The organism is Klebsiella sp. Q11 (assembly GCF_964241505.1).
Classification (GTDB): domain Bacteria; phylum Pseudomonadota; class Gammaproteobacteria; order Enterobacterales; family Enterobacteriaceae; genus Klebsiella; species Klebsiella michiganensis.
The window spans coordinates 60300-175642 of sequence record NZ_CAXSXW010000008.1; the positions used below are offsets into that span (position 1 = coordinate 60300).

Annotated in this window: 101 protein-coding genes and 1 tRNA gene (2 of these 102 cut by a window edge); 65 read left to right on the plus strand and 37 right to left on the minus strand. The window is 56.9% G+C overall.

What is annotated here, in order from left to right; translation table 11 throughout:
* From ACESQ2_RS14700 to yfcG, 3 genes are all read right to left on the minus strand, one after another.
* Positions 1–81, minus strand: the 5' end (the start) of a protein-coding gene (locus tag ACESQ2_RS14700) for a TIGR01777 family oxidoreductase (protein WP_025106667.1). 813 nt of this gene lie to the left of the window's left edge; only the first 81 of its 894 coding nucleotides appear in the window; its start codon is at positions 79–81; its stop codon lies beyond the left edge, outside the window.
* A 20-nt stretch (positions 82–101) separates the two neighbouring features.
* Positions 102–464 (minus strand): dihydroneopterin triphosphate 2'-epimerase, encoded by a 363-nt coding sequence (folX, locus tag ACESQ2_RS14705; RefSeq protein ID WP_345911429.1) that lies wholly within the window; start codon positions 462–464, stop codon positions 102–104.
* 65 nt (positions 465–529) lie between these two features.
* Positions 530–1159, minus strand: a complete 630-nt coding sequence (yfcG, locus tag ACESQ2_RS14710) for a GSH-dependent disulfide bond oxidoreductase (RefSeq protein WP_014230264.1) — start codon at positions 1157–1159, stop codon at positions 530–532.
* A gap of 209 nt (positions 1160–1368) precedes the next feature.
* On the opposite strand from yfcG, the gene yfcF reads away from it, so the two are divergent.
* Genes yfcF through yfcD form a run of 3 tightly spaced genes read left to right on the plus strand, consistent with a single transcriptional unit; the run spans position 1369 to position 3234 of the window.
* On the plus strand, positions 1369–2013 hold the full coding sequence (yfcF, locus tag ACESQ2_RS14715; RefSeq protein ID WP_373170761.1) for a glutathione transferase: 645 nt from the start codon (positions 1369–1371) through the stop codon (positions 2011–2013).
* A 56-nt stretch (positions 2014–2069) separates the two neighbouring features.
* On the plus strand, positions 2070–2621 hold the full coding sequence (gene yfcE / locus ACESQ2_RS14720) for a phosphodiesterase (RefSeq protein ID WP_014230262.1): 552 nt from the start codon (positions 2070–2072) through the stop codon (positions 2619–2621).
* A 58-nt stretch (positions 2622–2679) separates the two neighbouring features.
* A complete protein-coding gene (yfcD, locus tag ACESQ2_RS14725) occupies positions 2680–3234 on the plus strand; it encodes an NUDIX hydrolase YfcD (protein WP_004852867.1) in 555 nt (184 codons plus the stop codon).
* A gap of 4 nt (positions 3235–3238) precedes the next feature.
* On the opposite strand, the gene ACESQ2_RS14730 is transcribed toward yfcD, so the two are convergent.
* Entirely contained in the window at positions 3239–4258 is a 1020-nt protein-coding gene (locus ACESQ2_RS14730; protein WP_014230261.1) for a LacI family DNA-binding transcriptional regulator, read from the minus strand.
* Between the two features lie 235 nt (positions 4259–4493).
* Between ACESQ2_RS14730 and ACESQ2_RS14735 the strand changes: the two genes are divergently transcribed.
* The 5 genes from ACESQ2_RS14735 to ACESQ2_RS14755 all read left to right on the plus strand — a co-directional run bounded on the left by ACESQ2_RS14735 (position 4494) and on the right by ACESQ2_RS14755 (position 8474).
* On the plus strand, positions 4494–4937 hold the full coding sequence (locus ACESQ2_RS14735) for a PTS sugar transporter subunit IIA (RefSeq protein ID WP_046877182.1): 444 nt from the start codon (positions 4494–4496) through the stop codon (positions 4935–4937).
* Positions 4938–5016: 79 nt separating this feature from the next.
* On the plus strand, positions 5017–5289 hold the full coding sequence (locus ACESQ2_RS14740; protein ID WP_004870916.1) for a PTS sugar transporter subunit IIB: 273 nt from the start codon (positions 5017–5019) through the stop codon (positions 5287–5289).
* 20 nt (positions 5290–5309) lie between these two features.
* Positions 5310–6701: a PTS ascorbate transporter subunit IIC gene (locus ACESQ2_RS14745; RefSeq protein WP_004852862.1), complete on the plus strand. Its 1392-nt coding sequence runs from the start codon at positions 5310–5312 to the stop codon at positions 6699–6701.
* Complete coding sequence (locus tag ACESQ2_RS14750; protein ID WP_373170766.1) at positions 6698–7528, plus strand: transketolase; 831 nt, start codon at positions 6698–6700, stop codon at positions 7526–7528. The genes ACESQ2_RS14745 and ACESQ2_RS14750 overlap by 4 nt, the downstream gene beginning before the upstream one ends.
* The gene (locus tag ACESQ2_RS14755) at positions 7521–8474 is read left to right on the plus strand and encodes a transketolase family protein (RefSeq protein ID WP_049069308.1); all 954 of its coding nucleotides are present in this window, start codon (positions 7521–7523) and stop codon (positions 8472–8474) included. Before ACESQ2_RS14750 ends, ACESQ2_RS14755 begins: the two co-directional genes overlap by 8 nt.
* Before the next feature lie 46 nt (positions 8475–8520).
* Here the strand turns inward: ACESQ2_RS14755 and pta are convergent, their stop codons facing one another.
* Together pta and ackA are read right to left on the minus strand one after the other, a co-directional pair.
* Positions 8521–10665 (minus strand): phosphate acetyltransferase, encoded by a 2145-nt coding sequence (gene pta, locus ACESQ2_RS14760; RefSeq protein ID WP_014230257.1) that lies wholly within the window; start codon positions 10663–10665, stop codon positions 8521–8523.
* A gap of 200 nt (positions 10666–10865) precedes the next feature.
* Entirely contained in the window at positions 10866–12068 is a 1203-nt protein-coding gene (ackA, locus tag ACESQ2_RS14765; protein ID WP_004123156.1) for an acetate kinase, read from the minus strand.
* Between the two features lie 336 nt (positions 12069–12404).
* Between ackA and yfbV the strand changes: the two genes are divergently transcribed.
* The 4 genes from yfbV (at position 12405) to ACESQ2_RS14785 (ending at position 16021) form a co-directional block, all read left to right on the plus strand.
* Complete coding sequence (gene yfbV, locus ACESQ2_RS14770) at positions 12405–12860, plus strand: terminus macrodomain insulation protein YfbV (RefSeq protein ID WP_004104090.1); 456 nt, start codon at positions 12405–12407, stop codon at positions 12858–12860.
* An 86-nt stretch (positions 12861–12946) separates the two neighbouring features.
* Positions 12947–13441 (plus strand): YfbU family protein, encoded by a 495-nt coding sequence (locus ACESQ2_RS14775; protein WP_004852855.1) that lies wholly within the window; start codon positions 12947–12949, stop codon positions 13439–13441.
* An 11-nt stretch (positions 13442–13452) separates the two neighbouring features.
* Positions 13453–14112 (plus strand): sugar phosphatase, encoded by a 660-nt coding sequence (locus tag ACESQ2_RS14780; protein ID WP_373170771.1) that lies wholly within the window; start codon positions 13453–13455, stop codon positions 14110–14112.
* A gap of 76 nt (positions 14113–14188) precedes the next feature.
* On the plus strand, positions 14189–16021 hold the full coding sequence (locus ACESQ2_RS14785) for an SLC13 family permease (protein ID WP_004104087.1): 1833 nt from the start codon (positions 14189–14191) through the stop codon (positions 16019–16021).
* Positions 16022–16069: 48 nt separating this feature from the next.
* On the opposite strand, the gene yfbR is transcribed toward ACESQ2_RS14785, so the two are convergent.
* Together yfbR and alaA are read right to left on the minus strand one after the other, a co-directional pair.
* Positions 16070–16669 carry a 5'-deoxynucleotidase gene (yfbR, locus tag ACESQ2_RS14790; protein ID WP_373170773.1) on the minus strand — a complete coding sequence of 200 codons (600 nt, stop codon included), beginning with the start codon at positions 16667–16669 and terminating at the stop codon, positions 16070–16072.
* An 87-nt stretch (positions 16670–16756) separates the two neighbouring features.
* Positions 16757–17974 (minus strand): alanine transaminase AlaA, encoded by a 1218-nt coding sequence (gene alaA / locus ACESQ2_RS14795; protein ID WP_004852849.1) that lies wholly within the window; start codon positions 17972–17974, stop codon positions 16757–16759.
* Between the two features lie 887 nt (positions 17975–18861).
* On the opposite strand from alaA, the gene ACESQ2_RS14800 reads away from it, so the two are divergent.
* The 21 genes from ACESQ2_RS14800 (at position 18862) to ACESQ2_RS14900 (ending at position 42623) form a co-directional block, all read left to right on the plus strand.
* Positions 18862–19788, plus strand: a complete 927-nt coding sequence (locus ACESQ2_RS14800) for a LysR family transcriptional regulator (protein ID WP_224260411.1) — start codon at positions 18862–18864, stop codon at positions 19786–19788.
* Positions 19789–20439: 651 nt separating this feature from the next.
* Positions 20440–20886 carry an NADH-quinone oxidoreductase subunit NuoA gene (gene nuoA / locus ACESQ2_RS14805; RefSeq protein ID WP_004123140.1) on the plus strand — a complete coding sequence of 149 codons (447 nt, stop codon included), beginning with the start codon at positions 20440–20442 and terminating at the stop codon, positions 20884–20886.
* A 15-nt stretch (positions 20887–20901) separates the two neighbouring features.
* A complete protein-coding gene (gene nuoB / locus ACESQ2_RS14810; protein ID WP_002913178.1) occupies positions 20902–21576 on the plus strand; it encodes an NADH-quinone oxidoreductase subunit NuoB in 675 nt (224 codons plus the stop codon).
* 86 nt (positions 21577–21662) lie between these two features.
* Complete coding sequence (gene nuoC / locus ACESQ2_RS14815) at positions 21663–23471, plus strand: NADH-quinone oxidoreductase subunit C/D (protein ID WP_004104077.1); 1809 nt, start codon at positions 21663–21665, stop codon at positions 23469–23471.
* Positions 23472–23473: 2 nt separating this feature from the next.
* Complete coding sequence (nuoE, locus tag ACESQ2_RS14820) at positions 23474–23974, plus strand: NADH-quinone oxidoreductase subunit NuoE (RefSeq protein WP_004104075.1); 501 nt, start codon at positions 23474–23476, stop codon at positions 23972–23974.
* Complete coding sequence (nuoF, locus tag ACESQ2_RS14825) at positions 23971–25308, plus strand: NADH-quinone oxidoreductase subunit NuoF (RefSeq protein WP_004852841.1); 1338 nt, start codon at positions 23971–23973, stop codon at positions 25306–25308. Before nuoE ends, nuoF begins: the two co-directional genes overlap by 4 nt.
* Positions 25309–25340: 32 nt before the next feature.
* On the plus strand, positions 25341–28067 hold the full coding sequence (nuoG, locus tag ACESQ2_RS14830) for an NADH-quinone oxidoreductase subunit NuoG (RefSeq protein ID WP_025106677.1): 2727 nt from the start codon (positions 25341–25343) through the stop codon (positions 28065–28067).
* Positions 28064–29041: an NADH-quinone oxidoreductase subunit NuoH gene (gene nuoH, locus ACESQ2_RS14835; RefSeq protein WP_004104068.1), complete on the plus strand. Its 978-nt coding sequence runs from the start codon at positions 28064–28066 to the stop codon at positions 29039–29041. The genes nuoG and nuoH overlap by 4 nt, the downstream gene beginning before the upstream one ends.
* A gap of 14 nt (positions 29042–29055) precedes the next feature.
* The gene (gene nuoI, locus ACESQ2_RS14840; RefSeq protein WP_004104066.1) at positions 29056–29598 is read left to right on the plus strand and encodes an NADH-quinone oxidoreductase subunit NuoI; all 543 of its coding nucleotides are present in this window, start codon (positions 29056–29058) and stop codon (positions 29596–29598) included.
* Between the two features lie 10 nt (positions 29599–29608).
* Positions 29609–30163, plus strand: coding sequence for an NADH-quinone oxidoreductase subunit J (nuoJ, locus tag ACESQ2_RS14845; RefSeq protein WP_014230252.1), 555 nt, complete (start codon positions 29609–29611; stop codon positions 30161–30163).
* A complete protein-coding gene (nuoK, locus tag ACESQ2_RS14850) occupies positions 30160–30462 on the plus strand; it encodes an NADH-quinone oxidoreductase subunit NuoK (protein ID WP_004104062.1) in 303 nt (100 codons plus the stop codon). The genes nuoJ and nuoK overlap by 4 nt, the downstream gene beginning before the upstream one ends.
* Positions 30459–32300, plus strand: coding sequence for an NADH-quinone oxidoreductase subunit L (nuoL, locus tag ACESQ2_RS14855; RefSeq protein WP_025106678.1), 1842 nt, complete (start codon positions 30459–30461; stop codon positions 32298–32300). The genes nuoK and nuoL overlap by 4 nt, the downstream gene beginning before the upstream one ends.
* A gap of 163 nt (positions 32301–32463) precedes the next feature.
* On the plus strand, positions 32464–33993 hold the full coding sequence (gene nuoM, locus ACESQ2_RS14860; protein ID WP_049069302.1) for an NADH-quinone oxidoreductase subunit M: 1530 nt from the start codon (positions 32464–32466) through the stop codon (positions 33991–33993).
* A 6-nt stretch (positions 33994–33999) separates the two neighbouring features.
* Entirely contained in the window at positions 34000–35457 is a 1458-nt protein-coding gene (gene nuoN / locus ACESQ2_RS14865) for an NADH-quinone oxidoreductase subunit NuoN (protein WP_004852828.1), read from the plus strand.
* Positions 35458–35658: 201 nt separating this feature from the next.
* On the plus strand, positions 35659–36210 hold the full coding sequence (locus ACESQ2_RS14870; RefSeq protein ID WP_025106679.1) for a tyrosine-type DNA invertase: 552 nt from the start codon (positions 35659–35661) through the stop codon (positions 36208–36210).
* A 425-nt stretch (positions 36211–36635) separates the two neighbouring features.
* On the plus strand, positions 36636–37172 hold the full coding sequence (locus ACESQ2_RS14875; protein ID WP_046877179.1) for a fimbrial protein: 537 nt from the start codon (positions 36636–36638) through the stop codon (positions 37170–37172).
* Positions 37173–37234: 62 nt separating this feature from the next.
* The gene (locus ACESQ2_RS14880; protein WP_046877178.1) at positions 37235–37897 is read left to right on the plus strand and encodes a molecular chaperone; all 663 of its coding nucleotides are present in this window, start codon (positions 37235–37237) and stop codon (positions 37895–37897) included.
* A gap of 30 nt (positions 37898–37927) precedes the next feature.
* Positions 37928–40477, plus strand: a complete 2550-nt coding sequence (locus tag ACESQ2_RS14885) for a fimbria/pilus outer membrane usher protein (protein WP_046877177.1) — start codon at positions 37928–37930, stop codon at positions 40475–40477.
* A gap of 19 nt (positions 40478–40496) precedes the next feature.
* Positions 40497–41537 carry a fimbrial protein gene (locus ACESQ2_RS14890; RefSeq protein ID WP_014230246.1) on the plus strand — a complete coding sequence of 347 codons (1041 nt, stop codon included), beginning with the start codon at positions 40497–40499 and terminating at the stop codon, positions 41535–41537.
* A 12-nt stretch (positions 41538–41549) separates the two neighbouring features.
* Positions 41550–42059, plus strand: coding sequence for a fimbrial protein (locus ACESQ2_RS14895; protein ID WP_014839112.1), 510 nt, complete (start codon positions 41550–41552; stop codon positions 42057–42059).
* A 33-nt stretch (positions 42060–42092) separates the two neighbouring features.
* Positions 42093–42623 (plus strand): tyrosine-type recombinase/integrase, encoded by a 531-nt coding sequence (locus tag ACESQ2_RS14900; protein WP_014839111.1) that lies wholly within the window; start codon positions 42093–42095, stop codon positions 42621–42623.
* Between the two features lie 46 nt (positions 42624–42669).
* Here the strand turns inward: ACESQ2_RS14900 and rnz are convergent, their stop codons facing one another.
* On the minus strand, positions 42670–43590 hold the full coding sequence (rnz, locus tag ACESQ2_RS14905; protein WP_049069301.1) for a ribonuclease Z: 921 nt from the start codon (positions 43588–43590) through the stop codon (positions 42670–42672).
* A gap of 184 nt (positions 43591–43774) precedes the next feature.
* On the opposite strand from rnz, the gene ACESQ2_RS14910 reads away from it, so the two are divergent.
* The 7 genes from ACESQ2_RS14910 (at position 43775) to menE (ending at position 51357) form a co-directional block, all read left to right on the plus strand.
* Positions 43775–44236 carry a GNAT family N-acetyltransferase gene (locus ACESQ2_RS14910; protein WP_004852808.1) on the plus strand — a complete coding sequence of 154 codons (462 nt, stop codon included), beginning with the start codon at positions 43775–43777 and terminating at the stop codon, positions 44234–44236.
* Positions 44237–44333: 97 nt separating this feature from the next.
* On the plus strand, positions 44334–45629 hold the full coding sequence (gene menF / locus ACESQ2_RS14915; protein ID WP_046877175.1) for an isochorismate synthase MenF: 1296 nt from the start codon (positions 44334–44336) through the stop codon (positions 45627–45629).
* Positions 45630–45706: 77 nt separating this feature from the next.
* Entirely contained in the window at positions 45707–47377 is a 1671-nt protein-coding gene (gene menD / locus ACESQ2_RS14920) for a 2-succinyl-5-enolpyruvyl-6-hydroxy-3-cyclohexene-1-carboxylic-acid synthase (RefSeq protein WP_046877174.1), read from the plus strand.
* A complete protein-coding gene (gene menH, locus ACESQ2_RS14925; RefSeq protein WP_046877173.1) occupies positions 47374–48132 on the plus strand; it encodes a 2-succinyl-6-hydroxy-2,4-cyclohexadiene-1-carboxylate synthase in 759 nt (252 codons plus the stop codon). The genes menD and menH overlap by 4 nt, the downstream gene beginning before the upstream one ends.
* Before the next feature lie 14 nt (positions 48133–48146).
* Positions 48147–49004 carry a 1,4-dihydroxy-2-naphthoyl-CoA synthase gene (menB, locus tag ACESQ2_RS14930; RefSeq protein ID WP_004123101.1) on the plus strand — a complete coding sequence of 286 codons (858 nt, stop codon included), beginning with the start codon at positions 48147–48149 and terminating at the stop codon, positions 49002–49004.
* Positions 49004–49969: an o-succinylbenzoate synthase gene (gene menC, locus ACESQ2_RS14935; protein ID WP_032750724.1), complete on the plus strand. Its 966-nt coding sequence runs from the start codon at positions 49004–49006 to the stop codon at positions 49967–49969. Before menB ends, menC begins: the two co-directional genes overlap by 1 nt.
* Positions 49966–51357, plus strand: coding sequence for an o-succinylbenzoate--CoA ligase (menE, locus tag ACESQ2_RS14940; RefSeq protein WP_046877172.1), 1392 nt, complete (start codon positions 49966–49968; stop codon positions 51355–51357). Before menC ends, menE begins: the two co-directional genes overlap by 4 nt.
* Here the strand turns inward: menE and ACESQ2_RS14945 are convergent.
* The 4 genes from ACESQ2_RS14945 to ACESQ2_RS14960 all read right to left on the minus strand — a co-directional run bounded on the left by ACESQ2_RS14945 (position 51334) and on the right by ACESQ2_RS14960 (position 55016).
* A complete protein-coding gene (locus ACESQ2_RS14945) occupies positions 51334–51957 on the minus strand; it encodes a DUF2238 domain-containing protein (protein WP_014839104.1) in 624 nt (207 codons plus the stop codon). The two genes, menE and ACESQ2_RS14945, sit on opposite strands and share 24 nt — an antisense overlap.
* Positions 51958–52062: 105 nt before the next feature.
* Complete coding sequence (locus ACESQ2_RS14950; RefSeq protein ID WP_014230236.1) at positions 52063–53583, minus strand: tripartite tricarboxylate transporter permease; 1521 nt, start codon at positions 53581–53583, stop codon at positions 52063–52065.
* An 11-nt stretch (positions 53584–53594) separates the two neighbouring features.
* Entirely contained in the window at positions 53595–54026 is a 432-nt protein-coding gene (locus tag ACESQ2_RS14955; protein ID WP_014839103.1) for a tripartite tricarboxylate transporter TctB family protein, read from the minus strand.
* Between the two features lie 15 nt (positions 54027–54041).
* Entirely contained in the window at positions 54042–55016 is a 975-nt protein-coding gene (locus ACESQ2_RS14960) for a tripartite tricarboxylate transporter substrate binding protein (protein WP_177342537.1), read from the minus strand.
* A 140-nt stretch (positions 55017–55156) separates the two neighbouring features.
* Here ACESQ2_RS14960 and tctD point away from each other — a divergent pair, with 140 nt between their 5' ends.
* Both tctD and ACESQ2_RS14970 read left to right on the plus strand, forming a co-directional pair.
* Positions 55157–55831 (plus strand): transcriptional regulator TctD, encoded by a 675-nt coding sequence (tctD, locus tag ACESQ2_RS14965; protein ID WP_032750708.1) that lies wholly within the window; start codon positions 55157–55159, stop codon positions 55829–55831.
* The gene (locus ACESQ2_RS14970; RefSeq protein WP_046877168.1) at positions 55818–57233 is read left to right on the plus strand and encodes a sensor histidine kinase; all 1416 of its coding nucleotides are present in this window, start codon (positions 55818–55820) and stop codon (positions 57231–57233) included. Before tctD ends, ACESQ2_RS14970 begins: the two co-directional genes overlap by 14 nt.
* Here ACESQ2_RS14970 and nudI read toward each other — a convergent pair.
* Positions 57225–57650, minus strand: a complete 426-nt coding sequence (gene nudI, locus ACESQ2_RS14975) for a nucleoside triphosphatase NudI (protein WP_014230231.1) — start codon at positions 57648–57650, stop codon at positions 57225–57227. The two genes, ACESQ2_RS14970 and nudI, sit on opposite strands and share 9 nt — an antisense overlap.
* A 137-nt stretch (positions 57651–57787) precedes the next feature.
* Here nudI and ACESQ2_RS14980 point away from each other — a divergent pair, with 137 nt between their 5' ends.
* Positions 57788–58780, plus strand: a complete 993-nt coding sequence (locus ACESQ2_RS14980) for an Rpn family recombination-promoting nuclease/putative transposase (RefSeq protein ID WP_064404443.1) — start codon at positions 57788–57790, stop codon at positions 58778–58780.
* 48 nt (positions 58781–58828) lie between these two features.
* On the opposite strand, the gene ACESQ2_RS14985 is transcribed toward ACESQ2_RS14980, so the two are convergent.
* Complete coding sequence (locus ACESQ2_RS14985) at positions 58829–60277, minus strand: catalase (protein WP_285924354.1); 1449 nt, start codon at positions 60275–60277, stop codon at positions 58829–58831.
* A gap of 269 nt (positions 60278–60546) precedes the next feature.
* Here ACESQ2_RS14985 and ACESQ2_RS14990 point away from each other — a divergent pair, with 269 nt between their 5' ends.
* From ACESQ2_RS14990 to yfaU, 6 genes are all read left to right on the plus strand, one after another.
* On the plus strand, positions 60547–61089 hold the full coding sequence (locus tag ACESQ2_RS14990) for a YfaZ family outer membrane protein (RefSeq protein ID WP_004123076.1): 543 nt from the start codon (positions 60547–60549) through the stop codon (positions 61087–61089).
* Between the two features lie 96 nt (positions 61090–61185).
* Positions 61186–62382, plus strand: a complete 1197-nt coding sequence (locus ACESQ2_RS14995; RefSeq protein ID WP_032750698.1) for a nicotinamide mononucleotide deamidase-related protein YfaY — start codon at positions 61186–61188, stop codon at positions 62380–62382.
* Between the two features lie 204 nt (positions 62383–62586).
* Positions 62587–63369, plus strand: coding sequence for an IclR family transcriptional regulator (locus tag ACESQ2_RS15000; protein WP_004852774.1), 783 nt, complete (start codon positions 62587–62589; stop codon positions 63367–63369).
* 13 nt (positions 63370–63382) lie between these two features.
* Positions 63383–64588, plus strand: a complete 1206-nt coding sequence (gene rhmD, locus ACESQ2_RS15005; protein ID WP_014839100.1) for an L-rhamnonate dehydratase — start codon at positions 63383–63385, stop codon at positions 64586–64588.
* A gap of 52 nt (positions 64589–64640) precedes the next feature.
* Positions 64641–65930, plus strand: coding sequence for an MFS transporter (locus ACESQ2_RS15010; protein WP_004852770.1), 1290 nt, complete (start codon positions 64641–64643; stop codon positions 65928–65930).
* 14 nt (positions 65931–65944) lie between these two features.
* Positions 65945–66748 carry a 2-keto-3-deoxy-L-rhamnonate aldolase gene (yfaU, locus tag ACESQ2_RS15015; RefSeq protein WP_014839099.1) on the plus strand — a complete coding sequence of 268 codons (804 nt, stop codon included), beginning with the start codon at positions 65945–65947 and terminating at the stop codon, positions 66746–66748.
* Between the two features lie 22 nt (positions 66749–66770).
* On the opposite strand, the gene glpC is transcribed toward yfaU, so the two are convergent.
* From glpC to glpA, 3 genes are read right to left on the minus strand one after another with little or no spacing between them, the layout of a single operon-like run.
* Entirely contained in the window at positions 66771–67949 is a 1179-nt protein-coding gene (glpC, locus tag ACESQ2_RS15020; protein ID WP_049069292.1) for an anaerobic glycerol-3-phosphate dehydrogenase subunit GlpC, read from the minus strand.
* Positions 67946–69205, minus strand: a complete 1260-nt coding sequence (glpB, locus tag ACESQ2_RS15025; RefSeq protein WP_049069291.1) for a glycerol-3-phosphate dehydrogenase subunit GlpB — start codon at positions 69203–69205, stop codon at positions 67946–67948. Before glpB ends, glpC begins: the two co-directional genes overlap by 4 nt.
* Positions 69195–70817, minus strand: coding sequence for an anaerobic glycerol-3-phosphate dehydrogenase subunit A (gene glpA, locus ACESQ2_RS15030; protein ID WP_047723184.1), 1623 nt, complete (start codon positions 70815–70817; stop codon positions 69195–69197). The genes glpB and glpA overlap by 11 nt, the downstream gene beginning before the upstream one ends.
* Before the next feature lie 271 nt (positions 70818–71088).
* On the opposite strand from glpA, the gene glpT reads away from it, so the two are divergent.
* Positions 71089–72435 carry a glycerol-3-phosphate transporter gene (gene glpT / locus ACESQ2_RS15035; RefSeq protein ID WP_014230222.1) on the plus strand — a complete coding sequence of 449 codons (1347 nt, stop codon included), beginning with the start codon at positions 71089–71091 and terminating at the stop codon, positions 72433–72435.
* 9 nt (positions 72436–72444) lie between these two features.
* Positions 72445–73512 carry a glycerophosphodiester phosphodiesterase gene (gene glpQ / locus ACESQ2_RS15040; RefSeq protein ID WP_224260416.1) on the plus strand — a complete coding sequence of 356 codons (1068 nt, stop codon included), beginning with the start codon at positions 72445–72447 and terminating at the stop codon, positions 73510–73512.
* 4 nt (positions 73513–73516) lie between these two features.
* Here glpQ and ACESQ2_RS15045 read toward each other — a convergent pair whose 3' ends face one another.
* The 6 genes from ACESQ2_RS15045 to ubiG all read right to left on the minus strand — a co-directional run bounded on the left by ACESQ2_RS15045 (position 73517) and on the right by ubiG (position 81101).
* A complete protein-coding gene (locus ACESQ2_RS15045) occupies positions 73517–74473 on the minus strand; it encodes a LysR family transcriptional regulator (RefSeq protein ID WP_025106703.1) in 957 nt (318 codons plus the stop codon).
* Between the two features lie 44 nt (positions 74474–74517).
* A complete protein-coding gene (locus ACESQ2_RS15050) occupies positions 74518–76062 on the minus strand; it encodes a GMC family oxidoreductase (protein WP_025106704.1) in 1545 nt (514 codons plus the stop codon).
* A gap of 192 nt (positions 76063–76254) precedes the next feature.
* Positions 76255–76509 (minus strand): class I ribonucleotide reductase maintenance protein YfaE, encoded by a 255-nt coding sequence (gene yfaE / locus ACESQ2_RS15055; protein ID WP_004104002.1) that lies wholly within the window; start codon positions 76507–76509, stop codon positions 76255–76257.
* On the minus strand, positions 76509–77639 hold the full coding sequence (gene nrdB / locus ACESQ2_RS15060) for a class Ia ribonucleoside-diphosphate reductase subunit beta (RefSeq protein ID WP_004852757.1): 1131 nt from the start codon (positions 77637–77639) through the stop codon (positions 76509–76511). Before nrdB ends, yfaE begins: the two co-directional genes overlap by 1 nt.
* 103 nt (positions 77640–77742) lie before the next feature.
* Positions 77743–80028 (minus strand): class 1a ribonucleoside-diphosphate reductase subunit alpha, encoded by a 2286-nt coding sequence (nrdA, locus tag ACESQ2_RS15065; protein ID WP_004852755.1) that lies wholly within the window; start codon positions 80026–80028, stop codon positions 77743–77745.
* 344 nt (positions 80029–80372) lie between these two features.
* The gene (ubiG, locus tag ACESQ2_RS15070; RefSeq protein ID WP_014230217.1) at positions 80373–81101 is read right to left on the minus strand and encodes a bifunctional 2-polyprenyl-6-hydroxyphenol methylase/3-demethylubiquinol 3-O-methyltransferase UbiG; all 729 of its coding nucleotides are present in this window, start codon (positions 81099–81101) and stop codon (positions 80373–80375) included.
* A 185-nt stretch (positions 81102–81286) separates the two neighbouring features.
* Here ubiG and gyrA point away from each other — a divergent pair, with 185 nt between their 5' ends.
* Entirely contained in the window at positions 81287–83920 is a 2634-nt protein-coding gene (gene gyrA, locus ACESQ2_RS15075) for a DNA topoisomerase (ATP-hydrolyzing) subunit A (RefSeq protein ID WP_004852752.1), read from the plus strand.
* Positions 83921–84050: 130 nt separating this feature from the next.
* Positions 84051–86897 (plus strand): two-component system sensor histidine kinase RcsC, encoded by a 2847-nt coding sequence (gene rcsC, locus ACESQ2_RS15080; RefSeq protein ID WP_286115764.1) that lies wholly within the window; start codon positions 84051–84053, stop codon positions 86895–86897.
* A gap of 44 nt (positions 86898–86941) precedes the next feature.
* Here rcsC and rcsB read toward each other — a convergent pair whose 3' ends face one another.
* Together rcsB and rcsD are read right to left on the minus strand one after the other, a co-directional pair.
* Positions 86942–87592 (minus strand): response regulator transcription factor RcsB, encoded by a 651-nt coding sequence (gene rcsB, locus ACESQ2_RS15085; RefSeq protein WP_004103995.1) that lies wholly within the window; start codon positions 87590–87592, stop codon positions 86942–86944.
* A 16-nt stretch (positions 87593–87608) separates the two neighbouring features.
* A complete protein-coding gene (gene rcsD, locus ACESQ2_RS15090) occupies positions 87609–90269 on the minus strand; it encodes a phosphotransferase RcsD (RefSeq protein WP_032718786.1) in 2661 nt (886 codons plus the stop codon).
* Between the two features lie 771 nt (positions 90270–91040).
* Between rcsD and ACESQ2_RS15095 the strand changes: the two genes are divergently transcribed.
* The 6 genes from ACESQ2_RS15095 to mgtE all read left to right on the plus strand — a co-directional run bounded on the left by ACESQ2_RS15095 (position 91041) and on the right by mgtE (position 98407).
* Positions 91041–92141 carry an OmpK36 porin gene (locus tag ACESQ2_RS15095; RefSeq protein ID WP_046877157.1) on the plus strand — a complete coding sequence of 367 codons (1101 nt, stop codon included), beginning with the start codon at positions 91041–91043 and terminating at the stop codon, positions 92139–92141.
* Between the two features lie 101 nt (positions 92142–92242).
* The gene (apbE, locus tag ACESQ2_RS15100) at positions 92243–93295 is read left to right on the plus strand and encodes an FAD:protein FMN transferase ApbE (protein WP_046877156.1); all 1053 of its coding nucleotides are present in this window, start codon (positions 92243–92245) and stop codon (positions 93293–93295) included.
* A gap of 72 nt (positions 93296–93367) precedes the next feature.
* A complete protein-coding gene (gene ada, locus ACESQ2_RS15105; RefSeq protein ID WP_224260445.1) occupies positions 93368–94432 on the plus strand; it encodes a bifunctional DNA-binding transcriptional regulator/O6-methylguanine-DNA methyltransferase Ada in 1065 nt (354 codons plus the stop codon).
* Positions 94432–95082: a DNA oxidative demethylase AlkB gene (gene alkB, locus ACESQ2_RS15110; protein WP_373170798.1), complete on the plus strand. Its 651-nt coding sequence runs from the start codon at positions 94432–94434 to the stop codon at positions 95080–95082. Before ada ends, alkB begins: the two co-directional genes overlap by 1 nt.
* Before the next feature lie 76 nt (positions 95083–95158).
* Entirely contained in the window at positions 95159–96802 is a 1644-nt protein-coding gene (locus ACESQ2_RS15115) for a multidrug ABC transporter permease/ATP-binding protein (protein WP_025106712.1), read from the plus strand.
* 168 nt (positions 96803–96970) lie between these two features.
* Positions 96971–98407, plus strand: a complete 1437-nt coding sequence (gene mgtE / locus ACESQ2_RS15120; RefSeq protein ID WP_014230209.1) for a magnesium transporter — start codon at positions 96971–96973, stop codon at positions 98405–98407.
* Here the strand turns inward: mgtE and ACESQ2_RS15125 are convergent.
* Entirely contained in the window at positions 98370–99617 is a 1248-nt protein-coding gene (locus ACESQ2_RS15125) for a SulP family inorganic anion transporter (protein WP_373170801.1), read from the minus strand. The two genes, mgtE and ACESQ2_RS15125, sit on opposite strands and share 38 nt — an antisense overlap.
* Positions 99618–99896: 279 nt before the next feature.
* Here ACESQ2_RS15125 and mqo point away from each other — a divergent pair, with 279 nt between their 5' ends.
* On the plus strand, positions 99897–101531 hold the full coding sequence (gene mqo / locus ACESQ2_RS15130) for a malate dehydrogenase (quinone) (protein WP_025106713.1): 1635 nt from the start codon (positions 99897–99899) through the stop codon (positions 101529–101531).
* A 44-nt stretch (positions 101532–101575) separates the two neighbouring features.
* Here the strand turns inward: mqo and eco are convergent, their stop codons facing one another.
* From eco to ACESQ2_RS15155, 5 genes are all read right to left on the minus strand, one after another.
* A complete protein-coding gene (gene eco / locus ACESQ2_RS15135; protein WP_014230206.1) occupies positions 101576–102067 on the minus strand; it encodes a serine protease inhibitor ecotin in 492 nt (163 codons plus the stop codon).
* A gap of 270 nt (positions 102068–102337) precedes the next feature.
* Positions 102338–103444 carry an AI-2E family transporter gene (locus ACESQ2_RS15140; RefSeq protein ID WP_286115775.1) on the minus strand — a complete coding sequence of 369 codons (1107 nt, stop codon included), beginning with the start codon at positions 103442–103444 and terminating at the stop codon, positions 102338–102340.
* A 178-nt stretch (positions 103445–103622) separates the two neighbouring features.
* Positions 103623–103699 (minus strand) — tRNA-Pro (locus tag ACESQ2_RS15145).
* A gap of 77 nt (positions 103700–103776) precedes the next feature.
* A complete protein-coding gene (gene yejM / locus ACESQ2_RS15150; protein ID WP_025106736.1) occupies positions 103777–105537 on the minus strand; it encodes an LPS biosynthesis-modulating metalloenzyme YejM in 1761 nt (586 codons plus the stop codon).
* 19 nt (positions 105538–105556) lie between these two features.
* A complete protein-coding gene (locus ACESQ2_RS15155; RefSeq protein ID WP_004133900.1) occupies positions 105557–105784 on the minus strand; it encodes a YejL family protein in 228 nt (75 codons plus the stop codon).
* 178 nt (positions 105785–105962) lie between these two features.
* Here ACESQ2_RS15155 and yejK point away from each other — a divergent pair, with 178 nt between their 5' ends.
* A complete protein-coding gene (gene yejK, locus ACESQ2_RS15160) occupies positions 105963–106970 on the plus strand; it encodes a nucleoid-associated protein YejK (protein ID WP_004122954.1) in 1008 nt (335 codons plus the stop codon).
* A gap of 48 nt (positions 106971–107018) precedes the next feature.
* Here the strand turns inward: yejK and ACESQ2_RS15165 are convergent, their stop codons facing one another.
* Positions 107019–107777 (minus strand): DeoR/GlpR family DNA-binding transcription regulator, encoded by a 759-nt coding sequence (locus ACESQ2_RS15165; protein WP_373170805.1) that lies wholly within the window; start codon positions 107775–107777, stop codon positions 107019–107021.
* An 80-nt stretch (positions 107778–107857) separates the two neighbouring features.
* On the opposite strand from ACESQ2_RS15165, the gene ACESQ2_RS15170 reads away from it, so the two are divergent.
* Positions 107858–108451: an NUDIX domain-containing protein gene (locus ACESQ2_RS15170; protein WP_345911411.1), complete on the plus strand. Its 594-nt coding sequence runs from the start codon at positions 107858–107860 to the stop codon at positions 108449–108451.
* A 61-nt stretch (positions 108452–108512) separates the two neighbouring features.
* On the opposite strand, the gene rplY is transcribed toward ACESQ2_RS15170, so the two are convergent.
* Both rplY and ACESQ2_RS15180 read right to left on the minus strand, forming a co-directional pair.
* Positions 108513–108797 carry a 50S ribosomal protein L25 gene (gene rplY, locus ACESQ2_RS15175; RefSeq protein WP_004103955.1) on the minus strand — a complete coding sequence of 95 codons (285 nt, stop codon included), beginning with the start codon at positions 108795–108797 and terminating at the stop codon, positions 108513–108515.
* A gap of 137 nt (positions 108798–108934) precedes the next feature.
* The gene (locus ACESQ2_RS15180) at positions 108935–110692 is read right to left on the minus strand and encodes a DEAD/DEAH box helicase (RefSeq protein WP_254539905.1); all 1758 of its coding nucleotides are present in this window, start codon (positions 110690–110692) and stop codon (positions 108935–108937) included.
* 148 nt (positions 110693–110840) lie between these two features.
* Here ACESQ2_RS15180 and rsuA point away from each other — a divergent pair, with 148 nt between their 5' ends.
* The 3 genes from rsuA (at position 110841) to ACESQ2_RS15195 (ending at position 113428) form a co-directional block, all read left to right on the plus strand.
* A complete protein-coding gene (rsuA, locus tag ACESQ2_RS15185) occupies positions 110841–111560 on the plus strand; it encodes a 16S rRNA pseudouridine(516) synthase RsuA (RefSeq protein ID WP_345911410.1) in 720 nt (239 codons plus the stop codon).
* The gene (locus ACESQ2_RS15190) at positions 111557–112753 is read left to right on the plus strand and encodes a Bcr/CflA family multidrug efflux MFS transporter (protein WP_049071443.1); all 1197 of its coding nucleotides are present in this window, start codon (positions 111557–111559) and stop codon (positions 112751–112753) included. Before rsuA ends, ACESQ2_RS15190 begins: the two co-directional genes overlap by 4 nt.
* Positions 112754–113083: 330 nt before the next feature.
* Positions 113084–113428, plus strand: coding sequence for a YejG family protein (locus tag ACESQ2_RS15195; RefSeq protein WP_004122937.1), 345 nt, complete (start codon positions 113084–113086; stop codon positions 113426–113428).
* A gap of 3 nt (positions 113429–113431) precedes the next feature.
* Here the strand turns inward: ACESQ2_RS15195 and yejF are convergent, their stop codons facing one another.
* Entirely contained in the window at positions 113432–115021 is a 1590-nt protein-coding gene (yejF, locus tag ACESQ2_RS15200; protein ID WP_373170809.1) for a microcin C ABC transporter ATP-binding protein YejF, read from the minus strand.
* Between the two features lies 1 nt (position 115022).
* Positions 115023–115343, minus strand: partial view of an ABC transporter permease gene (locus tag ACESQ2_RS15205; RefSeq protein ID WP_004852714.1) — the 3' portion only. Its footprint extends 705 nt past the window's final position; only the last 321 of its 1026 coding nucleotides appear in the window; its start codon lies beyond the right edge, outside the window; its stop codon occupies positions 115023–115025.

Below are 115343 nucleotides of genomic sequence, written 5' to 3' on the forward strand. Positions count from 1 at the left end.
TACGTGATGTCCCAGCTCCAGTAGCCGGGGGATCAGATGGCGGCCAATCAGGCCGGTACCGCCAGTAAGCAGAACGTTCATAGCGCCTCCCTAAGATGCGTCTAGCGCCGCCAGCTCATCATCATGGATACCGAATCGGCGTAGCGCAGCGCATGCAGTTTATCGATCTCTACTTCAGCATATGTGACCCAGTGATGTTCGCGTGCGATGTCGAGCACATCCTGAGTTAATTTTTCCAGCAGAGAGAAGCGATTATTCTCAATATGGCTAATAATGCGCTTGGTGATGGTGCGGTAGTTCAGCGCATCGTTAATATCTTCGCTGTTGCGCGATTTTTCCGCCGGGTAGTGGATCGCGACGTTAACCACCACGTCCTGGCGGTTGGCGATCTCTTCCTCTTTAATTCCGATAAAAGTACGCAGGCGCAGGTTCTTAATTCGAATAATGGCGTCTGGTTGAGACATGGCAGGCTTCCTCCGTGTAGTAATTTCCGCAATCATACATCAAAGCTTCCCGGGCGAGCAGGGGGTTAATGGGCTTCTGTTTTCAGAAGCGCTTCAACGGTGGCCGGGCGCTGGCGAATGCGTTCAAACCAGTTATGCACCGCCGGGTAATTGGCAAGGTCGATACGCTGGCGCTGATGGGCATTCACCCACGGCCAGCAGGCGATATCGGCGATGCTGTAGTGATTACCGCCAAGCCAGGGACTCTCGCCAAGGCGCCGATTGAGCACGCCATACAGGCGCTGCGTTTCCACCTGATAGCGCTCAATGGCGTAAGGCACCGCCTGCGGAGCAAAGTGGTTGAAGTGATGATTTTGTCCGAGCATCGGCCCCAACCCGCCGACCTGCCAGAATAACCACTGTAGGGTGACGTGGCGCTCGCGGAGCTCGCCGCTCAGTAATTTTCCAGTTTTTTCAGCAAGATAGAGCAGGATGGCGCCGGATTCAAACAGGCTTAATGGGCCACCACCGTCGGCGGGAGCGTGGTCAACGATCGCCGGGATCTTGTTGTTGGGTGAGATCGCGAGAAACTGCGGATGAAACTGTTCCCCCTTGCCGATATCCACCCGGATGAGGCGATACGCCAGCTGCGCTTCTTCGAGGAATAACGTGATTTTGTGGCCATTAGGAGTGGGTGCGTAGTAAAAATCGATCATGAAAATTCCTCGCCGTCACAGGTCGCAAACTTTTCGAGTATAGGTGAACTGGCATCATCCGACAGGTTTGCCTCATCCTGGATGACTTTCGCCGATCGCGTTCACCCCCTGAGAAGTATGTAAGATCCTCAGCGTGGCGGTCAGTGACATCATCTGAAAGACAGGATATGTTGGCGTATCGCCCCATTACATTAGCCATTGAGGATGCTATGAGCCAGCCCGTGATTACCCTGTGGTCCGACGCCGATTTTTTCTCGCCATATGTGATGTCCGTATACGTTGCCCTGCAGGAAAAGAGCCTGCCTTTTACCCTAAAAACCGTCAACCTCGACAGCGGCGAACATTTGCAAAGCGGCTGGAAAGGCTACAGCGCGACGCGTCGCGTACCGCTGCTGGAGATCGGGGAATTCTTCCTGAGCGAATCCTCCGCGATTACCGAATATCTGGATGAGCGCTTTGCGCCCCCAGAATGGGAGCGGCTTTACCCGCATGACCTGCAAAAGCGCGCGCGGGCGCGTCAGGTGCAGGCCTGGCTGCGTAGCGATTTAATGCCGATTCGCGAAGAGCGCTCCACGGACGTGGTCTTTGCCGCAGCAAAGAAACCTCCGCTCAGCGAAGCCGGGAAAAAAAGCGCCGACAAGCTGTTTGCAACGGCTGGCGTTCTGCTATCCCATGGCGGGCAGAATCTATTTGGCGAATGGTCCATTGCCGATACCGACCTGGCGCTGATGCTCAATCGCCTGGTCCTGAACGGCGATGAGGTTCCCGCCGCGCTAGTGGATTACGCCACCTTCCAGTGGCAGCGGGCGTCGGTTCAGCGCTACGTCGCACTCTCAGCCAAACGCGCGGGCTGATAAGCGCCAGCGGTTCCGTTATCATAGCGGCATCGTAATGCGTGGAGATGAAATGTATGAAGCTGATGTTTGCCTCGGATATCCACGGCTCTCTGCCTGCCGCTGAACGCGTGCTTGCGCTGTTCGCGCGCAGTGGGGCGCAGTGGCTGGTTATCCTCGGCGATGTGCTTAATCACGGGCCGCGTAACGCCCTTCCCGAAGGCTATGCGCCGGCCCAGGTCGCGGAGGCGCTAAATAGCGTGGCGGAGCGGGTGATTGCCGTACGCGGCAACTGCGACAGCGAAGTCGATCAAATGCTGCTGCGGTTCCCCATTACCGCCCCCTGGCAGCAGGTTTTGAGCGCGCGAACCCGTCTGTTTCTGACCCACGGGCATCTGTATAGCCCCGAAAATTTGCCTCCTCTCGCCGCTGGCGATGTGCTGGCTTATGGCCATACTCATATTCCGGTTGCCGAGAAACGCGGCGAGATTTTTCTCTTCAATCCCGGCTCGGTCAGCATCCCTAAAGGGGGATTTACCGCCAGCTACGGTCTTCTGAACGAGGGGCAATTGCAGGTTTTAGCACTCGATGATAATCAGGTTATTGCAGAGGTCGCAATTTACCCGTAATTTACCCCTCAACCGTATAGACGCGCCGCAAGAGCGCTTTAAAAAGTAAGGTTTCCTGATGGCGGAACAGAATCATTTGGCAAGCACAGAATGGGTCGATATTGTTAATGAAAACAATGAGGTGATAGCACAGTCCAGCCGCGAACAAATGCGTGCGGAGTGCCTGCGTCATCGAGCGACCTACATTGTTGTTCATGATGGGATGGGCAAAATCCTGGTGCAGCGTCGTACCGAAACAAAAGATTTCCAGCCGGGCATGCTGGACGCCACCGCCGGCGGCGTGGTGCAGGCTGACGAGCAAATGCTGGAATCCGCGCGCCGTGAGGCGGAAGAAGAGCTCGGTATTGCCGGCGTGCCTTTTGCTGACCACGGGCAGTTCTACTACGAAGATAAACACTGCCGCGTCTGGGGCGGCCTGTTTAGCTGCGTATCGCACGGGCCGTTCGCGCTGCAGGAAGAAGAAGTGAGCGAAGTGTGCTGGCTGACGCCGGAAGAGATCACCGCCCGCTGCGATGAGTTCACTCCGGACTCATTAAAAGCGCTGGCGCTGTGGATGACCCGCAATGCGAATAATGAGTCAGCAAAAAGCGAAAAGCAGGAAGAGGCTGAGTAGTTTTCTAACAGCTGTCCCGCATGCATAAACTGGACGCGATGGGCTTTCTGTCGCTCCAGTTTCCCTCCGTAAGACGCTCCAGAAGGGCGCGCCCGGCTTCTATACCAATCTTATGGTGCGGTACCGCCATGGTCGTTAACGGCGGCTGGCAGACCCGGCTCACGTCGCTGTCGCCAAAACCGACGACGGCTAAATCATCCGGTACCTTTATGCGCCGACGCTGACATTCATACAGCGCTCCGCATGCCAGCTCATCGGAAACGCAAACCAGCGCATCCAGCTCCGGCCATGCCAGCAAAAACTCCGGCAGCTGTGAAGCGCCGGTGGAAAAGTTGGCGGGCAGCGCGGCGTTAATTACCCGGTTAGGCGACATATGATGGCGCAGCATGGCTTTATACCACCCCTGCAAATGCTGCTGAAAAATCCACTGTTCCTGATTGGCGCACAGCAGACCGATATTCTGATAGCCGCGGTGGATGAGCATCTCCGTCAGCTCGAACATCGCCGCCACGTTATCAATGCCGATATTCATGTCGATCGGATCGGCGCGCATTGCGCCCATCTCCACCACCGGAATCGAGGCGTTCTTCAGCCAGTGGCGTACGGTATCGCTGTGTTCAACGCTAAGCAGAATGGCGGCGGCGATGTTAGAGGCCAGCAGCGTTTCCAGCAGCTTTTCTTCCTGCTCCAGACGGTGCTGCGATTCTGCCAGCATGATTTGATACCCTGCCGGCTGTAATATCTGCTGAAGCCCGGCAAACATCGCCGAACAGCCCGCCTCGGCAAGATTTGGCACCACCATCGCGATGGTTCTTGAGGAGGCAGACGCCAGCGCGCTGGCGGCGAGATTAGGCATATACCCTAGCTCTTGCACCGCCGCTTCGATTTTTTCACGGAGCTTATCGGAAACCTGTTCCGGCGTGCGAAGGGCGCGGGACACGGTCATCGTTCCCACACCAGCCAGCTGAGCAACATCGGCGATCGTGACTTTACCGGTACTACGCCGTTTTCGGGTTAGAGACATACATATTCCTGCTAAACAGACGTTTTTATTATCATCCATTACTTCACGTGTCAGGGAGTATACGCCTTAAACGGGCCTTTTTGCTGCGTTTTGATGGGATGATTACGAATTGATAGCGCTATCACAAATCTGAATGTTTAGCGTTGGTAGCGCTATCTTTGTGATCGTTCTCGCAGATAACTATTGGCTGCTTGCATAAAGTTTGCCCATCTTTTGCTAAAAGAGGCGGGACAAAATGCTCAAGACTTGGCTCTCTGATGCCACCATCGCGCTGCGGCAAAGCGTAGAGACCTGGCCACAGGCGCTGGACATCTGCGCCCGGCCGCTGCTGAAGGCCGACGTTATCGAACCTGCCTACGTGACGGCCATCGTGGAGCAGCACCAGCGGCTCGGGCCGTACTACGTGCTGGCCCCGGGACTGGCGATGCCGCATGCGCGGCCTGAGGAGGGCGCGAAGGGCCTGGGGCTGTCGCTGTTGAAACTGCAACAAGGGGTATCGTTTGGCTCTGAGGAGTTCGACCCGGTTGATATTATTATTATGCTTGCGGCGCCGGATAAACATAGCCATATCGAAATGATTTCTGCCCTGGCGGAATTATTTTCCAGCGAGGAAGATATGAATAAATTACATCAGGCAACCAATATTGAGGAGATAAAAACGATCGTCGCGCGCTACTGATTCAATTTTATTATCCGGCTTATAACCCATTACGCGCCTGCGTGATGTGGACGTACTCTACCCAAAAAAGGTGATAACAATGAAAATTATGGCAATTTGCGGCTCTGGCCTGGGCAGTAGTTTTATGGTTGAGATGAATATAAAAAAAGTGCTTAAAAAACTCGATATCGAGGCCGAGGTAGAGCACTCCGATCTGTCGTCGGCAACGCCGGGCGCGGCGGATTTATTCGTGATGGCAAAAGACATTGCCGCCAGCGCCAGCGTGCCGGAAAGCCAGCTGGTGGTGATTACCAACATCATCGATATTAACGAACTCGAAGCGCAGCTGCGCGCGTGGTTCGCCAGACAATAATTATTGATAGCGAGGTGGATATGTTTATCCTTGAAACGCTGAATTTTGTTGTTGATATTCTAAAAGTACCCTCGGTGCTGGTCGGTTTAATTGCGTTAATTGGTCTGGTAGCGCAAAAGAAATCTTTCTCCGATGTCGTCAAGGGAACCATTAAAACAATTCTGGGTTTTATTGTTCTTGGCGGCGGCGCGACGGTATTAGTCGGTTCGCTGAATCCGCTGGGGGGCATGTTTGAACATGCTTTTAATATTCAGGGCATTATTCCTAATAATGAGGCGATTGTTTCTATTGCCCTGGAAAAATACGGTGCTTCAACCGCGCTGATTATGGCGTTCGGGATGGTAGCGAATATTGTGGTCGCCCGGTTTACGCGTCTGAAGTATATCTTTCTGACCGGTCACCACACTTTCTATATGGCCTGTATGATCGGCGTTATTCTTACCGTGGCGGGTTTTGAAGGCGTCGGGCTGGTCTTTACCGGCTCCCTGATCCTCGGGCTGGTGATGGCGTTCTTCCCGGCGCTGGCCCAGCGCTATATGAAGCGTATTACCGGCACGGATGATATCGCTTTCGGCCATTTCGGCACCCTGGGCTATGTGCTGTCGGGTTGGATCGGTAGCGTCTGCGGTAAAGGATCGCGTTCAACTGAAGAGATGAACCTGCCGAAAAACCTGAGCTTCCTGCGCGACAGCTCCATCTCCATTTCGCTGACCATGATGATCATTTATCTGATTATGGCGGTGAGCGCGGGGCGCGAGTACGTGGAAAGCACCTTTAGCGGAGGCCAGAACTACCTGGTTTACGCCATCATTATGGCGATTACCTTCGCCGCCGGGGTGTTCATCATCCTGCAAGGGGTACGTCTGATCCTCGCGGAAATCGTGCCGGCCTTTACCGGATTTTCAGAAAAGCTGGTGCCCAACGCCCGTCCGGCGCTGGACTGCCCGGTCGTTTACCCCTACGCGCCCAACGCGGTGCTGATTGGCTTCCTGTTTAGTTTCCTCGGCGGTCTGGTCGGGCTGTTTCTCTGCGGGCAGTTTAAATGGGTGCTGATCCTGCCCGGCGTGGTGCCGCATTTCTTTACCGGCGCGACCGCAGGCGTCTTTGGCAACGCCACCGGCGGGCGGCGCGGGGCGATGATTGGCGCGTTTGCCAACGGCCTGCTGATCACCTTCCTGCCGGTGCTGCTGCTGCCGGTACTGGGGGCGATTGGCTTTGCCAACACCACTTTCTCGGATGCGGATTTCGGCGCCGTGGGTATCGTGCTGGGTAACCTGGCCCGCTACCTGTCGCCGTTTGCGATTACCGGCCTTGTTGTGGCGTTGTTTGTGCTGCTGGTGGCGTACAACGTTTTTGTGAAAAAGAAACCTGTGGGCGGCGGCGCGCAGGAGAACAGCGGAGCGAAATCATGAATGTGCAAGAAGTGACTAACCTGGCGCGGGACATTCGCGTCGCTACCCTGAAATCGCTGACGGACCTCGGTTTCGGCCACTATGGCGGCAGTATGTCGGTCGTGGAGACGCTGGCGGTACTGTACGGCGCGGTGATGAAAATTGATCCCGCGGACCCGGACTGGCCAGAGCGCGACTACTTTGTGTTATCAAAAGGTCATGCCGGCCCCGCGCTGTACAGCACGTTAGCGATTAAGGGGTATTTCCCGATGGAGAAGCTGAGTACGCTAAACCAGAACGGTACGCGGCTGCCAAGCCATCCGGACCGGCTGAAAACGCGTGGTGTGGACGCCACTACGGGCTCGCTGGGGCAGGGGATTTCTATTGCCGCCGGGATGGCGCTGTCGCATAAGCTGGCGGGGCGGGCGAATCGCGTGTTCTGTATCGTTGGCGACGGCGAGCTGAATGAAGGCCAGTGCTGGGAAGCCTTTCAGTTTATTGCCCATCACCGTCTGAATAATCTGACCGTGTTTGTTGACTGGAACAAGCTACAGCTTGACGGCAGGCTGGATGAAATCATTCGCGCTTTCAACCTGGAGGATAAATTCCGCGCCTTTGGTTTTGATGTCGTCACCGTCAAAGGCGATGACATCCCCGGGCTGCTGGCCGCGGTTCAACCCGTACCTCCCGTCGATGCGCGCCCGCGCGTGGTTATTCTCGATAGCGTGAAAGGCCAGGGCGTGCCGTATCTCGAGAATCTCAGTAATAACCACCATTTACGCCTGACGGCGGAGATGAAAGAGACGCTAAACGAGACGATTCGCCAACTGGAGGCTGAACATGATTAAGGTTGCACCCGCAGGGCAAAAAGATGCCGTAGAGATGCGTAAAGTCTATGCCGGATTCGTCGCGCAGCAAATTGAAACCAGGAGCCCGATTATCGCGCTGGAAGCGGATCTGATGAGCTCCATGGCGATGGATGGCGTCGCGCGGGAGCATCCGCAGCACGTCATCAACTGCGGCATTATGGAAGCCAACGTGATCGGCACCGCCGCCGGGCTATCGTTGACCGGACGCAAGCCGTTTGTCCATACCTTTACCGCTTTCGCCAGCCGCCGCTGTTTCGACCAGCTGTTTATGTCGCTCGATTATCAGCGGAATAACGTCAAAGTGATTGCTTCGGATGCGGGGGTGACCGCCTGCCATAACGGCGGAACCCATATGTCGTTTGAAGATATGGGGATCGTGCGCGGTCTGGCCCATTCGGTGGTGCTGGAAGTGACCGATGCGGTGATGTTTGAGGATATTCTGCGGCAGCTTATCGATCTCGACGGTTTTTACTGGGTACGCACGATCCGCAAACAGGCGCCGAGCGTCTATGCGCCGGGTTCGACGTTTACCATCGGCAAAGGGAATGTGCTGCGCGAAGGCGACGACATCACCCTGATTGCCAACGGGATCATGGTGGCGGAAGCCCTTGAGGCGGCGCGTCAGCTTGAGCAGGAAGGGGTCAGCGCGGCGGTGATTGATATGTTTACCCTGAAGCCCATCGACCGCATGCTGGTGAAAAATTATGCCGAGAAAACCGGGCGTATCGTGACCTGTGAAAACCACAGTATTCATAACGGACTGGGATCGGCGGTGGCGGAAGTGCTGGTGGAGACCTGCCCGGTTCCGATGCGTCGCGTGGGGGTGAAGGAGCGCTATGGCCAGGTGGGAACGCAGGATTTCTTGCAGAAGGAGTATGGCCTGACGGCGCATGATATTGTCTCGGCGGCGCGAGAGCTGCTGTAAATAAAAAGGCGACCATCCGGTCGCCTTTTTTCATGCAGCGGGCAGATTATGCTTGCTGCTGGGACGACTGAATCGCGGTCAGGGCGATGGTATAGACGATATCGTCAACCAGCGCGCCACGGGACAGGTCGTTCACCGGCTTACGCATCCCCTGCAGCATCGGCCCGATGGAGATCAGGTCGGCAGAACGCTGTACGGCTTTGTAAGTGGTGTTACCGGTGTTCAGATCCGGGAAGATGAACACGGTCGCGCGGCCGGCAACCGGGGAGTTCGGCGCTTTGGATTTCGCAACGTCAGCCATGACCGCCGCATCGTACTGCAGCGGGCCGTCGATCATCAGGTCAGGACGTTTTTCCTGCGCCAGACGGGTCGCTTCGCGTACTTTCTCTACATCGCTGCCGGCGCCGGAGGTGCCGGTGGAGTAGGAGAGCATGGCCACGCGCGGTTCGATGCCGAAGGCAATTGCGGAGTCTGCGGACTGGATGGCGATTTCAGCCAGCTGTTCAGCGGTCGGATCCGGGTTGATCGCGCAGTCGCCGTAAACGTAAACCTGTTCCGGCAGCAGCATGAAGAATACGGAGGAGACCAGAGAGCTGCCCGGAGCCGTTTTGATCAGCTGCAGCGGCGGACGGATGGTGTTGGCGGTGGTGTGAACCGCGCCGGATACCAGACCGTCGACTTCGTCCTGCTCGAGCATCAGGGTGCCGAGAACCACGTTGTCTTCCAGCTGCTCGCGGGCAACCGCTTCGGTCATCCCCTTGCTCTTACGCAGCTCGACCAGGCGAGCAACGTAGCTTTCGCGAACCACTTCCGGGTCAACGATTTCAATACCGGCGCCCAGCTCTACGCCCTGAGAGGCGGCCACGCGGGTGATTTCATCCGGGTTACCCAGCAGTACGCAGGTGGCGATACCGCGCTCGGCGCAGATAGCCGCGGCTTTAACGGTACGCGGCTCGTTGCCTTCCGGCAGCACGACGCGCTTGCCTGCTTTACGCGCCAGCTCGGTAAGCTGATAGCGGAAGGCTGGCGGAGAGAGGCGACGGCTGCGCTCGGAAGTTGCGGTCAGCGATTCAATCCAGTCGGCGTTGATATAGTTAGCCACGTATTCCTGAACTTTCTCGATGCGCTCGTGATCGTCAACCGGAACTTCCAGGTTGAAGCTCTGCAGGCTCAGAGAGGTTTGCCAGGTGTTGGTGTTAACCATGAATACCGGCAGGCCGGTTGCAAACGCGCGTTCGCACAGTTTGCTGATGCGGGCGTCCATTTCGTAGCCGCCGGTCAGCAGGATAGCGCCGATTTCCACGCCGTTCATCGCGGCCAGGCAGGCGGCGACCAGAACGTCAGGACGGTCTGCGGAAGTGACCAGCAGGGAGCCTGCGCGGAAGTGTTCCAGCATGTGCGGAATGCTACGCGCACAGAAGGTGACGGACTTCACGCGACGGGTATTGATGTCGCCTTCGTTGATGATGGTGGCGTTCAGGTGATGCGCCATATCAATCGCGCGGGTGGCGATCAGATCGAAGCTCCACGGCACCGCGCCCAGAACCGGTAATGGGCTACCGCTCTGCAGCTGAGCCGGATCGATCTTCACGACTTTTGCTTTGGAAGAGTCGTCGAAGATTTCCGACAGGTCAGGGCGAGTACGGCCCTGTTCGTCAACCGGCGCATTCAGCTTGTTGACGATCACGCCGGTGACGCTGGTGTTTTTCGCGCCGCCGAAGCTGCTGCGAGTCAGCTCAATGCGCTCTTTCAGCTGTTCCGGAGTATCGGTACCCTGGGACATCACAAAAACGATTTCAGCGTTCAGCGTTTTCGCGATTTCGTAGTTCAGAGACTGGGCAAACTGATGTTTGCGGGTCGGGACCAGACCTTCAACCAGCACCACTTCCGCATCCTGAGCGTTGGCGTGGTAGTTGGCGATGATCTCTTCCATCAGCACGTCTTTCTGGTTGCTGGAGAGCAGCGACTCAACGTGGCTCATCTTCAGCGGTTCTGCGGCCGGAAGGTCGGAGTTCGCGCGAATAATAGTGGTAGTCTGGTCTGGCGCATCGCCACCGGCACGCGGTTGAGCGATAGGTTTAAAGACGCTCAGACGAACGCCTTTACGTTCCATAGCACGGATAACACCGAGGCTGACGCTGGTCAGGCCTACGCTGGTTCCGGTAGGGATCAGCATGATTGTACGGGACACGATATATCCTCTTTCGTTACCGCCAGTATCAGGCGGGATACAAAACTGCACCACCAGCTTCCCGTCATACTTCAAGTTGCATGTGCGTTGGCTTTACCCGCTCACCCCAGTTACGTACTACTCGTACGCTCCTGGGGATTCTCTGCGTCGCCGCCTTCCTGCAACTCGAATTATTTAGGGTTATGGCTGGCGGTGTGGAATCAGGCGGTCAGACGGTTGGCGTCTTGCGCGATGACCAGCTCTTCGTTGGTCGGAATGACGATAGCCGGGCGAGTGCCTTCTTTGTTGATGAAGCCAGACTTGCCGAAACGGGCAGCCAGGTTGCGCTCGTGATCAACTTCAAAGCCCAGTACGCCCAGTTTGCCCAGAGACAGTTCGCGAACCATCGCGGCGTTCTCACCGATACCACCGGTGAATACGACGGCGTCCAGACGACCGTCCATCAGCGCGGTGTAGGAGCCGATATATTTCGCCAGGCGGTGGCAGTAAACGTCCATGGCACGTTTAGCGTCAGCTTTTTCCTGGTAGTTGTCTTCAACGTAGCGGCAGTCGCTGGTCACTTCGGTCAGACCGAGCAGACCGGACTCTTTGGTCAGCATTTTGTTGATGGCGTCTACGCTCATGCCCAGCGCATCGTGCAGATGGAAAATGATTGCCGGGTCGATATCGCCAGAACGCGTACCCATAACCAGACCTTCCAGCGGAGTCAGACCCATGGAAGTGTCAACGCACTTACCGTTGCGGATAGCGGAAACGGAACCACCGTTGCCCAGATGGCAGGTGATGATGTTCAGCTCTTCAACCGGTTTGTTCAGAACTTTCGCGGCTTCCTGAGTCACATAGAAGTGGCTGGTGCCGTGCGCGCCGTAGCGACGTACGCCGTGTTCTTTGTACAGGCTGTACGGCAGGGCATAGAGGTAAGATTCTTCCGGCATGGTCTGATGGAACGCGGTGTCGAACACGGCAACGTTCTTGTCTTTCAGATTAGGGAAAGATTTCAGCGCCTCAGCGATACCGATTAGGTGCGCCGGGTTGTGCAGCGGAGCGAAAGAGGCGGAGTCTTTGATTCCCTGAATCACGGAGTCATCGATAACGACGGAGCTGGTGTATTTTTCACCACCGTGAACGATGCGGTGGCCGATTGCGGTCAGCTGAGCAGACAGTTCTGGTTTTTGTGCCAGAATAGTGTTAACGATAAAGTTCAGCGCTTCACTGTGAGCAGCGCCAGCGCCTAATTCGGCTTCTTGCTTGCTGCCGTCCATTTTCCATTTGATACGGGCTTCAGGAAGATGGAAACATTCTGCTAAACCGGACAGGTATTCGTCGCCGTTGACGGCATCAAGGATAGCGAATTTCAGAGAGGAGCTACCGCAGTTCAGAACCAGTACTAACTTACTCGACATGGAAGTACCTTTTATGATACGTGGCTAAAAAAACGTCAGTGTGTCACAAAGCGTAGCGCAGGATGACATCGACATTTATGATTAACATCATGCCTTGTACTGTTTTCGGGCACGATGAGAGAAGTACATTTGATTTTATGTCATTTTGCATAATTTTCAGCCGGTGGCAGAATATGCGATAATTTGACTAACCTGGTAAAAGGGTCTAACCGCCCCTCAGGTGCGCACAGAATACCTGATTGAGGCCGCCATTGCCAAAATCTTTTGAACGTTGTCATGCACAGTTGGTGTTTTGCACATATTTTTTAAGTTTTATATGTAAAGTTGAGGTAAGCCATGTCCGGTCCCGAGAATCGCCCTGTGAGTTTTTTTGGCTTGTTTCGCCACGGGCAGCACTATGCAAAGACCTGGCCTCTGGATAAGCGCCTTGCCCCGGTGTTTATTGAAAACCGTATTATTCGCGCCACGCGCTATGCGATTCGCATCATGCCGCCGGTGGCGATTTTCACGCTGTGCTGGCAAATCGCCCTCGGCGGCCAGCTGGGTCCTGCCGTGGCTACCGCGCTGTTCGCGCTGAGTCTGCCAATGCAAGGCTTATGGTGGCTGGGTAAGCGTTCGGTAACGCCGCTGCCGCCATCGATACTGAACTGGTTTTATGAAGTACGGGGTAAACTGCAGGAGGCGGGACAAGCGCTGACGCCGGTTGACGGCAAGCCGGATTATCAGGCTTTAGCTGACACGCTTAAGCGCGCCTTCAAACAACTGGATAAAACTTTCCTTGATGATTTGTAATTGCATCGGGAAAACGCATATAAAAGAAGGCGCATAATTGATGCGCCTTCTTTTTTCACGTCGTAAAAGTGCCACAGGAGTCAAAAATGGAAATGACCAATGCGCAGCGTCTGATTCTGTCGAATCAATACAAAATGATGACGATGCTCGATCCGGACAACGCTGAACGCTACCGCCGCCTGCAGACCATCATTGAGCGTGGATACGGGCTGCAGATGCGCGAGCTGGACCGCGAGTTTGGCCAGCTTACCGAGGAAACGTGTCGTACCATCATTGATATCATGGAGATGTATCACGCGCTGCATGTCTCCTGGACGAACCTGAAGGATGCCAGCGGAATTGACGAGCGTCGGGTCACCTTCCTCGGCTTTGACGTGGCGACCGAAGCCCGCTATCTCGGCTATGTCCGCTTTATGGTTAACGTTGAAGGGCGCTACAGCCACTTTGACGCCGGCACTCACGGCTTTAACGCCCAGACCCCGATGTGGGAAAAATACCAGCGCATGCTGAGCACCTGGCACTCCTGCCCGCGTCAGTACCATTTAAGCAGTAACGAAATTAACCAAATTATCAACGCCTGATGGAGGTTCCCGTGCAGTGTAAAGGTTTCCTGTTTGATCTTGACGGGACATTGGTCGATTCGCTGCCGGTTGTGGAGCGTTCATGGTGCAAATGGGCGGATCGGTTCAGTATCCCTCATGATGAAGTGCTGAACTTCATTCATGGCAAACAGGCGATAACCTCGTTGCGTCATTTTCTCCCCGGCCTCAGCGAAGAGGAGATTCAGGCAGAGTTCACCCTGCTGGAAACGGTAGAAGCAACGGATACGGATGGCGTCACGGCGCTGCCGGGCGCGGTGGCGTTGCTCAGGACGCTCGATCGCGCGGGGATTCCGTGGGCGATCGTGACGTCGGGGTCAATACCCGTCGCCCACGCTCGTCATCGTGCCGCGGGGCTGCCTGAGGCGAAGGTTTTTGTTACCGCCGAGCGCGTAAAGCACGGGAAACCCGCACCGGACGCCTACCTGCTGGGGGCCGAACTGTTGGGGCTGGCGCCGGGGGATTGCGCCGTCGTGGAGGATGCGCCTGCCGGTCTGCTCGCCGGGCTGAATGCCGGCTGTCGCACCATCGCGGTCAATGTGCCCGCCGATGCGCCGCGTCTTGATGAAGCGGATTTAGTATTAACGACGCTGGAGAGCCTGCAGGTTGAACGCCTGCCTGACGGCAACGTGAATATTATCCTTAAAGATTAATCTCATGATTTAGCCCCGCGCCGGCGGGGCTTTTTTATGCCAGACTTCCAACTCCATCTTCTGACAAGGATAAGTTGTGAACGGTGAATTGATTTGGGTGTTATCTCTTCTTGCCGTAGCCGTCGTGCTCTTTGCCACCGGAAAAGTGCGCATGGATGCTATCGCATTGCTGGTGATTGTCGCTTTCGTTCTCAGCGACACTTTAACGCTCAGCGAGGCCTTCTCCGGCTTTAGCGATCCTAACGTTATTCTTATTGCCGCGCTTTTTATTATTGGCGATGGGCTGGTGCGCACCGGGGTCGCCACCAAAATGGGCTCCTGGCTGGTGAAGGTTGCCGGTAACAGCGAAACCAAAATGCTGGTTTTTTTGATGCTGACCGTTGCCGGGCTGGGCGCTTTTATGAGCTCGACGGGCGTGGTGGCCATTTTTATTCCGGTGGTGCTCAGCGTATCAATGCGCATGAACACCTCGCCTTCGCGGTTAATGATGCCGCTCAGTTTTGCCGGGCTTATCAGCGGGATGATGACGCTTGTCGCCACGCCGCCCAACCTGGTCGTCAACAGCGAACTATTACGCGAAGGGCTGCAAGGATTCAGCTTTTTTAGCGTCACGCCGATAGGCCTGGTGGTGCTGGTTCTGGGCGTTTTCTATATGCTGGTGATGCGCTTTATGCTTAAGGGAGATGAAAGCGAACAGGTCAGAGATGGGCGTAAACGCAGCACCTTTCGCGATCTCATCAAAGATTATCATCTGACCGGCAGGGCGCGTCGCCTGGCTATTCGCCCCGGCTCGCCGATGATTGGCCAGCGCCTGGACGACCTGAAACTACGCGAGCGCTATGGGGCGAACGTTATCGGCGTTGAGCGCTGGCGGCGCTTTCGGCGGGTTATCGTGAACGTTAATGGGGTATCAGAATTCCGCGCCCGTGACGTTTTGCTGATCGATATGTCGGCTTCGGACGTTGATTTACGCCAGTTTTGCGGCGAGCAGATGCTTGAGCCGATGGTGCTGCGCGGTGAATATTTTTCCGATCAGGCGCTGGACGTAGGGATGGCGGAAGTCTCTCTGATCCCGGATTCAGAGCTGATTGGCAAGTCGGTGCGCGAAATCGCTTTTCGTACCCGTTTTGATTTGAACATCGTGGGCCTGAAGCGCGATGGCAAAGCCATTGACGGCGCGGTCACCGATGAACCCCTGCAGCTTGGCGATATCATGCTGGTGGTTGGCAACTGGCGGCAGATAGCCCTGCTGGCCAAGCGGGGGCGGGACTTCGTGGTGCTGAATATGCCCATTGAGGTCAATGACGCCTCGCCGGCGCACAGCCAGGCGCCGCACGCCATTTTCTGTCTGGTGCTGATGGTGGCGCTGATGCTGACTGACGAAATACCTAACCCTATAGCGGCCATCATTGCCTGCCTGCTGATGGGTAAATTCCGCTGCATCAACGCGGAAAGCGCCTATAAAGCCATCCACTGGCCGAGCATAATTTTGATCGTCGGAATGATGCCTTTTGCCCTGGCGCTGCAGAAAACCGGCGGGGTGGATCTGGTTGTGAAAGGCCTGATGGACGTGGCGGGGAGTAAAGGGCCCTATCTGATGCTGGGCTGCCTGTTCGTGATGTGCGCGGCTATCGGCCTGTTTATTTCCAATACCGCTACCGCGGTGCTGATGGCGCCGATTGCGCTGGCTGCGGCGAAGTCGATGGGCGTATCGCCATATCCCTTTGCGATGGTCGTGGCTATGGCGGCTTCTGCGGCGTTTATGACGCCGGTATCATCACCGGTGAACACGCTGGTGCTGGGGCCGGGTAAGTACTCATTTAGCGATTTCGTCAAAATTGGCGTACCGTTTACCATCATGGTGATGGTGGTGTGCGTACTGCTAATCCCGGTACTGTTCCCGTTTTGATAGCGCTGTAAAAATTCCCGGTCAGGCGCGCGCCGGCCGGGAAGTGATTTATAAAGGTGAATCCTGGCTAATTTCATCAAGGGAAAGATGGAAGCTCGGTACAAATACCCGCATAAAGTAGTCCATCTCTGGACTGCGGCGCGATTCCAGCGTTTTCTCCAGGCGGCCCTTGGCCAGCAGAAATTCATTGTTACCCGCCGATAGCTCTTCCAGACACTTCAGGTAGGCGCAAAGCGCATCGGCCTGTTTGACAATGGATTTTTCCTCTTCGCTATAGTGATGTTCGTCAATGAGTGGCGCAAAAATGTCGCGCAGCTCGTCAGGAACCATATCGACCAGCTTCTGCTGGGCGATTTTCTCGATGGCTTTGTACTCTTGCGCGATCTGCGAATTGAAATATTTTACCGGCGTCGGCAGGTCGCCGGTCAGGACTTCCGAGGCATCGTGATACATCGCCAGCAGCGCGATGCGTTCGGCGTTAACCCGCCCGCCGAATTTACGATTTTTGATCGCCGCCAGCGCATGGGCCACCATCGCGACCTGTAAGCTGTGTTCGGAGACGTTTTCGGTGCGCACATTACGCATCAGCGGCCAGCGGTTGATCAGTTTCAGGCGGGAGAGGTGGGCAAAGAAATGACTCTGACTCATAGGAACCCTTAATCAGTTACGACGTCGGGTGCCATTGTGCGCAGGGATTGCCGCCGGATGCAAATCCCGGCGGCTGGACAGATAAAATCAGAGCTGATGATAGCCGGAAAGGAAACGCCCGAAACGGGTAATTGCCATTTCAAGATCGTCTTCGCGCGGAAGGGTCACAATACGCACGTGGTCCGGCCACGGCCAGTTAAAGGCGGTACCCTGAACCAGCAGGACTTTCTCCTGCAGCAGAAAATCGAGCACCATCTTCTGGTCATCGTGAATATTAAAGCGTTTAGCGTCGATTTTCGGGAACATATACAGCGCGCCTTTCGGCTTAGTGCACGAGACGCCCGGAATGTCGTTAATCAGCTCCCAGGCGCGATTACGCTGTTCATACAAGCGTCCGCCGGGAACAATAAATTCGCTGATGCTCTGATAGCCGCCGAGAGCGGTTTGGATCGCATGCTGGGCCGGGACGTTGGCGCACAGGCGCATAGAGGCCAGCATCTCCAGGCCTTCGATATAGCCTTTTGCGTGTTTCTTCGGCCCGTTCAGTACCATCCAACCCTGGCGGAAGCCGGCAACGCGGTAGGTTTTTGACAGGCCGTTAAAGGTAACGGTGAGCAGATCCGGGGCCAGCGGCGCAATTGAGTGGTGCTGCGCTTCATCGTAGAGGATCTTATCGTAGATCTCATCGGCGAAAATAATCAGGTTATGCTGGCGGGCGATCTCGACGATCTCCATCAGCAGCTCTTTTGAGTACACCGCGCCGGTTGGGTTATTCGGGTTGATAATCACGATGCCGCGGGTACGCGGGGTGATTTTCGCGCGGATATCGTCAAGGTCCGGGAACCAGTCGGACGACTCATCGCAAAGATAATGCACCGCTTTACCGCTGGAAAGCGCGACCGCGGCGGTCCACAGCGGATAATCCGGCGCCGGGACCAGCATTTCATCGCCGCTGTTCAGCAGCGCCTGCATGGCCTGCACGATAAGCTCCGAAACGCCGTTACCAATATAGATATCTTCGACCGTCACATCACGCATACCGCGGGCCTGGTAATGCTGCATGATGGCCTTACGGGCGGAATAGAGGCCTTTTGAATCGCTGTAGCCCTGCGAGGTAGGGAGGTTGCGGATAACGTCAACGAGGATCTCGTCAGGCGCGTCAAAGCCAAACGGCGCTGGGTTGCCGATGTTCAGCTTCAGGACTTTATTGCCTTCTTCTTCAAGGCGTTTCGCCTCTTTCAGAACCGGGCCGCGGATGTCGTAACAGACGTTATCTAACTTGCTGGATTTTTCGATGGGGGACATGAACCTTGACCTTTTAGCTGTTATCGCCACTCCCTGCCGTGGAAGTCAGCACGGAATAATGTACTCCGCCTCCCCGCTGTTTTGAAGGGTTAACAGGAGAAGATTTTGCTATTCATCGCTTTTTGGTGTAATCAATTTATCTGGTGAACTGCACTTTTGTTTATACATTACACCTTTAATAATTTTATTGATGGTCTTATATTGTGCCTGGTGGTGTTTTGGTGAACGTTTATCTGGTTTGTTGATTTAAAGAGGACCGGCGCTTGTTTTTTACGCGTAAAACGAATCATCGTCTGGTGAACGTTTAATTCACAATACGCTGAAGGTTGTAACAACTTTGCTAGATATTTTTAATGAAAGTATTTAATAGCTAAATGAGTTTTATTTTATGCAAGGAATATTCTTAGATTTGTTAATTTAATTAAAGCCCCAACCAGCATTTAAAGTGGCCTGAGATAATACTGATTAACGCTTATAAATATTGTGGTTTTCGGTTAGAATATCGCCGTTAATACCGACATATGGCTATGCCAGGTAGCTTATTTCTTTATTAATACATTGTTATTGCAGGTTTTTGTTCTGCCTGAGCCCGATGGCAAGGTTTGTCGCCGGTGAGGATGCAGACAATGGTCATTGACGGCTATTTTTTGCGTCACATCACAAAAACAAATGCGTCGTAATTAAAAGCGCTTAGGCGTACGAGCAAAATATTACTCTGAAATTCCGCGCATTTGCTGCGGATGAGTGCTTTCTAATGCAATAACGTTCGTCCAGTTGTTCATCCGTCCGTCTCTGGCGGGTAACGCGAAGCTTAAGGATTAGCCGGAAGCCTGGAGCACAGCATCAACAAGGCAGGTAAGCATTAGCCGCCTGAATGTGAAGCAAATATGATAAATGAAAATCGTTCGATACTAAATTTAGACCTCGATCTCTTGAGAACCTTTGTTGCCGTCGCCGATCTCAGTACCTTTGCCGCTGCCGCCGTCGCGGTGCGCCGGACCCAGTCAGCGGTGAGCCAGCAGATGCAGCGGCTGGAGCAGCTGGTTGGCAAAGAACTTTTTGCTCGCCACGGGCGCAATAAGCTTCTGACCGAGCAGGGCATTCAGCTGCTGGGCTATGCGCGGAAAATTCTGCGCTTTAATGATGAAGCCTGTATGTCGCTCATGTTTGGCAGCCTGCAGGGAACGCTGACCGTGGGAGCCTCTGATGAGACGGCGGATACCATTTTACCGTGCCTGTTAAACCGGATTGGTAGTTTTTATCCCAGGCTGACGCTGGAAATCAAAGTCCTCAAACACCTTGATATCGTCGATATGCTGAAGAGCGGGACAATCGATCTTGCGCTGACGACCCGACAAACCAAGGGTTCCGACATGCTGACGCTGCGCACGTCGCCAACGCTGTGGTACTGCGCAGCGGATTATGTCCTCCCTCAGGGCGAGTCTGTCCCGCTTGTTTTGCTGGATGCCCCGGATCCGTTTCGGGAAGAGATCGTTGAGGTACTCAACGCCGCCGGCGTTGCGTGGCATCTTTCCCATGCGGCAAGCTCAATGGCGGGGGTGAAGGCGGCGGTGAAAGCCGGGCTTGGCGTGACCGCGCAGCCGGTAGAGATGATGAGCCCCGAATTTCGCGTACCGGGCCGGAGTGACGGTTTACCCGTGCTGCCTGATACCCGCTACATGCTGAACTGCAATCCGCAGAAGGCAAGCGAGCTGACGCAGGCCATTTTTCAGTCGCTGAGCGCAGAGTACCAGCCGTGGTCCACGCAACGCGTTTATACTCCTGAAGGGGGAGATAATTCCCTTATTTCCTGAGCGGGAAAAGCTAACAAACATCACAAAAACTGGTAACAAAATGTAAGTGTAAAAACGAACCCCAGACGTGTGAAATTGCCGCTGCGGTTCGTTTTTTTCAAATTTTATTGATTAATAGAAACTTTTGTTGATTTCTTTTGAGCTAAATCAGTAGGTTAGATCCGCTCCTCCTCTCATTTCTCGACTTTTCTCTGCACTTTCAATACTTCCTGCTAATGTTAAAAAACCATCTGGTTTGTTGCTGTTTTCTTGGTTGAATTAACAAAAGCGTGTCGCAGATCAAGAAAATACCCCTCCTTAGGGGGAGGAATCGTGTCTGAATCCTGTCAAAATAGGCGGGCCATTTTGATTTACGGCGGAAACGGACACGATTCAACAACACTAAAGCCGAACAGTATGCAAGGTTATTCCGCATGAAAGGGCATTTAATGTTAATGAAAAAAATCCAATGTAAATTAATGTTGTGAAAACTTTTGTTAAAGTTGACAAAAGGTTAATGAAAGGAGTAAAAAGCCACCGCAACTGGCCTTCCACATCACCCAGGGACGCTTTTTTGCACGGCTATTTTTTTATTCCTCCCCGTGAAACGCTGTGGCGTTCATCTGCCAGTAAGAGCAGAGGGTTTTAGCGCTACACTTTTTTGGTTAAGCAATGCGTATGTCAACATCCACTGAAGTCATCGCTCATCATTGGGCATTCGCTATATTTCTCATCATCGCTATCGGCCTGTGCTGCCTGATGCTCGTCGGCGGCTGGTACCTTGGCGGACGCGCGCGCGCGCGAAGCAAGAACACGCCGTTTGAATCCGGGATCGACTCCGTCGGTTCGGCTCGCTTACGTCTTTCTGCGAAGTTTTATCTGGTTGCCATGTTCTTCGTTATCTTCGACGTGGAAGCCCTGTATCTCTACGCATGGTCGACTTCTATCCGTGAAAGCGGCTGGGTCGGCTTTGTGGAAGCCGCAATTTTCATTTTAGTGCTACTGGCTGGTCTGGTTTACCTCGTTCGTATCGGCGCACTGGACTGGACGCCTGCGCGCTCCCGTCGCACGCTGGTTAACCCGGAAACAGACAGTCCCACTAACCGTCATACGCAGTAAAAGCGAGGCAATAAGATGGATTATACGCTCACCCGCATCGATCCTAACGGTGAGAACGACCGTTACCCCCTGCAAAAACAGGAGATCGTAACCGACCCCCTGGAGCAAGAAGTCAATAAAAGCGTGTATATGGGGAAACTCGAACACGCCTTGCATGACATGGTGAACTGGGGCCGTAAGAACTCAATCTGGCCTTACAACTTCGGCCTTTCTTGCTGCTACGTGGAAATGGTGACGTCATTCACCGCGGTGCATGACGTTGCGCGCTTTGGTGCAGAAGTATTACGTGCCTCCCCGCGTCAGGCTGACCTGATGGTGGTTGCCGGCACCTGCTTTACCAAAATGGCGCCGGTCATTCAGCGTCTTTATGACCAGATGCTGGAGCCGAAGTGGGTTATCTCGATGGGCGCATGCGCCAACTCCGGCGGAATGTACGATATTTACTCTGTCGTCCAGGGCGTGGATAAGTTTATTCCGGTCGATGTTTACATCCCGGGCTGCCCGCCGCGTCCGGAAGCTTATATGCAGGCGCTGATGCTGCTGCAGGAATCCATTGGTAAAGAACGCCGTCCGCTCTCGTGGGTGGTTGGCGATCAGGGCGTGTACCGCGCCAATATGCAGTCGGAACGCGAGCGTAAACGCGGCGAACGTATTGCAGTGACCAATCTGCGGACTCCGGACGAGATTTAACTTGCGCCTGCGGGCGGGATAAAAACTTCGCAAATCAATCTACTACAGCGCGAAGCCTCGCCGGCAGTCACCACGGACCTTTTGCAATGGTGAACAATATGACCGATTTAACCGCGCATGACGCCGCACCAGCCTGGCAAACCCGCGATCACCTTGATGACCCGGTGATCGGCGAACTGCGCAACCGTTTTGGGCCGGATGCCTTTACCGTTCAGCCAACCCGCACCGGCGTTCCGGTGGTTTGGGTGAAGCGTGAACAGCTGCTTGAGGTGGGTGATTTCCTGAAGAAATTGCCGAAGCCTTACGTGATGCTGTTTGACCTGCACGGCATGGATGAACGTCTGCGCACGCACCGCGACGGTTTACCCGCCGCGGATTTTTCCGTTTTCTATCATCTGATTTCCATAGACCGCAACCGCGACATCATGCTCAAGGTTGCCTTGTCTGAAAACGATCTGCATCTGCCGACCTTCACCAAACTGTTCCCTAACGCCAACTGGTATGAGCGTGAAACCTGGGAGATGTTTGGCGTGACCTTCGATGGTCACCCGAATCTGCGCCGCATCATGATGCCGCCGACCTGGGAAGGTCACCCGCTGCGTAAAGACTACCCGGCGCGCGCCACCGAATTTGACCCGTTTGAGCTGACCAAAGCCAAACAGGATCTGGAAATGGAAGCGCTGACCTTCAAACCGGAAGAGTGGGGCATGAAGCGCGGGACCGAAAACGAGGACTTCATGTTCCTTAACCTCGGCCCGAACCACCCCTCCGCTCACGGTGCGTTCCGTATTATTCTGCAGCTTGATGGCGAAGAGATCATCGACTGCGTGCCAGATATCGGCTACCACCACCGCGGCGCCGAGAAAATGGGCGAGCGCCAGTCCTGGCACAGCTACATTCCGTATACCGACCGTATTGAATATCTCGGCGGCTGCGTTAACGAAATGCCTTACGTGCTGGCGGTTGAGAAACTGGCGGGGATAACCGTGCCGGATCGCGTCAATGTGATCCGCGTGATGCTCTCCGAGCTGTTCCGTATCAACAGCCATCTGCTGTACATCTCCACCTTTATTCAGGACGTCGGGGCGATGACGCCGGTGTTCTTTGCCTTTACCGACCGTCAAAAGATCTACGATCTGGTGGAAGCGATTACCGGTTTCCGTATGCACCCGGCCTGGTTCCGTATCGGCGGCGTCGCGCACGACCTGCCCCGCGGCTGGGATCGCCTGCTGCGCGAATTCCTCGAGTGGATGCCGAAGCGTCTGGATTCCTATGAGAAAGCCGCGCTGCGCAACACCATCCTCATCGGTCGTTCGAAAGGGGTTGCCGCCTACAACGCGAAAGAGGCGCTGGAGTGGGGCACCACCGGCGCGGGCCTGCGCGCGACCGGCATCGGCTTCGACGTACGTAAATGGCGTCCCTATTCTGGCTATGAAAACTTCGACTTTGAGATCCCGACCGGCGGTGGCGTCTCCGACTGCTACACCCGCGTGATGCTGAAAGTGGAAGAGCTGCGCCAGAGCCTGCGCATTCTTCAGCAGTGCCTCGATAACATGCCGGAAGGCCCGTTCAAGGCGGATCATCCGCTGACGACGCCGCCGCCAAAAGAGCGCACGCTGCAGCATATCGAAACCCTGATTACGCACTTCCTGCAGGTTTCCTGGGGCCCGGTCATGCCGGCGCAAGAATCCTTCCAGATGATTGAAGCGACCAAGGGTATTAACAGTTACTACCTGACCAGCGACGGCAGCACCATGAGCTACCGCACCCGCGTGCGCACGCCAAGCTTCGCGCACCTGCAGCAGATCCCGGCCGCTATTCGCGGCAGTCTGGTCTCCGACCTGATTGTCTATCTGGGTAGTATCGATTTTGTTATGTCAGACGTGGACCGCTAATTATGCACGAGAATCAACAACCACAAACCGAGGCTTTTGAGCTGAGTGCGGCAGAGCGTGAGGCGATTGAGCACGAGAAGCACCACTACGAAGACCCGCGTGCGGCGTCCATTGAAGCGCTGAAGATCGTTCAGAAGCAGCGCGGCTGGGTGCCGGACGGCGCAATCTACGCTATCGCCGATGTGCTGGGGATCCCGGCCAGCGACGTAGAAGGCGTTGCGACCTTCTACAGCCAGATTTTCCGCCAGCCGGTGGGCCGTCACGTGATTCGCTACTGCGACAGCGTGGTGTGCCACATCACCGGGTTCCAGGGCATTCAGTCGGCGATTGAGAAGAAGCTGGATATCAAACCGGGTCAAACCACCTTTGATGGCCGCTTCACCCTGCTGCCGACCTGCTGCCTGGGCAACTGCGACAAGGGGCCGACCATGATGATTGATGAGGACACTCACAGTTATCTGACGCCGGAAGCGATTCCTGACCTCCTGGAGCGGTATAAATGAAAACCATTATTCGTACTGCCGAAACCCATCCGTTAACCTGGCGTCTGCGCGACGACAAACAGCCGGTATGGCTGGATGAATACCAGAGTAAAAACGGCTACGCCGGGGCGCGTAAAGCGCTCTCCGGCATGGCGCCGGATGAAATCGTCACTGCGGTAAAAGACGCCGGCCTGAAAGGGCGCGGCGGCGCGGGCTTTTCCACCGGTCTGAAGTGGAGCCTGATGCCGAAAGACGAGTCCATGAACATCCGTTACCTGCTGTGTAACGCCGATGAAATGGAGCCGGGCACCTATAAAGACCGCCTGCTGATGGAACAGCTGCCGCACCTGCTGGTGGAAGGCATGCTGATCTCCGCGTTCGCGCTGAAAGCCTGGCGCGGCTATATCTTCCTGCGCGGCGAATATATCGAAGCGGCGCAGCATCTGCGCCGGGCTATTGCCGAAGCGACCGAAGCGGGCCTGTTGGGTAAAAATATCCTTGGTACCGGTTTTGACTTCGAACTGTTTGTGCACACCGGGGCAGGGCGCTATATCTGCGGCGAAGAAACCGCGCTGATTAACTCCCTCGAAGGCCGCCGCGCCAACCCACGTTCGAAGCCGCCGTTCCCGGCCAGCTCCGGCGTCTGGGGCAAACCGACCTGCGTAAACAACGTTGAAACCCTGTGCAACGTCCCGGCGATTCTGGCCAACGGCGTCGAGTGGTATCAGAACATTTCGACCAGTAAAGACGCCGGCACCAAGCTGATGGGTTTCTCCGGCCGCGTGAAGAATCCGGGCGTCTGGGAGCTGCCGTTCGGCACCACCGCGCGCGAGATCCTCGAAGAGTACGCGGGCGGCATGCGCGATGGCCTGAAGTTCAAAGCCTGGCAGCCGGGCGGCGCGGGCACCGACTTCCTGACCGAAGCGCATCTCGACCTGCCGATGGAGTTCGAAAGCATTGGTAAAGCGGGCAGCCGTCTGGGCACCGCGCTGGCGATGGCGGTTGACCATGAGATTGGCATGGTGCCGCTGGTACGCAACCTGGAAGAGTTCTTTGCCCGTGAGTCCTGCGGCTGGTGTACGCCTTGCCGTGACGGTCTGCCCTGGAGCGTGAAAATTCTGCGCGCTCTCGAGCGCGGCGAAGGCCAGCCGGGGGACATCGAGACGCTTGAGCAACTGTGTCGATTCCTCGGTCCGGGTAAAACCTTCTGCGCGCACGCGCCGGGTGCGGTTGAGCCGCTACAGAGCGCGATTAAATATTTCCGCGAAGAATTCGAAGCTGGCATTAAACAGCAGTTCAGCAATACCCATGCAATCAACGGGATTCAGCCGAACCTGCTTAAGACGCGCTGGTAATCTAAAGGTTTTTTTATTTTGGAAGCACGCTAATGGCTACGATTCATGTAGACGGCAAAGAGTACGAGGTCAACGGAGCGGACAACCTGTTAGAAGCTTGTCTCTCTCTGGGCCTTGATATTCCTTACTTTTGCTGGCATCCGGCGCTGGGAAGCGTTGGTGCTTGCCGCCAGTGTGCGGTGAAGCAATATCAGAACGCGGAAGACACGCGTGGCCGCCTGGTGATGTCCTGTATGACACCGGCATCCGACGGCACTTTTATTTCCATCGACGACGCAGAAGCGAAGCAGTTCCGCGAAAGCGTAGTTGAGTGGCTGATGACCAACCACCCGCACGACTGTCCGGTGTGCGAAGAGGGCGGCAACTGCCACTTACAGGATATGACCGTAATGACCGGTCATAGCTTCCGTCGCTACCGCTTTACCAAGCGTACCCACCGCAACCAGGATCTGGGGCCGTTCATCTCTCACGAAATGAACCGCTGCATCGCCTGCTACCGCTGCGTTCGCTACTACAAAGACTATGCCGACGGTACCGACCTGGGCGTCTACGGCGCTCACGACAACGTCTACTTTGGCCGTCCGGAAGACGGTACGCTGGAAAGCGAGTTCTCCGGTAACCTGGTGGAAGTCTGTCCGACCGGCGTCTTTACCGATAAAACGCACTCCGAGCGCTATAACCGTAAGTGGGACATGCAGTTTGCGCCAAGCATCTGCCAGCAGTGTTCCATCGGCTGTAACATCAGCCCCGGCGAGCGCTACGGCGAACTGCGTCGTATCGAAAACCGTTATAACGGTACCGTTAACCGCTACTTCCTCTGCGACCGCGGTCGTTTCGGCTATGGCTATGTCAATCTGAAAGATCGTCCGCGTCAGCCGGTTCAGCGCCGCGGCGACGATCTGATCACCCTCAACGCCGAACAGGCGATGCAGGGGGCGGCAGATATTCTGCGCCAGTCGAAGAAGGTGATTGGTATCGGCTCCCCGCGCGCCAGCATTGAAAGCAACTTTGCGCTGCGCGAGCTGGTCGGCGCCGAAAACTTCTATACCGGCATCGCGAAGGGCGAACAGGCGCGCCTGCAGATGATGCTGAAAGTGCTGCGCGAAGGCGGTATTCATACCCCGGCGCTGCGCGAGATCGAATCCTACGATGCGGTGCTGATCCTCGGTGAGGACATCACCCAGACCGGCGCGCGTATCGCGCTGGCGGTGCGTCAGGCGGTGAAAGGCAAAGCGCGTGAAATGGCGGCGGCGCAGAAAGTCGCCGACTGGCAGATCGCCGCGATCCTTAACATCGGCCAGCGCGCGAAGCATCCGCTGTTCGTGACCAATATCGACGACACGCGTCTTGATGATATCGCCGCATGGACCTACCGCGCGCCGGTGGAAGATCAGGCGCGTCTTGGCTTCGCCATCGCCCACGCGCTGGACGATAGCGCGCCGGCGGTCGAAGGGCTGAGCAGCGAGCTGAAAGGCAAAATCGACGTGATCGTTCAGGCGTTAGCCGGAGCGAAAAAACCGCTGATTGTTTCCGGAACCAACGCCGGCAGCATCGAGGTGATTCAGGCCGCCGCCAACGTGGCGAAAGCCCTGAAAGGCCGCGGCGCTGACGTTGGCGTGACCATGGTTGCCCGGGCAGTAAACAGCGTAGGCCTCGGGATGATCGGCGGCGGCTCGCTTGAAGAGGCGCTGAGCGAACTGGAGACCGGTAACGCCGATGCGGTTATCGTGCTGGAAAACGACCTGCACCGCCACGCTTCAGCCGCCCGCGTTGACGCGGCGCTGGCGAAAGCGCCGCTGGTCATGGTGGTTGACCATCAGCGTACGGCGATTATGGAAAAAGCGCATCTGGTGCTCTCCGCGGCAAGCTTCGCGGAAAGCGACGGTACCGTGGTCAACAACGAAGGTCGCGCCCAGCGCTTCTTCCAGGTTTACGACCCGGCCTACTACGACGCGAAAACCGTGATGCTGGAAAGCTGGCGCTGGCTGCACTCATTGCACAGCACCGTTAACAACCGCCAGGTTGACTGGACGCAGCTGGACCACGTGATTGACGCCGCCATTGCCGCGCTACCGCAGCTGGCCGGTATCAAAGACGCCGCGCCGGATGCGACCTTCCGCATTCGCGGTCAGAAGCTGGCCCGTGAACCGCACCGCTATAGCGGTCGTACGGCGATGCGCGCCAACATCAGCGTGCATGAACCCCGTCAGCCGCAGGATAAAGACACCATGTTTGCCTTCTCCATGGAAGGGAACAACCAGCCGTCCGCGCCGCGCTCGCAAATTCCCTTTGCATGGGCTCCGGGCTGGAACTCCCCGCAGGCGTGGAACAAGTTCCAGGATGAAGTGGGCGGTAAACTGCGCCACGGCGATCCGGGCGTGCGTCTGATTGAAGCCTCCGCCAGCGGTCTTGAGTACTTTACCGCGGTACCGGCAAGCTTCCAGGCTGAAGAAGGGAAATGGCGTATCGCGCCTTACTACCATCTGTTCGGCAGCGACGAGCTGTCGCAGCGTGCTCCGGTATTCCAGAGCCGCATGCCGCAGCCGTACGTTAAGCTGAACCCGGCAGATGCCGCGAAGCTTGGCGTGAACGAAGGGGCGATGGTTTCCTTCAGCGTTGATGGCCAGGCGCTTAGCCTGCCGCTGGTAATCTCGGCGGGGCTGACGGCAGGGCAGGTTGGCTTACCGATGGGCATGCCAGGGATTGCGCCGGTGCTGACCGGAGCGCGTATTGATACTCTGCAGGAGGCGAAAGCATGAGTTGGTTAACTCCCGATCTCATCGACATTCTGTTAGGCATCCTTAAAGCGGTGGTGATTCTGCTGGTGGTGGTGACCTGCGGCGCGTTTATGAGCTTTGGCGAACGTCGTCTGCTGGGCCTGTTCCAGAACCGTTACGGGCCTAACCGCGTGGGCTGGGGCGGTTCGCTGCAGCTCGTCGCCGACATGATCAAAATGTTCTTTAAGGAGGACTGGGTTCCGCGCTTCTCGGATCGCGTGATCTTTACTCTGGCGCCAGTGATTGCCTTTACTTCGCTGCTGCTGGCCTTCGCCATTGTGCCGGTCAGCCCGACGTGGGTGGTGGCCGATCTGAACATCGGGATCCTGTTCTTCCTGATGATGGCAGGTCTGGCGGTCTATGCGGTGCTGTTCGCTGGCTGGTCGAGCAACAACAAATACTCGCTGCTTGGCGCGATGCGTGCTTCTGCCCAGACCCTGAGCTACGAAGTGTTCCTCGGGCTTTCCCTGATGGGCGTGGTGGCGCAGGCCGGTTCATTCAACATGACCGATATCGTCAACAACCAGGCGCATCTGTGGAACGTCATCCCTCAGTTCTTTGGCTTCGTGACCTTTGCGATTGCGGGCGTAGCGGTATGTCACCGTCACCCGTTTGACCAACCGGAAGCGGAACAGGAGCTGGCTGACGGTTATCACATCGAATACTCCGGCATGAAGTTCGGTCTGTTCTTCGTCGGTGAATATATCGGGATTGTTACCGTATCGGCGCTGATTGTGACGCTGTTCTTCGGCGGCTGGAATGGCCCATGGTTACCTCCTTTCATCTGGTTCGCGCTGAAAACCGCGTTCTTTATGATGATGTTCATTTTGATCCGCGCATCATTACCGCGTCCGCGCTATGACCAGGTAATGTCCTTTGGCTGGAAGGTATGCCTGCCGTTAACGCTGATCAACTTGTTGGTAACGGCGGCTGTCATTCTCTGGCAGGCGCAATAAGGGGTGAATTGACCATGACCTTAAAAGAATTATTGGTAGGGTTTGGCACCCAGGTCCGCAGTATCTGCATGATCGGGATGCACGCCTTTGCCAAACGTGAAACTCGGATGTACCCGGAAGAGCCGGTATATCTGCCGCCGCGCTACCGTGGCCGCATCGTGCTGACGCGCGATCCGGACGGCGAAGAGCGCTGCGTTGCCTGTAACCTGTGTGCGGTAGCCTGTCCGGTAGGCTGTATCTCTCTGCAAAAAGCGGAGACCAAAGACGGCCGCTGGTACCCGGAGTTTTTCCGCATCAACTTCTCGCGCTGCATTTTCTGCGGCCTGTGCGAAGAAGCGTGCCCGACCACGGCGATTCAGTTGACCCCGGACTTTGAGCTGGGCGAATACAAACGTCAGGATCTGGTGTACGAAAAAGAGGATCTGCTGATTTCCGGTCCGGGTAAATACCCGGAATATAACTTCTACCGGATGGCGGGTATGGCAATCGACGGCAAAGATAAGGGCGAAGCAGAGAACGAAGCTAAGCCTATCGACGTCAAGAGCCTGTTACCGTAAGGAGAGGGCAATGGAATTCGCTTTTTATATCTGTGGCCTGATAGCCATCCTCGCAACCCTGCGGGTGATCACCCACACCAATCCGGTGCACGCGCTGCTGTACCTGATCATTTCGCTGTTGGCGATCGCCGGGGTGTTCTTCTCCTTAGGGGCTTATTTCGCCGGTGCGCTGGAAATTATCGTCTACGCCGGGGCCATCATGGTGCTGTTCGTGTTCGTGGTGATGATGCTCAACCTGGGCGGCAGCGAAATCGAGCAGGAGCGCCAGTGGCTGAAACCTGGGATCTGGATCGGTCCGGCCATTCTCGCAGCGGTACTGCTGGTGGTTATCGTTTACGCCATCCTCGGCATTAACGATCAGGGTATCGACGGCGCGGCGATTAACGCCAAAGAGGTCGGTATTGCGCTGTTTGGTCCGTACGTTCTGGCGGTGGAGCTGGCCTCCATGCTGCTGCTCGCGGGCCTGGTTGTTGCCTTCCATATCGGCCGTGAAGAGCGCGTCGGGGAAGTGCTGAGCAACCGTCCGAACGACAGCGATAAAAGAAAAACGGAGGAACACGCATGATCCCCTTAACACATGGACTGATCCTCGCCTCTGTCCTGTTTGTCCTCGGCCTGACGGGGCTGGTCATCCGCCGCAATCTGCTGTTTATGCTGATTAGCCTGGAGATCATGATCAATGCCGCGGCGCTGGCTTTCGTGGTTGCAGGGAGCTACTGGGGCCAGACCGATGGCCAGATAATGTATATCCTCGCCATCACCCTCGCCGCCGCGGAAGCGAGTATCGGCCTGGCGCTGCTGCTGCAGCTCCATCGTCGTCGCCAGAACCTGAACATCGATTCAGTAAGTGAGTTGCGCGGATGAACATGCTTGCCTTAACCATTCTTTTGCCATTGATTGGCTTTGTTTTGCTGGCCTTCTCTCGCGGCCGCTGGTCGGAAAACTTATCCGCCACCGTGGGGGTAGGCTCGGTAGGCCTGGCGGCGCTGGTCACGGCCTTTGTCGGCGTTGACTTCTTCGCCAACGGCAAACAGGCGGTCAGCGTGCCGCTGTGGACCTGGATGTCGGTGGGCGACTTCAACGTCGGCTTCAACCTGGTGCTGGACGGTCTCTCTCTGACCATGCTGTCCGTGGTGACCGGCGTCGGCTTCCTGATCCATATGTTCGCCTCCTGGTACATGCGCGGCGAAGAGGGCTACTCTCGCTTCTTCGCCTATACCAACCTGTTTATCGCCAGCATGGTGGTTCTGGTGCTCGCTGATAACCTGCTGCTGATGTATCTCGGCTGGGAAGGCGTGGGCCTGTGCTCCTATCTGCTGATCGGCTTCTACTACACCGATCCGAAGAACGGCGCGGCGGCGATGAAAGCCTTTGTGGTGACCCGCGTCGGCGACGTGTTCCTGGCGTTCGCGCTGTTCATTCTCTACAACGAACTGGGCACCCTGAACTTCCGCGAAATGGTCGAACTGGCGCCTGCGCACTTCGAAGCCGGTAATAACATGCTGTGGTGGGCAACCCTGATGCTGCTGGGCGGCGCGGTGGGTAAATCTGCGCAGCTGCCGTTGCAGACCTGGCTTGCGGACGCGATGGCCGGTCCAACCCCGGTCTCCGCGCTGATCCACGCCGCCACCATGGTGACCGCCGGCGTCTACCTGATTGCGCGTACCCATGGCCTGTTCCTGATGACCCCGGAAATTCTGCATCTGGTGGGTATCGTCGGAGCGGTAACGCTGGTGCTGGCAGGCTTCGCCGCGCTGGTGCAGACCGATATCAAACGCGTGCTCGCGTATTCCACTATGAGCCAGATTGGCTACATGTTCCTCGCGCTCGGCGTGCAGGCGTGGGATGCGGCGATTTTCCATCTGATGACCCATGCGTTCTTTAAAGCGCTGCTGTTCCTGTCATCCGGTTCGGTGATTCTGGCCTGCCACCACGAACAGAATATCTTCAAGATGGGCGGCCTGCGTAAGTCTATTCCGCTGGTATACGTCTGCTTCCTGGTGGGGGGCGCGGCGCTGTCCGCGCTGCCGCTGGTGACGGCAGGCTTCTTCAGTAAGGATGAGATTCTGGCGGGCGCGATGGCGAACGGTCATCTGAATCTGATGGTTGCCGGCCTGGTCGGGGCGTTTATGACCTCCCTGTACACCTTCCGTATGATTTTCATCGTGTTCCACGGCAAAGAACAAATTCACGCTCACGCAGGGAAGGGGATTACCCATCATCTGCCGCTGATTGTGCTGCTGGTGCTCTCGACCTTTGTTGGCGCGCTGATTGTGCCGCCGCTGGAAGGCGTACTGCCGCAGACCACCGAGCTTGAACACGGACGCGTCATGACGCTGGAAATTGCCTCCGGGGTGATTGCTATCGCCGGTATTCTGATTGCCGCCTGGCTGTGGCTGGGTAAACGCACGCTGGTGACGTCGATTGCCAACAGCGCGCCGGGTCGTCTGCTCGGTACCTGGTGGTACAACGCCTGGGGCTTTGACTGGCTGTATGACAAAGTGTTCGTTAAGCCGTTCCTCGGCGTGGCGTGGCTGCTGAAGAGCGACCCGCTGAATGCCCTGATGAACATTCCGGCGATCCTTTCCCGCTTCGCAGGCAAAGGCCTGGTGGTGAGCGAGAACGGCTATCTGCGCTGGTACGTTGCTTCTATGGGCATCGGCGCTGTCGTGGTGCTGGCGCTGCTGATGGTATTGCGTTGAGTTTGAGGATTGTGGGCGTTGTCGGTTAACCCGACTTACAAGCAGTAGGCCCGGCAAGCATAGCGCTGCCGGGCAATAACACCCGCAATCCGAAGTGAATTTTCTGTGAGAATTCGTTGAAAATCGGTCCTGAACGGGACTTTAACAAGGAATAAAGATCGCCATGTTATTACCCTGGCTAATATTAATTCCCTTCATCGGCGGCTTCCTGTGCTGGCAGACTGAACGCTTTGGCGTGAAGATGCCGCGCTGGATCGCGCTGATCACTATGGGATTGACGTTTCTGCTTGGCCTGCAGTTGTGGATGCAGGGCGGCTATTCTCTCACGCAATCTATCGGTATTCCGCAGTGGCAGTCGGAATTCGTGATGCCGTGGATCCCGCGATTCGGGATTAGCATTCATCTGGCTATCGACGGTCTGTCGCTGCTGATGGTGGTGCTGACCGGGCTGCTGGGCGTGCTGGCGGTGCTCTGTTCATGGCGCGAAATCGAGAAATATCAGGGGTTTTTCCATCTTAACCTGATGTGGATCCTGGGCGGCGTGATCGGCGTATTCCTGGCTATCGACCTGTTCCTGTTCTTCTTCTTCTGGGAAATGATGCTGGTGCCGATGTACTTCCTGATCGCGCTGTGGGGCCATAAGGCTTCCGACGGTAAAACGCGTATCACGGCGGCAACCAAGTTCTTCATTTATACCCAGGCGAGCGGTCTGGTGATGCTGATATCCATCCTGGCGCTGGCGTTTGTTCACTTCAACGCTACCGGCGTATGGACCTTCAACTATGAAGAGCTGCTGAAGACGCCGATGTCCCACGGCGTGGAATACCTGCTGATGCTGGGCTTCTTTATCGCTTTCGCGGTAAAAATGCCGGTGGTTCCGCTGCACGGCTGGCTGCCGGATGCGCACTCTCAGGCGCCGACCGCGGGTTCCGTTGACCTCGCGGGGATCCTGTTGAAAACCGCGGCCTACGGCCTGCTGCGCTTTGCGCTGCCGCTGTTCCCGAACGCTTCCGCCGAATTTGCCCCCATCGCGATGTGGCTGGGCGTCATCGGTATCTTCTACGGCGCGTGGATGGCCTTCAGCCAGTACGATATCAAGCGTCTGATTGCTTACACCTCCGTTTCCCACATGGGCTTCGTGCTGATTGCTATCTACACCGGCAGCCAGCTGGCTTATCAGGGCGCGGTGATTCAGATGATTGCTCACGGTCTGTCCGCTGCCGGCCTGTTTATTCTTTGCGGTCAGCTTTACGAGCGTCTGCATACGCGCGATATGCGTCAGATGGGCGGTCTGTGGAGCAAGATCAAGTGGCTGCCTGCGCTGTCGATGTTCTTTGCGGTCGCGACCCTCGGGATGCCGGGTACCGGTAACTTCGTCGGCGAATTTATGATTCTGTTCGGCAGCTATAAAACCGTGCCGGTGATTACCGTTATTTCGACCTTTGGTCTGGTGTTCGCTTCCGTGTACTCGCTGTCGATGCTGCATCGCGCGTACTTTGGTAAAGCAAAAAGCGAAATCGCCGCGAAAGCGTTGCCGGGAATGTCCCTGCGTGAACTGTCGATCATCCTGCTGCTGGTCGTTCTGCTGGTGCTGCTGGGCTTCTTCCCGCAGCCGATTCTGGACACCTCGCACTCTGCGATGAGCAACATTCAGCAGTGGTTTGTTAATTCTGTTTCTACTACAAGGCCGTAATTCGCCATGACAATAACTCCACAACAACTGATCGCACTGCTACCGCTGCTGATCGTCGGCTTGACGGTGGTGGTTGTGATGCTCTCCATTGCGTGGCGACGCAATCATTTCCTCAATGCCACGCTGTCGGTTCTCGGCCTGAACGCCGCGCTGATATCACTCTGGTTCGTGGGTCAGAACGGAGCGATGGACGTCACGCCGCTGATTCGCGTTGACGGTTACGCGATGCTCTATACCGGGCTGGTGCTGCTGGCGAGCCTCGCCACCTGTACTTTCGCCTACCCGTGGCTTGAGGGTTACAAGGACAACAAAGAAGAGTTCTATCTTCTGGTGCTGATCGCCGCGCTGGGCGGTATTCTGCTGGCGGGCGCTAACCATCTGGCAGCGCTGTTCCTCGGCATTGAGCTGATTTCGCTGCCGCTGTTCGGCCTGGTGGGCTACGCCTTCCGCCAGAAACGTTCGCTGGAAGCCAGTATCAAATATACGATTCTGTCCGCCGTTGCCTCTTCGTTTCTGCTGTTCGGTATGGCGCTGGTGTATGCCAACTCCGGTAACCTCTCCTTCCTGGCGCTCGGTAAGAGCCTGACGGATGGCATGCTGCACGAGCCGCTGCTGCTGGCTGGTCTCGGTCTGATGATTGTCGGTCTCGGCTTTAAGCTGTCGCTGGTGCCGTTCCATCTGTGGACGCCGGACGTATACCAGGGCGCGCCTGCTCCGGTTTCCACCTTCCTGGCGACCGCCAGTAAAATCGCCATCTTTGGCGTGGTCATGCGCCTGTTCCTCTATATGCCGGTGGGCGACAGCGAGGCGGTACGCGTGGTGCTGGGCCTGATCGCCTTTGCTTCGATTATCTTCGGGAACCTGATGGCCCTGAGCCAGACCAATATTAAACGTCTGCTCGGCTACTCTTCCATTTCTCATCTTGGCTATCTGCTGGTGGCGCTGATTGCTCTGCAGAGCGGTGAGATGTCGATGGAAGCGGTGGGCGTTTATCTGGCAGGGTACCTGTTCAGCAGCCTCGGCGCGTTCGGCGTGGTGAGCCTGATGTCCAGCCCGTACCGCGGCCCGGATGCCGATTCGCTCTACTCCTACCGTGGCCTGTTCTGGCATCGTCCGATTCTGTCGGCGGTAATGACGGTGATGATGCTGTCTCTTGCCGGTATTCCGATGACGCTGGGCTTTATCGGTAAGTTCTACGTGCTGGCGGTGGGTGTGCATGCGCACCTGTGGTGGCTGGTCGGCGCGGTAGTGGTGGGTTCAGCGATTGGCCTCTACTACTACCTGCGCGTGGCGGTAAGCCTCTATCTGAGCGCGCCGGAGAAACTGAATCGCGATGCGCCGTCTAACTGGCAGTACAGCGCCGGAGGCATCGTGGTGCTCATCTCCGCGCTGCTGGTGCTGGTGCTGGGCGTTTGGCCGCAGCCGCTCATCAGCATCGTACAATTGGCTACGCCGCTGATGTAATGCTATCTTTAGCCAGAGAAAAGGATCGCTTCGGCGGTCCTTTTTTTATCTACGCAAAAGCGCCAGGCGCTTTCTTTACTCTTTTTCGTATTATTCATGCTTTTTATCATATTAATCTCACTTTACGTTTCCACTCATCCTCTTATTTTCCGTACTATTATTACTACGCACGCTATTGTGTTTTGTAGATGGAGAAAGTGAATGAAAACAAGACGTAAGCATTTGACTGTCGGGGAGGTTCAGCGTTTGGTTGAAGCGGCCAGGCGGGGAGCAAACCCGGAGCGCGATGTCTGTTTACTGTGGATGTGTTTTAATCATGGTTGTCGAGTGAGCGAAATTCGTCACTGGAAGCTCTCTGATATCGATATTCAAAGCGGGGTCATTTATATTCGTCGACTGAAGAACGGCTTTTCAACCACTCATCCTATTTATAAACAAGAGGTAAAGGTACTCAACGAATGGCTGCGCGTGCGTGATAATTATCCCGGAAATAATTCTGGCTGGCTCTTTCTGTCACGAAATGGCCAGCCTTTATCCCGGCAGAGAATATACCAGATGATGAAGAACCTGAGCCTCGTCGCCCAGCTGGAAATCAACGCGCATCCGCATATGCTGCGCCACGCATGCGGTTTCGCGCTGGCTAATAAGGGGGTGGATACGCGATTAATTCAGGACTTTCTTGGACACCGGAATATTCAGCACACGGTTATCTATACAGCCAGTAATGATGCGAGGTTTAGAGAGGTTTGGTAAACGAAATAGTCATTTTGTATCAAACTGACTCCTATGCTATCCACAGGTAGTAACAATGTCAATTTATGATTAACAATATTTTTTACTATTATTTTCATATAGTTATATTAAGTATAGGTGTCATTTATTTTTTAATTGTTTTAATTGGCTTTATGTATGGTTTGTTCCGCCTCTCATTCTTTAGCTTTTTATCGTGTTTATTGGGATTTTTCCTGATAAATATGAAATCAAAAACGCCTTCCCTGGCAATTTATATTCTAATTAATTGAAGTGGTCATATTGATACATAATGACCACTTCAAAATATTATATCCATTTCATGGGTCAATGTTTTGTTGCGTTATTAATATCAAACGTAAATAAAAGGATGCGCAGGGTATTGCGCTTATAAGTTAATGCATTGACTGCATTGAAAAGGATAAATCATGAAAAAAACATTACTTGCTGCTGTTGTCGCCGGTTGCGCGGCGTTCTCTGGTGCTGCGCTGGCGGATGACGGTCAGGTGAAGTTTATCGGCGATATCATCGATGCGGGCTGCGACGTGGTGAACGACCTGTCCAACCCGCTGGAAGTTCAGATGGGGCAGATTGCCAAGACCGCGTTTAGCGGTACGGGGTCTACTGCGGCTGAACAGAATTTCGCGATTAAACTGGAAAACTGCCCGACTACCGTCACCAAAGCATCGGTACTGTTCTCCGGCGCTAACGTCAACGGTGATAATGATAAACTGCAGCTGACCGGAGCGGGTACCGATCCTGACGTTGCCGAAGGCGTGGCCCTGCAGCTGGTTGACGCCAGCAGCAACGCGACGCTGCCGCTCTATACGCGTTCTGCCAGCCTGACCATCCCCGCTACCGGCAATATCGATCTGCCGTTCCGCGTCCGTTATATCCAGACTGAAAGCACTATCGTTGCGGGTAAAGCTGACGGTACAGCCAACTTTACCATCAGCTATAACTAATTTTCCGTCTATATGACAGTGTTAGCGAGCCCTATGTGGCTCGCTTTTCCAGGGAGCTGGAGATGCAAAAATACCTGAAAGTGCTAATAGCTGGATTGCTGTTGGTCGGTGCTGCGGCGCATGCGGGCGTGGTGACCGGCGGTACTCGTCTGATTTATCCCGGCGGTAAAAAAGAGTCCTCACTGAGCGTAACCAATAATGATGCTACGCCTTATCTCATTCAAAGCTGGGTTGAAAGTAATAAGGGCGCAGCCCCTTTTCTGTTAACGCCGCCGTTATTTCGCCTTGAGGGCGAGCAGCAAACCCGACTGCGGGTCATTTACAGCGGCGGCTTACCGGAAAATAAAGAAAGTATGTTCTGGATGAACATCAAAGCGATTCCTTCTTCGCAGGCTAAAGCCGGCGCCAATACCCTACAGATCGCTATCAAAACGCGCATCAAATTAATTTATCGACCTAAATCCGTTCAGGGAACGCCGGAGATGGTGACGGAGCAGCTTCGCTGGACGCGCAGCGGCAATACGCTACAGGTCATGAATCCCACCGCCTTTTATATGAATTTCGCCGAGGTCAAAGTGGGGGGCGCCGAAGTTAAAGAGGCCAATTGGGTGGGGCCGGGGGAAACGGCGCGCTTTCAACTGCCGGGCGTCAGCGCGGGCGCTTTGCAGTGGAAACTGATTAACGATTATGGCGGTACCGGCGCGCTGCACCACGCGAATTTGTAAAGGCTTTCAGGCCAGGGAGTTCCAGGGAAAATGAAAAATAATCATAATAAATGGCGGCTTAACCGGATAGCCGGCGCTCTGGCCGTTGCGCTGCTACCGCTGTGTGAAGATGTCCTGGCGCGGGAGGTTTTTAACCCGGCCCTGTTGGAAATGGACGGCCCTCATACGGGCGTCAGGGATTTATCCGCTTACGAGCAGGCTGGCGGACAGCTGCCGGGGACCTATCGGGTAGATATTTATCTTAATAACGTTTTTATGGACACCCGCGATGTGGTTTTTCAGCAGAGCAAAGGACCAGGAATAACGGAATTACAGCCTTGCCTGACGGTAGACGATCTGGCCGAATGGGGCGTGCGCGTCTCCCAATTTCCAGAGCTGGGCCGCAGAACGCCCGGCTGCGCGGATATCAGCGTGATACCGCAGGCAAAATCCGATTTTCGCTTCAGCCAGCAGCGCCTGCTATTGAGCTTCCCGCAGGCGGCGGTAGCCAGCGCCGCCCGCGGCTGGGTGGATCCGAAACAGTGGGATGAGGGGGTGCCGGCGATCCTGCTGAATTACTCCTTTAGCGGGGCAAATAACTGGTCACGTCAGAACGATGCGCCGGACAGCGATAACCAATACGTTAACCTGCGCCCCGGTATCAACGTCGGGCCGTGGCGTTTACGTAACTACACGACCTGGTCGCGCAGCAGCAGCGGGGGAGAGTCCAGTAATAGTTGGGACACGGTTTATACCTATGCGCAGCGCAACATCAAATCGCTACAGGGGGTGATGACGCTGGGCGATAGCAGCACGGACGCCGACGTTTTTGAGGGCGTTCCCTTCCGCGGGGCGATGCTGGCTTCCGATGACGATATGCTGCCGGAAAGCCTGCGCGGCTACGCGCCCGTCGTTCGCGGGATTGCGCGCACTAATGCTCAGGTCATTATTCGCCAGAACGGCTATGAGATTTACCAGACCTACGTCGCGCCTGGCGCTTTTGAAATTACCGATATGTACCCGACCGGCGGCTCGGGTGATTTAGCCGTCACCATCAAAGAGGCGGACGGCAGCGAGCAGAACCTGATCGTGCCTTACGCTTCGCTCCCTGTCCTGCAGCGCGAAGGGCGTCTGAAATATAGCGTGACCTCCGGCGTGTATCGCGCCTACGACAACAGCATTGACGAAACGCCCCTCACGCAGGCGACGGCAATCTACGGCTTGCCCTGGGGGTTAACCCTGTACGGCGGCGGCCAGTTTAGCAGTAAGTACCAGTCGGTGGCGCTGGGAATGGGGAAAAACCTCGGTGAACTGGGCGCCGTATCGACCGATATCATCCAGGCCTGGTCGACCCGACAGGATAAAGATAAAGAGAGCGGGCAGTCGGTACGTCTCCGTTACAGTAAAGACCTCCCGGGCCTGGGAACTAACGTAAGCCTGGCAGGCTATCGCTATGCGACCAGCGGTTACTGGGATATGCAGGAAGTGCTGGATACCTATCGGGATGACAACTACACGCCTTCTATTGAACGGCGGCGCAATCGGGGGGAGGTGACGATCAGCCAGAGCCTTGGCGAAGAAATGGGATCGCTGTCGCTGAGCTATATTCGCGAGGACTACTGGAATACCGGCCGCACTATGGAGTCAGTGGGCGTCGGATACAACAACAGCTGGCGCGGTATCAGCTATAGCATGAACTACAGCTATAACCGCAATACTACCGACCAGAACACCGGTAAACGTAATGACGAAGATCACCTCTTTGCCCTGAGCATCAGCGTACCTTTGGGGGAATGGCTACCGAAGCCGGTTTATGCCAACTACTCCCTGAACAGCAGCAAAAATGGCGCCACCAGCAACAATCTGGGCCTCTCCGGCACCTTGCTGGAGCGTAATAACCTGAGCTGGAGCGTGCAGGAAGGCTACACCAGCCAGGGAAGAGGGGAGAGCGGCAGCGTCAATGCGGACTGGCGTGCAACCTATGCTGAACTTACCGGCGGCTACAGCCATGATAAATACAGCCATCGGCTGAACTACTCCCTGCGCGGCGGAGCGCTGGTACATGAAAACGGCCTGACGCTGGGGCAGCCTTTCGGCGAAACCGTCGCTCTCATCAGGGCGCCCGGCGCCGCCGGCGTCGGCGTGAATAGCCAGACAGGGGTCAGAACCGACTGGAGAGGGTATACCGTCGTGCCTTACGCCTCGCCGTATCGTAAGAATATCCTGACGCTCGATACCACGACGATGCCGGACGATGTCGACCTTGAGTTGGCGACGCAGACGGTCGTACCAACCCGTGGGGCGGTGGTTCGCGCAAATTATGCCACCAGCGTGGGTAACCGGGTACTGATGACGGTACGCCAGGAGAACGGGCAACCCCTGCCTTTCGGAGCCATGGTCAGCGTCCCCGGGGCGGCATCCTCTGAGCAGGCGTTTATCGTTGGCGATGGCGGGCAGGTCTACCTGACCGGACTGGAATCTAACGGCGTACTCAACGTGAAGTGGGGCTCCGGGGCGCAAGAACGCTGCCAGATCCACTATGCGCTGCCGTCAGCAAAAGAACTTACCGGCATTATTGTGGCCCAGGCGCAATGCCGATAATCGAAAGGATGCAGAGACAATGAAACGATTTTCATGGGGAATATTAGCGGGCCTGGCGGTGCTGGCGATCGCGCCGCAGGCGATGGCGGCAACCGGGTGGTGTCAGAATACCGGTAATGGCGGGGCGCCTTTTCAGGATAGCTTTTCATTTATTGAAAGCTTTACTAATCCCTCACAAAATCAGGCCGGAATGGAGTTTCCCCGTTTGTACCGCTGGAGTACCGGGGGAACCTACAAGGCAAAGTGTGATTGTGATAGCGCCAGCGGGGTGACGTATTTTAAAGCCACGGTGCCAGGCCTTACCGCGACGCAAAGCCGCAATGGATTAAATTATTACCAGCTAAATAAATACCTGGAAATTGCCACCGAGTTATTTATTGCCGGGGGTGTTAATAAATATATTCCTACGCCGATTGAGGATAAGAGTAATCAGAATAATCAAGGTTTTGCCTGTAATCCCGGCGGCGCCATTTTTGATACAGGGTCACTGGGATATATTTCGCTTTATTTTACCCGGCCTTTTGTAGGCCAGGTGACGATCCCTCCGACAGTTATCCTGAGTGTCTACGGGACGCGAAAAACCGGCAGCTACAGCGGTATCCCCCTGACGCAAATTTCAATGAGCGGGTCGGTAACGGTTCCACAGTCCTGTGAGATTAATACCGGTAAAGCGATTAATATTGATTTTGAGGATATTGCCGCCAACCATTTTAAAACCGCGGGCCAGATGCCGAAGGACTTCGTTCCGCATGTTGTTAATATGACGGTGGCCTGTACCAATATTTCCGCCGGGGTAAAAATCGCGCTGTCGTTCCAGGGGATGGCGGATACTAACGATAGCACTGCGCTGGCGACCACCAATCGCGACATTGCGGTGCGTATTGAAAATATTACCGGCGTCAAAATACCGGTCATTTCAGGTCTGCTGCCGGTCAATTTTAATTACCCGAGTCAGACCGGGGACACCACTATGAAAATTTATCCGATTAATACCACCGGGAATTTACCCAGCGGCGGAGGCTTTACCGCTACGGCAACCATTCAGGCAGAAATTGAATAGCAGGAGTAGATAATGAAAAAGGCGCTATGGCTGGCACTATTGCTGCCTGTTTTTTCATCCTCGGGTGGGATCCCTTTGAATATTAAAGGTAATATTTATTATCTCCCCTGTGACGTCAGTACCGACACGAAGTATCAAGAGGTAAATTTTGGCCCACTCCTGAATATTGACTTTCAAACGCCCGGCAACGCTTCAGAGTGGAAATCCTTTTACCTGAATGTCGAAAATTGCCCGGCGGGGACAACAAAAGCAACGGTGAAATTTGACGGCGTTATCGACGTTGATGATGCCAGACATTTCGCCAATATGGCCGCCAGCGATGCGGCGCAGAATATCGCACTGCAAATCACCAGTAGCGATCACTCTACTCTCTATAAAAATCAGGACCAGATGAGTATTGCTATCGACGGCAGTACCGGGAAAGGCGTATTCCCGCTGGCTGCCCGTTTATATTCAACCCGGGGTGGAGCAACGGTGGGTAAATTTGAGTCTATTGTACAGCTGACATTTACCTATCAGTAATTTTATTGTCAAATGGATGAAAAGGAATAACGTATGCTGGTAGATACGGAATATCTTAGCGTCAAGGACGTTGAGCGTCTGGTACTTGCTGCACATTATTGTGCGCACCCGGAAAGAAATAGCTGCATGATCCAGATGTGTTTTTTGCACGGTTGTCGGATTAACGAAATTACCGCCTTGACCTTGCGGGATGTCGACCTGTCGCGAAAACGGGTTTATATTCGCCGGGCGCGTCACGGTATCTCTGGGTATCATCCCTTACAACCCAAAGAGATTATCTCATTACAGCGCTGGCTGCTGGCCAGAGAGTGTTACCCGGCTCATAATGATTTGCTGTTTATCTCTTCCCGGGGCAATCAGATGACGCGCCAGCGTTTTTATCAAATTATTCGCGAGTGCTGCGAGCTGGCGAAGCTGAAGCAGAATATTCATCCCAGGATGCTGCGCCACGCGTGCGGCTATGAGCTGGGAAAAAAAGGAATTGATGACGACTCGATCCAGGATTATCTGGGCTATCGCAATTTAAAATCTATTCTGCGTTATAACAGCTATGCTGAAGAGTAATGGCTGGCGTATTCGCGGCGTCTCTCTGCCGCGGTACGCCGCTTTTTTATTCTACGCTATACGCCATGAAATCTTCCGCCAGCACGGTAGACGGAAATATCTCTCTGCACTCTGCCAGCAGACGCTGGCAGCCTTCAGCGTCATAGCGAGAGCTAAAGTGGGTGGCGATAAGCGTGCCGACGCCCGCGTCGTGCGCCAGCGACGCCGTTTGCTGGCTGGTTGAATGCCCGCGGCTGTTCGCTTTTTCCGCCATCGCCTGTTCGAGCGTCACCTCGTGAACCATGACATCCACGCCGCAGGCCAGTTCCCGCGCCGCCTCGCAGGGGGCGGTATCGCCGAAAATAGCCAGCTTCTTACCCGGCGTTGCCGGGCCGAGGTAGCGGCTGCCGTCAATCCGCCGTCCATCTTCCAGCTCAACCGTTAATCCCTGTTTTAAGCGCTGAAATAACGGACCGGGAGGCACGCCTTCGGCGATAAGCTGCGCGGCGTCAAGGGTGCCCGGCTTATCATGCTGTTCGATACGATAGCCGTAGCATTCGACCGGGTGGTTGAGCGGCCAGGCGGTGACCCGGAAGCCGGCTTCATCGAGCACCAGCCCCGGCCCGACTTCGATAATCGTCAGCGGGTAATCGGTCCAGGAACCGCTGAGGCGCAGCGCGGTTTCCACGAACGCTTTAAGTCCTTTCGGTCCGTACAGCGTCAGCGGCAGAGAATTACCCTGCATCGAGCGGCTGCACAGCAGGCCGGGGAGACCGAAGAGATGATCGCCATGTAAATGCGTAATAAAAATCTTATTCAGCTTGCCGGGATGATAAGGGGTGCGCAGAAACTGATGCTGAGTTCCCTCCCCGCAGTCGAACAGCCACATCTCAGCCATTGTTGGCTGTTGCAAATTTAGCACTATCGACGTCATATTACGCGTACGGGTAGGCACGCCAGCGGATGTCCCCAAAAAGAGTAATTCCATCGTCCAGTGTCCTTAGGGCGTGAGTCAAAAAACAAAGTATACCCGTCATACTTCAAGTTGCATGTGTGTTGGCTGCACTCGTTCACCCCAGTCACTTACTCATGTAAGCTCCAGGGGATTCGCTCGCTGGCCGCCTTCATGCCACTTGAATTATTTAGGGTTAAAATTAATTAAGGAAGCGCAGATGATTACATGGCAGGATCTTCACCACGGTGAACTGACCGTCCCACAGCTCTATGCCGTGCTGAAATTACGCTGTGCGGTGTTCGTTGTCGAACAAACCTGCGCCTATCAGGACGTCGACGGCGACGATCTGGTGGGGGAGAATCGCCATCTTCTCGGCTGGCGCGGCGATGAGCTGGTAGCCTACGCGCGCATTCTCAAGAGTGATGATGAGTTTGAACCGGTGGTGATTGGCCGGGTGATTGTCAGCCAGGCGGTGCGCGGTGAGAAGCTGGGCTATCAGCTGATGGAACAGGCGCTGGCCAGCTGCCGGCAACACTGGCCGCAAAAGGCTATCTATCTTGGCGCCCAGGCGCACCTGCAAAAATTCTACGCCAGCTTCGGTTTTGTGCCGGTGACTGAGGTTTACGACGAGGACGGCATCGACCATATCGGCATGGCGTTCGAAATCGCCACCCACTAACCGCCGCGCTAATTAAAAACCGCTCCCTCATCGTGGGTACTGCTATTCCTCAGTAGTACCCCGTATAATGTGGGGTTTTTACTCCGTGGAGGTTTGCGTGCTGTCTGTATCCACCGCGCTGGAAAGCCTGTATCGCTGCCTGGATGAAGCGTTCCCGCCATCGCCCGGCACGCGAATTTTCGATGTCCCCTTCGCGCTGAATGACGCATTTGATCCCCTTCTGTGGTGCACGCATCAGCCGCAGTGGCCGCAGTTCTACTGGCAGCAGCGCAGCGGCGATGAAGAGCTGGCCGCGCTGGGGGCGGTGCAAATCTTTGCTTCCCTTGAGCAGGCGCACGCTTTTTTGCGCCAGCAGGGGCGTGAAGATCTGCGAATTTGCGGCCTTAACGCCTTTCATCCTCAGCAGGGTCTGTTGATCTTGCCGAGGCTGGAGTGGCGTCGGCTGGGCGGCAGCGCCACGCTACGCCTGGTGTTATATAGCGAGACCTCGCTCCGTGACGATGCCCGTGCGGCACGTGAATTTCTCGATTCGCTGGTGGCGAAACAGGCGCAGGCTACCGCGATGCCCTCTCTGCTGAGCGAACAGCATTTCCCGGCTTATCCGCAGTGGAGAGAGCTGATTGCGCAGGCGACGCAGGCGATAGCGGCGGGGGAGATGGATAAAGTGGTGCTGGCTCGCGCCACCGATTTGCACTTCGCCGCTCCGTTAAACGCCGGAGCGATTATGGCGGCCAGCCGCCGCAGCAACCTTAACTGCTTCCACTTCATGATGGTCTTTAACGCGCAAGAGGCCTTTATGGGGTCTACGCCGGAACGGCTGTGGCGGCGTCGCGGGGCGCTGCTGCGTACCGAAGCGCTGGCGGGAACCGTTGCCAGCCATGCGGACGATCGCCAGGCGCAGCGTTTGGGTAACTGGCTGATGGCCGACGATAAGAACCAGCGCGAAAATATGCTGGTGGTGGAGGATATCTGTCAGCGGATGCAAGGGGAGACCCGCGCGCTGGAAGTCCTGCCGCCGCAGATTGTCCGTTTGCGGAAAGTACAGCATCTCCGGCGCTGTATTTGGGCCGAGCTGGAGAAGCCTGACGATGCCCGCTGCCTTCATCAGCTCCAGCCCACGGCGGCGGTTGCTGGTTTACCGCGCCGGGTTGCGCTGGATTTTATCACCCGTAATGAGCTTTTTACCCGCGGCTGGTATGCAGGCTCCGCCGGCTATCTGTCGCTGGCGCAAAGCGAATTTTGCGTTTCTCTGCGTTCGGCGAAAATCGAACAGCGTACGCTCAGACTCTACGCCGGTGCGGGGATCGTCAGCGGTTCCGACCCGGAGCAGGAGTGGCAGGAAATTGAAAATAAAGCCGCGGGATTGCGTTCGTTATTGCTGTCAGAAGTATAGAGAAAACGATGCATATCAAAACGGCAACAGTTTGCTTTATCTATACTTAGCCTCAATATTTGATACTGGACAAATTCATGTCTGTAAGCGCATTTAACCGACGCTGGGCGGCGGTGATCCTTGAAGCATTGACGCGCCACGGCGTGCAGCATATCTGCATTGCGCCCGGATCGCGCTCGACACCTTTAACCCTGGCGGCGGCGGAAAACCGCGCATTTATTCACCATACCCACTTTGATGAACGCGGCCTCGGCCATCTGGCGTTAGGGCTGGCGAAAGCCAGCGGTCAGCCGGTGGCGGTGATTGTGACCTCCGGTACCGCGACGGCTAACCTCTATCCGGCGCTGATTGAAGCCGGGCTGACCGGTGAAAAACTCATTTTACTGACCGCCGACCGGCCGCCGGAGCTGATTGACTGCGGCGCGAATCAGGCGATTCGCCAGCCGGGCATGTTTGCTTCGCACCCGTCGCAGACGCTATCCCTGCCGCGTCCGTCGCAGGATATCTCCGCCCGCTGGCTGGTCTCGACCCTCGACCAGGCGCTCGGCGCGCTACACTGCGGCGGCGTTCATATTAACTGTCCGTTTGCCGAACCGCTGTATGGCGATATGGACGACACCGGCGCCGAGTGGCAGCAGCAGCTCGGTGATTGGTGGCAGAGCGACAAGCCCTGGCTGCGTCACTCTCTGCATCTGGAAAGTGAAAAGCAGCGCGACTGGTTTTTCTGGCGGCAGAAACGCGGCGTGGTGGTCGCCGGACGGATGAGCGCGGAAGAGGGCGTCAAGGTGGCCGAGTGGGCGAAAACCCTCGGCTGGCCGCTGATTGGCGATGTGCTCTCGCAAACCGGGCAGCCGCTCCCCTGCGCCGACCTGTGGCTGGGCAACGGCAAGGCGGTCAGCGAACTGGCGCAGGCGCAAATCGTTGTTCAACTGGGCAGCAGCCTGACCAGCAAACGCGTTTTGCAGTGGCAGGCCACCTGTGAACCCGAAGAGTACTGGCTGGTGGACAATCTGCCGGGGCGACTGGATCCCGCCCAGCATCGCGGTCGCCGGCTGGTGTGCGCCATCGACCGCTGGCTTGAACAGCATCCGGCGGAAAAACGACAGCCGTGGCCCACCGTCATTCCCGAGCTTTCGCGCCAGGCATGGCAGGCGGCGGTCGCCAGCAGCGAGGATTTCGGCGAAGCCCAGCTGGCGCAGCGAATCCGGCGCTATCTGCCGGAACAGGGGCAGCTGTTTGTCGGCAACAGCCTGGTGGTGCGCTTAATTGACGCGCTGTCGCAGCTACCGGCAGGTTACCCGGTCTACAGCAATCGCGGGGCCAGCGGAATAGACGGCCTGCTGGCGACGGCGGCCGGGGTGCAGCGCGCCAGCGCGCGTCCGACGCTGGCTATCGTCGGCGATCTTTCTGCGCTTTACGATCTCAACTCGCTGGCCCTGCTGCGTCAGGCCTCCGCGCCGCTGGTGCTGATTGTCGTCAACAATAACGGCGGGCAGATTTTTTCTCTGCTGCCCACGCCGCAGGAGCAGCGCAGCCAGTTCTATCTGATGCCGCAGAATATCCATTTCGCGCACGCGGCGGCGATGTTCAATCTGACTTACCATCGCCCTGCGGACTGGAATGAGCTGGAGCAGGCGCTGGACGTTGCCTGGCGAGGACCCGGCGCGACGTTGATTGAACTGGCGGTTAATGAAACCGACGGTACGCAAACGCTTCAGCAGCTGCTGGCGCAGGTGAGTCAGCTATGACGCTGCACGCGGTGGCTGAAAGCGGCCTGCCGGGCTATCCCTGGCTGGTCTTTTTGCACGGTTTTGCCGGGGATAGTCATGAGTGGCGCACGGTGGGGCAGGCGTTTGGCGCGTATCCGCGTCTCTATATTGACCTGCCTGGCCACGGCGGATCGGCGCATATCGCCGTAAATCATTTTGCCGATGTCAGCGAGTTGATTAAGAATACGCTTAATAGTTACAACATACTTAAGTACTGGCTGGTGGGATACTCCCTCGGCGGACGGGTGGCGATGTTCTATGTCAGCCAGCCGCGCGAAGGGCTCTGCGGGCTGGTCGTCGAGGGGGGGCATCCGGGCCTGGGGGATGATAACCAGCGTAGGCTGCGCCGGCGCAGCGATGCCGCCTGGGCTGAACGCTTTCGCCGCGAGCCGCTGACCCAGGTCTTTGCCGACTGGTATCAGCAGCCGGTCTTCGCTTCCCTGGACGCAGCGCAGCGGGCGGCGCTGGTTGCGCTACGCAGCCGCAATAACGGCGGAGCGTTGGCGGCGATGCTGCAGGCCAGCTCGCTGGCGGAACAACCCGATCTGCGCGCGTCGTTACGGGCGCGCGATTTCCCTTTTCATTATCTTTGCGGCGAACGCGACGGCAAGTTTCGCGTCATCGCCGATGAACTCTCCGCCACCGCGCACGTGATTAATCATGCCGGACACAACGCGCATCGGGAAAACCCCGACGCTGTCGTGGCTTGTCTGGCGCAGTTTTTAGCGAGTTAACCGAAGGACACTTTATGATCTCTCTTGATGAAGCCATGCTTTACGCCCCGATTGAATGGCAGGACTGCTCCGAAGGCTACACCGACATTCGTTACCAAAAATCGGCGGACGGGATTGCCAAAATTACTATCAACCGCCCGCAGGTACGCAACGCTTTCCGCCCGCTGACCGTCAAAGAGATGATTCAGGCGCTGGCGGATGCCCGCTATGACGACAATATTGGCGTCATCGTTCTGACCGGTGAAGGCGATAAAGCGTTTTGCGCCGGCGGCGATCAGAAAGTCCGCGGCGACTACGGCGGCTACCAGGATGATTCCGGCGTTCATCACCTCAACGTTCTCGATTTTCAGCGCCAGATCCGCACCTGCCCGAAACCGGTGGTGGCGATGGTGGCGGGGTACTCCATCGGCGGCGGCCACGTCCTGCATATGATGTGCGATCTGACTATCGCGGCGGAAAATGCCATCTTCGGCCAGACCGGCCCGAAAGTCGGCTCTTTCGACGGCGGCTGGGGCGCCTCCTATATGGCGCGCATCGTCGGGCAGAAAAAAGCCCGTGAGATCTGGTTCCTGTGCCGGCAGTACGACGCGCAGCAGGCGCTGGATATGGGGCTGGTGAATACCGTGGTGCCGCTGGCGGACCTGGAAAAAGAGACCGTGCGCTGGTGCCGGGAAATGCTGCAGAACAGCCCGATGGCGCTGCGCTGCCTGAAGGCGGCGCTGAACGCCGACTGCGACGGCCAGGCGGGACTGCAGGAGCTGGCGGGTAACGCCACCATGCTGTTTTACATGACCGAAGAGGGTCAGGAAGGGCGCAACGCTTTCAATCAGAAGCGCCAGCCGGACTTCAGCAAATTTAAACGGAATCCGTAATGCGGCAGGCGCAGGTCTACCGCTGGCAGCTACCGATGGACGCGGGAGTGGTGCTGCGTGAACGGCGGTTAAAAACCCGCGATGGTTTGCTTCTGCGCCTGCGCGACGGCGAGCGCGAAGGCTGGGGGGAAATATCTCCCCTGCCCGGATTCAGCCTGGAAACGCTGGATGAGGCGCAGGCTGCGCTGCTGGCGTGGGCGAGCGCCTGGCGCGATGGCGAAGAGGGCGCGTTGCCAACGCCGCCGTCGGCGGCTTTCGGGGCGAGCTGCGCACTGGCGGAACTGTGCGGCGAGCTGCCGCAGGCGGCGGACTATCGCGCGGCGCCGCTCTGCGCCGGCGATCCGGACGAGCTGTTCGCCAGGCTTTCGCTGATGCCCGGCGAAAAAGTCGCTAAGGTCAAAGTCGGCCTGTATGAGGCGGTGCGCGACGGCATGGTGGTCAACCTGCTGCTGGAGGCGATTCCCGATCTGACGCTACGCCTCGACGCTAACCGCGCCTGGACGCCGCTGAAAGCGCAGCAGTTTGCCAAATACGTGGATCCGCACTATCGCAGCCGCATCGCCTTTCTCGAAGAACCCTGTAAAAACCGCGATGATTCGCGCGCTTTTGCCCAACAAACGGGTATCGCTATCGCCTGGGATGAGAGCCTGCGCGAGGCGGACTTTACCTTTGCCGCCGAGCCGGGGCTGCGGGCGGTGGTGATTAAACCGACGTTGACCGGCAGTCTGCAAAAAGTGCGGCAGCAGGTGGCGCAGGCGCATGCCCTGGGGCTGACGGCGGTCATCAGTTCAGCCATTGAGTCGAGCCTTGGCCTGACGCAGCTGGCGCGAATCGCCGCCTGGCTGACCCCGGACACGATCCCCGGTCTGGACACGCTGAGCCTGATGCGTGCCCAGCTGGTGCGCCCTTGGCCGGAAAGCGAGCTGCCGTGTCTGAACGTTGATGAGCTGGAGCCGCTGCTGTGACCTTTAGCGACTGGCCCTGGCGCCACTGGCGGCGGCTGCGGGAAGAGGCTCAGGCGCTGCGCCTGAACGAGAGGCGGCTAAGCTGGCGGGAACTGTGCGCGCAAATTGATGCGCTGGCGGTGGAATTCCACGCCCAGGGCGTTCGCGACGGCGATGGCGTGCTGCTTCGCGCTTACAACCAGCCCGATGCTCTGCTGGCGTGGCTGGCCCTCCTGCAGTGTGGCGCGCGCGTCCTGCCGCTGAATCCGCAGCTGCCTGCTCCTCTGTTGGCGGAACTGCTGCCGTCTCTGGGACTGCGCCACGCGCTGGTGCTAAACGGCGGCGACCTTCCGGTGGCGCTTAATTCATTAGCGTTGTGCGCCGGCGACGGCGTGCACGCGGTCGCCTGGCGAGAAGATCGTATCGCGTCCATGACGCTAACCTCGGGGTCGACGGGACTACCGAAAGCGGCGGTGCACGCTTTTCGCGCCCATCTTGCCAGCGCTGAAGGCGTGCTGGCGATGATACCCTTTGCGCCGCAGGACGACTGGCTGCTGTCGCTGCCGCTGTTTCACGTTTCCGGCCAGGGGATTCTCTGGCGCTGGCTGTTAGCTGGCGCAGGCCTGACGGTACGCGACAAGCAGCCGCTGGAACAGGCGTTACGCGGCTGTACCCATGCCTCTCTGGTGCCGACCCAGCTCTGGCGCCTGCTCAGCGGCGACGCCGAGGTGTCGTTGAAAGCGGTTCTGCTCGGCGGCGCGGCGATCCCGGTGGCGCTAACCGAGCAGGCCGGTAAGCGCGGTATCCGCTGCTGGTGCGGCTACGGGCTCACCGAGTTTGCCTCCACGGTATGCGCCAAGGAGGCGGACGGCCTGGCGGATGTCGGGCAGCCGCTGCCGGGGCGCGAAGTGCGGATTGTCGATGGCGAAGTGTGGCTGCGGTCGGACAGTATCGCCGCAGGCTACTGGCGCGATGGGCAAATGGTCCCCCTCGCTAATGCCGACGGCTGGTTCGCCACTCGCGATCGGGGCCGGCTGGAGCACGGCAGGCTGACTATCCTCGGACGAGTGGACAACCTCTTTTTTAGCGGCGGAGAAGGTATTCAGCCGGAAGAAGTGGAGCGGGTGATTGGCGCTCATCCGTGGATTACGCAAGTTTTCATCGTGCCGCAGGATGATGCGGAGTTTGGCCAGCGGCCGGTGGCGGTGGTGGAGTGCGGCGAGCATGACGACCCGTCCGCGCTGGCGGGCTGGTGCGCCGATAAGCTGGCGCGCTTTCAGCAGCCGGTGCGCTGGCTGCGGCTGCCTGAATCGCTGAAAACCGGCGGAATTAAAATTTCCCGCCGGGCGCTACGTGACTGGGTCAACCAGCAGGCGATGCCCGACTCAGACGCGCTGGACGTTCAGTAGCTGCTTCGTATGCCAGCGGCCCAGCGCTAAAACGGTGGTCAGCGCGCCGAGCAGGGCGCAAAACATATCCGACTGGGTATCCCAGGGATCGCCCTGGGTGCCGAGAAACTCATCCGCGCCCTGTCCCAGCGCCAGCGCCGCCCACCATTCGATCAGTTCATAGACGGCGCTAATCGCCAGCGCAATACAGCAGACCACGAAACCGAGCATTTTACGCCCGTGAACGTAGCCGCCGCGCAGCAGAATCTCCCGCGCCGCCAGCGCCGGCACCAGCCCCTGGAAAAAGTGCCCCAGCTTGTCATAGGGGTTACGGCTCAGTCCCAGCCACGCCTGTACGTCAAAGCCGATGGGCACTTTCGCGTAGGTGTACATACCGCCGACCATCAAAATGATGGCATGGAAGAAAATCAGCGTGTAAAGCAGCGGCGTCAGCGGATAGCGCGAGCGCGTGGCCAGCAAAAGCGGAACGATGATAATCACCGGCGTCACTTCCATCAGCCAGGTGAGCTTATCCCCTGCGCTGATACCGGTGTAAACAAGCATCAGGGCCAGCGCCAACGCGGCGAATGTTAACCCCGAACGGGATGCGGCGACGGTCATAACGGATCACCAGAAAGTTAAAACGATAACTATCAGGCAGATGTGGTGGAAATTCAACGTATAGCGTCATTGGCGGCGCTGAGCGACCGCCAATGACGTTGAGCATCAGGAAGAGGGCAGGTCGCCCTGCGTATTAAGCTGGCGCTTCCGCCAGTACCGCAGCAGCGGAGGGACAACAATCACCGCGATGGCCAGAAACAGAAGCGTTTTCGTTACGCCGCTTTGCCACAGAATCGCCACGTTGCCGTTGCTGATGGACAGCGCGCGGCGCAGGTTCTGCTCCAGCATCTCTCCCAGCACAAACCCTAAGATCAGCGGCGACATCGGGAAGTGCATTTTACGCATAATGTAGCCCAGCACGCCCAGCCCAACCATCAACAGCAGGTCGAAGGTGGTGCTGTGCACCGCGTAGACGCCGACCGCGGACACGGCGGCGATGGCCGGGGCCAGAAACCATAGCGGAATCGTCAGCATGCGGGTGAACAGGCCGATCAGCGGAATGTTCATAATCAGCAGCATCACGTTGGCGATGAGCAGCGCGGCAATTAACCCCCAGACGATATCCGGCTGTTCGGTAAACATCGCCGGTCCCGGCGTGATGTTGTAGAGGGTCAGGGCGCCCATCATCACCGCGGTGGTCCCGGAGCCGGGAACGCCGAGCGTGAGCATCGGAATAAACGAGCCGCAGGCGGAGGCGTTGTTCGCCGCTTCCGGCGCCGCGACGCCGCGAATATCGCCCTTGCCGAAGGTAGCGCTATTGCCGCTGAGCTTTTTCTCGGTCATATAGGTGATGGCGCTGGCAATGGTCGCCCCTGCGCCCGGCAGAATGCCGACAAAGAAACCCACCACCGATGAGCGCAGGGTCGCGCCCACGCACTGGCCCGCCTCTTTGGCGTTAAACAGCATGCGTCCGGTTTTCCGTACCAGCTTCTGCCCGCCGCTGGTGCTCTCCAGCATCAGCAAAATCTCCGAAACCGAAAAGAGCCCAATCACCACCACGATAAACTGCACGCCGTCGGAAAGATGAACGCTGTCGAACGTGAAGCGGTACACGCCGGTATTGGCATCAACGCCCACCGTCGCCAGCCCCAAACCGATTAACGCGGCGAGAAATGACTTCAGCGGATTTTCCGCCATCATGCTGCCAAGGCAGGCGATGGCAAAAATCATCAGGGCGAAATATTCCGCCGGGCCGAACGCCAGCGACCACTGCGCCAGCACCGGGGCGAACAGGATGATCCCGCCGATAGCGATCGTTGAACCAACAAAGGAGCTCACGGCAGAGATCGACAGCGCTACGCCGCCGCGCCCCTGCTGCGCCATCGGATAACCGTCGAGAGCGGTCATAATGGCGGCGGCATCACCGGGTACGTTAAGCAGGATAGACGAAATGCGCCCGCCGTATTCACAACCAATATAGACCGTAGCCAGCAGGATTAGCGCTGATTCCGCGGGCAGGTGCAGAGCAAAGGCCAGCGGCAGTAAGATCGCGACACCGTTAATCGGGCCCAGACCCGGCAGGAGACCGACGATAGTGCCAACAAAGCAGCCAATTAGCGCGATGGTCAGGTTGCCCGGCGTCATGGCAACGGCGAAGCCCTGCGATAAATAAATCCAGATATCCATAACCTTCTCCGTTAACTCAACCAAACGCCGAGCGGCAGGGTGACATCAAGCAGGGCGTCAAAGACGTACCACAGCGCGATGCCCATCGCGACGCCGGCTACCCCGGCGGCGGGCAGGGTGGCGCCAAACAGCAGGCCAAACACGGCGGTCAGCAGCGCGGTGGCCAGAGGAAAACCCAGCCATTCAAAACCCCACGCATAGATCCCCAGCGCAACCACCATGGTTAATAGACGTTGTAAAACCCGGCGCCCGGGCCACGTGATGGCGTCGGGCCGACGCAGAAGCAGCAAGACAGAGCACGCCAGCATCAGGCCGATAATGCCGACCGGGAAAGGGCGTGGGCCGACGGGTTCATAGGCGTATTCGCTGTGAATTTGCCAGGCGATAAACATTCCACCCGCGCAGAGCAGCAGCCACACTCCGGCAAAAATACGATCGCTCATCGCAACCTCCGTAAATTATTTGGCCAGGCCAAAGGATTTCGCCTGCAGGCGATACGCTTCCACCTGTTGTTTAACGTAGGCGTCCAGTTCCTTACCGTTCATATTGAATTCGAACAGGCCGCGCAGCTCGCGCTGCTTTTTGAACGCGTCGGTCTGCTGCAATTTCGTGAACTCATCCACCCACCACTGATAGTCGGCGTCGCTGACTTTCGGCCCCACGAAGAAGCCGCGAATAATCGGCCAGACCAGGTCATAGCCCTGCTCTTTGGCGGTCGGCACATCGGCGAGGGCACCCGGCAGCCTTTCGTTAGCGAACACCGCCAGCACGCGGATTTTATTGCCCTGGAGATAAGGCACCATTTCGCTGAGATCGCCGGAGACCGCCTGCACGTGATTGCCCAGCAGCGCGGTGACCGGTTCGCCGCCGCCCTCAAACGCCACGTAGCGCATTTTGTGCGGATCGACGTTGGCTTTTTGCGCCAGCAGCGCCGCTTTCATCCAGTCCTGGCTACCAATGGAGGCGCCGGCGCCGATGACGATACTGGCGGGATTTTTTTCCATCGCCGCCATAAACGACGGCAGGTCTTTCCACGGCGAGTCGGTGCGGACGGCGATCATGCCGTAATCGGTGCCGACGCTGGCCAGCCAGCGCACATCATCCACGCCGTAGCGGCCAAACTTGCCCTGCGCCAGGTTGAGCAGCGAGCCGCCGGAGAACGCGACCACGGTACCGGGTTCGCCGGGGCGCTGGGCGACGATCGCGTTGTAGGCCACAGCGCCTACGCCGCCGGGCATGTAGGTGACGCGCATCGGTTTTTCGATGGCGCCGGTTTCCATCAGGCTGACCTGGATCAGCTTGCAGGTGAGGTCGAAGCCGCCGCCGGGCTTGGCGGGCGCGATACATTCGGTACGGGAAGGCGCCTCGGCGGCCAGGGCAGAGGCGGTTAAAAGGCATAATGCAATGGCGCCAGCACGGCGCAGGAATGGCATATTCATAAGCTTCCTCAGTCAGATACAGGAGACGTTTTTTTAATTATGTGAACCGGCATGTGGCTATTCGGTTGCGTGATTGTTAAAACAATTACCTTTCATTTCCCTTTCAATGCGGCAGCAACTTTTCAGGATGTGATATGCGTCTCTTACTGGCAGAAGATAACCGTGAGCTGGCTCACTGGCTGGAGAAAGCGCTGGTGCAGGGCGGGTTTGCCGTGGATTGCGTATTTGATGGTCGCGCGGCCGATCATCTGCTGCAAAGCGAAAAATATGCGCTGGCGGTGCTGGATATTGGCATGCCGGGACTCGACGGTCTGGAAGTGGTGCAGCGCCTGCGAAAGCGCGGGCAGACCCTTCCCGTCTTGCTACTCACCGCCCGCAGCGCGGTGGCGGATCGGGTTAAAGGGCTGAACGTCGGCGCCGATGACTATTTGCCGAAACCTTTTGAGCTTGAAGAGCTGGATGCCAGGCTGCGCGCGCTGCTGCGGCGTAGCGAAGGCCAGGTGCATGAGGTTCAGCAGATCGGCGCGCTGGAATATCGCGATGAAGGCTATTTTTTACTCTGCGGACAAACGCTGTCGTTGACGCCGCGCGAGCAGGCGCTGCTGACGGTGCTGATGTTTCGCCGTACGCGGCCGGTGTCGCGCCAGCAGCTGTTTGAACAGGTTTTCAGCCTGAACGATGACGTCAGCCCGGAAAGCATCGAGCTGTATATCCATCGTCTGCGTAAGAAACTTCAGGAGAGCAACGTGCGTATCGTGACCCTGCGCGGCCTGGGCTACGTGCTGGAGCTCGCTCATGAGGTGGGGTAAACCGCAGTCGTTATTCGCTCAACTGTTGCTGTTTCTCGGCCTGCCGCTGGTTTTGCTATGGGGGCTGTCGGCGTTCAATAGCTACGTCAGCGCTCTGCAGGCGGCGACCCAGGCTTACGATCGCACGCTGCTTTCATCCGCCCGCACGGTGGCGGAACGCCTGGTGGTTCGCCGCGGTAGGCTGGAGGTGAATGTCCCCTGGGTGGTGCTGGACAGCTTCGAGCTGAATATGAACGATCGGCTGTACTATAAGGTACTCGATCCCGAGAAGCGGGTGATTTCCGGTTTTGACGACCTGCCGTCGATGCCGCCATCGACCTCTCGTACCGAGCTCTATCCGGCGCTGGCGTGGTTTTATCATACTGAATATCGCGGTCAGGCCATCCGCGTGGCGCGCCTGCTGCAGCCGGTTAACGAAGGCGGCGTTGTCGGCATGGCGGAAATCTACATCGCCGAAACGCTGCAGTCGCGGCGCTGGCTGGCGGGACAGCTGCTGTTTTCATCATGGATCTCGCAGGGGCTATTAGTGCTGTTGACGCTGGTGCTCACCGGCTGGCTGCTGCGCCGCGTGCTGCGGCCGATGCGCCGGCTTTCGGCGCTCATGGTGCGGCGCGAACCCGGCCTGCTGACGCCGCTGCCGGAGCTGCTGCCGTGGTCGGAAACCCGTCTGCTGATCGTGGCCTTTAACCGCTATATCGACCGGTTACGGGTGATGATCTCCCGCCAGGAGCGCTTTAGCGCCGACGCGTCGCATCAGCTAAAAACGCCGTTAGCGGTGTTGAAAACGCAGGCCTCAGTGGCGCTGGCGAGCGGCGATCCCCGGCTGTGGCGAGAGAGCCTGGAGGCGATGAGCGGCACGCTTGACAGTACTATTCTGCTTACCGAACGCCTGCTGCAGCTGGCTACCATCAAACGGAAAGAGCAGGGCGAGCACGCGTTCCCGCCGGTGGACCTGCATGAGATCGTCCACAACAGCTGTTTTTCGCGTCTTCAGCAGGCGCGGAGCAAGGCTATCGATCTCGGCTATGAGGGGGAACCCTCGACGGTGACCATTGCCGGCGATGGCGTGCTGTTGAGCGAGCTGTGCGCGAATCTGCTGGATAACGCGATTCGCTATACGCCGCAGGGCGGTATCGTCACGGTCAGCCTGCATCGTGACGGAGAGGCGGTGCTGCTGGATGTCGAAGACAGCGGGCCGGGGATCGATGATGCGCAGATTCAGCAGGCGCTCATGCCGTTCCATCGTCTGGAAAACGTGGGTGATAACCCCGGCGCCGGGCTCGGACTGGCGCTGGTCAGCGATATTGCGCGCCTGCACCGCAGCCATCCGCAGCTGCTGCGTAGCGAAACGCTGGGCGGGCTGAAGGTCAGGCTGCGCTTTTTGCGCGCTTGTTCAGAGTAGGCCTTTCAGGGTGAGCGTCCTGCGGGTCGCCGCGTTCAAATCATAGTGGGGAAGATCTTCTGCCTTCACCCAGGCGTAGTCCTGAAACTCCTCGTTGATCGTCACTTCGCGATTGGCGCTGATGCAGTCGAAGATCAGGTAAATCATATAAATCTCTTCCCGGCGGCCATCGGCGTAGGTTTTAACCCGGATATCGTCGCTAAAGGTCCACGGCGTAATCTGGGTCAGCTGCAGTTTTTCGCCCAGCTCCTCGCGAATTTCTCGCCGCAGCGCCTCTTCAATGCGCTCGCCTGGCTCGACGCCGCCGCCGGAGAGCGCCCACTGGCCGGGAAATACGCCGCGATCGTCGGCCATTTTGCACAGCAGATAGTGTCCTTCATGTTGAATGAGCGGGCAGACGATAGTCCTTTGACGCATGATTTCTCCTTACTGATGACAGGGATAACTAACGGGAAGGCCCAGTTTGCGAGCCGCCTCGGCAAACCGCAAGCGAAAACGCGCGGCGAACGCGTGCGGTGGTAGGGTGAGCGTAGGTTAACGGGTCAGTGGCCATCATGGAACAGATAGCAAGCCACTCACCGCACGATGCGGTGTTTAAACACCTTTTGTCCCAACGGGCAACGGCGCGCGATTTTTTGTCTATTCATTTGCCGAAGCATTTGCGGGAACAGTGCGATCTGCGAACGCTGCAGCTGGAATCCGGCAGTTTTATTGAAGAGGACCTACGCGCAAGCCATTCGGATATTCTTTATTCGCTAAAAACCCAGCACGGAGAGGGGTACATCTACATTCTTATAGAGCATCAAAGCTCTCCCGACAGGCATATGGCGTTTCGCCTGATGCGATACGCCATCGCGGCCATGCAGCGCCACCTTGATAAAGGGCATCATCAGCTGCCGCTGGTTATTCCTCTGCTATTTTATCACGGCAGGATCGCTCCTTACCCGTACTCGACGCGCTGGCTGGATGATTTCCCTCAGCCAGAGGTGGCCGAGCGGCTGTATAGCCAGCGTTTTCCACTGATAGACGTCACGGTGATTCCTGACGATCGGCTTGTGCAGCACCGCCGTGTCGCTATGCTGGAACTGCTGCAAAAACATATCCGCCAGCGGGATTTGATGGACATTTCTGAGCAACTGGTCAGGATATTATCCCTGGGATACACTACGCGTCGGCAGTTTAAAACTTTGCTGAATTATATGCTTCAGGCGGGCAACGCCGCCGATCCGGTGGCCTTTTTACGCAAGCTCGCGCAAAAGACGCCACTCAAGCCGCATAAGGAGACGCTGATGAATATTGCTCATTTTCTGGAAGAGCGTGGCCGTAAAGAGGGGGTCCTTCAGGGAATGAAGGCGGGGATAGAAAAAGGTTTACGAAAGGGTCGACAGGAAGGCCGGAATGAAGGCCGACAAGAAGGCCGGCATCAAGGACAGCAGGAGGCGACGCAACGCATTGCTCAGGCGATGCTGGATGATGGGCTTGAGCCCTCTCAGGTCGCAAAGCTAACCGGTTTGTCGCTGCGGCAGCTCGCTAAGCTTCAGCACTAGGCGCGTTTAAAAACCGTAAAATGGCAGCCGCAAGGGCTGCCATCAGCATTACTCTCCGTGCTTTAAGGCTTTCAGCGCCGCAGCCACGCCCGCGCCGTAGTCGGGGTGGACTTCACTGAACAGGCCAATTTGTCGCTGCTGAATAAACTCAGGGACATCCCGCATATCATTGGCGATACGCTGGAACATACGCTGATGTTCCTCTTCGCTTAATAGCTCAAACAGCCTGCGCGGCTGGCTGAAGTAGTCGTTATCTTCCCGATGATTCCAGTGGGCCGCCGCGCCTTCAAGGCTTAAAGGCGGCTCGCTAAAGTCCGGCTGTTCCTGAAACGCGCCAAAGCTGTTGGGTTCATAGGTGACGCCGTTGCCGCTATTGCCGTCAACGCGCATCGCGCCGTCGCGGTGGTAGTTATGGAACGGGCAGCGCGGCGCATTGACCGGAATTTGATGATGGTTGACGCCCAGACGATAGCGCTGGGTATCGCCGTAGGAGAACAGCCGTCCCTGCAGCATGCGATCCGGAGAGAAGCCGATCCCGGGCACCACGTTGGCCGGATTCATCGCGACCTGCTCAACTTCTGCGAAGTAGTTGTCCGGGTTGCGGTTGAGCTCCAGCACGCCGACTTCCATCAGCGGATAATCAGCGTGCGGCCAGATTTTGGTCAGATCGAAGGGGTTATAAGGGACCCGGCTGGCGTCCGCTTCCGGCATGATCTGCACGTAGAAGGTCCAGCGCGGGAAATCGCCTTTTTCAATCGACTCATAGAGATCGCGCTGTGAACTCTCGCGGTCCTCTGCCACCAGGCGTTTCGCTTCATCATCCATCAGGTTGGCGATCCCCTGCTGGGATTTGAAGTGGAATTTCACCCAAAAACGTTCGTTATCGGCATTAATAAAGCTGAACGCGTGGCTGCCGAAACCGTGCATATGGCGATAGGAACGCGGAAGGCCGCGGTCGCTGAAATCAATCGTTAACTGATGCAGCGTTTCCGGCAGCAGGGAGAAAAAGTCCCATTTCCAGGTGGGGTTACGCAGGTTGGTGCGCGGGTCGCGCTTCACGACGTGGTTAAGGTCGGGAAACTTCAGCGGGTCGCGAAGGTAGAAAATGGGCGTATTGTTGCCCACCAGATCCCAGTTGCCTTCTTCGGTATAAAACTTGATCGAGAAACCGCGAATATCGCGCTCGGCGTCAGCGGCGCCGCGTTCTCCGGCGACGGTTGAGAAGCGCAGGAACAGATCGGTGGTTTTACCGATTTCGGCAAACAGTTTTGCGCGGGTATAGCGGGTGATATCGCGGGTAATGGTCAGTTTACCGTAAGCGCCGGAGCCTTTAGCGTGCATTCGGCGTTCCGGGATAACCTCACGGTCGAAGTGGGCCAGTTTTTCCAGAAACCAGACATCCTGCAGCAGCATCGGGCCGCGCGGGCCTGCGGTGACGACATTGTTATTATCGACAACCGGGGCGCCGGCGGCGGTGGTTAATCCTTTTTTGCTCATCTTTATCTCCTGACAAAGTTTTATGTAACTTATTCATCTCTTTACGACGACGAAATAAGCTGGAGCCTATTTGTATAATAAAGGCTGAGACCCAGCAATTTGACCCTGACTATTGAATTGATATCTGAGACCGTTAACAAGGCTCCCGAAGCAACTGGTTACAATCACGCGGTAAAAGCGCGCTATAACGCATTGATTCCTTAAAACGGAGCAGTACAATTTCGCGGTTTTTTGGGATTTTCTTATTATTATTTTCTGGATAGATAAAAATGAAAAAAAGCATATTTATGGCCCTGGCCGGCATGATGTTCGTCTCGACGGCGGCAAATGCGATCAGCGTCAGCGGGCAGGCCGGCGAGCACTACACTAACCTTGGCGTCGGATTCGGTACGGAATCGACCGGCCTGGCGGTAACCGGCAACTGGCTGCACAATGATGACGACGGCGATGCGGCGGGGCTGGGATTGGGCCTGAACATTCCCCTGGGGCCATTCCTGGCCACCGTGGGCGGAAAAGGCGTTTACACCAACCCGAACAATGGCGATGAGGGCTACGCGGCGGCGGTTGGCGGCGGTCTGCAGTGGAAAATCGGCGACAGCTTCCGTCTGTTCGGCGAATACTATTACTCTCCCGATTCACTCTCCAGCGGTATCGACAGCTATCAGGAAGCCAATGCCGGCGCGCGCTTTACTATTATGCGTCCTCTGAGCATCGAAGCCGGTTACCGCTACCTTAACCTGGCCGGTAAAGACGGCAACCGCGATAACGCGGTCGCGGACGGTCCGTACGTCGGCGTCAACGCCAGCTTCTAATCTCTCCGGCGCGGTATTCCGCCGCGCCTGATTTTCAGGCTTTTTCACCAGCCGCTTTGCGATATAGTATTTCTACTTATCAGGCTGGAGTTCACAATGTTAAACGTGGAAATGCTGTCCACCGGCGATGAAGTGCTGCATGGGCAAATCATCGACACCAATGCCGCGTGGCTGGCGGATTTCTTTTTTAATCAAGGATTACCCTTAAAGCGTCGCCATACCGTGGGTGACGACCTCGACTCCCTGGTGGCGATTTTACGCGAGCGCAGCGAACACGCTGACGTGCTGATCGTTAACGGCGGCCTGGGGCCGACCAGCGACGATTTGAGCGCGCTGGCCGCGGCGACGGCCAAAGGCGAAGGGTTAATTCTGCACGAAGATTGGCTGGAAACCATGACCCGTTTCTTTGCCGAGCGCGGAAGACCCATGGCCGCCAGCAATCGTAAACAGGCGGAAATTCCGCAAAGCGCCGAGATGATCAACAACCCGGTCGGGACCGCATGCGGTTTTGCTGTGCAGCTAAACCGCTGCCTGATGTTTTTTACTCCCGGCGTGCCTTCCGAATTTAAGGTGATGGTTGAACAGGAAATCTTACCGCGCCTGCGCGAACGTTTCCCGCTATCCGCTGCGCCGCTGTGTTTGCGCCTGACCACCTTCGGCCGTTCCGAAAGCGAACTGGCGCAGAGCCTCGACCATCTGCAGCTGCCACCGGGCGTCGTGATGGGCTATCGCTCCTCAATGCCGATTATCGAACTGAAGCTGACCGGGCCTGCCGAACAGCGCGAGGCGATGCTGGCGCTGTGGCCGGAAGTGCAGAAGGTGGCCGGAGAGAGCATGATTTTCGAAGGTACCGAAGGCCTGCCTGCGCAGATCGCCCGTCGCCTGCAGCAGCGTCAGCTAAGCCTGACGCTGAGCGAGCAGTTTACCGGTGGTCTGCTGGCGCTTCAGCTTTCTCGCGTCAACGCTCCGCTGTTGGCCAGCGAAGTCATTCCGGCGCAGGAGGAGACCCTGGCGCAGTCTGCGCGCTGGGCGGCGGAACGGCGCGAAAAACACTTTGCCGGCCTGGCGCTGGCGGTAAGTGGTCAGGAGAGCGATCACCTGAACTTTGCGCTTTCCACGCCGGACGGCACCCACGCGCTGCGGGTGAAATTCACCACCAACCGCCACAGCCTCCAGGTGCGTCAGGAAGTGTGCGCGATGATGGCCCTCAACATGCTGCGCCGCTGGCTGAACGGCCAGCCGGTGGCCGGTGAACACGGCTGGATTAACGTCGTCGAATCTCTCTCAGCGTAAACCCACCTCCGCGTCGGGAGCCCCTCCCGGCGCGCGATGAGTCCAGCCTGTTGTACTTGCTTTAAAAAATTCTGTGCACCATCTCTCATATTTCTCCCTCTGAACGTCCACCCGGCTGGAATAGCGTCGTCATTTGAAGTCGCTCACAATTTACACGCCCGACAACCGCAACACTGATTCCAGTATTCAGGATTGGAGTCCAGTATGTTGGAATCAAGCAAAGTCCCGGCGCTGACCCGCGCCATTGATATTCTCAATCTGATCGCCCGCATCGGCCCCTGCAGCGCGGCGACCATTATTGACGAACTGGGTATTCCGAAAAGCACCGCCTATCTGCTGCTGGGAGAGCTGAAAAAACAGCGCTTCCTCAGCATGGATAATCAGGATAACTACTGCCTGTGGACCAAGCTGGTTGAGCTGGCCGGGCAGGCGCTGAGCAAAATGGACCTGCGCGAACTGGCGCGCCCGCGCCTGACGCAGCTGATGGATCAGTGCGGGCTGCTCTGCCACCTGGGCATCATCGACAGCGGCAACGCCTACTACATTCTGAAGATTGAATCCCCGGCCACCATCAGCGTGCGTTCGCATGAAGGTAAGAGCCTGTCGTTATATCGTTCCGGCATTGGTAAATGCCTGCTGGCCTGGCAGCCCGAGCGGGTTCAGGAGTCGATTATCAGCGAGCTGCAGTGGGAGCGGGCGACGCCAACCACCATCACCAGCGCCCAACAGCTTCGCGATGAACTGGGCCGTATTCGCGCCCGCGGCTGGAGCTTCGATAACGGCGAAGACTATCCCGACGTTCGCTGCGTGGCCGCGCCGGTTTTTAATGCCAATAACGAGCTGACCGCCGCCATTTCCGTGGTGGGTACCCGTCTGCAAATCAATGAAGACAATCGCGATTACCTCGCCGGTAGGGCGATTGCCTGCGCCAAAGATATTTCCCGTCTGCTGGGGTGGAAAAGCCCCTTCGAACAACAAGCCTCATAATAAGGAGAAGATCATGACCCTACCGAAAATTAAACACGTCCGCGCCTGGTTTATCGGCGGTGCTACCGCAGAGAAAGGCGCTGGCGGCGGCGATTATCATGACCAGGGGGCAAATCACTGGATTGACGATCATATCGCCACGCCGATGAGCAAATATAAACAGTATGAACAGTCCCGCCAGTCGTTTGGCATCAACGTTCTTGGCACGCTGATCGTTGAGGTCGAAGCCGAAAACGGGCAGACCGGCTTTGCGGTATCGACCGCCGGCGAGATGGGCTGCTTTATCGTGGAAAAACACCTCAACCGCTTTATCGAAGGCAAATGCGTCAGCGATATCAAACTGATCCATGACCAGATGCTCAACGCCACCCTGTACTACTCCGGATCCGGCGGCCTGGTGATGAATACGATTTCCTGCGTCGACCTGGCGCTGTGGGATCTGTTCGGCAAAGTGGTGGGATTACCGGTATACAAACTGTTGGGCGGCGCGGTACGCGATGAAATTCAGTTCTACGCCACCGGGGCGCGTCCGGACCTGGCGAAAGAGATGGGCTTTATTGGCGGCAAGATGCCGACCCACTGGGGGCCGCACGATGGCGACGCGGGGATCCGCAAAGATGCCGCCATGGTGGCCGATATGCGCGAAAAGTGCGGTCCGGACTTCTGGCTGATGCTGGACTGCTGGATGAGCCAGGACGTTAACTACGCCACTAAACTGGCCCACGCCTGCGCGCCCTCTAACCTTAAGTGGATCGAGGAGTGCCTGCCGCCGCAGCAGTATGAAGGCTATCGCGAGCTTAAACGCAATGCCCCTGCCGGCATGATGGTCACCAGCGGCGAGCACCACGGTACGCTGCAATCCTTCCGCACGCTGTCGGAAACCGGCATCGACATTATGCAGCCTGACGTGGGCTGGTGCGGCGGCCTGACCACGCTGGTGGAGATTGCGGCGATCGCCAAATCGCGCGGCCAGCTGGTGGTGCCGCACGGCTCGTCGGTCTATTCGCACCATGCGGTCATTACCTTTACCAACACGCCGTTCAGTGAGTTCCTGATGACCAGCCCGGACTGTTCAACGATGCGTCCGCAGTTTGACCCGATTCTGGTTGATGAGCCGGTACCGGTGAACGGGCGCATTCATAAAACCGTGCTGGACAAACCGGGCTTCGGCGTGGAGCTGAACCGCGACTGTAATCTGAAACGTCCTTATAGCCACTGATCCCGTCGTGCCGCACAGCGCAGATGTGCGGCCTATTGTTGAGGATATTACGATGAGCAACGCCTTGCTTGAGAGCGTGGTGAAGAAAAACCGCGCCCGTTTGATCCCCTTTATGCTGGCGCTGTACGTGCTGGCGTTTCTTGACCGTTCGAATATCGGCTTTGCCAAAGAGACCTATCAGCTGGATACCGGCCTGAGCAACGAAGCCTATGCGCTGGGAGCGGGGATTTTCTTTGTGGTCTACGCCTTTCTCGGGGTGCCCGCTAACCTGCTGATGCGCAAATTTGGCGCAAGGAAGTGGATCGGCTGCACCACCTTGCTGTGGGGGCTTCTCTCCGCGGCGATGGCGTGGGCGGATACCGAAGCGAAGTTTCTGCTGGTGCGCACCCTGCTGGGCGCCGCGGAAGCGGGTTTTTTCCCGGGCATGATCTACCTGACGTCCCAGTGGTTTCCGCAGCAGAACCGTGCCAGCATTATGGGGCTGTTTTATATGGGCGCGCCGCTGGCGCTGACCCTCGGGTCGCCGCTCTCCGGCGCGCTGCTGGAAATGCACGGTTTTATGGGGCATCCCGGCTGGTTCTGGATGTTTATCATTGAGGGGCTGCTGGCGGTCGGCGCGGGGTTCTTCACCTTCTTCTGGCTCGACGATACGCCGCAAAAGGCGCGCTTCCTGAGCGCTGCCGAAAAACAGGCGTTAATCAGCGAGCTGGCCAGCGAAGAGCAGAAAAAGGTGACCTCGCGTTTGTCCGATGCGCTGCGTAACGGCCGCGTCTGGCAGCTGGCGATTATCTATCTCACCATTCAGGTGGCGGTTTACGGCCTGATCTTCTTCCTGCCAACCCAGGTTGCCGCGCTGCTCGGCACCAAGGTGGGGTTCGTGGCGTCGGTGGTGACCGCGATCCCGTGGGTGGCGGCGCTGTTCGGTACCTGGCTGATTCCGCGCTACTCCGACCGCACCGGCGAGCGGCGTAATGTGGCGGCATTCACCCTGCTGGCGGCGGCAATTGGCATTGCGGTCTCCGGGCTGGTGTCGCCGGTGCTGGCGATTATCGCGCTGTGCGTTGCCGCCGTCGGCGTCATTGCCGTGCAGCCGGTCTTCTGGACCATGCCGACGCAGCTGTTGTCCGGTACGGCGCTGGCCGCTGGCATCGGCTTTGTGAACCTGTTCGGCGCTATCGGCGGGTTTCTGGCGCCCATTATCCGCGTCCAGGCTGAAACCATGTTCGCCAGTGATTCTGCCGGATTAGTGACGCTCGCCTGCGTGGCGATTGTCGGGGTGGTTATTATCTTTTCACTGCGCGTGAACCGCGCCGTGCCGCAGGCTGGCAGCGTACAGCATTAATGTAAGGGAGAACTATGAACGCAATTTTATCGAACCCATTTAAAGCGGGATTATTACAAGGGGAAGCGCAAATTGGCCTGTGGCTGAGCTCGACCTCTTCTTATATGGCTGAGATTGCCGCCACCTCGGGTTACGACTGGCTGCTGATTGACGGCGAACATGCGCCCAATACCATCCAGGATCTTTATCATCAGCTGCAGGCCATTGCGCCCTACGCCAGCCAGCCGGTCATTCGCCCGGTAGAGGGCAATCGCAGCCTGATTAAACAGGTGCTGGATATCGGCGCCAGAACGCTGCTGATCCCCATGGTCGATACCGCCGAACAGGCGCGGGAGATTGTCTCGGCTACCCGCTACCCGCCGCTGGGTACCCGCGGGGTGGGGGCCGGAGTGGCCCGCGCCGCGCGCTGGGGACGGGTCGAAAACTATATGGCGCAGGCCAACGATGAGCTGTGCCTGTTGATTCAGGTAGAGAGTAAAACGGCCCTCGATAATCTGGATGCGATCCTTGAAGTGGAGGGCATTGACGGCGTGTTTATCGGCCCGGCGGACCTGTCAGCCTCGCTGGGCTACCCGGATAACGCCGGTCATCCTGAAGTGCAGCGGGTTATTGAACAGAGCATCCGCCGCATTCGCGCGGCGGGTAAGGCGGCCGGATTCCTTGCCGTCGATCCGGAGATGGCGCACAAAGCGCTGGCGTGGGGGGCGAATTTTGTTGCCGTTGGCGTCGATACCAACCTTTACACCAGCGCGCTGGATAAACGGCTGGCGATGTTCAAGCCGGTAGCCGAACAGGCGGAGGGAAAGGGGAGCTACTAGCCCCCCGGCGCTGGCGCTGGCGTCAGGCCAGCGCCTGTGCCAGCAGGGTGATGGGGTGTTCGCAGCGTTTGCTGGTGGACATCTCTATCTGCCATTTGCAGGTTTCACAGTCGGTCACCACCAGATCCGCGCCGCTCTCCTCAATTTGCCGGAACAGCGGCGCGCCCATCGCCTGCGATGAGTCGTAGTTCTCCGCCTTGAAGCCGTATGTGCCGGCAATACCGCAGCATTGCGAGTCGAGTACCTCCAGCTGCAAGCCGGGGATCAGCCGCAATAGCTCAAGGGTATACAGCGACCAGCCCATTTTTTCCATATGGCAGGGCGTGTGATAGACCACCTTCAGCGGCAGCGTTTTTAGCTTCAGAGGTCGCCCATTATCCAGCTGACGCCAGAGCCAGCGAGTCGCCAGCTCAATCCGGTCGCGGATATCGTGATTATCGATATCAAGGAGATGCGGATATTCATCGCGCAGCGTAAAGGTGCAGGTCGATGAAGTCGCAATAATGGGCAGACTATTTTCCCGCATCGCGATGACGTTGCTCAGCGCCTGCTTGCGCGCTTTCGCAAAAAAACCGTTGGCAATCAGCGGTACGCCGCAGCATTTCTCTTTGCTCAATAACTGCACCCCGATGCCCATGGCGTTGAACACGCGGATAAGATCTTTGCCCAGCTGCGGATTGTTGTAGTTCACATAGCAGCCGTGAAAAAACGCCACCTGCTCGGCGTACTGCCCCTGCCGGGCGGCCAGCTGACGATATGCGCGGCGAAAGGTACCAAAGCCATATTTCGGCAGCGTGCGGCGGTGGTCGATTTTAAGCGCGGCATCCAGTACCCGGCGTACCGGCCTCAGCCCGGTGGTGGCGTTCACCAGCGGGGCAAAGGGCGTGGAGAGGGTGCCCATCAGGTCGGTATGGCTGAGGATCGCATCGCGCAGCGTGGGCTTTTGCCGACCGTACTCCATGCGCGCTCGCTGGATTATATCGCCAATTTTGACGTCCGAAGGGCAGGCAACTTCGCAGCGTTTACAGTTGATGCAATATTTCAATGCCTCGTCGTAGAGCGCGCCGTCTTTCAGGCGCAGGCGTTCGCCGTCCGGCCCGGCCTGTTTTGGCCCCGGATAGCGCGGATTAACCCGGCTAACCGGGCAGGCGGTGGTGCAAACGGTGCATTTTATACAGTGTTCAAAGCGCGTGTCGTTCATGATTCACCTCCGGCAAGCTCGCCGATTAACCCAGCGGCATGCAGCGCGGTCACCGCGCAAACGCCGCCGCCGCATCCCAGCGCGATGGCGTCAAAACCGCCGAGGATCGCGCCTACGGCGAACAGATTCTCCAGCGTCTGCCCCTGAAGCTGCGGGCGCAGATCCGCATCGGTTTTCAGGCCGAAACGCTGCCAGGGCTGAGAGGCAAAAAAGTCCTGCTGATACCAGCGCTCGCGCGGCAGCGTCTGCTGCAGGTCAAGGCCGAGGATCGGCTCGCGCACGCCGCTGCGCTCGGCGACCAGCCCGTTGCTGAAAAAGCTGCCGCTGGCCAGCACCGCGAAGCGCGGGCGCAGCGGGATATCGCCGTGATTGTGCGTCCAGATCGCGTTAACGCTACCGTTGCGGTGGCTGATATCGATGACTTCATCCCCGGTCAGCCAGGTCCCGCCGCTGCGGATAAATTGCCGCTGCAGCTGGGCGTGCAGGCGCATCCCCGGCACTGACGGCGGCAGCGTAGGCAGCAGGCGCAGCGGGCAGGGCAGGCGCTGCTGCAGCCACTGGTACAGGCGATCGTCGGCGAGGCCAAAGCAGGCGGGCATAATCAGTAAATTATGCCGCTGCGCCAGCGGGCGCAGCGCCGCCAGCAGGGCCGGCCAGTGCGCTTCATCGTCCAGCCGGCGGGCAATATTGGCGGCACGAAATTCGGATGGGCTATCGCGCAGCACATCGAGGAGGGGTAAATCTATCTCATGGGCTTCGGCGGTCACGCCGTGCTGGTTCAGAGAGGCGGCGGCAAGATGCGGCTGGAAGTCGCCGAATCCGCTGATGCCGACCACGCCGACGCCGCTGGCGGGCAGCGGCGCGGTGGCGATTTCCTGCGGCGATAGCCAGGCCGCGCGTAAGGTTCCCAGCGGCGTCACGCGCAGATGCGGCTGGCTGGCGTCACCTTGCATGGCGATACCGCAGTCGGCAAACAACGCCTGACTCTGGCGGGCGTAATCCATCACCCGTTCGGCGCCGAGCCTGGCATAGGGATGTTCGGGAAGCTGGCGGGCCAGCTGGCCGATGCCGTGAGCGACATCGGTGACGGTGTCGCCATTCGGCAGCGTGGTAAGTAAATCCAGCGAGGCGGAAGAGAAGTGCAGGGCGCTTTGGCCGCGGCTGATAATCACGCTGCGCAGGCCGCGCTGGTTGAGCGCCAGCCCGCAGAGCAGTCCGGCGAGGCCGCCGCCGATGATGGCGCAATCAAACTTCATCCTGATGCTCCTTTTGTAATCCGCACAGGCCGAGATAGACCCAGCGGGTGAACTCGCTTTCGCGCAGCGCGTCCCCCCAGGCCACCGGCTGGACGCCTTTCCAGCGTTCGTTCAAAAATTGAGACAGCTGGGTAAGGGATCGCGCCGAAGTGGTGACGTTAAAACGCGCGAGCAGCCCGGCGGCGCGGCAGGCGCACAGTTCGCCCTGACAGGTTCCCATGCCGACGCGGGTGCGGCGGCGCAGGTCGAGCAGGTTTTTCACCGCCAGGTTTTCGACCGCGTACTGAACCTCGCCGGCGGTCACCGCCTCGCATTCGCAGACCAGGCTGCGGTGCTGGCGGCTATCGCCAAGCCAGGCCGGGGTGCGATCGCCGTGGCGATAGATGGCCGACCCGCGCAGCGACGCAGGTAAAGAGATGATTTTGCGTAGCGTGGCTTCCGCCGGCTCTTGCGAGCCCGGCAGCGGCGTATCGGCGGTCGTACAGGGGACGGTATTTCCGAGCTTGCGGCAGAGCGCATCCGTGGCCCACTCCGCCATCAGACGATAGGTCATCAGCTTACCGCCGGTGATGGTGATAAAGCCCTCCAGTCCGTCGCGCCGGGCGTGGTCGAGCAGCACAATACCGCGACTGACGCTGCGCCCGCTGGGATCGTCATCGCTGGCGACCAGCGGACGTATGCCGGAGTAGGCGCGCAGTACCCGCGTCCGTCCCATGATCGGCGCCAGCTTTTCCCCTTCGCGCAGCAGCGTTTCGACCTCCTCGGCCGTTACCCGGTTGTCGTCAATTTCGTCATAGGGAATATGCATCGAAGTGGTGCCAATCAGCGAAATAGTATCGCCGGGCACCAGGATATCGGCGTCAGCCGGTTTGCGGCAGCGGTTGATAACCTGACGGTTAATGCGGTGGTCGAGGATTAACAGCGATCCTTTTGCCGGAAACATCGAGATGCGCAGGTCGGCATACTCTGCGATGCGCTGCCCCCAGATCCCGGCGGCGTTGACCACCACCTGCGCGCGTAGCGTGCGCGATTCACGGAGCTGATGGTTGTAGATCGTGACGCCATGGACGCGATCGCCCTGACGCAGCAGGCCGGTGACTTCGCAGCCGGTGAGGATAGCGGCGCCATGTTCGCGGGCATCGAGCATATTTGCGGCGGTGAGGCGGAAAGGATCGACGGTGCCGTCGGGGACCTGCACCGCGCCGAGCAGCGCCGGGTTAACCGCGGGCTCAATACGCAGCGCCTCGGCGGGCGTCAGAGGCTGGGCCTCAATACCCGCCTGCTGGCAGGCGGTGATAAAGGTGTGCTGATACGCCGGATCGTCTTCCGGCAAGGTAATAAACAGGCCGCTGGTGGGCTCAATGCAGTGCCGGGCGATGCGGCGTAAGATGCGGTTTTCGCTGATACACTCCCGCGCCGATTCGCTATCGGTTACCGCATAGCGCGCGCCGCTGTGCAGCAGGCCGTGGTTGCGGCCGGTCGCCCCGGTGGCGATATCGTAGCGCTCAACCAGCGCCGCCTTCAGCCCGCGCAGCGCGCAGTCGCGCGCGATCCCGGCGCCGGTGGCGCCGCCGCCAATAATAATGACGTCATATTCACGACTATCGGCCATCTCCCTGTCCTCTGTGTTCGTTTTACATCATTTAGCCATATCGACCGCGTTTAATGTTTGATTTCGAGCATATTTGCGCGTAATTCGAGCGTTTGTTGTGACTTTATGCGCATATTGGAAAGTTATGTCATATTTCTGTAACAAAGTGTGCGACATTTCACAGTATTAGATTTACGCTTTGCCTACTATCGCGACCAAATTAGAAGTCAGTGAATAAATTACGTTTTTTTGCGACGACGTCAGAAGAACAGCAATGGCCACGGAGGCTGATATGTTAAGTATATTTAAACCCGCAGCGCATAAAGCGCGTTTGCCAACGGCGGAAATCGATCCGCTATATCGTCGATTACGCTGGCAGATCTTTATCGGTATCTTCTTCGGATATGCCGCTTACTATCTGGTTCGTAAGAACTTTGCTTTGGCGATGCCCTATCTTATCGAGCAGGGGTTCTCCCGCGGCGATCTCGGCTTTGCGCTTTCCGGTATCTCTATCGCCTACGGATTTTCGAAATTCATCATGGGCTCGGTTTCTGACCGTTCGAATCCGCGCATTTTTTTACCGGCAGGCCTGATCCTTGCCGCGCTGGTGATGCTGGTGATGGGCTTCGTCCCCTGGGCGACCTCCAGCATTATGGTGATGTTCGTCCTGCTGTTCCTGTGCGGCTGGTTCCAGGGAATGGGCTGGCCGCCGTGCGGACGTACGATGGTGCACTGGTGGTCGCAGAAAGAGCGCGGCGGTATTGTTTCGGTATGGAACTGCGCGCACAACGTCGGCGGCGGGATCCCGCCGCTGCTGTTTCTGCTGGGGATGGCGTGGTTTAACGACTGGCACGCGGCGCTGTATATGCCGGCTTTCGGCGCGATCCTGCTGGCGATTTTCGCCTTCGCGATGATGCGCGATACTCCGCAGTCCTGCGGCCTGCCGCCGATCGAAGAGTACAAAAACGATTATCCTGACGACTACAGCGAGAAGCACGAAGAAGAGCTGACCGCAAAGCAGATCTTTATGCAGTACATCCTGCCGAACAAGCTGCTGTGGTACATCGCCATCGCGAACGTGTTTGTTTATCTGCTGCGCTACGGCATTCTTGACTGGTCGCCGACCTACCTGAAAGAGGTTAAGCACTTCGCGCTGGATAAATCGTCCTGGGCCTACTTTCTTTATGAATACGCGGGGATCCCGGGCACCCTGCTGTGCGGCTGGATGTCGGATAAAGTGTTTAAAGGCAACCGCGGCGCGACCGGCGTCTTCTTTATGACCCTGGTCACCATCGCCACCGTCGTCTACTGGCTGAACCCGCCGGGTAACCCGGGCGTGGATATGGCCTGTATGATCATCATCGGCTTCCTGATTTACGGTCCGGTGATGCTGATTGGCCTGCATGCGCTGGAGCTGGCGCCGAAAAAAGCCGCCGGCACCGCCGCGGGCTTCACCGGCCTGTTTGGCTATCTCGGCGGCTCCGTGGCCGCGAGCGCCATCGTTGGCTATACCGTCGATTTCTTCGGCTGGGACGGCGGCTTTATGGTGATGATCGGCGGCAGCGTGCTGGCGGTTCTGCTGCTGATTATCGTGATGCTGGGTGAACGACGCCATCACCAACAGATGAAACAAGCTTAAGGAGCGGCGATGAAAAGCACATTAACCACCCTGATGAGCGGAATGCTGCTAGCCGCGACGGCGCTCTCTTTCAGCGCCGTCGCGGGGGAAAAAATCGTTATCGCCCACCGCGGCGCCAGCGGCTATCTGCCGGAACATACCCTGCCGGCGAAAGCGATGGCCTACGCGCAGGGGGCGGACTACCTCGAGCAAGACCTGGTGATGACGAAAGACGACCGGCTGGTGGTGCTGCATGACCACTATCTGGATCGGGTGACCGACGTGGCCCAGCGTTTCCCGCAGCGGGCGCGTCAAGATGGCCGCTTCTACGCCATCGACTTTACCCTCGCCGAGATAAAGTCGCTGAAGTTTACCGAAGGGTTTGAGCCGAAAGATGGCAAGAACGTGCAAACTTATCCGGGCCGTTTCCCGATGGGTAAATCTGATTTCCGTATTCATACCTTTGAAGAGGAGATTGAGTTTGTGCAGGGGCTGAACCATTCGACCGGCAAAAACATCGGCATCTACCCGGAGATCAAAGCGCCGTGGTTCCACCATAAGGAAGGCAAGGACATTGCCGCCAGCACGCTGAACGTGCTGAAGAAATATGGCTATACCGGCAAGCAGGATAAGGTTTATCTGCAGTGCTTTGACGCCAACGAGCTCAAGCGCATCAAACAGGAGCTGGAGCCGAAAATGGGGATGGATCTCAATCTGGTGCAGCTTATCGCCTATACCGACTGGAATGAGACCCAGCAGAGGCAGGCCGACGGCAAGTGGGTGAACTACAGCTATGACTGGATGTTCAAACCGGGGGCGATGGCGCAGATCGCGCAGTACGCTGACGGCATTGGCCCGGACTACCATATGCTGGTGGCGGAAGGCTCGACGCCGGGTCACGTGAAGCTGACGGCGATGGTGAAAGAAGCGCACGCCAGCGGCATGCAGGTACATCCATACACGGTTCGCGCGGATCAGCTGCCAGCGTATGCAGCGGACGTGAATCAGCTTTACGACGTTCTGTATAACCAGGCGGACGTGGACGGGTTGTTTACGGATTTCCCGGATAAGGCGGTGAAGTTCCTCAATAAAAACTAAGCCATTAATCAGGGGCGCTTGCGCCCCTGTTCCAGAGGGGCAGCAGCCCGGCCAGTCGTAACTGTTTTTCCCACTCTGGCTCTGGCCCCAGCTTTTCCGCAACCTCGTTGACCAGCGCCTGAATCACTGGCGAGGCGCGACGCGTCTGGCGATACAGCGCCACAATGTTGCCACCCTCCGGCTGCCAGTCGGGTAAAACAATTTTTAGCTCTCCCCGCATTATCGCTTCAGCGCCTAAAAATAGCGGCATGACCACAATCCCAAGCCCCATTCTGGCGGCCTCCAGCAGGCTGAAGGCGTTATCCGAACGCAGACGATTTTTGACCCGCCAGGTCTGACGCTGCCCGTTATGCAGCAACTGCCAGCAGCCGCCCGGCGCGCGATGGGTATATAGCAGCCCGTCGTGCTGCTCCAGTTCAACAGGATGCAAAGGCGTGCCCCGTTGCGACAGATAGTCCGGGCTGGCGCAGAGCCAGGTCAGGTTGCGCGCCAGCGTTCGGGCGATGAGCGTTGAGTCCGGGACGAGACCGAGGCGGATGGCGATATCAAAGTCGGGCTGGTGCATATTGATCTGCCGATCCTCCGTCGCGATATCGAGAGACAACCCCGGATGGTCGCGGATAAAACCGGCCAGAATCGTCGATAAATGAGTGGTCATAAACGTATGCGAGGTGGCAATCCGCAGCCCGCCCCGAAGCTCGCTGCGTGACGGGGCCACCGCCTCTTCTGCCAGCGTGACTTCGTCAAGCAGCCGCACGCACTCCTGATAAAATAGCAGGCCCGCCTCCGTGAGGCTAAGCCGTGGCCCGCGCTCCAGTAAGCTGGCGCCAAGCCGTTTCTCCAGCATCTTGACGCGCTGGCTGACTACCGATTTTGATGTCCCCAATTTTGCCGCCGCGCCGACAAAGCTCAGAGACTCAACAACCGAAACAAACGTGCTCATCTCCACGAACTTGTTCACACAGGCGCTCCTTTTTCGGGTCTTGCGGTTGACTATGCCTCGTTCTATGCGCCAGAAAAACGGCTGGCGAGATATTCTGCCGCCATGATCGCATCCGGATTGGTCGCCTGAGAGGGAACGTCCGGGAACAGCGAGGCATCGACGACAAACAGCCCGGCAATACCGAAAACTTTCCCGCAGGCGTCCACGACGGCGATGGGATCGCTTTCGTTCCCCATCGGCGCGGTCGCGCTGAGGTGCAGGTTACTTTTCACCGTCTTACGCTGTTCTTCTGCTATCTGCTGGTCAGTTTCTGCCAGTGTACCGCCTTTTACCATCGGGACTTCGCCAATCACCAGCGCCTGTAGCGGACCTTCCTGCACCAGCGCCCGGGATAATTTCACCGCTTCGACCATTCGCGTGACGTCGCGCTCGTCGCCCAGTAAATTGAGATCGATACGGGGGCCGAGCAGCGGGTTGCGGCTCGCCAAAGTCAGACGCCCGCGGGCAAAGGGGCGCGCCACGGTGAAAAAGAGCTGGAAACCCGCACCATGTGGAAATAGTTCAGGATCGACGAAGTGGTTATTGCTGATATAGAGATCCAGTTCGTTGGCTGCCGCCAGCGAAGATTGCGTCCAGAGCGTTGTGCCTATAGGGGGATAACTGGCATGCTCAGCGGACGTTGCCAGCATGATCCCGTTCACGGGTTGTTCCTGCAAGTTGCGCCCAACGGGGAGATCCTGTTTCACCGTGATCTCGAGATGGCGTAAATCGTCCGCAGGGCCAATGCCGGAGCGCAACAGAATCGCTGGCGTACCGGCCGCGCCGGCGCACAGGAATACGTTGTCGGTAGCGATCTGTGTTCCGTCCGCCAGCTGTACGCCGTTCACGCGCGAACCTTCAATCAACGCTTTATCCACGACCGTCATGCCGACAATCGACAGATTCTTGCGCGCGCGAACGTCTGCCGTCAGGTAGACCATGGCGGTATTTTGCCGGATGCCGTTGACAACATTGACCGGGTAGACCGCGACGCCGTGCTGCTGCGCGCCGTTGATATCGTCAACGGCGGCGAAGCCGTGAGCGCGGCAAGCATGATAAAACGCCTGGCTTGCCGGGCTGAGCGTTTCCAGCGCCGGTAACCGCACCGGAACCGGGCCGTGGCGACCATGCCAGCGATCGTCGCCATAGTCGGCGTTTTCAAGTCGTTTGAACCAGGGTAAGACCTTATCGAACGACCAGTCGCTCAGGCCGCGCTTGACCCAACGGTCAAAATCAGATTTGGGGGCGCGAACAAACGCGCCGGCATTGATCGTTGACCCGCCGCCAAGTACTTTTGCCCGCAGGTGACCGGCCGTGTGATCGGTTCCCGTTGCTACCCCGCGCTCCCAGACGTAATCGCCGCCACCAACAGAGTGGCTTTGCGCCAGCTCGTCCGGCCAGGCATCAGGGGCAAAAACGGGGCCGCCTTCCAGCAGCGCTACCTGGCAATCGGGGTTCTCGCTCAGACGTGCGGCGAGTACCGCACCCGCCGAACCTCCACCGACCACGATGACGTCGTATGCTTTTTTCAGTCCGTTGGCGCAGTTTTCCTGTTTGACGGAAGCCATTTTTTCTCTCCTCATGAATGTCGTGACGCAGAGCATCAGCCAGCGTTGCTGCGACCATTGCTGATGGCCTTATCCGGTGGCTTATACAGGTAGAGTAGGCGGAGTGGGGGGAGGTGAACAGGGAAAGGAAGACGAACCCAGGGTTCGTAAAAAACGAACCCTGTAAAGAATGGGAATGCGTTTCAGACTGGCTTACATCTCAATTTCGATATCGCCTTTTGCCCGGCAGCAGCAGGGCAGAATCTCTCCCGGCTGGACAAACGCCAGCGGTTCGGTGAGCCAGTCAACCTGCCCCGAAACCAGCCGTAGACGGCAGGAGCCGCAGTAGCCTTCGCGGCACTGATACTCCACGTCGATATTGTGCGATTCCAGAGCCGCCAGCAGGGAGGGATGTTCATCCTGACACTCAAGGCGAGTGTCAGAAATCTTCAAAAAAATGCGTTTCATCAGAGCTGGAAGTTGCTCAGATCGTCGGCGTCGACTTCGGAATCGATCTGTCCGACGAGGTAAGAACTGACTTCCACTTCCTGCGGCGCGACCTGCACGTTATCGGACACCAGCCAGGTGTTGATCCACGGGATCGGGTTGGAGCGGGTCTGGAACGGCAGATCGAGACCTACCGCCTGCATGCGGATGTTGGTAATGTACTCAACGTACTGGCAGAGAATATCTTTGTTCAGGCCGATCATCGAACCGTCGCGGAACAGATAATCCGCCCACTCTTTTTCCTGCTGCGCCGCCTGCACGAACAGGTCGTAGCACGCCTGTTTGCACTCTTCGGCGATTGAAGCCATCTCCGGATCGTCGACGCCGGAACGCAGCAGATTCAGCATGTGCTGAGTGCCGGTCAGGTGCAGCGCTTCGTCGCGAGCGATCAGGCGGATAATCTTGGCGTTACCTTCCATCAGCTTGCGCTCGGCAAAGGCGAAAGAGCAGGCGAAGCTGACGTAAAAACGGATGGCTTCCAGCGCATTCACGCTCATCAGGCACAGGTAGAGTTTCTTTTTCAGCTCGCGCAGGTTCACGGTAATGGTTTTACCGTTCACGCTGTGGGTGCCTTCGCCCAGCAGATGCCAGTAGCTGGTCAGCTCAATCAATTCATCGTAATAGCTGGAAATGCCTTCCGCGCGTTTCTGAATCTGCTCGTTGGTGACGATATCGTCAAATACCATCGCCGGATCGTTAACGATATTGCGGATGATATGGGTGTAGGAGCGCGAATGGATGGTCTCCGAGAACGCCCAGGTTTCCACCCAGGTTTCCAGCTCCGGAATTGAAATCAGCGGCAGCAGGGCGACGTTCGGGCTGCGGCCCTGGATGGAGTCCAGCAGCGTCTGATATTTCAGGTTGCTGATAAAAATGTGTTTTTCGTGTTCCGGCAGCGCCTGATAGTCGATACGGTCGCGGGAAACGTCAACTTCTTCCGGACGCCAGAAGAAGGAGAGCTGTTTTTCAATCAGCTTTTCGAAGATGTCATATTTTTGCTGATCGTAGCGGGCGACGTTCACCGGCTGACCGAAGAACATCGGCTCTTTGAGCTGGTCATTTTTCGTCTGTGAAAAGGTGGTGTATGCCATGAGTGGGGATCCTGTCCTGGAATTATACGCCGGGCGGCGCTTCGCTAACCCGACCTACATTAGACCGTAGGCCCGGCAGGCAACGCGCCGCCGGGCAATATTATCAAATCTTACATGCGCCGCTTTCGCAGCCGTCGTCCTGGATGGACGGCGCCAGGTCATCCTGGGCATCTTCCGCGCCATCGCGCGTGTTGTGATAGTACAGCGTTTTGACGCCGAACTTATAGGCATTGAGCAAGTCTTTCAGCAGCTGCTGCATCGGCACTTTGCCAGACGGGAAACGCGTCGGATCGTAGTTGGTGTTAGCAGAAATCGACTGGTCGATAAACTTCTGCATAATACCGACCAGCTGCAAGTAACCGTCGTTGTTCGGCATTTCCCACAGCAGCTCGTAGCCGTTCTGCAGTTTTTCGTAATCCGGCACCACCTGGCGCAGGATACCGTCTTTCGACGCTTTGATGCTGACGTGACCGCGCGGCGGCTCAATGCCGTTGGTGGCGTTGGAGATCTGCGAAGAGGTCTCGGACGGCATCAGCGCGGAGAGCGTGGAGTTACGCAGACCGTGCGTTTTGATCGACTCGCGAAGCTGCTCCCAGTCGTAATGCAGGGATTCGCTGACGATAGCGTCCAGGTCTTTTTTGTAGGTATCGATCGGCAGAATGCCTTTCGCATAGGTGGTTTCGTTAAACCACGGGCACGCGCCTTGCTCGATCGCCAGCTCGTTAGAGGCTTTCAGCAGGTAGTACTGAATCGCTTCGAACGTTTTATGCGTCAGGTTGTTAGCGCTGCCGTCAGAGTAGCGTTTACCGTGCTTCGCCAGATAGTAGGCAAAGTTAATCACCCCAATACCCAGCGTACGACGGCCCATCGCGCCGCGTTTGGCCGCCGGGATCGGGTAGTCCTGGTAATCCAGCAGGGCATCCAGCGCGCGAACGGCCAGCACCGCCAGCTCTTCCAGCTCATCAAGGCTATCGATAACGCCGAGGTTGAAAGCGGACAGGGTACACAGCGCAATTTCACCGTTTTCGTCGTTTACATCTTCCAGCGGCTTGGTTGGCAGGGCGATTTCAAGGCACAGGTTGGACTGGCGCACCGGCGCGACAACCGGGTCAAACGGGCTGTGGGTGTTGCAGTGGTCCACGTTCTGGATGTAGATACGGCCCGTGGAGGCGCGCTCCTGCATCATCAGCGAGAACAGTTCTACCGCTTTAATGCGCTGCTTGCGGATGCTGTCGTCCTGCTCGTATTGGGTGTACAGGCGCTCGAACTCGTCCTGGTCGGCGAAGAACGCATCGTACAGGCCCGGGACGTCGGACGGGCTGAACAGGGTGATATCGCCGCCTTTCAGCAGACGGGTGTACATCAGCTTGTTGATCTGTACGCCGTAGTCCATGTGACGAACGCGGTTGGCGTCGGTACCGCGGTTGTTTTTCAGCACCAGCAGGCTTTCGACTTCCAGATGCCACATCGGGTAGAAGAGGGTCGCCGCACCGCCGCGGACGCCGCCCTGGGAGCAGGATTTCACCGCCGTCTGGAAGTGCTTATAGAACGGGATACAGCCGGTATGGAAAGCTTCACCGCCGCGAATCGGGCTACCCAGCGCGCGGATGCGGCCGGCGTTGATGCCGATACCGGCGCGCTGAGAGACGTATTTCACAATGGCGCTGGAGGTGGCGTTAATAGAATCCAGGCTGTCGCCGCACTCGATCAGCACGCAGGAGCTGAACTGACGGGTCGGGGTACGCACGCCGGACATAATCGGCGTCGGCAGCGAAATTTTGAACGTCGACACCGCGTCATAGAAACGCTTGATGTAGTCCAGACGCGTCTCGCGCGGGTAGTTGGAGAACAGGCAGGCGGCAACCAGAATGTACAGGAACTGGGCGCTTTCATAGATCTCACCGGTGACGCGGTTCTGCACCAGATATTTGCCTTCGAGCTGCTTAACCGCAGCGTAGGAGAAGGTCATATCGCGATCGTGCTCGATGAACGAATCCATCTGCTTGAACTCTTCTTCCGTGTAGTCTTCCAGCAGATGAGTATCGTATTTGCCGTTTTTCACCATTTTCGACACGTGGTCGAACAGCGCTGGCGGCTCAAACTGGCCGTAGGCTTTTTTACGCAGGTGGAAAATCGCCAGACGGGCGGCGAGATACTGGTAATCCGGCGCCTCGCGGGAGATAAGGTCCGCGGCGGCTTTGATAATGGTTTCGTGAATGTCGGCGGTTTTAATGCCGTCATAGAACTGAATGTGGGAACGCAGTTCTACTTGGGAGATGGATACGTTATTCAGCCCTTCTGCCGCCCAATCCAGCACGCGGTGGATTTTATCGAGATTGATGCGCTCGGTGCTACCGTCACGCTTTGTCACCAGCAGACTCTGATTCATGTGGATTATACCTGTCCGTGAAAGAAAATATCCCCCACTTATCCACAGAACGCCGTTGTGACTAACTCTGTGGATAAATACTATATGTAGGGGGTTGTCGATAAAAGAAACGCTATATGGTGAGTATTCTAGTAAGGATTCTTTTGAGTACAAGAGTTGATTTTGACGTTAAATTGAGGTTGCGGAAGGGTAATAATCGCCAAGTCCACGCCACATAAGGCCTGGAGAAGATGTCAATAAATCAGAAAAAAAAATGAAAATTTGATCGAGTGCTGATTTCTTCATCGGAAGAAAAAATCACGCGGCTTGATGCCGCGCAATCATCATAGGAAATACAGCTGACGTTATGCTTTTTTCGCCGTTGTATGCAACATATAGTTAACATCCACCCCTGGTGCCAGCTTGAAGGTATTGGTCAACGGATTGTAATGAAGACCGGTAATATGCTGCTCTTTCAGAATTGTCTCATCTACCCAGCCGATCAGCTCCGCGGGCTTGATGAATTTCTTCACGTCGTGGGTTCCCTTTGGCACCATTTTCATGATGTATTCGGCGCCGACGACCGCCATCAGCCACGCTTTACCGTTGCGGTTAATGGTTGAGAAGAACACCTGACCGCCAGGTTTGACCAGCCGCGCGCAGGCGTGGACGACCGACTGCGGATCCGGGACGTGCTCCAGCATCTCCATGCAGGTAACGACGTCGTACTCTCCGGCGTGCTTCGCCGCGTGCTCTTCAACGGTTTCCTGGACATATTCGACCTGAATCCCGCTCTCCAGGGCGTGCAGTTTCGCCACCTGTAGCGGTTCGAAGCCCATATCCAGACCGGTCACCGCTGCACCTTCCCGGGCCATGCTTTCCGCCAGGATGCCGCCGCCGCAGCCGACATCAAGTACTTTTTTGCCAAACAGGCCGCCGGAGCGCTCCGCGATATAGCCGAGGCGTAGAGGATTGATGCGATGTAACGGCTTGAATTCGCCCTCTAAATCCCACCAGCGCGAAGCGACGGCTTCAAATTTAGCGATTTCATTATGATCAACATTGTGGGCCACCGACGGTTTTTCGGCATTCATGGGCGCTTTTACTCCTGTTCAGTTCAGACCCGCGAGTATATCAGGCCTCAGGGATGAATAAACCGTCTATCCCTGTCGCCTTTCGCCGCGCGAAAATCATTGGGTATAGGTTTACCCGTATCACCGCGGCTGTGTTATAATTTGCGACCTTTGAATCCGGGATACAGTAGAGGGATAGCGGTTAGATGAGCGACCTTGCGAGAGAAATTACACCGGTCAACATTGAGGAAGAGCTGAAGAGCTCCTATCTGGATTATGCGATGTCGGTCATTGTTGGCCGTGCGCTGCCGGATGTCCGAGATGGCCTGAAGCCGGTACACCGTCGCGTACTATACGCCATGAACGTATTGGGCAATGACTGGAACAAAGCCTATAAAAAATCTGCCCGTGTCGTTGGTGACGTAATCGGTAAATACCACCCTCATGGTGATACTGCCGTGTATGACACCATTGTACGTATGGCGCAGCCATTCTCCCTGCGCTATATGCTGGTAGATGGCCAGGGTAACTTTGGTTCGGTCGACGGCGACTCCGCCGCAGCGATGCGTTATACGGAAATCCGTATGTCGAAGATCGCCCATGAGCTGATGGCCGACCTCGAAAAAGAGACGGTGGATTTCGTCGATAACTATGACGGCACGGAAAAGATCCCTGACGTTATGCCGACCAAAATCCCGAACCTGTTAGTCAACGGTTCGTCAGGTATCGCGGTAGGTATGGCGACGAATATTCCGCCGCACAACCTCACCGAAGTGATCAACGGCTGTCTGGCCTACGTTGAAAATGAAGACATCAGCATTGAAGGGCTGATGGAACACATCCCAGGTCCGGACTTCCCGACCGCCGCGATCATCAACGGTCGCCGCGGCATTGAAGAGGCCTATCGTACCGGTCGCGGTAAAGTGTACATTCGCGCGCGCGCGGAAGTGGAAGCTGACGCGAAAACCGGCCGCGAAACCATCATCGTGCATGAAATTCCGTATCAGGTGAACAAAGCGCGCCTGATTGAGAAAATCGCCGAGCTGGTCAAAGACAAACGCGTCGAAGGCATCAGCGCGCTGCGCGACGAGTCCGATAAAGACGGTATGCGCATCGTGATTGAAGTGAAGCGCGATGCGGTGGGTGAGGTGGTGCTGAACAACCTCTATTCGCAGACCCAGCTCCAGGTCTCCTTCGGTATCAACATGGTTGCCCTGCACCATGGTCAGCCGAAGATCATGAACCTGAAAGAAATTATTGCCGCGTTCGTGCGCCATCGCCGCGAAGTGGTGACCCGTCGTACGATTTTTGAACTGCGTAAAGCCCGCGATCGTGCGCACATCCTCGAAGCGCTGGCGATTGCCCTGGCCAACATCGATCCGATTATCGAACTGATTCGCCGCGCGCCGACCCCGGCGGAAGCGAAGGCTGCCTTAATCGCCCGTTCATGGGATCTGGGCAACGTTTCCGCGATGCTGGAACGCGCCGGCGATGACGCCGCCCGTCCGGAATGGCTGGAGCCCGAGTTCGGCGTACGCGACGGCCAGTACTACCTGACCGAACAGCAGGCGCAGGCGATTCTGGATCTGCGTTTGCAGAAGCTGACCGGCCTTGAGCATGAAAAACTGCTCGATGAATACAAAGAGCTGCTGGAACAGATCGCGGAACTGCTGCACATTCTGGGCAGCGCCGATCGCCTGATGGAAGTTATCCGCGAAGAGCTGGAGCTGGTCCGTGAACAGTTCGGCGACGCGCGTCGTACCGAGATCACCGCGAACAGCGCGGATATCAACATTGAAGACCTGATCAACCAGGAAGATGTTGTCGTGACCCTTTCGCATCAGGGCTACGTGAAGTATCAGCCGCTGACCGACTACGAAGCCCAGCGTCGTGGCGGTAAAGGTAAATCTGCGGCGCGTATCAAAGAAGAAGACTTTATCGACCGCCTGCTGGTGGCCAACACCCACGATACGATCCTCTGCTTCTCCAGCCGCGGTCGTCTCTACTGGATGAAGGTTTATCAGCTGCCGGAAGCGAGCCGCGGCGCGCGCGGCCGTCCGATCGTCAACCTGCTGCCGCTGGAAGCCAACGAGCGTATTACCGCGATCCTGCCGGTCCGCGAATATGAAGAGGGCGTGAACGTATTTATGGCGACCGCCAGCGGTACCGTGAAGAAAACGGCGCTGACTGAATTCAGCCGTCCGCGTTCCGCCGGTATTATCGCGGTTAACCTCAACGAAGGCGACGAGCTGATTGGCGTCGATCTGACCTCCGGTCAGGACGAAGTCATGCTGTTCTCCGCCGCCGGTAAAGTGGTGCGCTTTAAAGAGGACGCCGTCCGCGCGATGGGTCGTACCGCCACAGGCGTGCGCGGCATCAAGCTGGCCGGCGAGGACAAAGTGGTTTCTCTGATCGTTCCGCGCGGTGAAGGTGCCATCCTGACCGTCACGCAGAATGGCTACGGTAAACGCACCGCAGCTGAAGAGTATCCCACTAAGTCGCGTGCGACCCAGGGCGTTATCTCAATCAAAGTGACCGAACGCAACGGTTCCGTTGTGGGCGCGGTGCAGGTTGATGACTGCGACCAGATTATGATGATCACCGACGCGGGCACGCTGGTACGAACCCGCGTATCTGAAGTGAGCATTGTCGGTCGTAACACTCAGGGCGTGATCCTGATTCGTACTGCGGAAGATGAAAACGTAGTCGGCCTGCAGCGCGTGGCTGAGCCGGTTGATGACGAAGAGCTGGATGCCATCGACGGCAGCGCGGCGGAAGGCGACGAAGATATCGCGCCGGAAGCGGATACTGACGATGACATCGCCGAAGACGAAGAGTAATCCTCTGCGGTAATTGTCTGAAAGGGTCGGGGTTCTCCCCGGCCCTTTTTGTTTTCCCGTTGCGGGACCGGTGTTTTATCGTTACCTTAACGCCATTCTGTTGAGCCCCTGACGGCCGAGCATCGCCACATTGAAATATCTAGCTTCTTTCCATAACACGTTAAAGGTTTCACGCTATCTGTTCAGAGCGCTGGCGATACTGCTGTGGGTGCTGGTCGCTTTTGTTTCGGTGTTTTACATCGTCAATGCGTTGCACGATCGCGAATCGGAAATTCGCCAGGAATTTAACCTCAATGCCGATCAGGCGCAGCGCTACATACAGCGTACGGCCGATGTGATCAAAGAGCTGAAATACGTTGCCGGCAACCGGCCGATGGACGGCAGCGAAGGCGGCGATACGCCGGTGCAGCGCGGCGATATTACGATCCCTAATTTTGAACCGCTCTACCCGGATTCCGACTGCGCGCTGATGAGTACGACCTGGCGTAACTCGCTGCAGTCACTGGCGTGGTTTATGCGCTACTGGCGCGACAATTTCTCAACGGCCTACGACCTCAATCGTATTTTTATGATTGGCAGCGACAATCTGTGTATGGCCAACTTCGGCCTGCGCGATATTCCGCTGGAGCGGGACCAGGCGTTAAAAATGCTGCATCAGCGCATTGAGCAGTATCGCGACGCGCCGCAAAACGAGCGCGGTAACAATCTGTTCTGGATAAGCCAGGGCGTGCGTCCGGGCGTTGGCTATTTCTATGCGCTGACCCCAATCTATGTGGCGAATCGCCTGCAGGCCATGCTTGGCGTAGAGCAAACTATCCGCATGGAAAGCTTCTTTACCCCAGGCAGTTTGCCGATGAACGTGACGATTCTCGACGATAGCGGACAGACGCTGATCTCGCTTGCCGGGTCGGATAGCAATATTAAACCGGATGCGAAGTGGATGCAGGAGCGTCTGTGGTTCGGCTATACCGCCGGTTTTCGCGAGCTGGCGATGAAAAAAAGCCTGCCGCCGTCATCGTTGAGCATTGTCTATTCGGTGCCGGTGGATCAGGTACTGGAACGCATCCGGATGCTGATACTGAACGCCGTGGTGCTCAATCTGCTTACCGGCGGGCTCCTTTTTGCGCTTGCCCGCATGTATGAACGGCGGATTTTTATTCCGGCTGAAAACGACGCCCAGCGCCTCGAAGAGCACGAGCAGTTCAACCGAAAAATCGTTGCCTCCGCGCCGGTGGGGATCTGTATTTTACGTACGATCGACGGCACCAATATCCTGAGTAACGAGCTGGCGCATAACTATCTCAACATGCTAACCCATGAGGATCGGCAGCGGCTGACGCAAATTATCTGCGGCCAGCAGGTGAACTTTGTCGATGTGCTGACCAGCAACAATACCAATCTGCAAATCAGCTTTGTCCACTCGCGCTACCGTAACGAGAACGTGGCGATTTGCGTGCTGGTGGATGTCTCGGCGCGCGTCAAAATGGAGGAGTCGCTGCAGGAGATGGCCCAGGCCGCCGAGCAGGCCAGCCAGTCGAAATCGATGTTCCTCGCCACCGTCAGCCACGAACTGCGAACGCCGCTGTACGGGATTATCGGTAACCTCGATTTATTGCAGACCAAAGAGCTACCGAAGGGCGTCGATCGTCTGGTGACGGCGATGAACAACTCTTCCAGCCTGCTGCTGAAAATTATTAGCGACATCCTCGATTTCTCGAAAATTGAGTCCGAACAGCTCAAAATTGAGCCGCGGGAGTTTTCGCCGCGCGAGGTCATGAACCATATTTCCGCCAACTATCTGCCGCTGGTGGTGCGGAAACATCTCGGGCTGTACTGCTTTATTGAACCTGACGTACCGCAGCTGATGTCCGGCGATCCGATGCGCCTGCAGCAGGTTATTTCAAACCTGCTGAGTAACGCGATTAAGTTTACCGATACCGGCTGCATTATCCTGCACGTAGAGCGGGCGGAGGATTATCTGCGCATCAGCGTGCGCGATACCGGGGAAGGGATCCCGGCGAAAGAGGTCGTACGCCTGTTTGACCCGTTCTTCCAGGTGGGGACCGGCGTGCAGCGCAATTTCCAGGGGACCGGACTCGGTCTGGCGATTTGTGAAAAGCTTATCAGCATGATGGATGGCGATATTGCCGTTGAAACCGAGCCTGGTATGGGCAGCCGCTTCACTATTCGTATCCCGCTTTATGGCGTACAAAATACGCCGTCGCCGAATATTGATGGCCTGGCGGAAAAATGCTGCTGGCTGGCGATTGATAACAGCTCGCTGGCGCTGTTCGTCGAGCAGTTGCTGAAATACCACGGTATTCCGGTCCGTCATTTTGCCGGGCAAGCGCCGGGCGCGGAGGATATTCTGTTGACCGATAGCGAGACGCGTAACGCCTGGGACGGCTGCGCGATGGTGATCTTCTCTCGTCGGCATATCGGTATTCCGCAGGAGCGGGCGCCCGGCGAGTGGCTGCATAGCGTGGCCACGCCGCACGAGCTGCTGCCGCTGCTGGCCCGCATCTTCCATATTGCCATGGCCAGTACGGAAAACGGCCCTGCGCTATCCGCGGCGGATGCGCAAACCGCCAGCAATGATGACATGATGATTCTGGTGGTGGACGATCATCCGATTAACCGACGTCTGCTGGCCGATCAGCTGGGATCGCTGGGCTATCAGTGCGTGACGGCAAATGACGGGGTCGATGCGCTGAATGTCCTGAGCAAGCAGCATATTGATATCGTGCTCAGCGACGTCAACATGCCGAATATGGATGGTTATCGCCTGACCCAGCGTATTCGCCAGCTAGGACTTACGCTGCCGGTTATTGGGGTGACCGCCAACGCGCTGGCGGAGGAGAAGCAGCGCTGCCTGGAGTCCGGTATGGACAGCTGCCTTTCAAAACCGGTCACTCTGGATATTATCAAGCAGACGCTGACGGTCTACGCCGCGCGGGTACGTAAGGGCAGGGAATAAAAGATGTTTCCCGGATAGCGCCGCGCTATCCGGGAAGAGAGACGTTAGTCTTTGTCCGTTGAGCTCAGGGAAACGGAAGAGAGGTAGTTGAGCAGGGCGATATCGTTTTCCACGCCGAGCTTCATCATCGCCGATTTTTTCTGGCTACTGATGGTTTTGATACTGCGGTTGAGCTTTTTGGCTATCTCGGTGACCAGGAAGCCTTCGGCGAACAGACGCAGTACTTCACTCTCTTTGGGCGACAAACGTTTGTCGCCGTAACCGCCGGCGCTGATTTTTTCCAGCAGGCGCGAAACGCTTTCCGGGGTGAATTTTTTGCCTTTTTGCAGCGCGGCGAGCGCCTTAGGCAGATCGGTCGGCGCACCCTGTTTCAGGACGATCCCTTCGATGTCCAGATCCAGAACCGCGCTCAGGATCGCCGGGTTGTTGTTCATTGTCAGTACAATGATTGACAGGTCCGGGAAATGACGCTTGATGTATTTAATAAGCGTAATGCCATCGCCGTATTTATCACCGGGCATCGATAAATCGGTAATCAGGACGTGTGCGTCCAGTTTAGGCAGATTGTTAATTAATGCGGTGGAGTCTTCAAACTCGCCAACAACGTTCACCCACTCAATTTGTTCAAGTGACTTACGAATACCGAACAGTACGATCGGATGGTCATCGGCAATAATTACGTTCATATTGTTCATGTATTAGGCTACCTTGCTACAGCAAGCTCTTGACGTAAACGTCAATGTCGCTGATATATTTTTCTATGCCTTGCGCATCTTTTTCACGAATCAGATGCTCAAGCGTTTCACATAACTGCTTGCCGGGTACCAGATTTAGCATAGCAAATGCCCCTTTGAGGCGGTGGGCGGTTTGCGCCAGCGCGGCGAAATCGCCCGTCGCCAGTTCATTATACAGCCTCTTAACATCATCTGGTACCGTGTCAGCAAACAGCGTGTAATAGCCGCTGGCATGCAGTTCGGCGTTACTTTCATTCCCGGGAGAGGATGGCTGCTCCTCTTCCTCAGCAAGCTGCTGCTCAATCAATTGCAGGATAGCTTCCTGCAGCGCAGCGCTGATATTAAAGTTTACGCGGAGCTGACCAGGACCAATCTTATGAACCCGGGCTTCATCATCGCTTAAAAGCAAGCCCGAAGCAGTAAGATTAGACGGATTATCCGTTAAAAAGAGATCATATTGTTGACTTGTGATTCTGTCATCCGGAGTGATGCAGGTAGCTCCCCAGCTCTCCAGCTGACGGGTCACGATACGGCGGACTTCATTGGCGGTCACATCAAGCATAATCACCACTTCATCCAGCAGATGTTCACCCGAATCACTCTCCTCCGCGCTGGCGGCCATTTTTAGATGCAGGGAGTATCGGGTACCCAGCGATTCGCGCGCTTTGATATTGAGCTGTCCGCCGAGCTTGCGCGTCAGGCGATCGCAGAGCCAGAAGGTGAGGGCATTGGCTTTGCCGTAAAGGTCTGCCTGCGTATCGTTGAGGAACGGAAAGTGCATATTGTCGATTTCGTTCGCCGAAACGCCGTTGCCGGTATCCAGAATACGGAAGGTCAGACGATCGTCCGCGGATTCATCTTTACTGACTTCCAGGGTTATTTTGCCAATAGGCGTGGTGGTCACCGAGTACTGAATCAGCAGTAAAAGGGTGCGGCGCAGGGCGTCGCGATCGCCGTAGCGCTGCTCATTGGCCGGTAGCGAGTTGTTAATCAGCAGCTGCAGACCTTTGCGTTTGATGATGGGCAGGACTTCAGGTACCACTTCATCGATCAATTCCTGAATTGAGAACAGGTCCTGAACGCTCTTCCAGCTATCGCTCTCCAGCAGATTTGCCAGCTCTATTTCATCAACCAGCTGTACCAGTTCATCGGCATGCTGGGCCAGCCTGCGGCTTTCGGCCATGCCGAGCGCCGCGGCTTCTTCCGCCAGCGTTTGCGCCGGCTGTTTCAGCGCCGTGCCGATATGCTGCATAAACGCCGTACGGCCCTGCTGGTTTTTCTCATACAGGCGCTGGGCCTGCTTGAGTTTCTTATTCACCAGCACCTCGCGGTCCTGATCGCGAATAATAAAGATTTGCGTGCGCGGCGACACCTGGCTGCGGAACTGACGGATTTCATACAGTTCATTGTTCACCGTCGCCTGAATCACGCCCTGGTGCTGATCGGCCATGTTGATGATGTTTTGCAGATTCAGATGCGGCAGCAGATGATCGGCAATCGGATTGCTGATCACCGTCCGGTTAGCTTCCTGATCGTGCACCAGCAGCCCCAGCGGCAGCAGAGAAACAATCTCTTCGTGAATGGCGCGCTGGGCGCGTAATTCACTATTGGCGGCCGAGGAAACGGCCGTCCCCACGATGCTTTTGCGGCCGCTGTAGTGACGGAAGGTGGTAAATCCGAACAGCGCCAGCGCCAGCAGGCCAATGTTCAGCAGCAGCGGCAGTAAAATACTCTGCAAGGACTCCAGAATCAGCTCGCTAAAGGGCACCATCCAGACCAGGCGCATACCGGTGGTATTAATCGTGGTGATAATTTCAATCTGCGGGCCGTTAAAGTTAATGCTGACGATGTCGGCGGTTTCTTTATCCGGATTGGCGCTGACGTTCTGCGACGGATCGGGCTCCAGGCGGAAACTCTCCAGCGACATACTGGGAGGGATGAGATCGTTAATGGGCAGATCGAAGGCCACAACGGTCGCCAGGTGGCCGGGCTGGTTAAAGGTGGTGCGTAACGTAAAGTAGTAGCCGTTTTGCCAAGCGAGGTGGCGCAGCGACGAAAACGTCTCGCGTTCATCTAACGTGTTGGCCTGCAGCAGCATTTCTGCCCGTCGTGATTCAACGACGCTGCTGATGGTCGACTCTTTGAAGCTGGAGGAGAGATCTTTTAACGGCAGCGTTGAAACCAGAATCAGGCTGTTATCCAGGCCGTTAAGGTAATACATCGACCAGGGAATGGTCTCGGCGCCCCACAGGATATCGAGATAGTTGGAGATTTTTTGCGTCATTTCCAGCGTTGAGCTGTCGTGAGAGCCAAAAATCAGCGCTTCAGTTTTGCGCCGGGGTTTCTCAAGGTAGTAAACGTCCTGCTTTAAACGCGTCTCTTGTAACCCTGTTTCTGCGGCTGAACTGGACGAGGTCGCGGCAATGTTGTCATAGATTTGCCAGGTGGCGTAGCGCCAGGTATCAATGCGTTTATGTAAGTCGTAGCTGACATCGACAACCTGGTAGCTTTTATCTTTTAGCCAGGTGTTAACGGCGCTTTGGATCATGACCCCCATCGTCGCCAGCAGGACGATGACCATGAGAATAAAGAAGCGGGTAATGTTGCCGGGTATCAGGGAAAATTTTTTCGGGGTCATCGTGTGAGAGTACGACTCATCAGTATGTGTAAACGGACTGTTGCACCAAGGTAACCGGGGGCAGCGCAGATGCTATGAACAGTATAAAGGTTAACGCCCAAAATCCATACATCTGAATACCATACAACGACTTTTTTGCCTTGAGATTTATCCCAAACCCGCGCGGCGAGCAAAGATGTACGGCCCGAGTGATTTTGTACAATTATTTACGGATTGGCTAACGGAAATAGCACTAAATAACAAGAAATTATATAAACAGCCTTGAGTTTATTCGCAAGTTGTTTGATTAATAACCGTTATTTTTTTCGCCGGTAGCATGGAATAATTAAAGATGTGTAAAGAAGGGTAAAAAAAACCGGATGCGAGGCATCCGGTTGAAATAGGGGTAAACAGACATTCAGAACTGAATGACGGTAATAAATAAAGTTAATGATGATAGCGAGGGTAATTTTAGTCGCAGACGAGAATTTTGTTTTACCATTCAGTGCTATAGATATGTAACCGTGTAACTCATTGACAGGGATTAAAAATTTTTATTTTTTGATTATTAGTGCTTATTTCGATACCCATTTAGGGCCGAAAAAAAGTTCCCTCATATTTACAAATTGAAACATCTTGTGGGTATTTTGAAACATCTTAGAAGTTTTAGTATCATATTCTTGTTGGATTATTCCGCGTTTTGCAGCACAATGAAATAGCCGACTGATTAGAAGGGTAATCAGTAAGCAGTGGCAATAATAAAAGGCATATAACAAACAGAGGGTTAATAACATGAAAGTTAAAGTACTGTCCCTCCTGGTACCGGCACTGCTGGTAGCAGGCGCAGCGAATGCGGCTGAAGTCTATAACAAAGATGGCAACAAATTAGACCTGTACGGTAAAATCGACGGTCTGCACTATTTCTCTGACGACAAATCTTCCGATGGCGACCAGACCTACATGCGTCTGGGCATCAAAGGCGAAACTCAGATCAACGACCAGCTGACCGGTTACGGCCAGTGGGAATACAACGTTCAGGCAAACAACACCGAGAGCTCCAGCGATCAGGCGTGGACTCGTCTGGCATTTGCTGGTCTGAAATTCGGCGACGCGGGTTCTTTCGACTACGGTCGTAACTACGGCGTTGTCTACGACGTAACTTCCTGGACTGACGTTCTGCCGGAATTCGGCGGCGACACCTACGGTTCTGACAACTTCCTGCAGTCTCGCGCTAACGGCGTGGCAACCTACCGTAACTCTGACTTCTTCGGTCTGGTTGATGGCCTGAACTTTGCTCTGCAGTATCAGGGTAAAAACGGCAGCGTAAGCGGCGAAGGTACTTCCCCGACCAACAACGGTCGTGGCGCTCTGAAACAGAACGGCGACGGTTACGGCACCTCCCTGACCTATGATATCTACGACGGTATCAGCGCTGGTTTCGCGTACTCTCACTCCAAACGTAATGGCGATCAGAACAGCCAGCTGGCTCTGGGCCGCGGCGACAACGCTGAAACCTATACCGGTGGTCTGAAATATGACGCCAACAACATCTACCTGGCGACTCAGTACACCCAGACCTACAACGCAACTCGCGCCGGTTCCCTGGGCTTTGCTAACAAAGCGCAGAACTTCGAAGTGGTTGCTCAGTACCAGTTCGACTTCGGTCTGCGTCCGTCCGTGGCTTACCTGCAGTCCAAAGGTAAGGATCTGGAAGGCTACGGCGACCAGGATATCCTGAAATATGTTGATGTAGGCGCTACCTACTACTTCAACAAAAACATGTCCACCTACGTTGACTACAAAATCAACCTGCTGGACGACAACAGCTTCACTCGTAACGCCGGTGTCTCTACCGACGACATCGTTGCTCTGGGCCTGGTTTACCAGTTCTAAGCACGCTGAAGTTTGAAAAAAGGCGCCGATGGCGCCTTTTTTATGCCCGGTTTAACCTTGCTGGTGTACTCTTTGCGCCTTAGCCAGAGGAAGCCAATTTTATGGATATCACTTTTTTCCGCGCCGCCCTGTTCGGCGCCTGCGTGTTACTTTCAGGCTGTGATTCAGCCACCACTCCCCAGACGCCAAAATCCGCCGCCACCGTGCTGGAGGGTAAAACCATGGGCACATTCTGGCGGGTTAGCGTCATCAACGTTGATGAGGCGAAGGCCGAGGCGCTGCGCCAGAAAGTTCAGGCTCAGCTGGATGCCGACGATCGTCTGCTTTCCACCTGGAAGAACGATTCAGCGTTGATGCGCTTTAACCATTCGCCGGGTACCTCGCCGTGGCCGGTCAGCGAGGCGATGGCGGATATCGTGACGATGTCGCTGCGCATTGGCGCAAAAACCCATGGCGCCATGGATATCACCGTCGGGCCGCTGGTCAATTTATGGGGCTTTGGCCCGGATAAACAGCCGGTCAAAACGCCGGATGCGCAGCAGATTGCCGCGGCGAAAGCGCGTAGCGGATTACAGCATCTGACGGTGATCAACCAGGCCGGCAAGCAGTTTCTGCAAAAAGACATTCCGGATCTGTTTGTCGATCTCTCTACCGTGGGTGAAGGCTACGCCGCCGATCATCTGGCGCGCCTGATGGAGCAGGAGGGGATCTCGCGCTACCTGGTCTCGGTGGGCGGCGCGCTGGCGAGCCGGGGAATGAATGCGGAAGGGCAGCCGTGGCGGGTGGCGATCCAGAAGCCAACCGATCGCGAAAACGCGGTACAGGCGATCGTTGATATCAACGGCCACGGCATCAGCACCTCCGGCAGCTATCGCAACTACTACGAGCTGGACGGTAAGCGCATCTCGCACGTTATCGATCCGCAAACCGGGCGGCCTATCGATCATAAACTGGTTTCGGTGACCGTTATCGCCCCGACGGCGCTGGAAGCCGACGGCTGGGATACCGGGCTGATGGTGCTGGGGCCGGAAAAAGCGCGGGACGTGGTACGCGAACAGGGGCTGGCGGTCTATATGATTATCAAAGAGGGGGACGGGTTTAAAACCTGGATGTCGCCGCAGTTCCGCGCTTTCCTCGTTGGTGAGAAAAATTAAAGCGCAAGATTTCGGGTTTTTGATGACGGACTTCAGCCCACACTGAAGATACACTTACAGCAGGAGTCCGTGATGAAACCGATAATGATTGATACCGATGAACGCCGCTGGCAGGCGGTATGCGAACGCGATGTCAGCGCCGATGGTCAGTTTGTCTTTGCCGTGCTGACCACCGGCGTCTGCTGCCGCCCTTCCTGCCGCTCGCGCCGCGCGCTGCGGGAAAATGTTCGCTTTTATCCTGATGTGGCAAGCGCGCAGGCGGAAGGCTTTCGTCCGTGCAAACGTTGCCAGCCGGAAAAAACCGATCCGCAGCAGCAGAAGGTAGAGAAAGTGGCTGCCGCGTGCCGTCTGCTGGAGCAGGAGACGCCGATAACGCTGGAAGCACTGGCACGCCAGCTTGCGGTCAGTCCCTTTCATTTTCACCGCCTCTTTAAATCCGTCACCGGAATGACCCCTAAAGCCTGGCAACAGGCGTGGCGCGCTCGCCGTTTACGTGAAGCGCTGGGGCAGGGGGAGAAAATTACCGATGCGGCGCTCTCTGCCGGTTTTCCGGATAGTAGCAGCTACTACCAGCAGGCTGACGCCGCGCTGGGAATGACCGGCCGCCAGTTTCGCCGCGGCGGGGGGGAGATCGATATTACCTGGGTATGCGGCGACGGTCCGCTGGGGCGCTGTCTGGTGGCTGAGAGTGAACGGGGCGTGTGCGCCGTGCTGCCCGGAGAGGACGACGCCTCGCTCTATGCGGAATTAGCCAGCCTGTTCCCCAATGCGCGACTGCATCCGGGCGACGAGGTTTTTCGTCAGCGGGTGGCGCAGGTATTTTCCCATCTTGATGACCACCGGCAGCCGTTTTCCCTGCCGTTGGATCTGCGCGGCACGGCGTTTCAGCTTCAGGTCTGGCAGGCGCTGCGTCAGATCCCGGCGGGGGAGACCCGCAGCTATCGCCAGGTGGCGCAAAGTATTGGCCGCCCTCGCGCGGTGAGGGCGGTGGCAAGCGCCTGCGCTGCGAATAAACTGGCGCTGGTTATTCCCTGTCATCGGGTCGTTCGCGAGGATGGGGCGCTATCCGGCTATCGTTGGGGTACGGCACGCAAGGCGCTACTGCTGGCGCGAGAAGCCTCATCCGAGGAGAAATAATGCTCGATCTTTTTGCCGATACGCCGCCCTGGCAGGAGCCGCTGGCTCCGGGGGCGATAATTTTGCGCCGCTACGCCCGGGAGCGCGCACCGGCGCTTTTGCAGGCAATCAGCGAGATTGCCTGCCGTTCGCCTTTTCGCCAGATGGTCACCCCTGGCGGCTATACGATGTCGGTGGCGATGACCAACTGCGGCGAGCTGGGCTGGACCACCAACCAGCACGGCTATCTTTATGCTGCCGACGATCCGCTGACGGGCAAGCGCTGGCCGCAGATGCCGCCGCTTTTCCGCGAACTGGCCGCAGAAGCGGCGGCGGCGAGCGGCTATGCGCGCTTTACCCCGGATGCGTGTCTTATCAACCGCTATCAGCCGGGAACGAAGCTGTCGCTGCATCAGGATAAAGACGAGCAAAACCTGCGAGCGCCGATTGTCTCCGTCTCTCTGGGGCTTCCGGCGATATTTCAGTTTGGCGGCCTGCGGCGTAACGATCCGCTGCAGCGGGTGCTGCTGGAGCACGGCGACGTGGTGGTCTGGGGCGGTGAATCGCGGCTGTTTTACCACGGTATTCAACCGCTGAAAGAGGGCATCCATCCGGCTACCGGCGCCTGTCGTTACAATCTCACTCTCCGCCTGGCGGGTAATAAAGAATAAAAATAAGAATTATTCTTGCTGTCATCGTCGAGCAGTTTAAACTGCTGGCTGTTTTTGCTTGCCCGGATTACGCGTTATGGAACTTCTTCTTCTTGTCTGGCGCCAGTATCGCTGGCCGTTTATCTCCGTCATTGCCCTGAGCCTGCTGAGCGCGGCGCTGGGTATTGGGCTTATCGCCTTCATTAACCTGCGCCTGATAACCCTTGTCGATACCTCCCTGACGGTCCTGCCGGAGTTTCTCGGGCTGCTATTGCTGTTGATGGCGGTCACCCTCGGCTCGCAGCTGGCGCTGACCACGCTCGGCCACCATTTCGTTTACCGCCTGCGCGGCGAATTTATTAAGCGCATTCTGGATACGCAAATCGAGAAGATCGAGAAAATCGGCAGCGCGTCGCTGCTGGCCGGGCTAACCAGCGATATCCGCAATATCACCATTGCCTTCGTACGCCTGCCGGAGCTGGTGCAGGGGATTATTCTGACCTTTGGCTCCGCCGCTTATCTGGCCTGGCTGTCAGGAAAAATGATGCTGGTTACCGCCCTGTGGCTGGCGTTGACCATCTGGGGCGGATTTATGCTGGTATCGCGGGTTTATAAGCATATGGCGTCGCTGCGCGAAAGCGAAGATAAGCTGTATCACGACTACCAGACGGTGCTCGAAGGTCGCAAAGAGCTCACTCTCAACCGCGAGCGCGCCGAATATGTGTTTAATCAGCTCTATCTGCCGGATGCGCGAGAATACCGGCACCATATTGTGCGCGCCGATACCTTTCATCTGAGCGCGGTCAACTGGTCGAATATTATGATGCTGGGCGCGATTGGCCTGGTCTTCTGGATGGCCAACAGCCTGGGCTGGGCCGATACGGCGGTGGCGGCGACCTACTCGTTGACCCTATTATTCCTGCGCACGCCGCTGCTCTCGGCGGTAGGCGCGCTGCCCACTCTGCTCAGCGCGCAGGTGGCATTCAACAAGCTGAATAAGTTTTCGCTCGCGCCGTACCGCGCTGAGTTCCCGCAGCCGCAGGCGCATCCCCACTGGCAGACGCTCGAGCTGCGCGACATCACCTTCCATTATCCTGACAACAGCTTTGCGGTCGGGCCGATCAACATGACCCTCAAGCGCGGCGAACTGGTCTTTCTCATCGGCGGTAACGGTAGCGGGAAATCGACGCTGGCTATGCTGTTGACCGGTTTGTATCAGCCCCTTTCCGGGCAGATCCTGGTCGACGGGCAGCCGATGGCGGCGGATAAGCCGGAAGATTACCGCAAGCTGTTCTCGGCGGTGTTTACCGACGTCTGGCTGTTTGACAGACTGCTGGGGCCGGAAGGGAAGGCGGCTGACCCGGCGCTGGTGGAGAAGTGGCTGGGTTATCTGCAGATGAATCATAAGCTACGGCTCGACGATGGCAAAATCCTCGACCTGAAGCTGTCAAAAGGGCAGAAAAAGCGCGTGGCGCTGCTGCTGGCGTTAGCGGAAGATAGAGATATCATCATGCTGGATGAATGGGCGGCGGATCAGGACCCCCATTTCCGCCGTGAGTTCTATCAGGTGCTGCTGCCGCTGATGAAGGAGATGGGTAAAACCCTCTTTGCTATAAGCCATGACGATCACTACTTTCAGCACGCCGACAGGCTGCTGGAAATGCGCGGCGGCCAGCTGTCTGAGCTGACCGGAAATGAGCGCGAGCTGGCGACCCGCGACGCGGTCGCCCGTACCGCCTGATCGCTTTACGCCGTCCCGGAGGCGCCAGCCGACCTCCGGGCTTCCCGCAGGCTGCTGTTTTTTCCGTCGACTGAATTCATAGCGGTTATTATTTCCGCCTCCTCGCGCTATGCTTAAGGCTTCCGGCCTGCTGGTCTGACAGATATTTTTACAAGGATTGCCTGACCGATGTCCGTTTTGCATAAAAAAAGCGCCAGATTGCGTGACGAAGAGCGCGCCCGCCTCATTTGGCTCCTGAGCACTGATAAAGCCGTCACATCCTCGCTGCTGGGTAAATTAACCCTCGCTGAACGTTACGATGACAGCACGCTTGCTGACGATCTGGCGGAAGTGGAGATGCTGGTTTCCCACCTGCCGCCTCCGGACCTTGCCGATGCGCTCGAAGCGCTGCCTTACGATGCGCGCAACGCGCTCTGGCGGCTGGTCGCTGACGATAAGCGCGGTGAAGTGCTGCTGGAGGCATCGGAAAGCGTCTGGGGCGACCTCATCGAGGAGATGAGCGATCACGACCTGCTGTTCGCGCTGCAAAATCTCGATATTGATGAACAGGTCTACCTGCTGCAGCACCTGCCGCGCGATCTGACCGGACGTTTGCTGGCCACGCTGCCCGCGGATAAGCGCGCGCGTATTCGCCAGATGATGCGCTACGCCGACAATACCGTAGGCGCGATCATGGAGTTTGAGGTCATTACCGTTCGTCCGGAAGCCACTCTCGCGGCGGTACAGCGCTATCTGCGGCGACTAGGGAAAATGCCGGAGAACACCGACAAACTGTTTGTGACCACCCGCAATAAGCTGCTGCTCGGCGAACTCGAGCTGCAAACTATTCTGCTTAACGATGCACAGAAGCGGGTAGGGGAAGTGATGGAAGGCGATCCGGTGACCTTCCAGCCGCACGAGGACGCGGAAAAAGTCGCGCGTACTTTTGAACGTGATGACTTACTCAGCGCGGCGGTGATTGATGCCGACGGCAAGCTGATGGGGCGTTTAACCATCGATGAGATCGTTGACGTGGTCTACGAGGAGACGGATAACGATCTACGCCGGATGGGCGGCCTGAGCAACGATGACGATGTGTTTGCCCCGGTGAGCAAAGCGGTGAAGACCCGCTGGGCCTGGCTGGCGGTCAATCTGTGCACCGCCTTTATCGCCTCCCGCGTTATCGATGGTTTCGAGCACACCATTTCGCAACTGGTGGCGCTGGCCTCGCTGATGCCGATTGTCGCCGGAATCGGCGGTAACACCGGCAACCAGACGATCACCATGATCGTGCGGGCGATGGCGTTACAGCATATTCAGCCGGGAAGCTTTTCGTTCCTGATCCTGCGTGAGATGGGCGTCGCGCTGATCAATGGGATCGTCTGGGGCGGGATTATGGGGGCGATCACCTGGTGGCTGTACGACGATCCGCAGCTGGGCGGCGTAATGACGCTGGCGATGATGCTCAACCTGCTGATGGCGGCGATGATGGGGGTGATTATCCCGATGGTGATGGTCAAGCTGGGACGCGACCCGGCGGTCGGCTCCAGCGTGATGATTACCGCTATTACCGACACCGGGGGATTCTTTATTTTTCTTGGGCTGGCGACGCTTTTTCTGATGTAGCCTGCGCTTGAGTGCGCAGACGGCGAGGGATCAGGGCCATTGAGAGCAGGCCTGCCAGAACGCCGATTGCCAGATTGCTGGTGCCGACGGTCGCGCCGACGGTCACCAGCATCACCAGCGTTTCCGGCCACGGATTGCGCGCCAGCTCCGCCGGACGAATGCTGTGCCAGCTAAAGGTTTTTACCGCCACTATCACCATCACGCCGGCGAGCACGGCCATCGGGATTCTCGCCATCACTTCGCTTAACGCGGTTACCAGCAATAGCAGTACCAGGCCTGCGGCAACGGTCGAGACGCGGCTGCGCGCTTTGCCCATTTCAACGTTAACGATGGTCTGACCGATCATCGCACACCCGGCGATGCCGCCGTAAAACCCGGCGAGAATGTTGGCGACGCCCAGACCGGCGCTCTCGCGCGCCTTACTGGAAGGGGTATGGGTCAAATCAGCGACCAGCTTCGCCGTCAAAAGCGACTCCATCAGGCCGACAAAAGCGATGCTCAGCGCGCAGGGCCAGATGATGCGCAGCGTGGTTAAGTCGAGGGGCACCATCAGGCTGGTTAACCCCGGCAGTCCGCCGCTCATGGAGCCCTCATCGCCGACGGTCGGCAGCAGCTGGCCGCTGAAAACGGTAAACAGCGTCAGCAGAACGATAGCAATCAGCGGAGAAGGGATCGCTTTAATAAAGCGCGGCGCCCACAGGACAATCAGCAGCGTCAATACGAACAGGCCGATAATCAGCGGCTGCTTGCTCCAGAAATGCGGTACCTGAGCAAAAAAGATGAGAATACCCAGCGCGTTAACAAAACCGGTCATCACCGGCTGCGGGATAAAGCGCATCAGGCGCGCCATGCCGCATAGGCCAAACAAAATTTGAATAACGCCTGCCAGCACGACCGCCGGCAGAATGTAGCCGACGCCGTATTGGTGCACCATGGGCCCGATAACCAGCGCCACCGAGCCGGCGGCCGCGGTGACCATCGCCGGCCGGCCGCCGAGGACCGACATCGCCAGGCACAGTACCACGGAGGCAATCAGGCTAACTTTCGGGTCAACGCCAGCGATGACCGAGAAGGAGATGACTTCGGGGATCAGGGCCAGCGCGGTGAGCACGCCTGCCAGCGTCTCACGCGTCAGCAGCGCGGGCGAGCGCAGTATCTGGCCTAATGCGCCAGCGTGACCAGAGGTAGCGGAATCGGAAACTGGGGGCATAAAAAAAGTTCGCAGAATTTAAAAAATTTTGGCCAGGAACGGTCGCTGCTTACGTGCGGTCGGTCACAAAACCGAGGATAATAGCGCGGATGCATCGCTGACACCAGTACAAAATGTGATTTGTGATACACATTTATTAAACATTTTTATAACAGATCTCAAAACTCAACTTAAAATTTAAACAATATTTAAATTTTTTTTCTTCAGTGTTACCTTTGAAGCCGAGAATCGTTTCACCTGCGCTAAATAAAAAAGCGAGTAAAGTAAGGCTCAAATCCGATGAAGAAAAAGATGGCCGTACCCAGCTCACAGGCGGTTGGTTCCAATAACACTCGGACCAACACCCGCCATGAGCAAGAGACGGATGTATTGTTGATTGGCGGCGGCATCATGAGCGCCACGTTGGGAACCTGGCTGCAGGAACTGGAGCCGGACTGGTCTATTACCATGGTCGAGCAGATGTCCAGCGTCGCGGAAGAGAGCTCGAACGGATGGAACAACGCGGGCACCGGCCACGCGGCGCTGATGGAATTGAACTATACGCCGCAAACCGCTAACGGTATCAATATCGATAAAGCGGTTGATATCAACGAATCTTTCCAGATTTCTCGTCAGTTTTGGGCCCACCAGGTGACCCGGGGCATTCTGAAAAAGCCTAAATCCTTTATTAACAGCGTGCCGCACATGAGCTTCGTGTGGGGCGAAGACAACGTGAACTTCCTGCGCGCCCGCTATGCGGCGTTACAACAAAGCGAGCTGTTCCGCGGTATCCGCTACTCTGAAGATCATCAACAAATAAAAGAGTGGGCTCCGCTGGTGATGGAAGGACGCGATCCGCAGCAGAAGGTGGCCGCGACCCGCTCGGAAGTCGGCACCGACGTGAACTACGGTGAAATTACCCGTCAGCTGATCGCCGGACTGCAAACCCATGATAATTTCTCGCTTCAGCTGGGTACCGTGGTCCGTCGCTTTAAGCGCAACGCCGACAAGAGCTGGAGCGTAACGCTGGCGGATGCGAACAATCGCCACCAGAAACGGGTTATCAGGGCTAAATTTATCTTTATTGGCGCCGGCGGCGCCGCGCTGACCCTGCTGCAGGAAACCGGTATTCCGCAGGCGAAGGAGTACGCGGGCTTTCCGGTCGGCGGTCAGTTCCTGGTTTGTGAGAACCCGGAAGTGGTGACTCACCATCTGGCTAAAGTCTACGGCCAGGCGGAAGTGGGCGCGCCGCCGATGTCGGTTCCGCACATCGACACCCGTATTATCGACGGCAAACGCGTGGTGCTGTTTGGGCCGTTCGCGACCTTCTCAACCCGCTTCCTGAAAAACGGTTCGCTTTGGGATCTGCTGGCCTCCACCAACACGTCGAATATCATGCCGATGCTCAACGTCGGGCTGGATAACTTCGATCTGGTAAAATACCTGATTAGCCAGGTGCTGCAAAAGGACAAAGATCGTCACGCGGCGCTGTGCGAGTACTATCCGGAAGCGCGCAAAGAAGACTGGCGCTTATGGCAGGCCGGCCAGCGCGTGCAGATTATCAAGCGCGACGCGAAGAAGGGCGGCGTTCTGCGCCTGGGAACCGAAGTTGTCAGCGATGATGAAGGCACGGTAGCCGCGCTGTTGGGCGCCTCGCCGGGTGCTTCCACCGCGGCGCCAATCATGCTGCAGCTGATGGAGAAAGTGTTCAAAGAGAAGATCAACTCAGCGGAGTGGCAGGCGAAACTGAAAGCGATTATCCCGAGCTACGGTACGCGTCTGGATGGCAACGCAGCGGAAATTGAAAAGGCGCTGGCGTGGACCAGCGAAGTACTGGAACTACGCTATGAGCCGCTTACCGAGGCTGATAACGTTCCGCAGGCGACGCTGAAGCCGCTGCCGGAAGGGAAACCTATCGCTGACATCGCGCTGTAAGCGCTTCTCCGGCGGCGCAGGCCGCCGGATTCACTCTTCAGGCATTAACGCTCAACGGCTACGCCGATGGTTTCGTCCGCTCTCCAGATACGATATTTCACGTCGATATTCGCCGGGGTATAAACCACGATGGGCAGCTTGCTGTTATAGCGCAGCATGCCCGCATCGCCCAAGCCAGCCATCACAAACTGCTTCTCTTTTTTACCGTCCGGGCAGGCCATCATGGTTGAGACGGGTGACGTCACTTTATCAAATACGTAGTAGTCGTAGCCCCAGCCTTCCAGGGTTTTGCTTTCCAGCTGGCCGCCAAGGCGGTGGCGATTGCAGTCGACTTCCAGCGTCTGGCCAATCATCAGCTCGACTTTCAAGGCGGATTCATCCTGCTGCTGCGGCAGCTGAATCACCTGACGCTTCATCCCTTGTTCCGCCTTTGGAAACGGGGCGATCTTTTCCAGCGGCTGCTCAGCTGCAGCGGCGCTGGTGGACATGCAGGCAACGGCCAGCAGGGAGGCAGCAAACGTAGTGATTTTTTTCACGTGGGTAATCCTTTGTTATCAATCATAAACAGCATAATGTTAGCATTTGTTACGTTAACAGGCAGTGTCATTTACCAAAGTTTTCACAAATAACAGTTATAAATGCTGCTTAAGGACGCGGGAAAAGGGGGGGCATCGCAGTTGAGCAAGGGTCATCCCCCTGACCTCGCTGCCCCCGCGATGTTTTACTAATTACAGAGCCGCTAAGGTGCCGGTCATTACCTGACAGGAATGCCGCTCTATGCCTGTAAAGTTGTGCAATACCGCCCGCTACTCCTCGTGATTTTTACCCTCGTCTAAGAAATCCTCATCAAGTTCATCGATGTTTCCGGCGTGATCGCGTCCGGACAGTAGGTTCCAGCAGGCGATAAACAGGGCGGCGATCAGCGGGCCGATAACAAAGCCGTTGATGCCGTAGATTTCCATTCCGCCGATCGTGGTGATCAGGATCAGGTAGTCCGGCATTTTGGTATCTTTACCCACCAGTAAAGGTCGCAGAATGTTATCAACCAGGCCTACGATGATCACAAAGAAACCGACGATAAACGCGCCCTGCCAGAGCTGACCGGTGGCGAAGAGATAGATCGCCGCAGGAACCCAGATAATCGCCGAGCCCACCGCCGGGATCAGCGACAGAAACGCCATCAGCGCGCCCCACAGGATGCTGCCATCAATGCCCACGATCCAGAACGCCAGTCCCCCAAGCGCGCCCTGGGCGAGGGCGACCGCCACGGTGCCTTTGACCGTCGCCCTGGCGACGGCGGCAAATTTGGCGAAAAGATGCTGCTTCACGTGATTTGATAGCGGCAGGGATTCCAGGATCAGCCTGACCAGGTACGGACCATCTTTTAGCAGGAAAAACAGCAGATAAAGCATGATGCCGAAGCTGATGGTAAAACCGAACGTGCCTTTACCAATCAGAAATGCGCTACCGGCAAGGTACTGGCCTCCTTTAAGCGCAACGTCCGAAAGCTGCCGCTGAATCTGTTCCGCGCTATCAAGATTATGCTCTGAGAGGAAGCTCCTTGCCCATTCCGGCAGGTGAGCAAACAGGCTGGCTACCACGGTCGGGAACTGGGTATCGTTATGCTGCAGTTTGGTGTAAACCACGTTGAGCTCGAAGGCCAGCGACGAGAGGATGATCGCCAGCGGGGTAAACACGATCAGACAGATAATCACTATCGTCAGAAACGCCGCCAGGCCGTTACGCTCGCCGATCCGATCGCGCAGCTTGTTCTTCACCGGGTGGAAGATCACCGCCAGAATTGCCGCCCATAAAATGGCTGAATAATAGGGGGAGAGAACGTCGAAAAAAGCAAGGGTGACGATCAGCACGATCAGGATGAAAAATCCTTTCGTAAGTCCATTAACTCTCATGTAAATCCTTCAGAAAAATGACGTGTACAGTCAAATAATAGAAGTTTTTCCGAGATTTACAATCAGAGTCGCGGTAGCGTTTCGCTTAGAACAGGGTGGAAATATGATATTAAAAAACCCGCAAACTCTGTGAGAGTGCGGGTTCTTAAGGGGTTACCGATTTAATCGGTGAATAATTTGGTCGGCACGAGAGGATTTGAACCTCCGACCCCCGACACCCCATGACGGTGCGCTACCAGGCTGCGCTACGTGCCGATTCGTGGGGAACAATATTACCCGTTCCCCAAGCGAATGCAAGCCGGGAAATGACTGATTGATTTATAAATAATCAATCAGTTAGCGATAAAGCGTTTTTCATCGGTCAGCACCTGCAGCAGCAGGCTGAGCTGCGGTTTTTGATCGTTAATTTTCTCGCCGTCGCTGTTCCATGTTCGGTAAGTGCCGTTGTGATTAAGCACAACCGTGAATTTCGGCGTGGTAATGGCCAGCGTATCGCTATTGGCCGCGGTGACCCAGGCACGACGGCGGGCGGCGCTAAACAGATCCTCACCTTGCGAATACTCGTTGGCCGGGGTAGAGACGTGGAGCAAACGCTGCATCAGCGTCGTCATCACGTCTTTATTATCGGTCAGCGTCGCGATCTCCTGAGCCGGCGTGCCCGGCCAATGGATCACTAAGGGAACCTGCAGCTGCTCGCGCGACCAGCCAAACTGCTCATGCTGCGGGTTCAGCGGCATTCCACGGCCCGCGGTCACGATAACCACCGTATTGTCCAGCTTGCCCGCTTCCCGCAGCGCGTTCAGCACGCGGCCAATTTGCGTATCGACCGCGCCCGCGGCGTTACCGTAGCGGCGGACGAAGTTTTGCTGCTGCCCGTCGTCAAAGGTAGTGCCGTTGAGAGAAACCCACGAGAACCAGCGGTTTTCATCCTGGGCGTAGCGGTCCAGCCAGTTAATCCACTGGTTTGCCGTCTGCTCGTCGCTTTGCGCTTTCGCGACGGGCAGTGAGAAATCTGACAGCAGCGCCTGACGGTAGAGCGGGCTGCTAAAGCCATCTGATGAGAACAGGCCCAGCTGATAACCCTGCTGATTCAGCGACGTAATTAGCGCCGCAGGGATGCGCGCAGACAGAACGCCGTCCATATAGCTCGGGGAAATACCGTAGAACAGGCCAAACATGCCGCTGTCAGCGGTGTTGCCGGAGCTCATGTGCTGGGTAAAGTTCACGTTGTCTTTCGCGAACCCGGCCAGCGCCGGCATGTTTTTCTCAAAGCGCGAATAATTAAGGTTATCAACGGTAATCAGCAGCACGTTATAACCGGTACCGAGATCGCGATAACGCAGATCGCTCAGCGGATATTGCACCGAGACGGCTTCCGGCGCGCCTTGTTCCACCAGACGGCGCTGGTAGTCCTGCGCGTCGAGCAGGCCATGTTTTTCCAGGAAACGGCGCGCCGTCATCGGATAGGAGAGCGGCAGGTTGGCCCGCTGCATGGTGATCGGACGATAGAAGTTGGCATCCGCCCAGATATAGACCAGATGGCTACTGATAAAGGAGATAAAGAAGAACCAGGCAACGGGTCGGGCGTAGTGGCGGCGACGCGTCAGGCTGCGCAGCTTCTGCCAGCTCCAGGTCGCGAAGAGCATTTCCAGCAGGAAAATGATCGGTACGCTGATAAACATCAGCTGCCAGTCGCGCGCCATCTCGTTCTGGTCGGGGTTGATAACCAGTTCCCAGACAAAGGGATTAAGATGCAGGTGGAAACGGGTGAAAACTTCGCTGTCGATTAGCAGCAGCGTCATGCCCACGGTCGCCAGAACAACCGAGATAAAGCGCATTAAGCGCTGAGAGACGACGATAAAAGTCAGCGGGAAAAGAATCAGCACGTAGCTGGTAAAGACCAGGAAGCTGAAGTGACCAACGAGGCTGACGTACGAAAAGAGGCGTCCGGCAAGCGTCGTTGGCCAGTCGGCGACAAACAGATAGCGACTGCCGAGCACCATAGCCAACAACATGTTGAAAAGGGCGAACCAGTGCCCCCAGCTGACCATCTGGGAGACTTTTTCTCGGTAGGGCTGACGAAGAGTCACCATATACTGTTGTTCGTTATCCTTAGTGCGCTGGATCGTCGTTGATAGATGACTGCAGCGCCTGGGCAAAAGAACGGGCGATGGCCTGACGCTGCGCCGGCGCGACGCTACTGTTGATCAGGTTAGTCACCATATTGCCCAGAACCATCAGTGAAAGGTCAACGGGCGCTTTATGTGTTTCCAGAACGCTCGTCAGCTCGCTGAGCAGCTGTTCGACGTGTTCATCGCTATAGCGGGATAATTGCGGCATAAACTCAAAATCTGTTTGTTCGTGAAAGGGCAACATATTACCGTAGCAGCAGCTTTTTTTCCGCATTTTTTCGCCACGACGCAAAAGCGCGCGGCTTCGCTCGCAAAGAGTCACGCGGCGGTTGCGTCGTGGCCCCCGCGGTGGTTGAATACCGCCCGGTCTAAAAGGAGAGTTTAACATGAGTCTGGATATCGACCAGATTGCCCTGCATCAGTTAATCAAACGTGATGAACAAAATCTGGAGCTGGTGCTGCGCGAATCGTTGCTGGAGCCGACGGCGACGGTTGTCGAGATGATGGCCGAACTGCATCGTGTCTACAGCGCAAAAAATAAAGCCTACGGCCTGTTTAATGAAGAGAGCGAGCTGGCGCAGGCGCTGCGCGGGCAGCGTAAGGGCGAAGAAGCGTTCCTGCCGTTCAGCCGCGCCGCTACCGGGCGCCTGCGCGACGAACTGGCAAAATATCCCTTTGCAGAAGGCGGTATTGTGCTGTTTTGCCAGTATCGTTATCTGGCGGTGGAATATCTGATGGTGGCGGTGCTGAATAACCTAAGCAGCATGCGCGTCAACGAAGAGCTGGATATCAGCTCCACCCATTATCTGGACATCAATCACGCGGATATCGTCGCGCGTATTGATTTAACCGAGTGGGAAACTAACCCGGAGTCAACGCGCTATCTGACCTTCCTGAAGGGGCGGGTAGGGCGCAAGGTGGCGGATTTCTTTATGGATTTCCTCGGCGCCAGCGAAGGGCTGAACGCCAAAGCGCAGAACCGCGGCCTGCTGCAGGCGCTGGATGATTTCGCCGCCGATGCGCAGCTGGATAAATCTGAACGTCAAAACGTGCGCCAGCAGGTATACAGCTACTGCAACGAACAGCTGCAGGCCGGAGAGGAAATCGAGCTGGAGTCGCTGTCGAAAGAGCTGGCGGGCGTCAGCGAGAAGACCTTTCAGGAATTTACCGCCGAACAAGGCTACGAGCTGGAAGAGAGCTTCCCGGCGGATCGCAGCACGCTGCGTCAGTTAACCAAGTTTGCCGGCAGCGGCGGCGGGTTAACCATTAATTTTGACGCGATGCTGCTGGGCGAGCGGGTGTTCTGGGATCCGGCTACGGATACCCTAACCATTAAAGGCACGCCGCCGAACCTGCGCGACCAGCTACAGCGCCGTACTTCTGGCGGAAATTAATGCGCAAAATCCCGACGCCGAGTCGGGATTTTTTTGCCTGAACCCGCATTACAGAGCGTAGAGGATTTCTACCCCCGCCAGGGTTAGCTGCTGTCGCAGCGCCTCGTCCAGGGTCGTATCCACGATCAGCGTACTGGCTACTCCCAGCTCGCCGATGGCAAAGGCCGACGCGGAGTTAAGCTTTTCTTGTGACGCCATCACCACCGTTTCGGCAGCCCGCGCCGCCAGCGCGCGTTTAATGCCCGCTTCTTCATAGTCACCGGTGGTGAATCCCGCCCGGGGGTGAACGCCGGTGACGCCCATAAAAAACAGATCGGCGTTGATACGGGAAATACTCTCGAGGGCCGCAGACCCGACGCTGACGACGGAATGCTTAAACAACCGGCCGCCGATCAAAATCACCTCGATGAGCGGTTTTTCCACCAGCGCGACGGCAATCCCCGGGCTATGGGTGACCACGGTACACGCGAGGTTATCCGGCAGCAGGCGCATCATCTCCCCGGTGGTGGTGCCGCCGTCGACAATCACCACCTGACCGGGCTGAATGAGCTCAACCGCGCGCTGGGCAATGCTCTGCTTTGAGGCGATTTGCACGTTCTTTCTTGTTTCAATAGGCGCGATGGCTTCGGAAACCGGCAGCGCGCCGCCGTGGACGCGCTGCAGCTTGCCTTCCGCGGCCAGCTCCCGCAGATCCCGGCGAATGGAGTCTTCTGATACGCTAAAGCGCTGGCTGAGATCCCCGGACATCACCTGTTTTTCCTCGGCGAGGATTTGCAAAATCTGCTGTTTTCTCTGGCTGGCGAGCATCAAAATACCTTCATGAGCGATCTTGTTTGTGCACGATTATGCATGTTATGTTGCTCGCTGTCACCTAAAAGGGGAAAAACATGCACGCTGACGCACCGCGCGTTCGCCATATCCGCGAAACGCTATTATCGGACAACTGGTACACGCTCAAGAAATATACCTTTGAACTACTGCGCCGTGACGGACGCTGGCAGGAGCAGAGCCGGGAAGCTTACGACCGCGGCAACGGCGCGGTGATCCTGCTCTACAATCGTGAAAAGGAAACGGTAGTGCTGGTTCGCCAGTTTCGCTTTCCGGTGTGGATTAACGGTCATGATGGCTTTTTGATCGAAGCTGCCGCCGGACTGCTGGATAACGCTTCTCCGGAGGCGCGCATCGTTGCCGAAGCCGAAGAGGAGACCGGTTTTCGCGTCACGCGCATAGAGCCGGTATTCACCGCTTACATGAGCCCCGGTTCGGTGACGGAGAAGCTTTACTTTTTCATTGCCGAATACTCTGCCGACGATCGGCGCGGCGACGGTGGCGGCCTGGCGACGGAGGGAGAAGATATCGAGGTGCTGGAGTGGCCGCTGGAAAAAGCGCTGCAGGCTATTCGCGAAGGAGAAATCGTCGATGCGAAAACGATTATGCTGTTGCAGCATCTGGCGCTGAACAGGTCAACGCTACTCGGCTGATAAACAAAACGCCCCGAACCTTGCGGAGCGGGGCGTTTGCCATACAACTTTCAGCGAGCGATTAAGCGCGAACGAAGTCGATGTGGGACAGCTTCGGCTTGAACGGGTGACGCTGAACAGCCTGAGCTTTAACTTTCTCTTCTTTGCCATCAACAACGATGGTCAGAACTTCGTTGTAGAACTCAGCGTTGGTCTGCATGTTCCACACTTTGTCGTGATCCAGTTCGATTGCTACTGGCGCAGCTTCGCCGCCATAGATGATGGCCGGGAATTTGTTAGCTGCACGCAGGCGGCGGCTCGCACCCTTACCCTGCTCTTTACGTACTTCTGCGTTGATAGTAAACATTGATGTCTCTCTATATATAAATCCTGCTACAGGCGACCCAGCAGCAGGCAGATTATCTGCTTTGCGAATGCAAAAGCGGGCGGCATTATAGCCGCCATAGGTGTTTGCAGCAACCAAAACCTCAGATGTGAGGACGATTAGCGCAGTTCGTTGGCCCGGCGGAATCGGCCCTGATAATCAAATACTTTCTCCCGCACCTGCCAGTATTGCCCCTTCATGCGCGCCACGACAAAGTCCGGATGGCGCAGAAGCGCCTGCTGGGCGAGGATATCGGCGGGCGTTATCCAGCGCAGCGGTACGCCCGGCGTTCGGGTATGCGGGCGGATAAAGAGCTGCTCAAAGGCGGTGCGCTGGGCGGGCGTATGCAGGCGGAAGCGCTCACTAACGTCCGCGCCATCTTCATCGTAATAGGTGATTTTTAGCCAGGCACCTTTATCATCCGCGCCGTGCTGCAGATCCATTCCGCTACAGCGCAGCACCAGCGCATCTTTAAGCTTCAGCGCGGCTTTCAGCATGTCGTCGGGGTCGACCAGGATGGTATCGCACTCGCGGCAGCGGCGGGCGGCGATATCGTTTTCCGCGTTACACTGCGGGCAGTTTTTAAAGCGAAAACGAAAATCACACTGCTCGCGATGGCCTTCGTCATCCTCAAACCAGCCCTGGCAGCGGCGGCCAAAGTGTTCAATCAGCGTGCCGTCGGCGGTGGTTTTCCCCCAGAAGGTATTGGCGAAACCGCATGCCGGGCAAAAAACCTGGACCGGCACGTTGTCGCTTTTCCCCTTCGGCGTTCCCACTTCAGGCGCGTAAAGGTCGTGCGGATTACCGGCGTAATCGAGGATCAGACAGTCCGTTTTACCCGGCGCCAGGCGCAGGCCGCGGCCGACGATCTGTTGGTAAAGGCTCACCGACTCGGTCGGGCGCAGGATGGCGATCAGATCGACATGCGGGGCATCAAAGCCGGTCGTCAGTACCGCGACGTTAACCAGATAGCGGTACAGCTGAGCTTTAAACGCGTCGATGATGCGATCGCGCTCCGGCCCCGGCGTTTCACCGGTGATTAAGGCCGCTTCGCCCTGCGGAAGCAACCCGGTCACTTCGCGGGCGTGTTCAACGGTGGCGGCGAAAATCATCACCCCTTTGCGCGTTTGGGCGAATTCAACGATTTGGCTGACGATATGCGGCGTGACGCGCTGCTGTTTTTTCAGTTCGTGGTTTAAATCAGCCTCGCTGAACAGGCCGTTATTTTGCGCCTGCAGGCGGCTGAAGTCATATTGAACCACCGGCATATCCAGCCGCTCCGGCGGCGTCAGGTAGCCGTTCTTAATCATATAGCGCAGCGGCAGCTCGTAGATGCAGTCGCGAAATAGCGCGTTTTCATCACCGCGCACCATGCCGTGGTAGTGGAACTGGTAAATCCACCCCTTACCGAGGCGAAAAGGCGTCGCGGTCAGCCCCAGCAGGCGCAGGTGCGGATTGACCTGCTGAAGGTGGCTGATAATCTGCTGATACTGGCTGTCATCATCGTCGCTGATGCGGTGGCACTCGTCGACGATCAGCAGCGAAAACTCGCCCTGAAACTGGTCGAGGTTGCGGGCGACCGACTGCACGCTGCCAAAGACCACTTTACCGTGGCTCTCTTTACGCTTGAGGCCCGCGGCGAAAATATCCGCTTCCAGGCCGAGCGCGCAATACTTGGCGTGGTTCTGCGCCACCAGCTCTTTAACGTGCGCCAGCACCAGCACGCGACCGCGCGCCAGGCGCGCAAGTTCGGCGATAACCAGGCTTTTACCTGCGCCTGTCGGCAGCACAATCGCAGCAGGTTCATGATGGCGGCGAAACCAGGCGAGCGTCGCGTCGACCGCCTCTTTTTGGTAGGGACGTAATGTAAATGTCATGAATTTATGGCGGTTAATTAACTCGCGAATAGTATGCCACGAATCTTTTCCCTTGAGTGGTGTTAATAGCCCGTTATACTACCCCATGAAATTCTTCTTTTTCGGGCGCGTTGCCCGCTCCAGCACTTGTACAGGCTAAAAAAATCTCATGCGACTTGATAAGTTTATCGCTCAGCAACTTGGCGTTAGCCGGGCTATTGCCGGGCGTGAAATCCGCGGCAGCCGCGTTACCGTGGACGGCGACATTGTAAAAGACTCCTCCTTCAAGCTTCTGCCGGAGCATGACGTCGAGTATGACGGCAATACGCTGGTTCAGCAGACCGGCCCGCGCTACTTTATGCTCAACAAGCCGCAGGGTTACGTTTGTTCCACCGACGATCCGGATCATCCAACGGTCCTTTATTTCCTCGACGAGCCGGTGGCGCACAAGCTGCATGCCGCGGGGCGTCTGGATATCGACACCACCGGACTGGTATTGATGACCGACGATGGCCAGTGGTCGCACCGCATTACTTCCCCGCGCCACCATTGCGAAAAAACCTATCTGGTGACGCTGGAAAATCCGCTGGATGAGTCCACCGCCGAGCAGTTTGCCAAAGGCGTTCAGCTGCATAATGAGAAAGACCTGACCAAACCGGCGGTGCTGGAAGTGGTGACGCCGACCGAAGTCCGCCTGACCATTAGCGAAGGGCGCTACCATCAGGTGAAGCGGATGTTTGCCGCGGTGGGGAATCATGTGGTTGGCCTGCATCGCGAACGTATTGGCGATATCGCGCTCGATGCGTCGCTGGCGCCGGGTGAATATCGTCCGCTGACGGCAGAAGAAATTGCCAGCGTTAGCGGCCAACATGCGCGGAGTAAAACGTGACGGCAAAGCAGAATTCTTCATTAGGGATTGTGTTTATTCTTGGCCTGCTGGCCATGTTAATGCCGCTGTCGATCGATATGTATCTTCCGGCGCTGCCGGTGATTGCGGCGCAGTTTAATGTGCCGGACGGCAGCGCGCAGATGACGCTCAGTACCTATATTCTGGGCTTTGCCCTGGGCCAGCTTTTATATGGCCCAATGGCGGACAGCATGGGGCGTAAACCGGTGATACTGGGCGGTACGTTGGTTTTTGCCGCGGCGGCGGTGGCCTGCGCGCTGTCGCAGACTATCGATATGCTGATCACCATGCGCTTTTTCCACGGCCTGGCGGCCGCGGCGGCGAGCGTGGTGATTAACGCCCTGATGCGCGATATCTATCCCAAGGAAGAGTTCTCGCGGATGATGTCGTTCGTCATGCTGGTGACCACCGTCGCGCCGCTGGTGGCGCCGATGGTCGGCGGAGCGGTGCTGGTGTGGTTTAGCTGGCATGCGATCTTCTGGATCCTCGCGGTGGCGGCGCTATTAGCCTCGGCGATGATCGCCTTCTTTATTAGCGAGACCCTGCCGCCGGAACGCCGGCAGAAATTTCATATTCGCACTACGCTCGGCAACTTCGCGACGCTGTTTCGCCACAAGCGGGTGCTGAGCTATATGCTGGCAAGCGGTTTCAGCTTCGCCGGGATGTTCTCGTTTCTGAGCGCCGGCCCGTTTGTCTATATCAATATCAACCACGTTTCACCGCAGCACTTTGGCTACTATTTTGCGCTGAACGTCGTCTTCCTGTTTGTCATGACCATGATCAACAGCCGTTTTGTGCGGCGGGTTGGGGCGCTGAATATGTTCCGCGCCGGGCTATGGATCCAGTTTGCGATGGCGACGTGGATGGTCGTGTGCGCGCTGTTTGGCGTGGGGTTCTGGGCGCTGGTGTTTGGCGTGGCGGCGTTCATCGGCTGCGTTTCGATGGTCTCCTCTAACGCGATGGCGGTGATTCTCGATGAGTTTCCGCATATGGCCGGGACCGCTTCCTCGCTGGCAGGGACGTTCCGTTTCGGGATTGGCGCCATTGTCGGTGCGCTGCTGTCGATGGCGACGTTTACCACCGCCTGGCCAATGCTGATTTCTATCGCCTTCTGCGCCAGCAGCTCCATCCTCTTTTACCTCTACGCCAGCCGACGGCGCAAAGCCGCGCGCTAAGCGACTTTCAGGGGGCGATATCGCCCCTTTTTTTGATGCATGTCAACCAAATCTGGCTTCTCTGTTCAGCGATTTGTTTATTTTATGTAAAATCAAATCGTTCAAAAAGTCGCATGATTGCGATAAAAAAGTTGTTTTAGATCACAGAAACGGGTACATATAGCCCGAAGATGTTCCATCTGCGCAATTATAAACTTTTACATTACAAACCAATAACACGGCTATGCCACTGGTGTAAGCGTTTTCTGTGCAGGAAGAGGACTGGTTGTCAATAATGTGTTAGTATTGATGTAAAATTATTGTGAAGTATTTTGCTTCCGGGGTAAACACGTGAATACACTGCAACTCTCTATCGTACACCGTCTGCCGCAGAGCTATCGCTGGCTGGCCGGTTTTGCAGGTTCAAGAGTTGAACCGATTCCGCAAAACGGCGCCCAGAGCGAAAACAGCCTCGTGGCGTTGAAATTACTCAGCCCCGATGGCGAAAGCGCGTGGCCGGTCATGCATAAGCTCAGCCAGGCGCTTAGCGACATCGAGGTCGATAGCTCTGTCGTTGAATGCGAAGGGGAACCGTGCCTGTTTGTTAACCGTCAGGACGAATTTGCCGCAACCTGTCGCCTGAAAAATTTCGGCGTGGCGATTGCAGAACCCTTCTCCGGCAACAACCCCTTCTGACCGTCAGCTCAACGCCAGCAGCTGACGGGTATACTCCTGCTGCGGAGCGGTAAATACGCGCTCGCACTCACCCTGCTCGACGACTTCTCCCTGCCGCAGCACCATTACCTGATGACACAGCGCCCGCACGACGCGTAAATCATGGCTGATAAAAATATAGGCTAGCTGATGCTTTTGCTGTAACGCCTTCAGCAGCGCGAGGATTTGCGCCTGCACGGTTTTATCCAGCGATGAGGTGGGCTCATCCAGCACGATAAGCTGCGGTTTGACGACCAGCGCCCTGGCGATCGCGATGCGCTGACGCTGGCCGCCGGAGAAGGCGGCAGGGTAGCGATGCCGTGAGTGTGGATCGAGGCCGACCTCCTGCATCACCTGAATCACCGCCTGCTCCCGTTCGGCCGGCGTGAGCGTCGGTTGATGGACGCGCAATCCCTCTTCGATAATTTGCAGCACGTTGAGCCGCGGGTTTAGCGATGAGTTAGGATCCTGAAAGACCACCTGCATGCGACGACGCAGCGGCAGCATCTGCCGGCGATTGCGTCCCTGAAGCGCCGCACCGTCAAAGGCGATCGCGCCATCGGAATGAATCAGACGCAGAAGCGCCAGCCCGGTGGTGCTTTTGCCCGATCCGGACTCGCCGACCAGCCCCAGCGTTTCTCCCGCGCGCAAATGAAAGCTGAGGCCGTTAACGACCCGGTTATGATCGACAACTCGCCGCAGCAGACCTTTACGTATCGGGAAAGCGATAGTCAAATTTTCCGCCCGCAGCAACACCGGGGCATCGGGTGCGAGCGGGACGGGATCGCCCGACGGCTCGCTATCCAGCAGGCGGCGGGTATAAGGGTGTTCGGGGGCGGAAAACAGCGCCCGGCAGCCGTTTTGTTCCACGCAGCGGCCGTTCTGCATCACCGCGACGCGGTCGGCGAGCTGACGAACGATGCTCAGATTATGGGTGATAAACAGCAGCCCCATATTCAACTCTTGCTTCAGCTCCCGCAGCAGCGTGAGGATTTGCGCCTGCACCGACACGTCCAGCGCGGTGGTGGGTTCGTCGGCGATAAGCAGCTCCGGGCGGGTTAACAGCGCCATGGCGATCATCACCCGCTGGCGCTCGCCGCCGGAAAGCTGATGGGGATAGTCGGCCAGCCGCCGGGGCGCGTTGCGGATGCCGACGCGATCGAGGCAGTCGAGGATTTCCCCGCGCGCCGCTTCTTTGCGCATACCGCGATGCAAAGAGAGCACTTCGTACAGCTGTTTTTCCAGAGTATGCAGTGGATTAAGCGAAACCATCGGCTCCTGAAAGATCATCGCAATGCGGTTACCGCGCACGCCGCGCAGGGTGCGTTCATCCGCGTGCAGCAGCGACTGGCCGTGAAAACGGATGTCGCCGGCAGGATAGCTGACCGGCGGCGACGGGAGTAGCCGCAGCACCGATAGCGCGGTCACGCTCTTCCCGGAGCCGGACTCGCCGACCAGCGCCAGGGTCTCGCCGACGACAATCTGCAGCGACAGTTCGCTGACGACGGGGGTAGTCTCACCCTGCTGGCGAAAGGCGATGGAGAGGTTATCGATATCTAACAAAGGTTGCGTCATGCTACACCGCCTTGCTTGGGTCAAAGGCGTCGCGAACCGCTTCACCAATAAAAATCAATAACGTCAGCAGGACCGCCACCGACAGAAAGGCGGCGATGCCCAGCCAGGGCGCCTGCAGGTTGTTTTTACCCTGCAACAGCAGTTCGCCCAGCGAAGGGGAGCCCAGCGGCAGGCCAAAACCGAGGAAATCGAGCGAGGTCAGGGTGGTTATCGAACTGCACAGAATGAACGGCAGGAAGGTCAGGGTGGCGACCATGGCGTTAGGCAGCATATGGCGCAGAATAATGGCGCGATCGCTGACGCCGAGCGCCTGCGCGGCGCG

Bases quoted from the DNA above. Each gene is read 5' to 3' on its own strand.
- yfcG (WP_014230264.1), bottom strand. From the start codon at position 1,159: ATGATCGATTTTTACTACGCACCCACTCCTAATGGCCACAAAATCACG.
- nuoF (WP_004852841.1), top strand. From the start codon at position 23,971: ATGAAAACCATTATTCGTACTGCCGAAACCCATCCGTTAACCTGGCGT.
- ACESQ2_RS14895 (WP_014839112.1), top strand. From the start codon at position 41,550: ATGAAAAAGGCGCTATGGCTGGCACTATTGCTGCCTGTTTTTTCATCC.
- ACESQ2_RS15125 (WP_373170801.1), bottom strand. From the start codon at position 99,617: ATGCCCCCAGTTTCCGATTCCGCTACCTCTGGTCACGCTGGCGCATTA.
- nuoL (WP_025106678.1), top strand. From the start codon at position 30,459: ATGAACATGCTTGCCTTAACCATTCTTTTGCCATTGATTGGCTTTGTT.
- yfaE (WP_004104002.1), bottom strand. From the start codon at position 76,509: ATGAAACGCATTTTTTTGAAGATTTCTGACACTCGCCTTGAGTGTCAG.
- ACESQ2_RS14730 (WP_014230261.1), bottom strand. From the start codon at position 4,258: ATGTCTCTAACCCGAAAACGGCGTAGTACCGGTAAAGTCACGATCGCC.
- ACESQ2_RS15010 (WP_004852770.1), top strand. From the start codon at position 64,641: ATGAGCAACGCCTTGCTTGAGAGCGTGGTGAAGAAAAACCGCGCCCGT.
- ACESQ2_RS15000 (WP_004852774.1), top strand. From the start codon at position 62,587: ATGTTGGAATCAAGCAAAGTCCCGGCGCTGACCCGCGCCATTGATATT.
- glpA (WP_047723184.1), bottom strand. From the start codon at position 70,817: ATGGCCGATAGTCGTGAATATGACGTCATTATTATTGGCGGCGGCGCC.
- ACESQ2_RS14750 (WP_373170766.1), top strand. From the start codon at position 6,698: ATGAATGTGCAAGAAGTGACTAACCTGGCGCGGGACATTCGCGTCGCT.
- ACESQ2_RS15095 (WP_046877157.1), top strand. From the start codon at position 91,041: ATGAAAGTTAAAGTACTGTCCCTCCTGGTACCGGCACTGCTGGTAGCA.
- ACESQ2_RS14740 (WP_004870916.1), top strand. From the start codon at position 5,017: ATGAAAATTATGGCAATTTGCGGCTCTGGCCTGGGCAGTAGTTTTATG.
- ACESQ2_RS14870 (WP_025106679.1), top strand. From the start codon at position 35,659: ATGAAAACAAGACGTAAGCATTTGACTGTCGGGGAGGTTCAGCGTTTG.
- ACESQ2_RS14980 (WP_064404443.1), top strand. From the start codon at position 57,788: ATGGAACAGATAGCAAGCCACTCACCGCACGATGCGGTGTTTAAACAC.
- glpT (WP_014230222.1), top strand. From the start codon at position 71,089: ATGTTAAGTATATTTAAACCCGCAGCGCATAAAGCGCGTTTGCCAACG.
- ACESQ2_RS15155 (WP_004133900.1), bottom strand. From the start codon at position 105,784: ATGCCGCAATTATCCCGCTATAGCGATGAACACGTCGAACAGCTGCTC.
- yfbV (WP_004104090.1), top strand. From the start codon at position 12,405: ATGTCCGGTCCCGAGAATCGCCCTGTGAGTTTTTTTGGCTTGTTTCGC.
- ACESQ2_RS14885 (WP_046877177.1), top strand. From the start codon at position 37,928: ATGAAAAATAATCATAATAAATGGCGGCTTAACCGGATAGCCGGCGCT.
- menH (WP_046877173.1), top strand. From the start codon at position 47,374: ATGACGCTGCACGCGGTGGCTGAAAGCGGCCTGCCGGGCTATCCCTGG.
- menB (WP_004123101.1), top strand. From the start codon at position 48,147: ATGATCTCTCTTGATGAAGCCATGCTTTACGCCCCGATTGAATGGCAG.
- rcsB (WP_004103995.1), bottom strand. From the start codon at position 87,592: ATGAACAATATGAACGTAATTATTGCCGATGACCATCCGATCGTACTG.
- ACESQ2_RS14755 (WP_049069308.1), top strand. From the start codon at position 7,521: ATGATTAAGGTTGCACCCGCAGGGCAAAAAGATGCCGTAGAGATGCGT.
- menD (WP_046877174.1), top strand. From the start codon at position 45,707: ATGTCTGTAAGCGCATTTAACCGACGCTGGGCGGCGGTGATCCTTGAA.
- ubiG (WP_014230217.1), bottom strand. From the start codon at position 81,101: ATGAATGCCGAAAAACCGTCGGTGGCCCACAATGTTGATCATAATGAA.
- ACESQ2_RS14745 (WP_004852862.1), top strand. From the start codon at position 5,310: ATGTTTATCCTTGAAACGCTGAATTTTGTTGTTGATATTCTAAAAGTA.
- nuoA (WP_004123140.1), top strand. From the start codon at position 20,440: ATGCGTATGTCAACATCCACTGAAGTCATCGCTCATCATTGGGCATTC.
- nuoG (WP_025106677.1), top strand. From the start codon at position 25,341: ATGGCTACGATTCATGTAGACGGCAAAGAGTACGAGGTCAACGGAGCG.
- nuoI (WP_004104066.1), top strand. From the start codon at position 29,056: ATGACCTTAAAAGAATTATTGGTAGGGTTTGGCACCCAGGTCCGCAGT.
- nuoC (WP_004104077.1), top strand. From the start codon at position 21,663: ATGGTGAACAATATGACCGATTTAACCGCGCATGACGCCGCACCAGCC.
- nuoK (WP_004104062.1), top strand. From the start codon at position 30,160: ATGATCCCCTTAACACATGGACTGATCCTCGCCTCTGTCCTGTTTGTC.
- yejK (WP_004122954.1), top strand. From the start codon at position 105,963: ATGAGTCTGGATATCGACCAGATTGCCCTGCATCAGTTAATCAAACGT.
- ACESQ2_RS14990 (WP_004123076.1), top strand. From the start codon at position 60,547: ATGAAAAAAAGCATATTTATGGCCCTGGCCGGCATGATGTTCGTCTCG.
- ACESQ2_RS14970 (WP_046877168.1), top strand. From the start codon at position 55,818: ATGAGGTGGGGTAAACCGCAGTCGTTATTCGCTCAACTGTTGCTGTTT.
- apbE (WP_046877156.1), top strand. From the start codon at position 92,243: ATGGATATCACTTTTTTCCGCGCCGCCCTGTTCGGCGCCTGCGTGTTA.
- yfcD (WP_004852867.1), top strand. From the start codon at position 2,680: ATGGCGGAACAGAATCATTTGGCAAGCACAGAATGGGTCGATATTGTT.
- ACESQ2_RS14910 (WP_004852808.1), top strand. From the start codon at position 43,775: ATGATTACATGGCAGGATCTTCACCACGGTGAACTGACCGTCCCACAG.
- ACESQ2_RS15050 (WP_025106704.1), bottom strand. From the start codon at position 76,062: ATGGCTTCCGTCAAACAGGAAAACTGCGCCAACGGACTGAAAAAAGCA.
- nuoE (WP_004104075.1), top strand. From the start codon at position 23,474: ATGCACGAGAATCAACAACCACAAACCGAGGCTTTTGAGCTGAGTGCG.
- ACESQ2_RS14875 (WP_046877179.1), top strand. From the start codon at position 36,636: ATGAAAAAAACATTACTTGCTGCTGTTGTCGCCGGTTGCGCGGCGTTC.
- folX (WP_345911429.1), bottom strand. From the start codon at position 464: ATGTCTCAACCAGACGCCATTATTCGAATTAAGAACCTGCGCCTGCGT.
- ACESQ2_RS14880 (WP_046877178.1), top strand. From the start codon at position 37,235: ATGCAAAAATACCTGAAAGTGCTAATAGCTGGATTGCTGTTGGTCGGT.
- ACESQ2_RS15115 (WP_025106712.1), top strand. From the start codon at position 95,159: ATGGAACTTCTTCTTCTTGTCTGGCGCCAGTATCGCTGGCCGTTTATC.
- nuoJ (WP_014230252.1), top strand. From the start codon at position 29,609: ATGGAATTCGCTTTTTATATCTGTGGCCTGATAGCCATCCTCGCAACC.
- alkB (WP_373170798.1), top strand. From the start codon at position 94,432: ATGCTCGATCTTTTTGCCGATACGCCGCCCTGGCAGGAGCCGCTGGCT.
- rhmD (WP_014839100.1), top strand. From the start codon at position 63,383: ATGACCCTACCGAAAATTAAACACGTCCGCGCCTGGTTTATCGGCGGT.
- ACESQ2_RS14775 (WP_004852855.1), top strand. From the start codon at position 12,947: ATGGAAATGACCAATGCGCAGCGTCTGATTCTGTCGAATCAATACAAA.
- ACESQ2_RS14960 (WP_177342537.1), bottom strand. From the start codon at position 55,016: ATGCCATTCCTGCGCCGTGCTGGCGCCATTGCATTATGCCTTTTAACC.
- ACESQ2_RS14955 (WP_014839103.1), bottom strand. From the start codon at position 54,026: ATGAGCGATCGTATTTTTGCCGGAGTGTGGCTGCTGCTCTGCGCGGGT.
- ACESQ2_RS14900 (WP_014839111.1), top strand. From the start codon at position 42,093: ATGCTGGTAGATACGGAATATCTTAGCGTCAAGGACGTTGAGCGTCTG.
- ACESQ2_RS14985 (WP_285924354.1), bottom strand. From the start codon at position 60,277: ATGAGCAAAAAAGGATTAACCACCGCCGCCGGCGCCCCGGTTGTCGAT.
- glpC (WP_049069292.1), bottom strand. From the start codon at position 67,949: ATGAACGACACGCGCTTTGAACACTGTATAAAATGCACCGTTTGCACC.
- nuoH (WP_004104068.1), top strand. From the start codon at position 28,064: ATGAGTTGGTTAACTCCCGATCTCATCGACATTCTGTTAGGCATCCTT.
- nuoM (WP_049069302.1), top strand. From the start codon at position 32,464: ATGTTATTACCCTGGCTAATATTAATTCCCTTCATCGGCGGCTTCCTG.
- glpQ (WP_224260416.1), top strand. From the start codon at position 72,445: ATGAAAAGCACATTAACCACCCTGATGAGCGGAATGCTGCTAGCCGCG.
- ackA (WP_004123156.1), bottom strand. From the start codon at position 12,068: ATGTCGAGTAAGTTAGTACTGGTTCTGAACTGCGGTAGCTCCTCTCTG.
- nudI (WP_014230231.1), bottom strand. From the start codon at position 57,650: ATGCGTCAAAGGACTATCGTCTGCCCGCTCATTCAACATGAAGGACAC.
- nrdB (WP_004852757.1), bottom strand. From the start codon at position 77,639: ATGGCATACACCACCTTTTCACAGACGAAAAATGACCAGCTCAAAGAG.
- gyrA (WP_004852752.1), top strand. From the start codon at position 81,287: ATGAGCGACCTTGCGAGAGAAATTACACCGGTCAACATTGAGGAAGAG.
- yejF (WP_373170809.1), bottom strand. From the start codon at position 115,021: ATGACGCAACCTTTGTTAGATATCGATAACCTCTCCATCGCCTTTCGC.
- mqo (WP_025106713.1), top strand. From the start codon at position 99,897: ATGAAGAAAAAGATGGCCGTACCCAGCTCACAGGCGGTTGGTTCCAAT.
- glpB (WP_049069291.1), bottom strand. From the start codon at position 69,205: ATGAAGTTTGATTGCGCCATCATCGGCGGCGGCCTCGCCGGACTGCTC.
- yfcF (WP_373170761.1), top strand. From the start codon at position 1,369: ATGAGCCAGCCCGTGATTACCCTGTGGTCCGACGCCGATTTTTTCTCG.
- ACESQ2_RS14995 (WP_032750698.1), top strand. From the start codon at position 61,186: ATGTTAAACGTGGAAATGCTGTCCACCGGCGATGAAGTGCTGCATGGG.
- yfaU (WP_014839099.1), top strand. From the start codon at position 65,945: ATGAACGCAATTTTATCGAACCCATTTAAAGCGGGATTATTACAAGGG.
- nrdA (WP_004852755.1), bottom strand. From the start codon at position 80,028: ATGAATCAGAGTCTGCTGGTGACAAAGCGTGACGGTAGCACCGAGCGC.
- nuoB (WP_002913178.1), top strand. From the start codon at position 20,902: ATGGATTATACGCTCACCCGCATCGATCCTAACGGTGAGAACGACCGT.
- ACESQ2_RS15140 (WP_286115775.1), bottom strand. From the start codon at position 103,444: ATGAGAGTTAATGGACTTACGAAAGGATTTTTCATCCTGATCGTGCTG.
- mgtE (WP_014230209.1), top strand. From the start codon at position 96,971: ATGTCCGTTTTGCATAAAAAAAGCGCCAGATTGCGTGACGAAGAGCGC.
- ACESQ2_RS14735 (WP_046877182.1), top strand. From the start codon at position 4,494: ATGCTCAAGACTTGGCTCTCTGATGCCACCATCGCGCTGCGGCAAAGC.
- yfcE (WP_014230262.1), top strand. From the start codon at position 2,070: ATGAAGCTGATGTTTGCCTCGGATATCCACGGCTCTCTGCCTGCCGCT.
- ada (WP_224260445.1), top strand. From the start codon at position 93,368: ATGAAACCGATAATGATTGATACCGATGAACGCCGCTGGCAGGCGGTA.
- tctD (WP_032750708.1), top strand. From the start codon at position 55,157: ATGCGTCTCTTACTGGCAGAAGATAACCGTGAGCTGGCTCACTGGCTG.
- ACESQ2_RS14800 (WP_224260411.1), top strand. From the start codon at position 18,862: ATGATAAATGAAAATCGTTCGATACTAAATTTAGACCTCGATCTCTTG.
- ACESQ2_RS15165 (WP_373170805.1), bottom strand. From the start codon at position 107,777: ATGCTCGCCAGCCAGAGAAAACAGCAGATTTTGCAAATCCTCGCCGAG.
- yejM (WP_025106736.1), bottom strand. From the start codon at position 105,537: ATGGTGACTCTTCGTCAGCCCTACCGAGAAAAAGTCTCCCAGATGGTC.
- ACESQ2_RS14950 (WP_014230236.1), bottom strand. From the start codon at position 53,583: ATGGATATCTGGATTTATTTATCGCAGGGCTTCGCCGTTGCCATGACG.
- alaA (WP_004852849.1), bottom strand. From the start codon at position 17,974: ATGTCCCCCATCGAAAAATCCAGCAAGTTAGATAACGTCTGTTACGAC.
- rcsD (WP_032718786.1), bottom strand. From the start codon at position 90,269: ATGACCCCGAAAAAATTTTCCCTGATACCCGGCAACATTACCCGCTTC.
- rnz (WP_049069301.1), bottom strand. From the start codon at position 43,590: ATGGAATTACTCTTTTTGGGGACATCCGCTGGCGTGCCTACCCGTACG.
- ACESQ2_RS14945 (WP_014839104.1), bottom strand. From the start codon at position 51,957: ATGACCGTCGCCGCATCCCGTTCGGGGTTAACATTCGCCGCGTTGGCG.
- rsuA (WP_345911410.1), top strand. From the start codon at position 110,841: ATGCGACTTGATAAGTTTATCGCTCAGCAACTTGGCGTTAGCCGGGCT.
- menC (WP_032750724.1), top strand. From the start codon at position 49,004: ATGCGGCAGGCGCAGGTCTACCGCTGGCAGCTACCGATGGACGCGGGA.
- nuoN (WP_004852828.1), top strand. From the start codon at position 34,000: ATGACAATAACTCCACAACAACTGATCGCACTGCTACCGCTGCTGATC.
- ACESQ2_RS15180 (WP_254539905.1), bottom strand. From the start codon at position 110,692: ATGACATTTACATTACGTCCCTACCAAAAAGAGGCGGTCGACGCGACG.
- rplY (WP_004103955.1), bottom strand. From the start codon at position 108,797: ATGTTTACTATCAACGCAGAAGTACGTAAAGAGCAGGGTAAGGGTGCG.
- ACESQ2_RS14890 (WP_014230246.1), top strand. From the start codon at position 40,497: ATGAAACGATTTTCATGGGGAATATTAGCGGGCCTGGCGGTGCTGGCG.
- ACESQ2_RS15170 (WP_345911411.1), top strand. From the start codon at position 107,858: ATGCACGCTGACGCACCGCGCGTTCGCCATATCCGCGAAACGCTATTA.
- yfbR (WP_373170773.1), bottom strand. From the start codon at position 16,669: ATGAGTCAGAGTCATTTCTTTGCCCACCTCTCCCGCCTGAAACTGATC.